The organism is Lentzea sp. NPDC059081, assembly GCF_042738015.1.
GTDB lineage: Bacteria > Actinomycetota > Actinomycetes > Mycobacteriales > Pseudonocardiaceae > Lentzea.
Genome location: NZ_JBHYGW010000011.1, coordinates 55,955 through 167,446, shown reverse-complemented (window position 1 = coordinate 167,446; position 111,492 = coordinate 55,955). Strand labels below are relative to the sequence as shown.

The following is a 111,492-nucleotide window of genomic DNA, read 5'->3' as shown; positions in this document are numbered from 1 at the left end:
GAACTCGTCGAGCAACCGCTCACGGTCCTCATCGGACATCGACACGAGCTCGTGCATCAACGCCACCTGACGCGCGTTGCTGCCCTGACTGACGATCGCCCGCAACACGGCCCGCCGCGCTTTCAGGTGCTGCAACTGGCGTTCGACGATCACGAGGTGCGTGGAGGCTAGATCGTGCAACGAGGTCTCGTCCGCGAGAAGCCGCCGTATGTCCTCAATGCTCGCACCGAGATCACGCAAGGTCCGCACGAGTTCCAGCCGTGCGATGGCTTCCACGTTGTAGAGCCGATAGCCGCTATCGGTGTGGCTGGTGGCCGGGACGACGTCCTCGTCGGCGTAGAACCGGATGGCGCTCACACTCAGTCCGGTGCGGCGCGCGACATCCCCGATGGGGTACAGGTCGGTCATGCCGACCACCGTGGTGTCTCAAGCCGCTTGAGATTCAAGACCTTCCTCACGCGACCATCGGCTCGTGCCGCACCGGGAAGTTGACGCTCGCCGCGATGAAGCACAGCGCGTGCGCCTTCTCGTGCAACGCCTGGGCCTTCTCGCGGGTCCCGGGATCGGCGACGCTGACGACGGGGTTGAGCGTCACCTCCGTGAACCGCCCGGACCCGTCGGGGTGCTCGGCCATCGTGCCGGTCGCGTGGTCGCGGTAGGCGGTGACGACGACGCCGTTGACCGACGCGAGGTGCAGGTACCAGAGCATGTGGCACTGCGAGAGCGACGCGACGAGCAGCTCCTCCGGGTTGTACCGGCCGCGGTCGCCGCGGAACGACGGGTCCGACGACCCCGGGATCGTCGGCTTGCCCTCGACCATGACCTCGTGCGCGCGTTCGTAGGCCTGGTAGCCCGACGTGCCGTCGCCGGTGTTGCCGGTCCAGACGACGTCGACCTCGTACTGATGCGTCCCCATGTGGAAATAGTGCTCTCCCGGAGCGGAAAAGCGAACGGGCGGCGGCTCCGCGGAGTCGCCGCCCGTGCACGACCGAGACGATCAGCCGTTGGCGGCGATGTCCGCCAGCACGGCCGCGATCGTGCGGACCGGGACGCCCGTGCCGCCCTTCGAGACGTACCCGTACGCGCCGCCGTTGTTGTAGGCCGGGCCCGCGACGTCGATGTGCGCCCACTGCACGCCCTCGGCCACGAACTCGCGCAGGAACAGGCCCGCCGCGAGCATGCCGCCCCAGCGGTGCCCGGTCACGTTCGCGAGGTCGGCGAGCCGCGAGTCGAGGTCGGCGCGCAGCTCCTCCGGCAGCGGCATCGGCCACGCCGACTCGCCGACGGCGGTGCCGATCGTGGCGACGCGGTCGCGGAACTCGTCCGAGCCCATGACACCCGCGGTGCGCTTGCCGAGCGCGACGACCTGCGCGCCGGTCAGCGTCGAGGTCTCGATCAGGTAGTCGGGGCCGTCCTCGCACGCGCGCACGATGGCGTCGGACAGGATCAGCCGGCCCTCGGCGTCGGTGTTGAGCACCTCGACGGTCTTGCCGCCGTACATCGTCAGCACGTCGCCGGGGCGGTAGGCGTCACCGGACGGCATGTTCTCCGCCATCGGGATCGACGCGATGATCTCCAGCGGGTACTTGAGCTTCGAGGCCAGCACCATGGTGGCGACGATCGCGGCGGCGCCGGCCATGTCGGACGTCATCTCGTCCATGCCCGCGGCCGGCTTGATCGAGATGCCGCCGGTGTCGAACGTGATGCCCTTGCCGATGAGCGCGACCTTCTTGGCCGCCTTGGCGCCCTTGTAGGAGATGCGCACGAGGCGCGGCTGGCGCGCGGAACCGCCGCCGACGCCCAGGATGCCGCCGAAGCCCTGCTTCTTCAGCGCCTTCTCGTCGAGCACCTCGACGTCGAGACCGGCGGCGGAGGCGAGCTTCGCGGCGCGGTCGGCGAACGAGCCGGGGTAGAGGTCGTTGGGCGGCGTGTTCACGAAGTCGCGGGCGATCGCCACGGACTCGGAGATCGCGACGGCGGCCTTCAGCGCGGCCTTGTTCTCCTTGGACCCGGCGGCGTGCAGGTCGACCTTCGCGACCGCGCCCTCGCCCTTGTCCGACTTGTACTCGGTGAACGAGTACGCGCCGAGCAGCGTGCCCTCGGCCGCCGCACCCACGTGCAGCGCGGCGAGGGTGGTGACCGCGCGCTTCTTGCCGGCCAGCGCGCGGGCGGCGACGGCGGACGCCCGGCGGACCTGGTCCTCGCCGGTGGCCTTGCCGAGGCCGACGGCCAGCACCAGCGGAGCGGCGATCCTGCCGAAGGTCGGGACCTTCACGAGCTCGTCCGCCTTGCCGGACGCCCGCAGCGTGCCGAGCACGTCGAGCAGCGCGCCGTCGAACGCGGCGGCGACAGCTTCGGCACCGGGGGCGAGCTCCAGACCGTCCGCACCCTGCAGGGTGCCCACGACGACTGCGTCCGCGGCGGTGGTGCTCAGGTCACCCTCGGTGAGGGCCAGCTTCGGGGCTGTCACGTGCTGCTCCAGGGTTGTGCGTTCAGGTCCGGGGATCGTGACCCATGCTAAAGGTCGGACACCCCCGGCCATGCCGAGCCCCGCCACGTTCGCCGCAATCCGTGACGTTGACAGTTGCGCACAGTGGCGATTCGCCCGTTTCACGCATCAGTCGACCGGGTGGTTACGGCCGGATGCCGCATCTGAGAACGTGTACCGGTGACCCACACGCCTCGCGAGATCGTCGTTACGGTCGCGCTCGGTCTTCCCGCGGTGCTCGGTGCGGGGGTCTTCGCCGGATTCGGCCCCGCCGCAGGACTTGCCGGCTGGTGGGTGCTCCCCGCGCTGGCCGTCTCCGCCCTGGCCGCCCTGTGCTGCGCCTTCTCGACCGCCGACCAGTCCCGTGCCTATCCGGACGCCGGCGGTGGTTACGGATACGTGCGCGCGCAGCTCGGCGTGTGGCCCGCACGGATGACGGCGAGCGCCCACCTGCTCGGGCGTTGCGCGATGGCGGCGGCGGTGGCGGTGATGTTCGGCGCCTACGTGGTGCCGGACCAGCCGCTGGCCGGTGCGCTGGCGTTGGTGGTGGCGACGGCGTTGCTCGGCGCTGCCGGTTTCCGCTTCACCGCCGGTGTCAGCGCCGCGGTGTCGGTGGTCGTCCTCGGTGTGCTCGCGCTCGTGGTCGCGTCGGCGTTCTCGATCGCTCCGGTCGTGTCGGCGGGGGAGACCGGCACCGTCAACGAGCTCTTCGGGGTCGCGGGCCTGATGTTCGTGGCCTTCACCGGGTTCGAGCGGATCACCGCCCCGCTGCGCGGCGAGAAGCCGCATCCGGTGGCGGCGCTGAAGTTCGCGATCCCGATCCTGATCGGACTGTCCTTCGTGGTCTGCGTGGCCGTCGGTGCCGGGGTGCTCCGCCAGCTCGGCAGCGCGCGCCTCGCGTTGTCGCCCGCGCCGTTGCGGGACGCGCTCGTGGCGGCGGACGCGGCGGCGTTGGTGCCGTTGGTGCAGATCGCCGCGGCGGTGGCCGGGGTGTCGGTGCTCCACTTCGTACTGGCGTCCGCGCACCGCACCCTGACCGGGCTGACCGAGGACGGCGAGCTGCCGACGCGCCTCAAGCCCGCCGTGCTCACGTTCGTCGTGGTCGCCGCCACGGCGATCGCCGTCGTGCTCCTGCCCCTGGCGACGGCGCTGTCCGTCGCCGCCTGCTCGACGTTGTTCTACTACGCCTTCACGAACGCGTCGGCCCGTGTGCTGCTGCAGAACGACCGCACGTGGCCCATGCGCACCGCGTGTCTCGGACTCGGGCTCTCGGTGCTGCTCGCGATGAGCATGCCGATCCCGGCGTTGCTCCTCTCCCTGGCGGGACTGGGCGTCGGCACCGGGCTCGTCAGCCTGTCAGCGTCACTAAGAAGAAGAGGAGCAGCGAGGCGGCAACACACGCCGCGAGCTTGACGACGCGGCGGTTGGTGGACGGGCTCTCCTTGACCCGTCCCCAGTAGACGCCCAGGAAGATCGCCGCCGCGAACGCCGCCACCAGCACGCCCCCGACGCCGTCGCCGATGACCCACCCGTTCAGCAGGGTCACCCCGGTGCCCAGGACGAGCAGCGCGGCCTGTGCGACGGTGCGGACGTCGGCGCCTGTCGAAGGTCGTTCTTCCTCGGTCATGACCGGGGACTCTATAGAGCTTCACTTAGTAGGACGTCCGAGTTTTGGGAAGACGATTTTCCGTATCCCGACCTGCGGGTTACCGTGCACCCATGACGAGCGAGTTGCCTTTCACCCGGACTCCCCACCCGCACCCGGCGACCCCGGAGCGCGTAGCGGAGGTACTGGCCAAGCCGGGCTTCGGGCAGCACTTCACCGACCACATGGTGACGATCCGCTGGAACCGGGAGAAGGGCTGGCACGACGCCGAAGTCGGCCCCTACAGCTCTCTCTCGCTCGACCCCGCGGCAATGGTGCTGCACTACGGCCAAGCGATCTTCGAAGGGCTCAAGGCCTACCGCCAGCCCGACGGCGCGATCGCGTCCTTCCGCCCCGAGGCCAACGCCGAGCGCTTCCGCGCCTCGGCCCGCCGCATGGCGATGCCCGAGCTCCCCGACGAGCTCTTCCTCGAGTCGGTCCGGCAGATCCTCGCGGTCGACAGCCGCTGGGTGCCGTCGGCGGAGGAGGAGTCCCTCTACCTCCGGCCGTTCATGATCTCCACGGAGAAGGGCCTCGGCGTGCGACCCGCGTCCGAGTACCTCTACGTGCTGATCGCCTCGCCCGCCGGCTCCTACTTCGCGGGCGGTGTCCGCCCGGTGAGCGTGTGGCTCTCGACCGAGTACGTCCGCGCGGCACCCGGTGGCACCGGCGCCGCCAAGTTCGCCGGCAACTACGCCGCCTCTCTCGTGGCCCAGGCACAAGCCGCCGAGAAGGGCTGCGACCAGGTCGTCTGGCTCGACGCGGTGGAACGCCGCTGGGTCGAGGAGATGGGCGGCATGAACCTGTTCTTCGTCTACGGCGACAAGGTCGTCACCCCGGAGCTGACCGGCACGCTGCTGCCGGGCATCACCAGGAGCTCGTTGCTGGAGCTGGCCTCCGACCTCGGCCTGACCGTGGAGGAGCGCCGGATCTCGACCGACGAGTGGGAGAAGGCCAACGCCTCCGGTGAGCTCACCGAGGTCTTCGCCTGTGGCACGGCCGCGGTCATCACGCCGGTCGGCCACGTCAAGCACGCCGGCGGCGAGTTCGACGTCGCCGACGGCGGCACCGGATCGGTGACGGCCAAGCTGCGCGAGCGCCTGACCAGCCTCCAGCACGGCCACGTCACCGACACCCACGGCTGGATGACGACGCTCGGGTAGGTCCTAGGCGATCACCAGCACGGCCAGAAGCGCGATTTCGGCGGCAGCACCGAGCACATCACCGGTGATGCCGCCGAAACGCTTTCCGGTGTGCCGCACGAGCAGCCAGGTCAGCGCGCCCGCGACGACGACGGCGACGACCGCCCGCCAGCCGAGCGGGACCGCCGCGGCGGCGAGCACCACCCACGTGCCGATGACCAGCAGCGGATGCTGCGTACCGGCGACGAGCGCACCGAGTCCTTCGGGCCGTGCCGCGGGCACCCCGCGCAAGCAGCAGATCCCGAACGCCGCCCGGCTCGTCGCGAACGCGAGCACGACGACACCCCAGTGGGCGTGGGGGAGCGCGGCGGCCTGCGCTCCCAGGGCGACGACCAGGGACACGACGCCGAACGGTCCGGCGCCGCCGTCCTTCATGACCCGCAGCGCCCGTTCGGGCGGCCCGTAGCAGCCGAGCCCGTCGGCGACGTCGGCCAGACCGTCGAGGTGCATGCCGCGCGTCGCGAGCGCGACGACGCCGACGACCAGGAACCCGGCCACGAGCGCCGATATATTGGATATCGCCAGCAGCTCGAGAACGCCGACGACGAACGCGCCGAGCACGACGCCGACGACGGGCGTCCACGCGATGGCCCGGCCCGCCGCCTTGCGGTCGACGTCGTCGACGCGCAGCGGCAGGACCGTCAGCCACGAGAACGCCAATGTCAAGGGCAGGGCGGGCTTCATTCCTTGTTGGTGATCCCGGCGCTCTCGAACGTCGCCATCTCCGCGAGCACCTTCACCGCCGAGACCAGCAACGGCAGCGCCGCCACCGCGCCGGACCCCTCGCCGAGCCGCATCTCGAACTCGAGCAGCGGCTTCAGGGAGAGGTGTCCGAGGGCGATCGCGTGCGCGGGCTCGGCCGACTGGTGCCCGGCCACCCACCACTGGCGCGCGCCCGGTGCCAGCTCCTCGGCGACGACCGCGGCCGCGCCGACGACGACGCCGTCGAGCACGACCGGGGTCTTGCGGACCGCGGCCTGCGCGAGGAACCCGGCCATCGCGGCGATGTCGGCACCGCCGGCCGTGGCCAGCAGCGCCGTCGGGTCGCTGATCACCAGACGGGCCCGGCGCAGCGCGTCGCGGATCGCCGCCGTCTTGCGCATCCACGCCTGGTCGTCGATGCCGGTGCCGCGCCCGACGACCGCGACGGGCTCCGACCCGGTCAGCGACGCGATCAGCACCGCCGCCGGGGTCGTGTTGCCGATGCCCATGTCGCCGGCGACGAGCACGTCGGCGCCCGCGTCGACCTCCTCGTCGGCGATCGCCCGGCCGGCCGCGATCGCGAGCTCGCACTGCTCGCGGGTCAGCGCGTCCTCGCGGTCGATCGACCCGGACGAGCGCCGCACCTTGTGCGCGCTGACCGCGGCCGGGGTGTCCGCGTCGACCGCCATGTCGACCACCCGCACGGTGGCGCCCGCGACCTGCGCGAGCACGTTGACCGCGGCGCCGCCGGTGAGGAAGTTCGCGACCATCTGGCCGGTCACCTCGCTCGGGAACGCCGACACGCCCTGCGCGGTGATGCCGTGGTCGCCCGCGAACACGACGACCCGCGGCCGCGTGAACGGCTTCGGCGGCACGACGCCCTGGCAGGCCGCGACCCAGTTGCCCAGCTCCTCGAGTCGGCCGAGCGAGCCGACCGGCTTGGTCAGCACCGCGTGCCGTGCCTCTGCCTCGCGCAGAACGGCCTCGTCCGGCGGTTCAACCGGCGGGAACTCGGTGCTCACCTGTCGCTCCTAACGCAGTTTCAGTGGAATGCCCGCGACGAGGAGGGTGACCTCGTCGCACACCTCGGCGACGCGCGCGTTGAGCGCACCGAGGTGATCTCGGAAGAGTCTGCCTGAGCGGGTGGCGGGGACGACGCCGAGGCCGACCTCCGCCGTCACCAGGACGAGCCGGGTCCGGCAGGTGGCGACCGCCCGCACGAGCGAGTCGACGTGGTGCTCGACGGCCTCCGCGGCGTCGCCCTCCCACGCCTGGTGGTCGTCCAGCACGCTGACGAGCCACGTCGACAGGTCGTCGACCAGGATCGGCGGGTCGTCGTACGAGGTCGCGGTGAGGAGCGCGGGCAGGTCCGACGGCGCCGTCGCCTCGACCGTGTGCCAGGTGGACGGACGACGGGAGACGTGCAGCGCGATGCGCGCGTCCCAGTCCGCGTCGTCCGGATATCTGCGCGCTGTGGCGACATAGGTCACCGTCGCTTCGGTGAGGAGACCTTCCGCATGCGCTGACTTGCCTGAACGCGCTCCGCCGAGCACGAGCGTCCGAGATGACAAGAGTTAGCCTTCGTCCATGGAATACCGGTGGCGTTACCAGGATGCACACGGACGCGACGTCGCGGGACCGGATGTGATGTTCGCCGACCAGACCGAGGCCGAGGAGTGGTTCAGCGCCGGGTGGCGTGACCTGCTCGACGCCGGGGTCGAACAGGTCACGCTGCTGCGCTCGGAGTCCGAGGTCTACGGCCCGATGAGCCTGCACCCGGCCCAGTAGTTCGAGGCCCAGTAGTTCCGGGCCCGGTGCTCGAGCCCGGTGTCTCAGCCCTGGGCGGTGAGCCTCGGGTCGTCGGTGACGACACCGTCGAGGACGCCGTCGATCTGCTTGAGCACGTCGTCGCCGAGCTCGACGTCGATCGCCTTGACGTTCTCGACGACCTGCTCGGGACGCGACGCGCCGATGATCGCGGACGCGACGTTCGGGTTCTTCAGCACCCACGCGACGGCGAGCTGCGCCATCGTGATGCCGAGCCCCTCCGCGATCGGCTTGAGCTGCTGCACGGCGTTGAGCACGTCGTCGGTCATCCAGCGCGCGATCATCTTCGAGCCGCGCTCGTCGGCGAGCCGCGAGCCCTCCGGCGCCTCGGCGCCCGGCAGGTACTTGCCGGTCAGGATGCCCTGGGCGATGGGGGAGAAGACGATCTGGCTGATGCCCTCGCGCTCGCACGCCGGGACGACCTGCGGCTCGATCACGCGCCACAGCATCGAGTACTGCGGCTGGTGCGAGATCAGCGGCACGTTCAGCTCACGGGCCAGCGCGGCGCCGCGGGTGATCTGCTCGGCGGTCCACTCGGAGACGCCGACGTAGAGGACCTTGCCCTGGCGGACGAGGTCGGCGAACGCCAGCATCGTCTCTTCCAGCGGCACGCTGTGGTCGTACCGGTGGGCCTGGTACAGGTCGACGTAGTCGGTCTGCAGGCGCTTCAGGGAGGCGTTGGCCGACTCCATGACGTGCTTGCGGCCCAGGCCGCGGTCGTTGGGCCCGCCGGGTCCGGTCGGCCAGTAGACCTTGGTGAGGATCTCGAGCGACTCGCGCCGCTCGCCCCGCAGAGCCCGGCCGAGCACCGACTCGGCGGCGGTGTTGGCGTAGACGTCGGCGGTGTCGAAGGTGGTGATCCCCGACTCCAGCGCCGCCTTCACACAGGCGTGCGCCTGCTCTTCCTCCACCTGGGAGCCGTGGGTGAGCCAGTTGCCGTACGAGATCTCGCTGATGGACAGGCCGCTGCGGCCGAGTCGACGGAACTTCATACATCGGAGCCTAGCCGAAATCGTTCGTGCTGCTAATGAACTTCCGGCGCGCGCCAGACCAGCGAGTACCGCCAGAACACGCGCCTGCGCAGGCGTGCTCCGGGCACGATCTCCGCTGCCGCCGCGCGGATCTCCGGCAACGTCGGAGCGGTCATCACGACCGGCATCTCGGGGTCGTGGGGACGGCCGCCGCTGCCGCCGACCGCCTTCACCGCGCCGACGAGTGCGTTCGCGGGCAGCGTGAAGGCCTCCATCGCGAGGTCCGCCGGCGTCGACAGCCGGTAGAGACCGACGACCACCAGCACCCCGCCGGGCGCGGTCAGCCCGGCGAGCCTGGCGAGACCCTCGCGCAACGGCAGGTGGTGCAAGCTCGCCTCGGCGGTGACGACGTCGTAGCGCCCGAGGTCGTGGGTGAGCACGTCGCCGTGGATCCACCGCACCTCGGAGCTCGTCGCGCTCGCCCGTTCGACCATGCGTGCGCTGGCGTCGATCGCGGTGACCTCGGCGGCCCTGATCGACCGCGCCAGGTCACCGAGACCGCAGCCGACGTCCAGCGCCGAACCGGCCCCGGACGGCAACTGCCGGAGCAGCCAGCGGCGGTACCACGCGTTGTGGTCCCACCGCAGCCGCTCCGGCAGCTGGAGCACGTGCCGCTACCTGATCGCCTCGCCCGGCTTCACCCGCGGCTTCGGCACGCGGAGGCGGCGCAGCTGGCTCGCGCGGATGAACGAGTACCAGCCGATGGAGAGGCCCTTGATCGGCTCGGTCGGGAACTTCGCCCGCACCTTGCGCGTGACGATCCGGCCGAGGACCAGGCCCTCGATGACCATCGCGATGAGCATGAACGTCGTCGCGAGCGTCGCGTACCGCTGCACCGCGAGCGACGGCGTGAGCAACGCCACGAACACCAGGATCGCGAGCGGCATGAACAGGCCCATGAGGTTGCGCCGCGAGTCGACGAGGTCGCGGATGTACGCCTTCACCGGACCGCGGTCGCGCGGCAGCAGGTACTTGTCCTCGCCCGCCATCATGCGCTGCCGGCGCTCGGTGGCCGCGGCACGGCGCTCTTCCTTGCTCACCTTGTTGCCGCGCATGCGCTTGAACGCCTCGCGCTGGGTGCGGGGCGGCGGCGGGACGGGCCCGGAACGCCTGCCCTGCGCCTCACGCCGCTTGGGCGTCGCCTTGCCCTTGGCCGCGGTGCGCGCCCTGTCGAGCGGCTCGGCGAGCTCGGCCCCGGAGTCGGGTGCGGACCCGTCCTTGGTGACCGTGGCGGTGTCGTCGGAGTTGCGGCGCAAGAACCTCACACCACCAGGGTAGGACAGCGCGTTTTCTGTACCTTTCGCGAGGTGCGCGTACTCATCGCTCCGGACTGCTTCGGCGGTACCTTGACCGCCCGCGAGGCCGCTGACGCCATCGCCACCGGCTGGCACGAGGCCAAGCCCGACGACGTCGTCGTCCAACGCCCGCTCGCCGACGGTGGCCCCGGCTTCGTCGACGTCCTCCACGCCGCCTGCGTCACCCGCGAGCTGCCCGCCGATATCCGATATATCAGTGTCACGGGCCCGCTCGGCGACGCCGTCGACGCCCGCTGGCTCAGCGCGCGCGTCGACGGCCGGCGCGTCGCGTACGTCGAGTCCGCCGAGGCGTGCGGCCTGCACCTCGTCCCGGCCGAGCTGCGCCCGCAGGCGTGCGAGACGGCGACGACGCGCGGCGTCGGCGAACTCGTCGCGGCCGCGGCGGCCGACCACGACGTCATCACGGTCGGCCTCGGCGGCTCGGGGACGACCGACGGTGGTGCCGGCATGCTCGCCGCGCTGTCCGACGCCGGCGTCGACCTGACTGATATATCGCTCGTCGCCGCCTCCGACGTCGAGAACCCGCTCCTCGGTCCGCTCGGCGCCGCGCACACGTTCGGCCCGCAGAAGGGCGCGTCGCCGGAGGCCGTCGACCGGCTCGAAGCCAAGCTCGCGGCCATGGACGTGCTCAAGCCCGTATCCGATATATCGGGTGCGGGAGCCGCCGGCGGCCTGGGTGCGGCGCTGCTGTCCCTGGGCGCGACGGTGCAGTCGGGCGCCGGTCTCGTCCGCGAGCTCACCGGCCTCGACGCCGCGCTCGACGACGCCGACGTCGTCATCACCGGCGAGGGCAGCTTCGACTGGCAGTCGCTGCGCGGCAAGCTCATCACCGCCGTCGCCTCGGGAGCAGCCGAGCGCGGCATCCCCTGCCTCGCCATCGCGGGCCAGGTCAGCGTCGGCCGCCGCGAGATGGGCGCGGCCGGTGTCCAGGAGGCCTACTCCGTCTCCGAGCACGTCGGATCGGTGCGGAGGTCGATCGAGGAACCCCGCGAGAGCCTCGCCGCGACGGCCCGGCACGTCGCGGCCCAGTGGTCGAGGTAGCACGCCGGTCGGCCGGCGCGGAAGCTCGCGCTGATATATCGCCTGACTCGAGGGTGGTCTACGTGACAGTCGACACCCGGGGCGTTCAGGCGTCTCGTTGTGGGACCATGGGAACGGAACAAGGCGGGGCACGCCCGTGTTGTTGATGGGTGAACCGCCCGCAAAGGACCTCTTAGGAGAGCCATGACGACCGCTCAGGATGCCGCTTCGACCTCCGAGGCGCCCACCCACGGCGTGACGCTGACCAGCGCGGCCGCCGTCAAGGCCAAGGCGCTTCTCGACCAGGAGGGCCGCGACGACATGCACCTGCGCATCGCCGTCCAGCCCGGCGGTTGCGCGGGCCTGCGCTACCAGCTGTTCTTCGACGAGCGCTCGCTCGACGGTGACGCGCTGGTGGACTTCGGCGGCATGAAGGTCGCCGTCGACCGCATGAGCGCGCCCTACGTCGAAGGCGCTGTCATCGACTTCGTGGACACGATCGAGAAGCAGGGCTTCACGATCGACAACCCCAACGCCGGCGGGTCGTGCGCCTGCGGCGACTCGTTCCACTAAGGCGACTCACGCGCGAGGCCGCGTTCCCGCACGCCGGGAACGCGGCCTCGCGCTGTGTACCGGGGGATCAGACGCCGTAGTCGGCCATGCCCTCCACCTGGTGGGCGCACCGCTCGTCGACCCGCCACGGCGCGGCGTCGCGCGGTGCGGGGAGGGGGTGCTCGGGGTGGGTCAGAGCGAACGGGAGCTGCGCGCAGTCCTCGATCAGCTCACTCATCGTGGTCGCCTCAGGGATCGTCACGTCCCGAACCGTATGACGGCGGTCTGACCTGCGGTAGCCCTACCAAACGGTAGTCTTCACAGCTGCACTCGTCAGGGTGAGTTGTCACGTAGCGCGACAAGAGAAATGAGGGGCCGACGTGCCGGTAGCCGTGTGCGGCAGCATCGCGACCGACCATCTGATGCACTTCCCGGGGCGGTTCGCCGACCAGCTGGTCGCGGAGCGTCTCGACCGCGTGTCGCTGAGCTTCCTGGTCGACGACCTCGTCGTCCGGCGCGGTGGCATCGGCGCGAACATCGCGTTCGGCCTGGGTGTGCTCGGCGTGCGGCCGGTGCTCGTCGGCGCCGTCGGCAAGGACTTCGACGACTACCGCTCGTGGCTGGAGCGGCACGGCGTCGACACCTCCGGCGTGTACGTGTCCGAGGTCGCGCACACCGCGCGGTTCGTCTGCACCACGGACGACGACATGTGCCAGATCGCCTCCTTCTACGCGGGCGCCATGGCCGAGTCGCGCAACATCGAGCTCGCGCCGATCGCGAACCGCGTCGACGACCTCCAGCTCGTCGTGATCAGCCCCGACGACCCCGCGGCCATGCTCCGCCATGCGCAGGAATGCCGTCAGCGCGGCTACAAGTTCGCCGTCGACCCGTCGCAGCAGCTCGCCCGCATGGACGGCGAGCAGGCGCGCGCGTTCGTCGAGGGAGCCGAGTACCTCTTCAGCAACGACTACGAGTGGGAACTGCTGCTGCAGAAGACCGGCTGGACCGAGGCCGACGTCCTCGCCCGCGTCGGCAGGCGCGTCACCACGCTCGGGGAGAAGGGCGTCGAGATCGTCGACCGCGACGGTCTCTCCCTGCACGTCCCCGCGGTCGCCGAGGTCGCGAAGACCGACCCGACCGGCGTCGGCGACGGGTTCCGCGCCGGCTTCCTCGCGGCCACGCTCGCCGGTCTGAGCCTCGAACGCGCAGCTCAGCTCGGGTCCCTGATCGCGGTCGAGGTGCTCGAGACCGTCGGCACGCAGGAGTGGGTGCTGGACCGCGACGCGGCACTGGCCCGCATTCGCGGCGCCTTCGGCGACGAGGCTGTCGAGGAGATCGCCTCCGTCCTGCCATGATCGGACAATGGGGACGTACCTGTACGGCGACACCGGTGAGTCGCTCGATCCGAAGTTCGACGCGCTGAGCGACCTGCTCGACGCGGGCACCTTCGCCCGCGCCGAGCAGCTCGGTGTCGCGGACGGCTGGCGCTGTCTCGAGGTCGGGGGCGGTGGCGGCTCGGTGGCGAACTGGCTCGCCGACGTCGTCGCACCGTCCGGGCACGTGACGGTGACCGACATCGACGTGACGAGGCTCCGGGAACGGGACAACGTCACCGTTCTGGAGCACGACCTGGTATCCAACATATTGCCCGGCAACGCGTTCGACCTGGTCCACGCGCGCCTCGTGCTCTTCTACCTCCCCGCCCGCGACGCCATCCTGCGCAAGCTGCACGACGCGTTGCGGCCGGGAGGCTGGCTCGTCCTCGAGGAGTTCGACTGCCTCCCGCTCGAGGTCCTCTCGGCGGCGCCCGACGACGCGAAGCTGATCATGCGGGTGAAGAACGCCCTGCTGACGCTGCTCGACCAGGCCGGCGCGGAGCTCGCGTGGGGTGCGCGCATCGAGAACGCGCTGCGCGACACCGGGCTGCACGACGTCAGCGGGTCGCGCGAGGTGCGGGAGTGGGAGGGCGGCTCGCCGGGCTGCCGGCTGCTCGCCGAGACCGCACGCCTGGTGCGCGCCAAGCTGCCCCTCACCGACGAGGAGTTCGACCGCTACCTGGAGCTGATGGCGTCACCGGAGACGGTCGTCAGCTCGTACGCCCTGTGCAGCGCCCAGGGACGCCGGTAGCCGAGGAGGGCCCCTCCGCGGAGGGGCCCCGACCCGCTAGAGCTTGACCGGGTAGTGCGGCTCCGGCACCTGCGGCCGGATGCGGGCCTCGACGAAGATGCCGTGCCAGATCATGAACACCAGCAGCGCCCAGATGCGGCGGCTGTGGTCGAGCACGCCGGAGCGGTGCTCCTCGATCAGGCGCAGCACCGCGTTCTTGTCGAGGTACTGGTCGGTCTGCGACGAGCGCACGACGTCGACGGCCCAGTCGTGCATCTCGTCCTTGAGCCAGTGCCGGATCGGCACCGGGAAGCCGAGCTTGCGGCGGTTCAGCACGTGCGCCGGCACGATGTCGCGGATCGCCTTGCGCAGCGCGAACTTCGTGGTGTCCGGCGTGATCTTCAGGTCGCTCGGGATCTGCGAGGCGATCTTGAACACCTCGGGGTCCAGGAACGGGACCCGCAGCTCCAGCGAGTTCGCCATGGTCATCTTGTCGGCCTTGACCAGGATGTCGCCGCGCAGCCACGTGAACAGGTCGACGTGCTGCATGCGCGTGACCGGGTCCCAGCTCTGCGACTCGCGGTACGGCTGGGCCGTGACGTTCATGTGCGACACGTTCGGGTCGTACGTCTTCAGCACCTGGCGCAGCTGGTCGTCGAGGAAGATGCGCGCGTTGCCGTAGTAGCGCTCCTCCAGCGTGAGCGCGCCGCGCCGCAGCAGGTCCTTGCCCCGGATGCCGTGCGGGATCTTCGTCGAGACCTTGCCCATCGCCTTGCGCAGCGCGCCGGGGACCTTCTCGAACGCCGCCAGCGACAACGGCTCGCGGTAGATCGTGTAGCCGCCGAACAGCTCGTCCGCGCCCTCGCCGGACAGCACGACCTTCACGTGCTGGCGCGCCTCGCGGGCGATGAACCACAGCGGCACCAGCGCCGGGTCCGCCACCGGGTCGTCGAGGTACCAGGTGATCAACGGCAGGGAGTCCATCATCTCCTGCGCGCTGACCGTGCGGACCACGTGCTTCACGCCGATCAGGGCCGCCGACTCCGCGGCCACGTCGACCTCGGAGAAGCCCTGGCGCTCGAAGCCCGTCGTGAACGTGATCAGGTCCGGGTTGTGCTCCTTGGCCAGCGCCGCCACGACCGTCGAGTCGATGCCGCCGGACAGGAACGAGCCGACCGTCACGTCCGCGCGCATGTGCTTGGCGACCGAGTCGCGCAGCGCGGCGGTGATGTCGTCGTACAGCGCGTTCGCCTCGGCCTCGCCGCGGACGGTGCGGACCTTGAAGCTCGCCGGGAAGTAGCGCTCGAACTTCGGCCGCGTGCCCGGTGTGAGCGTGAACGAGTGGCCGGACTCGACGCGGGAGATCGAGTCGTGCAGCGACTCGGGCTCCGGCACGTACTGCAGCGTCAGGTAGTGCTGCAGGCCCTTGACGTTCATCTTCGGCTCGATGCCGAGCGTCGGGGCGATCTCCAGCAGGATCTTCTTCTCGCTGGAGAACGCGACGCCGCGCCCGCCCTGCGCCCAGTACAGCGGCTTGATGCCGAACGGGTCGCGGCCGCCGAACAGCACGCTCCGCTCGGAGTCCCAGATGATGAAGGCGAACATGCCGCGCAGCCGCGTGATCGCCGCCGGGCCGAAGTAGTGGTACGCGGCGACGATGGTCTCGGTGTCGCCGTCGGTGTGGAAGACCGCGCCGTGCTTCTCGGTGAGCTCGGCCCGCAGCTCCAGGTAGTTGTAGATCTCGCCGTTGAAGTTGATCGTGTACCGGCTCGGCGACTCCGGCGGACCCCAGGTCAGGGGCTGGTGGGAGTGCTCGATGTCGATGATGGCGAGGCGGTTGAAGCCGAAGACGACCTCGTCGACCCGCCGCGTGCCGCTCTCGTCCGGCCCGCGGTGGCGCATGCAGCGCAACGCCGCCTCCACCGCCGGGCGTGCGTTCTCGGCCTCGTTCTCGCTAGCACAAACAAGTCCTGCCAGGCCGCACAAGGCTCTCGCACCTCACAAAGAAATACGACGGGGAAGACCTCAGTATGCCGAAGCGCCTCCGTGTGACCGAAACTGCACCGCAACGGCGGTGCCCCCGAGCGGTGAGCGCCACCCCGCTGGGCTACGCTCCCGCTTGATCCGTTGGCACGGCCAGTAGTTGTGAACGAGGAGGCGGGCGAGCAGTGGGCCTGAAGGAGGGCACCAGGGCATCCCGGCTGGCGAAGACCGCCGGGCTGGTCGGCCTGGTCGGTATCGGGGCCACCGGTTGCTCCACGGACGAGGTGCTGCGCTTCGGCTGGCCGGTGGCCGTCACGCCGCAGGCCGAGAAGATGCGCGAGCTGTGGACCTGGTCCGTGATCGCCGCGCTCGTCGTCGGCGTCATCGTGTGGGGCCTGATCGCGTGGTCGGTGGTGTTCCACCGCAAGAAGTCGGAGGAGCTGCCCCGTCAGACGGCGTACAACCTCCCACTGGAGATCGTGCTCATCGTCGTGCCGACGGTGATCGTGGCGGTGTTGTTCTACTTCACCGCCATCACGCAGAACTACGTCACGGACAAGTCGGGCAAGCCCGACGTGAACGTCGACGTCATCGCGTTCCAGTGGAACTGGGAGTTCCAGTACCCGGACCACAAGACCGAAGAGGGCAACGTGGTCAGCACGGTCGGCACCTCGGGCGAGGTCCCGGTGCTGGTGCTGCCGGCGCACAAGCGCATCCAGTTCACGCTGCGCTCGACGGACGTCATCCACTCGTTCTTCGTCCCGGAGTTCCACTTCAAGCGGGACGTGTTCCCGATGCCGGAGAAGAACAACCAGGACAACGTCTTCCAGATCGACCAGATCGACCGCCCCGGCGCGTTCGTCGGTCGCTGCGCCGAGCTCTGCGGCTCCTACCACGCGGTGATGAACTTCGAGGTCCGCGCCCTGGAAGAGGCCGACTTCGAGAAGTACATCGAGCTGCGCAAGGAAGTGAACTCCAAGACGGGCAAGCCGTACACCACGGCTGAGGCGCTCTCGCAGGTCAACTGCGGCGAGCTCTGCGCTCCGCTGGCCACCACGACCACCCCGTTCAACACCGACCGGACGGCCCGCGAGGCCTCCGGCGCGGGTCAGAAGTAGGGACACGCCCCGCGATGAAGATCGAAGCTCGCGTATTCGACCTGGTGATGGCCTTCTCGTTCCTGATGGCCGTCGTCTACGGCTACTGGACGCACCTGGCGACCGGCCACGTCGAGCCCACCGGCACGGTGGCGCTCGCGCTGACCGGTGGCCTGGCCCTCATCACCGGCACCTACTTCCGGTTCGTGGCCCGTCGCATCGAGGTGCGGCCGGAGGACAACCCCGAGGCTGAGGTCTCCGATGGCGCCGGTGAGCTGGGCTTCTTCAGCCCCGGCTCGTACTGGCCGGTCGGTCTCGCGGCCGCGGCCGGCACCGCCGCCGTCGGCGTGGCGTTCTGGCACGTGTGGCTGCTGGTGATCGGCATCATCCTGGTGCTGGTCATGGTCGGCGGCCTGGTGTTCGAGTACCACACCGGCCCGAACCACGACTGATATCCGATATATCGGACTCCGGCTGAGGCCCGCTTCGTTCGCGAAGGGGGCCTCAGCCGTTTCCTGGATCGTGGTCGTTCCCGGGTCGCGAGCACTTTCAGAGCCGATATCCGACATGTGATATATCGCATATCAAATATCGATCCGGCCCGACCGGTACATCGCATATCGGATATCGCCGGACCATCGCCCGATATATCGGATACCGGATACCAGTCGCGAGCCCGGCCGATATATCGCATATGGCGCGCGAAAGGGCCCTCCTCGCCGTCGTGGCAGGGAAGGCCCTTTGGCGTGGTCCTGGCCGGGTTACGCGGCGGCGACGACCTTCTCGGGCGTCTTCTGGTACGCGTCGACGTACTCCTGGCCGCTCAGGTCGAGGATGCGGTAGATGATCTCGTCGGTGACGCTGCGCAGCACCGGCAGCGACTCCTGCATGCCGTCGTAGCGGCTGAAGTCGAGCGGGGCGCCGAAGCGGACCGTGACCGGCACGATCTTCGGGAACTTGCTGCCGACGGGCTGCACCTTGTCCGTGCCGATGATGCCGACGGGGATGACCGGCGCGCCCGACTCCAGCGCCATGCGCGCGACACCGGTGCGGCCGCGGTGGAGCTTGCCGTCGAGCGAGCGCGTGCCCTCGGGGTAGATGGCGAAGGCGTCACCACGGGCGAGGATCTCGGCGGCCGTGTCGAGCGCGGCGCGGGCGTCGCGGCCCTTGCCGCGGTGCACCGGCACGTGGCCGAGCGAGGAGAAGAACCAGCGCGACAGCGAGCCCTTCACGCCGGTGCCGGTGAAGTACTCCGCTTTCGCGAGGAACGACACCCGGCGCGGGACCACCATCGGGATCACGACGCTGTCGATGAAGCTGAGGTGGTTGGCCGCCAGGATGACGGGGCCGTCGGTGGGGATGTTCTCCAGTCCCTCGACCACCGGGCGGTAGACGAGACGGGCTGCGCGCGCGACGACATGCTTCATCACCGGGTAGAGGACCATGCCTCCAGCATTCCAGGTGGGGATTGCCGCGACGTTGCCACGTGGTGCGCATCTCGGGGCCTTCACTCGCTCGGACTACGCCGATGCGGCAGCGTGCGAGATGGGTCACGCACCGACGACGAGGTGTGACGAAAGAGACGGGAACCCACGGTCATGACTCACTCGTCCGGGGCGAAACAGACGGACGCGGCAACGAGGCCCGAGCAGTGCGGACGCGGCGAACCGGACACGGGAAACGAGGCGTTCACGAGCGCCACGCGGTCGTGACGACTTCGGCCAGGCCCCGGTTCGGCGGCCGTAGCCGACTGGCGGACGTCGGCGGCAGCGAGGACGGGTGGGCACCGGTCCTCGCCGCCGGACGCGACCTAGCCCTTCAGGGCCTGTGAGAGCTCCACCCAGCGGCTCAGCAGCGCCGCCGCCTTGCCCGAGTCCACGGCGTCCGCCGCACGGCTCAGCGAGGCCGTCAGGTCGGCGTGCAGGTCGTCGGAGAACCCGCCGTGCGCCGCGATGGCCCCCGCCGCGTTCACCAGCACCGCGTCGCGCACCGACCCGGTCTTGCCGGCCACCAGGTCGCGGACCACCTGGGCGTTGACGGACGCGTCGCCACCCTTCAGGTCCTCCTCGCGACCCGGCCGCACGCCCAGCGCGGCCGGGTCGATCGTCTCCGCGCGCACCTCGCCGTCCTGGGCGAGCCAGGCGGACGTCGTGGTGGTCGTGGTGATCTCGTCGAGTCCGTCGTCACCCCGCACGACCAGCGCGGTGTTGCCGCGGCGGGCGAACACGCCCGCGATCAGCGGTGCCGCGGCCGCCCGCGCGCACCCGATCAGGCCGACGGTCGGCTGGGCCGGGTTCGTGAGCGGGCCGAGCAGGTTGAACGAGGTCGGGATGCCGATCTCGCGCCGCACCGGGCCCGCGTGCCGGAAGCCGGGGTGGAACACCGGCGCGAAGCAGAAGCCGACGCCCAGCTCGCGCACCGTGGCCTGGACGCCCTCCGGCGGCAGGTCGATGGCGACGCCCAGCGCCTCCAGCACGTCCGCGGTGCCGCACTGCGACGACGCCGCGCGGTTGCCGTGCTTCACCACCGGGACGCCCGCCGCGGCCGTCACGATCGCGGCCATCGTCGAAATGTTCACCGAACCGGAATGATCGCCGCCGGTGCCCACGATGTCGGCCGCCCGCACGTCCACGGTGAAGCGGCGCGCGTGGGTGAGCATCATCGTCGCGAGGCCGTCGACCTCCTCCGGCGTCTCGCCCTTGGCGCGCAGCGCGACGATGAACGCCGAGATCTGCGCGGGGGACGCCTCGCCGGACATCACCCGGTCCATGCCCCACGCGGTGTCGTCGGCGGTCAGGTCGACGCCGTCGAGCAGGCGGTTGAGCAGCGACGGCCAGGTCCGTTCGCCCATCGCGGGCTCAGCCCTTGACGACGGGGAGAGCCGAGCCCCGCAGCACCTCGGCCACGGTCTCGGCGGCGGCCAGCGGGTCGAGCGGGTGCACCAGCACCGCGTCGGCCTGCGACCAGGTCGCGAGCCACCGGTCGTCCTTGCGGCGCACCGCCACGACGATCGGCGGGCAGTTCGTGATCTCGTCCTTGAGCTGGCGCGACAGGCCCATGCCGCCGGTCGGCTGCGCCTCGCCGTCGAGGATCAGCAGGTCGACGGTGCCGTTGTCGACCTCGTAGAGGACGTCGGCGATCGCGCCGGCCTCGACGTAGTCCACGCGCGGCAGGTCGGGGGCGGGACGGCGGCCGACGGCAGTGATGATCGTCTCACGCACCTCGGGCCGGTGGCTGAACACCAGGATCTTCGTGGTCTGCGTGCTCATCTCTAGATCCTCCGCTGCGACTGCCGACTGCGGTCCAAACCAGGCGACCCCGGAGAAGTGACCAAGGTCGCCGCGATGCTATCGGGCCGGTTGCAGGGCGTCCCACCCCAGGGCGTCGCCGCCGAGCCGTTGCGCCAGCGACGCCATCCGCGACCGCTCCTGAGCGCAGTGCAGGGCGTCCAGCTTCTGCACGCGACTGGCGTGCAGAACGTCACCCGCGACGAGCACCCAGCCGTCCGGAGCGAGCAGCTCGCGCGCACGTTCTACCTGGTCAGCGGGGATGCTCAGGTGGTGTCGCAGCACCGCGGGCTCCTCGGCGCGCCACCGCGGCGACCGCGCCAGCACGGCCGAGTCCGCCTCCGCGACGTCGAACGCCTCGGCCACCACGACGAGGTCCGGGTCGTCGACGGACAGGGCGGGTTCCACCTCCCGGTGCAGCAGGTCCCGCAATCGGCCCAGCAAGCCCATCCTCTGCTCTCCTCCACGATCACGCGCTGTGTGACCCAGCCGACCCATGATCCGCCCAGGACCCGATGGGCGGAGCAAAAAAGCGCAAGCAATAATGCTGCTCGTGACCACGGCAGCGCCTTCAATCGGCCAGCGCGTGCACTCGCTGAACCGCCCGAACATGGTCAGCGTCGGCACGATCGTCTGGCTGTCCAGCGAGCTCATGTTCTTCGCTGGCCTCTTCGCCATGTTCTTCACGGTGAAGGCCCAGAACGACACGGGGCATTGGCCTCCAGCACCCACGCACCTGAACGTCCCCTACGCGTCGGTCTTCACGATCATCCTGGTCGCGTCGTCCTTCACGTGCCAGTGGGGCGTCTTCGCGGCGGAGCGGGGAGACGTCTTCGGCCTGCGTCGCTGGTACATCGTGACGCTGATCATGGGAGCGATCTTCGTCGGCGGCCAGGCGGGTGAGTACTTCACCCTCGTCGAGGAGGGCACGACGATCCCGTCGTCCGCCTACGGCACCGTCTTCTTCCTGACGACGGGCTTCCACGGCCTGCACGTCATCGGCGGTCTGATCGCGTTCGTCTACCTGTTGATCCGGACGAAGCTCAGCAAGTTCACGCCGGCGCAGGCCACCTCGGCGATCGTCGTGTCGTACTACTGGCACTTCGTCGACGTCGTGTGGATCGGCTTGTTCGCCATCATCTACATCGTGCCCTGACCCAGCCGGCACACAGCCAAGCCACGAGCTCCCGAACTGACAGCAAGGGTTGCCGCACACCATGACCACCACGACGAAACGCCCCCGCGGCGCCCGCACCAAGCTGCGCCGCCGGGTCGCCGGTCTGCTCGCACTGGGCTTCGGCCTGCTGAGCGCCGGCATGCTGTTCGCCGCCTTCGCGCCCCAGGCGCAGACCGCCCAGGCGCAGCAGGAGGACGCCCTGGTCCGCCAGGGCGAGCAGATCTACCTCAACACCTGCATGGGCTGCCATGGCAAGTCCCTCGAAGGTGTCAAGGACCGCGGGCCGAGCCTGATCGGCGTCGGCGACGCCGCGGTCTACTTCCAGACTTCCTCCGGCCGCATGCCCATGGCGCGGCAGGAGGCCCAGGCCATCCGCAAGCCCGCGAAGCTCTCCCCCGAGGAGATCAACGCGCTGATGGCCTACATCACCACCAACGGCGGCGAGGGCCCGAAGAAGCCCTCCGAGTCCGGTGAGGCCCTGCGCGGCGACAACCCGGCGCGCGGTGGCGAGCTCTTCCGCCTCAACTGCGCCAGCTGCCACAACTTCACGGGTCGTGGTGGCGCGCTGTCGTCCGGCAAGTTCGCGCCGACGCTCGACGGGGTCACGGAAGAGCAGATCTACACGGCGATGCTGACCGGCCCGCAGAACATGCCGAAGTTCGGCGAGCGCCAGCTCACGCCGGAGGAGAAGAAGGACATCATCGCGTACGTCAAGTCGGTGACCGACGGGAACAACAACTCCGGCGGCAACCCCCTGGGTGGGTTCGGACCCGTGTCCGAGGGCTTGATCGCGTTCATCGTGGGCATCGCCGCGCTCATCGGCGTGACCCTCTGGATCGGAGCCAAGGCATGAGCGGCGACAAGCCGATCGAGCTGCCCAGCGAGGCAGAGCTCGCGGAGATGAGCCGGGACGACCTCGTCAAGCTCGGCACCAAGATGGACGGCGTCGAGCTCGTCCACTACGAGGAGAAGTGGCCGGTCCCCGGCACCCGCGCCGAGCGTCGTGCGCAGCGCGTGGTCGCGCTGTGGTTCATGATCTCCGCGCTGTCGGGTCTCGCGTTCCTCGGCGTGTTCCTGTTCTGGCCGTGGCAGTACGAGGCCCCGCACACCGACGGCCACCTGCTGCACATGCTCTACAACCCGCTGATCGGCCTGTTCCTGGGCCTGTCGGTGGTCGGCCTGGGCGTCGGCGCGCTGCTCTACACGAAGAAGTTCATCCCGGACGAGCTCGCGGTGCAGCAGCGCCACGACGGCCCGTCGACGCAGGTCGACCGCGCCACGCTGGTCGCGGAGCTCGCCGACGCCGGTGAGCGCAGCGGCATCGCCCGCCGCAGCCTGATCAAGCGCACCGCGGGCCTCGGCGCCGGCGTGCTGGGCCTGGGCGTGGCCGCCGTGCCGCTGGGCGCGCTCATCAAGAACCCGCACACCGACAGCGAGACCAAGAACTCGCTGTGGCACACCGGCTGGAAGGCGGAGAAGGGCGAGAAGGTCTACCTCCGCCGCCACACCGGCAACTTCCACGAGGTCTCCCTGGTGCGTCCCGAGGACGTCGAGCCGGGCGGCTTCGAGACGGTCTTCCCGTTCCGCGAGTCCGAGCGCGACGACGAGCACGCCCTCGTGGCGGCCCTCAAGCGTGCCGACGCGCCGGTCATGCTGATCCGCATGCGCCCGAACCAGGCGATCACCAAGCGTGCGGGCCAGGAGGACTTCAACTACGGTGACCTGTACGCGTACTCGAAGATCTGCACGCACCTGGGTTGCCCGACCTCGCTGTTCGAGCAGCAGACCGGTCTGCTGCTCTGCCCGTGCCACCAGTCGCAGTTCGACGTCTTCGAATACGCCAAGCCGCGGTTCGGCCCGGCGACCCGTCCTCTCCCGCAGCTTCCGATCACTGTGGACGAAGAGGGATACTTGGTTGCCCGCAGTGACTTCATCGAGGCTGTGGGTCCGGCGTTCTGGGAGCGGAAGTCATGAGTGCCATCACCACGCCGACGAAGCCGGCCAACGCGGCCGCGCGCGTCGCAGGGGCGGCGGCCAACGCTGCCGACGAGCGGTACCACGCGGCCTCTGGCCTGCGCAAACAGCTGAACAAGGTCTTCCCGACGCACTGGTCGTTCCTGCTCGGTGAGATCGCGCTCTACAGCTTCATCGTGCTGTTGCTGTCGGGCACGTACCTGGCGTTGTTCTTCGACCCGTCGATGACCGAGGTCACCTACAACGGCGCGTTCGAGAACCTGCGCGGCATCGAGATGTCGCGGGCGTTCGCGTCCACGCTCGACATCTCGTTCGAGACGCGCGGTGGCCTGTTCGTCCGCCAGGTGCACCACTGGGCGGCGCTGCTGTTCATGGCCGCGATCGTCGTGCACATGTTCCGGATCTTCTTCACCGGCGCGTTCCGCAAGCCGCGTGAGATCAACTGGGTCATCGGCATCGTGCTGTTCATGCTCGGCGCGATCGAGGGCTTCCTCGGCTACTCGCTGCCGGACGACCTGCTCTCCGGCACCGGCCTGCGCGTCATGGCGGCCCTGCTGATCTCGTTCCCGGTCATCGGCACGTGGCTGAACTGGCTGATGTTCGGCGGGGAGTTCCCCGGCACGGACATCATCCCGATGCTCTACACCGCGCACATCCTGCTGATCCCGGCCATCATCCTCGGCCTGATCGCGGCGCACCTCGCGCTGGTCTGGTACCAGAAGCACACGCAGTTCCCCGGCGTGGGCCGCAAGGAGACCAACGTCGTCGGCGTCCGCATCATGCCGGTGTTCGCCGCGAAGGGCGGTGGCTTCTTCGCCATCGTCGTGGGTGTCATCGCGATCATGGGCGGCGTCTTCCAGATCAACCCGATCTGGAACTTCGGCCCGTACAACCCCGCGCAGGTCTCCGCCGGCTCGCAGCCCGACTGGTACATGGGCTGGACCGACGGCCTGGTCCGCATCTGGCCCGCGTGGGAGTTCTACCTGGGCAACTACACGATCCCGGCGCCGTTCCTACCGTTCATCCTCGGTCTGCCGCTGCTGACCGGCATCGCGGCGGTCTACCCGTGGATCGAGCGCAGGATGACCAAGGACTACGCGCACCACAACCTGTTGCAGCGCCCGCGCGACGTTCCGGTCCGCACCGCGCTCGGCTGGATGGCGATCACGTACTTCATGGTCCTGCTGCTCATGGGCGGCAACGACATCTTCGCGTACAAGTTCGACATCTCGTTGAACCTGACGACGTGGATGGGCCGCATCGGCATGCTGATCCTGCCGCCGATCGCGTACTTCGTCGCCTACCGCATCTGCATCGGCCTGCAGCGCGGTGACCGCGAGGTGCTCGAGCACGGTGTCGAGACCGGCATCATCAAGCGCCTGCCGCACGGCGAGTTCATCGAGATCCACCAGCCGCTCGGCCCGGTGGACGACCACGGCCACCCGATCCCGCTCGCCTACCAGGGCGCGTCGGTGCCGAAGAAGATGAACAAGCTCGGCTCGGCCGGTCACCCGGTCGTCGGCAGCACGTGGTCGCCGGACCCGGTCGAGGAGACCGTGGCCCTGGAGAACGCGCGCGCCAAGAGGCACGTCTCCGAGGAGATCAGCGCCGAGAACAAGCAGGGTGAGCTGGCGGGCAAGCCGGCCGACCCGAAGGCCTGACCCTTCACGACAGCGAAAGGCCCCCGTGACTTCTCACGGGGGCCTTTCGCGTTGCCGGGGTTCCTACTGGGCGTCGTCGAGGCCGATGGCGAACGCCGCCTCGTCGTCGCGCTTCGAGTAGCTGCGGAACGCGATGTGCGTGTCGGTGTTCAGCACGCCCGCGACCTTGCTGATCTTGCCGGGCACCAGCGCGGCGAGGTCCTCGTGCTTGCTGACCCGCACCAGCGCGATCAGGTCGACGTCGCCCGCGCAGGAGTACACCTCCGTGACTCCGTCGATGTCGGCGATCTCCTGCGCGGCCTCGGGAATGCGCTCGGCGGCGGCCTGGATCAGCACGATGGCGGTGACCACGGCGTCCTCCTCGGGTCTCGGGTGGGTGAAGCCCCCGTAGTCTGCCCTACCCGCTGATCACCGGCGTGACTCGCCGGGTCAGTTCCAGTGGTCGTGGACCGGGCGGGCACCCGCGGCCTGCTCGGCCCACGGCACCCACGCGGCCGCGGCACCGGCGGGGGAGGACCACGGCTCGTCCGCGTAGACGAGCCGGGTGCCGGGCTGGTCGAGCCAGCGCAGCACCACGCCCGTCTCCTCGGGTGGCGCACCCCGCAGCGGTCCGGCGGTCGGCACGACGGTCTCCGCGGCGGCGACCAGCGCGTCCACCACGGGCATCGGGCGGGTGCCGCGGGGGGCGACGCCGGCGGAGGCGAGCCGGCCGTAGCGGACGACGGAGAACTGCCAGCCGCCCTCCCGGTCCGGGCGAGCGGCCACCAGTTGCGGCAGGGCGGCGAGAGCGGCGAGGCGCTGGGCCCGGTCGAGGGAGCGGACCAGGCCCGCGAGGCGGTCGCGGCGGCGGGCGGCCTCCTCGAAGCGTTCGGCGGAGGCGAGGCCGCCGAGCTGGGTGATGAGGGTGCGCAGCGGGTCGGCGCTGCGGCCGACGACGAGGTCCTGGACCGCCACGACCGCAGGGGAGTACTGCTCGACGGTCTGGTGGCCCGCGCACGGGGCCTGGCAGCGGCCCAGCTCGGCCAGGGCGCAGGGGGACGCGCGCTGGTTCGTCGCCGGGATCTTGATCTTGCAGGAGCGCAGCGGGACGGCGTCCAGCAGGGCGTCCGCGACCGACTCGGCCGCCTGGCGGGTGCGGAACGGGCCCAGTGCGCCGTCCTTCGGGGTCCTGACCAGCGACAGCCGGGGGAACGCCTCGTCGGTCAGGACGAGCCACCACGCGTGGTGCGGGTTCTTCGAGCGGCGGTTGTAGGCGGGGCGGTGGGCGCGTAAGAGGCGGAGCTCCCTGACCTCGGCTTCCAGGGGGTGCGCGCACTCCACGGCGTCGACGCGGACCGCCAGCGCCACCATCTCGCGCAGCCGGCGACGGCCCTCGCTGGCGGTGAAGTACTGGCGCACGCGGCGGCGCAGGTCCGACGCCGTGCCGACGTAGAGCACTTCTTCCTTGGGGCCGCGGAAGAGGTAGACGCCAGGCTTGGACGGCAGGTGGGCGGCAAGCGAACGCTTGCGGCGTTGTTCCGGGGTGACCTCCGGCAGGTACGCCAGCAGCTCTTCCAGGGAGTGCACGCCGACGTTGCCGACGCGCTCCAGCAGGGAGTGCAGCACCTCGACGGTCGTCTTGGCGTCGGCGAGCGCGCGGTGCGTGGGCTTGGTCGACGTGTGGAAGAGGTCGGAGAGGGCCGACAGACGGCAGGACGGGGCCTCGTCGCGGCTCAGCACGCGCCGGGCCAGCTTCACCGTGCACACCACCGGCGGTTTGGGCCACCGGTAGCCGTGGCGCTCGCAGGCCGCCTTCATGAAGCCGACGTCGAAGCCGGAGTTGTGCGCCACCAGCACCGCTCCCTCGGCGAACTCGAGGAACGCGGGCAGGACCGTCCTCATCGTCGGCGCACCCGTGACCATCAGCTGCGTGATGCCGGTCAGCTGGGCGACCATCGGCGGGATGCCGCGCTCCGGGTCGACCAGCGTCCCGAACTCGCCGAGCACCTCACCGGCCCTGATCTTCACCGCGCCGATCTCGGTGACGGCGTCCTCCTCGGCGCTGCCGCCCGTCGTCTCCAGGTCGAAGACCACGAAGGTCGTGTCGCGCAGGGGCGTCCCGAGCTCGTCGAAGGACAGTTGTCCGGTCACGGCGCCGACCGTAGCGGCGGGGTCTGACAATTTTCGGCGCCGATCGTTTCCAGGATGCCGTCCGTGGTCCTCCACAGGCACCTTGACCTGCCGTTGCTCCATTGGAGTGGTCTCAGGTGATCTTGTCCTGATCGTTGTTCCCGCGGGCGGAGATGTCCGTGCGCTGCTCGAGTGCGGGGGCTCTAGCCTGTGTGGGTGCCCGACCCGATGCCCGAGCCAGAGACCGACCAGCCAGCCGACGAGGCAGGTGAGTCCGCGGACGAGTCCGCTGTGGACTGGTCGGCTCTGCCGGAGCCGTTGCGGGTGAGGCTCGCGGAGCTGGGCGCGGACGCGTTGGGGGAGATGGCGAAGGTCGACGTGCCGCAGCACCTGCGGCCGGTGGCGAAGTTCGCCCCTACCAAGCGCGCGCGGCTGGGCGGCGCCCAGGTCGTGGCGGGGCTGCGGGACTCCGCGAACTTCCGCACGGCCGTCGTGGAGTGGCTGCGCAAGAACCGGCCGTCGACGCTGGAGGTGACCGCGCCGGACCCGGTGACGGCGGCCGCCGCGGCGGTGCTGACCGGCGACGAGGTCGCGCCGCACTACGTGGAGCTGGTGTCACGGCGCGTCGGGGACGCGACGCTGCGGGCCGAGCGCGACGCGGCCGTCGTGCGGGCGGAGCGGATGGAGGGCGAGCTGGAGCGGTTGCGGTCCGAACGCAGCCAGCTCGGCAGCGCCGCCGAACGCGTCCGCGCCGACGCCGAGATCGAGCTGGAACGCCTGCGCAAGCGGTTGCGCGAGCAGGGCGTGAAGCTGCGCGAGGCCAAGGACGCCGCCGAGGCCGCCGCGACCGAGGTGGACAAGATCCAGGAGCGCGCCTCCGACGAGGTCAAGCGCCTCACCGCCGAACGCGACCGCGAGCGGGAACGCGCGGAGACCGAGCGTGGCAAGGCGCAGCGGGCCATCGCGGACGCCGAGGTCGCGCGCCAGTCCGCGCGGGAGGCCAGACAGGCGGACGAGGTGCGGCTGGCGTTGCTCGTCGACACCCTCGACGGCGCCGTCACGGGCCTGCGCCGCGAGCTGGCCCTCGGTGGCTCCGGTCCCCGTCCGGCCGACCTCGTGCGCGGCGCCAGCGCGTCGCAGGGGACCGTGGGGCGCGTCGAGGACCCGGCGGCGCTCGACCGGCTGCTGGCGTTGCCCGCCGTGCACCTGGTGGTGGACGGCTACAACGTCACGAAGACCGGCTATCCGGAACTGTCGCTGTCGGATCAGCGCGACCGGCTCGTGCACCAGCTCGCGGTGCTCGCGGCACGCACGGGCGCCGAGGTGACGTTGGTGTTCGACGGCGCTGGGGTGGTGGCCGTGCCCGCGGCGGCCCCTCGTGGCGTGCGCGTGCTTTTCAGCGATCCCGGTGTTTTGGCTGATGACGTGATTCGTGCGCTGGTCACCGCAGAGCCCGAGGGCCGGCCCGTGGTGGTGGTGACGTCGGACCGTGCGGTCGCGGACTCGGTGCGCCGGCGTGGTGCGCACCCGGTGCCGTCCGCCGTGTTGCTGGCCCGTCTCGGGCGTGTTTGATCACCCGGTAGCCTGACGCGGTCGATCTTGGCGGTCTTGTTCTGGCGAAGGGGATCGGCGGCAAATGTCGCTCAAGCTCACCCGTGGTTTCCTGGCTGTCGTCGTGCTGCTCTCGGCCACTCCTGCCGTGTCGTTAGCCGCCCAGCCGGCTGATCCGGCACGCGCGTACGCGGACCTGACAGCGCAGGCGACGAAGCTCAACGAGGAAGTGCTGCGCGCGCAGGAGGACCTCGTCCAGCGCCGCGCGGAGCTCGACCGCGCGAGCGCCACCGTGGTGGCGGCGCAGCAGATCGAGCGGCAGGCCAAGGCCGACGAGAACGACTTCCGCGGCCAGGTCGACCTGATCACCCAGGCGTCGTTCGAGGGCGCCCGGTTCAACCAGCTGTCGGCGCTGCTCGTCGCGGACTCGCAGCAGGACTTCCTGAACCGCCTGGAGATGATGCGGATCCTCGCGACCGACAGGGCCGAGTCGCTGGCCAGGCTGTCCGGCGCGGTGGAGAAGGCCCGTCAGGCGCACCAGGTCGCGGAGTCCGCCCGGTCCCGTGCCGCCGAAGCCGCCGCGTCGGCAGAGCAGCTCAAGGCCGATCTCGACGGGCGCAACCGCGCGTTGCAGGCCCAGATCGGCGAGGTGCGGACGGCGCTGACGCGGTTGCCGGCCCCCGTCGTGGCGCAGCTGGGCGATCCGGGCGACCGGTCGGCGGTGAGCGTGCCCGCGGGAATGGCCGGGCAGGCGCTGGCGTACGCGCTGGGCCGACGTGGGGACGACTACCGCTACGGCGGCACCGGGCCCGGCGGCTGGGACTGCGCCGGGTTGACGATGAAGGCCTACGCGGCGGCGGGGATCGCCATCCCGCGCACGTCCGGCGGCCAGGCCGCGATCGGACGCCCGGTGGGGCGCGGCGAGGTCCGCGCCGGTGACCTGATCGTCTTCAACGCCAGCCGCTCGCACGTCGCCATCGCGGTCGACAACGCGCGCGCCGTCCACGCCTCGACCGAGGGCCAGCCGGTGAAGATCGCGCCCATCGACGCCATCGGGCCGATCGCGGCCATCCGGCGCATCGAGGGCTAGCGTTGCGCCGGTGAAGCACCTCCGGACGTTGCTGGCGATCACGGTCGCCATGACGTTCCTGCTCGGCCTGACCGTCGCGACCCGGCCCGGCGAGGTGCGGCCGACCGAGCCCGTGCGCTGCGAACCGACGGTGCTGACGACGTCGTCGGGCACGGTGACCAGCAGTTCCTGCGACGGGGAGTTGGCGTCGAGGGCGTCGTCGGTGCTGGACGAGTCCGTCGGCGGCGTCGCCGATATATTGGATATCGGTTCGACGCAGGTCGCCTGGCTGAAGCGCGTCGACGTCGTCGTCCCGTCGTCCGAGCCGGAGCTGGTGGGGCTCGTCGGACCGGCGTTCGCGGACATGGCCGGCATCGCGATCCGCGACGGGGCCGGGCAGTGGGTGGTGCTCAACCGGACGCGCGCGACCGCGTTGACCGACCTGGAACTGCGGGTGCTGCTGCGGCACGAGATCACCCACGTGGCGACGCGCGACCTGACCTCCGACGCGGCCCCGCTCTGGCTGGTCGAGGGCTTCGCGGACTGGGTGGCGTTCCACGGCCTGGGGCTGTCGCTGCGCCAGGCCGCGCCGGCCCTCACCTCGAACGTCACGGCGCTGCCCACCGACTTCGGCGGCCCGGGCCGCGACCTCGCCTACCAGCAGGCGTACTCGATCATGGTCTACCTGGAGTCGACGCTGGGGGAGCGCGGCGTCGTCGACTTCTTCCTGCAGCACGCGTCGATGTCCGCTGTGGACCTCGACGACGTCGACGTGCCGGGCTGGCGCGAGTTCCTGCGCAAGAGCATCGGATAGCGTTGGCCCGTGCGCCGAACCTTGCTGGTGACCAACGACTTCCCTCCCCGCCCCGGTGGCATCCAGTCCTACCTGCACGCGTTGGCGACACGCCTGCCGGCCGACTCGCTCGTCGTGTACGCGCCGAAGTGGAAGGGCGCGGAGGAGTTCGACGCGCGCCAGCCGTTCCCGGTGGTGCGGCATCCGACGTCGCTGATGCTGCCGACGCCCGACGTCCTGGCCCGCGCCCGCGACATCGCCCGCGCCGAGTCGTGCGAGGCGGCGTGGTTCGGCGCGGCGGCACCGCTGGCGCTGCTGGCACCGTCCCTCGGCCTGAGCCGGGCCGTCGCCTCCACGCACGGCCACGAGGTCGGCTGGTCGATGCTGCCCGTGGCGCGCCAGGCCCTGCGGGCCATCGGGTCCGGTGTGGACGTGGTGACGTACGTCAGCAAGTACACCCGCTCCCGCTTCGCCGCGGCGTTCGGCGCGATGGCGGCCCTGGAGCACCTGCCGTCCGGTGTGGACACCGACCTGTACCGCCCGGACCCCGCCGCCAGAGCCGAGATCCGCCGCCGCCACGGCCTGGGCGACCGCCCGGTGGTCGTGTGCGTGTCCCGCCTGGTGCCGCGCAAGGGTCAAGATGTCCTGATCCGCGCCCTACCGCTGATCCAGCGCTCGGTGCCCGACGCCGCCCTGCTGATCGTCGGCGGCGGCCCGTACCGCGGCACGCTCGAGAAGCTGGCCGCCGGCAACCCCGACGTGGTGCTGACCGGCTCGGTCCCGTGGGAGGAGCTGCCCGCGCACTACAACGCCGGCGACGTCTTCGCGATGCCGTGCCGCACCCGAGGCCGAGGCCTCGACGTCGAAGGACTCGGCATCGTCTACCTGGAGGCCTCGGCCACGGGCCTGCCCGTCGTGGCCGGCCGGTCCGGCGGCGCACCGGAGACCGTCCTCAACGGCACCACCGGCAACATCGTCGACGGCCGCGACGTCGAGGACGTCGCCGAGCGCGTCGCGGCACTGCTCGCCGACCCCGGGATGGCGGCGAAGATGGGGCGCGCCGGGCGGGAGTGGGTGAGCGACCACTGGCGGTGGGACCAGCTGGCGCACCGCCTCGAGGGGCTCATCGGCTGACGTCGGCGTCCGATATCCAATACGCGATATATCGGCTGCGATTCGGTGGTGGATTGGATTCGGTGGTGGCTTGGATTCGGCGACGGCTGAGCTGATCGGCGGGGTTCGACGACCTCGACGCAGATGACAACGTTGTCACCGGTGTTGTTTGCGGTGCGCGGCACGAACAATGCGTCGCGGTCGTCGCGGTCGCCGTCGCGGACGTCGTCGTCGCCGTTGTCGCGGACGTTGCCGTCGTCGCCTCTGTCGCGGATGTCGTCGTCACCTATTGACGTAGACCGAGGCGACGACGCCGACTCTCCAATATGCGATATATCGGATATCGCGCGGCACGTCAGGCGAGGGCGCGAGCCCGGTTCTCCAGCGCGCGCAGACCCAACTCGGCACTGCGCCGCACCGCCTCCTCCACAGCCGCACGCGACTCCGACGGCCGAGACAGGTCGCGCCACACCAACGCCAAGCTGATCAACGCCCGGACCTCGCCCGAGGCGTACCCGATCCGCCGCGCCGTCGCGAGGGCCTGCTCGAACAGCGCCGCCGCCGGCTCCAGCTCGGACATGGCCCGGCGGATCTCGCCGAGCGTGATCCGTGCGGACGTCGCCACCTGCTGGTCGCCGCCGTCGGCCACCAGCGACAGGGCTCGGGTGGCGAACGTCAGGGCGGCTTCCGGGTTGCCCTCGGCCAGTTCCAGGGCGGCCAGGTTGTCGAGGGCCTCGGCGTCGCCGGCGGGGACGTTGCCGAGCTCCAGGGCTCGGTCGAGGTGGGCGCGGGCCTCGACCAGGCGGCCCTGCAGGCGCAGGGCCATGCCCAGGTAGGCGTGGCTGTCGGCGTTGGGGGCGAGGGCGAGGGCCTGGGAGAAGTGTTCGACGGCGCCGTCGACCTCGCCGAGCTCGATGGAGAGCTGGCCGAGGTTGTACAGGCCGGTGCTGATGCTGTCCGCCGAGCGCAGCATGGCCAGGCAGCGGACCAGGGCGTCCTTGGCCAGGCCCAGCTCTCCCGAGCGGCGGTGCACGAGGCTGAGGTTGTTCAGCACGCTCGCCTCGGCGTCCTTGTCGCCGAGCGCCCGGTACAGCTCGATGGCGTGGTCGTGGTGCTGCACGGAGAGGGCGTACTCGCCCAGGCGCAGGTAGAGGGTGCCGAGGTTCGCGTGCATGGCCGCCTCGGCGGGGCGGTGCGCGCCTGCCGAAGCGGCCGCCAGGGCGTGGTGGGCCGTGGCCAGCCACTCACCCACGTGCTGGCCGATCCACAGGTAGCCGCGCAGTGCGTCGGCCAGCTGCCAGGCCATCGGGGCCGGGCCGTGTTCGGCGGCGTGCCGGATGGCGGCGGCCAGGTTCGGGCGTTCCGCGTCGAGCCACACCAGGGCCTCCGCGGCGCCGGGGATGCGCGGTGCCGGGCCCGTGGGTGTCGTCGGCAGGCGGACGATGCCGGGGTAGAGGAGCTCGGCGCACCGCTCCACGCCGCGCAGGTAGTGGTTCAGCAGGGCGGTCCAGGCGAGCTCCTGGTCGGCAGGGCTGTCCGACTCCTCGCGCACCGCGGCGGCGTAGCGGACCAGCTCGTCGTGGAGCCGGTAGCGGCCGGGAGCGGGCGACACCACCAGGCGGGCGATCTCCAGCACCGTCAGCAGGCCCTCGGCGTCGGTGTCGGCCAGCGCGGAGGCGGCCTCCGCCGTGAAGTCCGGGCCCGGCACCAGCGACAGCAGCCGGAACAGGCGTTGCGGCGCCGGCGGCAGGGCGGCGTAGGCCAGCTCGATCGGCGAGCCATCGATCGTCTCGCCGCCGCGGCCCGCCAGGTACGCCGCCGCCACCCGCAACGCCAGCGGCAGGTGCCCGCACCGGGCCGCCAGCTCCGCGTGGTCGCCCGGTCCGAGCAGCGTGGCCAGCAACGCGGCCGACTCGTCCGGCGAGAACACGTCCACCGGCACGGTCCGGGCGCCGTTCATCGCGATCAGCCCGCGCAGGTCGTCGCGCGACGTCACGATCACGCGGCACGACGCCGTGCCCGGCAGCAGCGGCCGCACCTGGTCCGGCGCGGCGGCGTTGTCCAGCACCAGCAGCATCCGCCGGCCCGACAGCAACGACCGCAGCACCGTGCTCTGCTCGTCCGCGTCGGCCGGGATCTCGTCCGGCGGCACGCCGAGCGCGCGCAGGAACCGCGACAGCACGTCCATCCCGTCCGCCGGCGGCCCCAGCGAGTACCCGCGCAGGTCGACGTACAGCTGCCCGTCGGGGAACCGGTCCCGCAGCAGGTGCGCCACGTGCACCGCCAGCGTCGTCTTGCCCACCCCCGGCGGTCCCGCGAGCGTCACGATCGGCACCGCCGCGCCCGTGACCAGCCCGGAGATCCGCTCGACGGTCCGGACGCGGCCGGTGAAGTCCGTGATGTCGTCCGGCAGCCGCATCGGCGTCGCCGGCCCCAGCTCGGGCTCGCGCGCCGGCACCGGCGCCGCCAGCTCCGGCGCCCCCACCAGGATCGCCTGGTGCAACGACCGCAGCTCCGCGGACGGGTCGATGCCCAGCTGCTCGTCGAGCGTCCGGTCGAGCTGCCGGAACGCCTCCAACGCCTCCGCCTGCCTGCTGCTGCGGTACAGCGCCAGCATCAGCTGCGCCCAGAACCGTTCGCGCAACGGGTGGTCCCGCGTCAGCCCGAACAGCTCCGGCACGAGGTCCGCGTGGTTGCCCAGCGCCAGCTCCACGTCGACTCTCTGCTCGTGCACCGTCATGAGCAGTTCCGTCAGGCGTGGCGCGTGCTCGGCGTACAACGTCTCCGACGGCACGTCCGACAGCACCGGTCCGCGCCACAGCTCCAACGCCTCGGCAAACGCTTTCCGCGCGGCCGTCAGGTCGTCGGCGGCGACGGCGGCACGTCCACGGGCGGCGGCGTCGGCGAACCGGTGCACGTCCACGGCCAACGGGTCGACACGCATGCGATATCCGTCAGTCGCGGTCTGGATCAGCGACGGGTCGCCCAACGCCGCGCGCAACCGCATCACGTACGTCTGCACCGTGCCACGCGTGCGCGCAGGGGGAGCGTCACCCCACACGTGCTCGACGAGTTCCGTCACGGGAACGACGCGGTTCGGCCGCAGCAGCAACGTCGCCAGCAACGCTCTGTGCTTGCCCGCGCGGAGCACCACCGGCGCACCGGCAGGGCGCACCTCCATCGGGCCGAGCAGCCGGAACTGCGGACCCGGAGCCATCGCCTTCCCCTCGTGATCGCCGGATGATCCCCCTCTGCCCGACAGCCTATTGGCGTGCTGTCGCGGAGTGACATCGACGCGTCAGCGAAACGTCAGCGCCGTACGGCAATCTTCCACATGTCCCGGTCGGGGGGCCGGGGCGACAAACTTCTCGGGTTCGGCGGAGTCTCCGCGGATCACGATCGCTGGGGGTCGAAAGGCCCAGGAGCTCTCTCTCAGCTCCTGGGCCTTTCGCGTACTCCGGGAACTACTTCGCGTAGATCGCGTCGATGTCCGACGCGTACGTCGTCGCCACGACGGACCGCTTCAGCTTCAGCGACGGCGTCATCTCGCCGCCCGCCTCGGTGAAGTCGACCGGCAGCACGCGGAACTTGCGGATCGCCTCCGCCTTCGACACCGACTTGTTCGCCTCGTCGACCACGGCCTGGATCTCCGCGAGCAGGTCGGCGTCCTCGATCAGGTCGGGGACCTTCGCGGACTCCGGCTTGCCGTGCGACTCCTTCCACGACGGGAAGAACTCCGGGTCGATGGTGATCAGCGCGCCGATGAACGGCTGCTTGTCGCCGACGACCATGCACTGCGAGATCAGCGGGTGCGCCCGGATGCGGTCCTCGAGCTGCGCGGGGGAGACGTTCTTGCCACCGGCGGTGACGATGATCTCCTTCTTGCGGCCCGTGATCTTGAGGTAGCCGTCGGAGTCGAGCTCGCCGATGTCGCCGGTGTGGAACCAGCCGTCCTCGAGGGCCTCCTTGGTGGCGGCCTCGTTGTTCCAGTAGCCGGTGAAGACGATGTCGCCCTTGATCAGGATCTCGCCGTCCTCGGCGATCCGCACCGACGTGCCCGGCACCGGCAGGCCGACCGTGCCGACCTTCTCGGAGCCGCGGAACGTCACGCACGCCGCCGCCGACGTCTCCGTCAGGCCGTAGCCCTCGTAGACGGGGATGCCCGCGCCGCGGAAGAAGTGCGACAGCCGGTCGCCCAGCGGCGCGCCGCCGGAGACCGCCGCGACCGCCCGGCCGCCGAGCGCCGCGCGCAGCTTCGCGAACACCAGCTTGTCGAACACCGCGTGCTTGAGCCGCAGGCCGAGGCCGGGACCGCCGTTGTCGAGGGCGCTCGAGTACGCGACCGACGTCGCCTCGGCGGCGTCGAAGATCTTGCCCTTGCCGCCGGCGTGCGCCTTCTGCTTCGCGCCGTTGTAGACCTTCTCGAACACGCGCGGCACCGCGACGACGAACGTCGGGCGGAACTGGCCGAGGTCGTCGACGAGGTTCTTCACGTCCGCGGTGTGGCCCAGCGTCACGCGGGAGTACACGCAGGCCAGCGCCAGGGCCCTGGCCAGGATGTGCGCGAGCGGCAGGAACAGCAGCAGCGAGTTGCCCGCGGCGAGGATCTCGGGGAACCGCGACAGCGCCGACCGCACCTCGGACACGAGGTTGCGATGCGTCAGCGTGCAGCCCTTGGGACGGCCGGTGGTGCCGGACGTGTAGACCAGCGTGGCCGTGTGGTCGGCCTTGGCCTGCGCGCGGCGCTCGTGCACCTGCTCGTCGGTGATCTCGGCGCCCAGCGCCGTCAGCTCGTCGACCGCGGCGGCCGAGCCCTCGATCTGCCACACGTGCCGCAGCTCGGGCAGCTTGCCGACGACGTCGTCGACCAGCGCGCGGTGCGAGGACGCCTCGACGAAGACGGCTTTGGCGCCGGAGTCGGACAGGATCCACTCGATCTGGTCAGCCGACGACGTCTCGTAGATCGGCACCACGACGCCGCCCGCCGCCCAGATGGCGAAGTCGAGCAACGACCACTCGTAGCGGGTCTTGGAGACCAGGCCGACCCGGTCGCCGAGCTCGATGCCGGCCGCTACCAGGCCCTTCGCGACGGCCATGACCTGCGCGGCGAAATCACGCGCGGTGATGTCCACCCAGGTGCCGTCGACCTGCCGGCGGAAGCTGACGGCGTTGCCGAAGCGTTCCGCGTTGGCCCACACCATGTCGGTGAGGTTCTCCTCCGGAGCCACTTCGGCGGTGGCGGGGACGCTGAACTCGCGCACGTCAACCTCCGTACGGTGTTTTGTTACTGGTGGGGAAACTTAGCGTGTGATTCCGGCGATACAAAGGTTGGTACGCCCTTCCGTTACCTTTTGTCCCCATGGCCAGCGTCGATGTGGTGGACGAGACTTTCCTGGCGGTACCGCCGCACGTGGTCGCGGCGGCCTTCGCCGCGCCGGGGTCGTGGCGCGGGTTCTGGCCCGATCTCGAGCTGGACGTCTACGCGAACCGCGGGGACGAGGGACTGCGCTGGACGGTCGGCGGCGCGCTCGTGGGCACCATGGAGATCTGGCTCGAACCGATGCTCGACGGCACCTTGCTGCACTACTTCCTCCGCGCTGATCCGCCCACTGGGTCGCTCTCACCGCGCCACGCCCGCCGAGAGGTGCAACGCCGCCAGCTCGACGCGAAGTCCGTCGCGCTGGGCCTCAAGCTCACGCTGGAGGACGGCCGTCCCGCCGGCTGCCCGCCGCTGCCGTGATCTTGCCAAGACTTCAACTAAGTTGGAACCGTGCGGGTTCACGTGGTTTCCGATGTGCACGGCAACGCGGAGGCGCTCGCGCGCGCCGGTGAGGGTGCCGACGCCCTCGTCGTGCTCGGCGACCTGATCGACTTCGTCGACTACCACGACCACTCCAAGGGCATCCTCGGCCGCGTCTTCGGGCCGGAGAAGGTCGGGATCTTCGCGGAGATGCGGCGCGGCACCCGGCGCGCCGACACCGCGAGCTACATCCGGTCGCTGTGGGACGGTCTCGCCGACGCGCGCTCCATCGTGGAAGAAGCGGTGCTGGAGCAGTACAGCGCGTTGTTCGCGGCGATGTCCTCCCCGACGTACGCGACACCGGGCAATGTGGACAGTCCGCACCTGTGGCCGCAGTTCGCGGGCGTCGGCGTGCACGTCCTCGACGGCGAGTCGGCGGAGATCGGCGGCCTGCGGTTCGGGTTCGCGGGCGGCGGGCTGGCGGTGCCGGGACAGGTCCGCAACCCGAACGCGCCGTGGTTCCCGTACCTGCGCACGGAGGAGGACATGACGGCGGCGCTGGAGCGGATGGGCCGGGTCGACGTGCTCTGCACGCACATCCCGCCGCACGTCCCGGAGCTGACCTACGACGTGGTGGCGCGCCGTCCCGAGTGGGGCTCGCGGCCCGCCCTGGACAAGATCGTGCGCGAACGGCCGCGCTGGTCGGTGTTCGGGCACGTGCACCAGCCGTTGGCCAGGCGCGTCCGGATCGGCTTCACCGAGTGCGTCAACGTCGGGCACTTCCAGCGCAGCGGCAAGCCTCACGTCCTCAACTGGTAAAGACGCGAGTAACCTCCTCAGACATGGCCGACGAGTCCACTCAGTCCATCGTCATCGACGCGCCGCCTGAGAAGATCATGGCGATCATCGCGGACTTCCCGTCGTACCCGGACTGGGCGAACGGGATGAAGGAGGTCGAGGTCCTCGGGACCGGCGAGGACGGACGCGCCGACCAGGTCCGGTTCGCGATCGACCAGGGTCCCGTCAAGGACGAGTACACCCTCGCCTACGACTGGTCAGCCGACGGTCTGTCGGTGCAGTGGGACCTCGTCAAAGGCACCATGCAGAAGTCGCAGCACGGCAGCTACGTGCTGGAGCCGTCCGGCACCGGCACCAAGGTCACCTACACGCTGTCGGTGCAGCTGGTGATCCCGATGATCGGCCTGTTCCGCCGCAAGGCGGAGAAGCTGATCCTCGACACCGCGCTCAAGGAGCTCAAGAAGCGCGCGGAGAAGGCGGCTTGAGCCAGGTCCTGCTCTTCACCGGCAAGGGCGGGGTCGGCAAGACGACGCTGGCCGCCGCGACGGCGGCCTCCCTCGCGGCGCACGGCCGCAAGGCGCTCGTGGTCTCCACCGATCCCGCGCACTCGCTCGGCGACGCCCTCGACGTCCGCCTGGGCGCCTCTCCGTCCGAAGTGGACACCGCGCACGGTCTCTTCGCCTGCCAGATCGACCCCCGCGGCCTCGTCGACGAGGCGTGGGGCGAGCTGCGCGGCCACCTGCGCACGGTGCTCGCCGGAGCGGGCGTCGACGAGCTCGACGCCGAGGAGCTGACCGTGCTGCCCGGCGTCGAGGAGCTCCTCGCGCTCGCGGAGGTGCGGCGGCTCGCGGTGTCCGGGCCGTGGGAGGTCGTGGTCGTCGACTGCGGGCCGACCGCGGAGACGTTGCGGCTGCTGTCGCTGCCCGAGGCGTTCGCGGGCTACCTCGAACGGCTCTTCCCGACCCACCGGCGGGTGGTGCGCGGCCTGCTCGCGGGCGTCGCGGGCACCGGCACCGTGGAGAAGTGGGACGCGACGGCGGACGCGCTGAGCAGGCTCGCCGAGCGGCTGGACGCGCTGCGCTCGATGCTCGCGGACCCGTCGTCGTGCTCGGTGCGGCTGGTGCTGACGCCGGAACGCGTCGTCGCCGCCGAGACCCGGCGCACCCTGACCGCGCTCGCGTTGCAGGGCATCCGCGTCGACAGCGTGATCGCGAACCGGCTGGTGCCCTCGCCCGGTGCCGCGCGCGGTGCCGCCGCCACGTGGCTGCGGACCCGCCGGCACGAGCAGGACGCGGTGCTGGCGGAGCTGACCGGCATCGGCGAGATCCGCACGGTCGACCACCGCGCGTCCGAACCCGTCGGCGTGCCGGCGTTGCTGGAGGTCGCCACGCAGCTCTACGGCGACGCCGACCCGCTGCCGGGGCCGGCGGCCGTGTCGGAGTCGATGCTGGAGGTGTCGGGCAGCGGGCGCGGGCTCGACGCCCGGTACTCGCTGCGGATCGCGTTGCCGCTGGCCGACGACACGGAGCTGGACCTCGCGCGGGTGGGCGACGACCTCGCGCTGACCGTCGACGGACGGCGCCGGCTCGTGGCACTGCCGTCGCTGCTGAGGCGGTGCATCGTCACCGGCGCGGAGATGGACTCGGGTGGCGTGACCGTGGGGTTCCGCCCCGACCCCTCGCTGTGGCGCTGATCAGGAGTTGAGGATGACCCAGGACAACGCGGGCAAGCTCGCCGAGGAGCTGCGGCTGCTGCTCGACACGGCCGCCGAGCGCATGCAGCCGTGGTTGCAGCGCGTGGCCGAGGCGGGCGACGGCGGGCACACGCCCGAGACGTGCGGCTGGTGCCCGGTGTGCAACGGCGTGGCGCTGCTGCGGGGTGACCGCTCCGAGCTGGCCGCGAAGGCCGCCGAGCACGCGGCGGGCCTGGTCGCGGTGCTGCGGGCCGCCCTGCGCGAGCCGGGTGCGCCGCCCGCGCCCGCCGACGAGCCCGCGCCGGACGCGGGTCAGCGCGTGCAGCACATCAAGGTCGTCAGGAAGACCGACTAGTGCTCACCGTCGGAGTGGACATCGGGGGCACCAGCGTGCGCGCGGGGGTCGTGGACCCGCGCGGGTCCGTGCTCGACACCTCGCGCGCGCCGACCCCCGCCGGGGAGCGCGCGCTCGAGGACGCGATCGTGGCGGCCGTGGAAGAGGTGGCCGACCGGCACTCGGTCAGCGCTGTCGGGCTCGCCGTCGCGGGGTTCATCGCCTCGGACCGGCGCACGGTCCGGTTCGCGCCGCACCTGGCGTGGCGGCAGGTGAACGTCGCGGACCGCATGAGCGACCGCCTCGGCATGCCGGTCGTGCTCGAACACGACGCCAACGCCGCGGCTCTCGCCGAACACCGCTTCGGCGCCGCCCGTGGTGCCTCGACGGCGGTGCTGGTCGCGATCGGCACCGGCATCGGCGCCGCGCTCCTGCTCAACGGCGAGGTCTTCCGCGGTGCGCACGGCGTCGCCCCGGAGCTCGGCCACCTGCGCGTCGTCCCGGACGGCCGCCCCTGCCCGTGCGGCAAGAACGGCTGCTGGGAGCGCTACTGCAGTGGCACGGCCCTCTCTGCGACCGCGGTGGAACTGCTGGCCAAGCACCCCGGCGTCTCGACCGTGCTGGCCCGCGAGGCCGCCGGCGACTCGCGCGCGGTGACCGGCCGGCGGGTGGCGGGAGCTGCCCGCGACGGCGACCCGGTGGCCAAGCGCGCGATGGCCGACCTGGCGCGCTGGCTCGGCGAGGGCCTGGCGCTGGTCGCGGACGTCTACGACCCCGAGGTGATCGTCATCGGGGGCGGGGTGTCGACCTCGGCGCCGCTGTTCCTCGACGACGCCCGCGAGCGCTACGCCTCCGTCGTCACCGGCGCGGGCCACCGGCCGCTGGCGCGCATCCGCACCGCGCAGCTCGGCGATGACGCCGGGATCGTGGGCGCGGCGACGCTCGCGCGGGAGATGGCCGGCCGGATGGCGAAGAACAACTCGCGCCGGGCCTAGTTCTTCAGGGGGTCGTGGCCCCAGTTCATGAGCGAGTAGCGCCAGCGGCTGTCCTCGACGTCGCCGTCGGGCCGCTGCGCGAGGTGCCGGTGCACGTAGCCGACGACCTTGCGCATGTGCTGGTGGTCGCTGTCGGTCAGGTCGTCGTTCTTCGTCCTGAGCAGGTCGATGATCCGCCGGCCCGACGCGTGCCCGGTCGACTCGCCCGACGACCTGTCGCCGACCTCCTTCGACTCGTCGGTCTCCAGCCACGCCTCCAGCTTCGCCGCGGTCATGTTGACCGCCTCGCCGAAGTCCTTCCGGGTCTGCTTCTCGTCGGCCATTGGTCCTCCTGCTCGGGTTGGTTCGTCCGAGCGGGGTACCCAGGGCTCGTGACGAAGCACCCTTTGAAGCCGGGGGACGAGGTCGAGTGGTCCAGCCACGGCTCGACGACGCACGGCGAGGTGAAGGAGGAGATCACCACGGAGAAGGAGGCGGCGGGACGCAAGGTGAAGGCCTCGGAGGACGAGCCGCAGTACCGCGTGGAGAGCGCGAAGAGCGGCCGGGACGCCGTCCACAAGCCGGAGGCCCTCAAGAAGAAGGGCTGATCGGGAGCGAGGTATTCGCGGCGAGCGGATCGGGGATGTTCGCTCGCCGCGAACACTCGTGCGGGGACTAGCGGCCGAGCAGGCGCAGGATCCGCGGGCGGCGGCGCTTGGCGCGCTCCGCGTCCTTCTTGGTCAGCGTGGCCATGGCGCGGGCCATCATCAGGTGCTGCATCTGGTCCATGCCCGACACGGTAAGCACGACCGAATCGTTATCTGAAGGTTTGAGTGGCCGTTATCACGTCGTTACCGGATCCGGCGTGACGCGTCACACCTGGGCGCCGTCGTCCCAGCCCGAGTCCGGCGGCGGGGTGTTGCGCATGCGCAGGATCAGCCAGCCGACGCCCGCGCACAGCGCCACCAGCGACAGCGGGGTGCCGATGCGCGGCTGCAGTCCGAAGATGCCAGGGGCGACCAGCAGGACGATGCCGAGCACGAACAGGCCGAGCGCGGCGAGGGTGGAGGCGCGCAGCACCGGGAACGGCGGCGGCTCCGGCGGCACGTAGTGGTCCTCGTCGTCACGGGCACGGCGTTCGGGCTCGTCGTCCGGTTCCGGCTCGACGTCGTCGGCCGCGTCGTCCTCGACGTGGTGGGCGTTCTCCGGCCGCGCCTCGTCGGGGCCGAGCCAGTCCATGCCGACCCCGTCCCGCTCGAGACCCGCGACGATCTCGGCAAAGAGCTCGTCGACGTTCTCGGGGCCGTCGGTCGAGTCGCGCCGGGCGTTCATCCAGAGCCTCTCCATGTGCCGCAACCCTCTGACCCCACATCGTTGCACGACGGCCGAGTGTTGCGGGCTACGTCAGTCGGCTCAGTCACCTTTTCCGGACAGCATCTTCAGCTCGCATCTCAGTACGGCCGTGACGCCCGGACAGGGGATTCGTTGTGTGAGGTGCGGTCGGCTCCGTAGGCTGGTCGCCGGGATCAAGGTTCGGTGTCTAGGGAGGCGCTCCCCGCTGTGCTGTACTGGATCATGAAGCACGTCCTCCTGGGACCGATCTTGCGGCTGTTCTTCCAGCCCAAGATCATCGAGGGTGCCGAGAACATCCCGAAGGAAGGCGGAGCGATCCTGGCGAGCAACCACCTCGCCGTCTCCGACTCCTTCTTCCTGCCGCTGATGCTGTCGCGGCGCGTGACCTTCCCCGCCAAGATCGAGTACTTCACCGGCACGGGGCTCAAGGGCAAGCTGCAGAAGTGGTTCTTCTCCGGCGTCGGCCAGGTGCCGATCGACCGGTCCAGCGCGTCCGCCGCGCAGGGCGCGCTCGACACCGGTGTGCGGATCGTGCGCGAGGGCAAGCTCCTCGGCATCTACCCCGAGGGCACCCGGTCGCCCGACGCGCGCCTGTACAAGGGCAAGGTCGGCGTCGCGTGGATCGCACTGGAGTCCGGCGCCCCGGTCATCCCCGTGGCCATGTTCGGCACGGACAAGGCGAACCCCATCGGCTCGAAGATGTGGAAGCCGTACCCGATCCGGATCAAGATCGGCAAGCCGCTCGACTTCTCCCGCTACGAGGGCCTGTCCGGTGACAGGTTCGTGCTGCGGTCCATCACCGACGAGATCATGTACGCGTTGATGGAGCTCTCCGGCCAGGAGTACGTCGACGTCTACGCGGCCAAGGCCAAGGAGCAGGCCGCCGACGTGCCCGAGCAGGGCAAGAAGGCCGACCGGGTGCCCGAGAAGAAGGCGAGCTGACGCGACCCCTAGGGTGTCGCGGTGCGGTTCTTCTACGACTGTGAGTTCATCGAGGACGGGGTGACGATCGACCTCGTGTCGATCGGTGTGGTCGACGAGGAAGGCCGCGAGTTCTACGCCGTGTCCACCGAGTTCGACCCCGAGCGCGCGGGTCCGTGGGTGCGGCAGAACGTCCTCAACCAGCTCCCCTCGCCCGCGGACAAGGCGTGGCGCAGCCGTGAGCGCATCCGCGAGGACCTGCTCGACTTCCTCGGCGCGCGCAACGCCGCCCGCGACGACGTCGAGCTCTGGGCGTGGTTCGCCGCCTACGACCACGTCGCGCTGGCCCAGCTGTGGGGTGCCATGCCGGCGTTGCCGCGCGCGTTGCCCCGGTTCACCCGCGACCTGCGGCAGCGCTGGGACGACGTCGGCCGCCCCAAGCTCCCTGCCCCGCCCGCCGACGCGCACGACGCCCTCGCGGACGCCCGCCACAACCTCGCGCGGTGGAAGGTGATCGAGGAACACCGGCGGAAAATCGGCTTTCCTGTCCGGTAAGTGAGACCCCACGTTGCTGCACCGATACAGCTCGTGAAAGTCTGCGTGACACAGAACACGAGAGATGGGGAAGCAGATGCGCATCGGTGTGCTCACTGGCGGTGGTGACTGCCCCGGTCTGAACGCCGTGATCCGGGCCGTGGTCCGCAAGGGCATCAAGGCACACGGCTGGGAGATCGTCGGGTTCCGGAACGGCTGGCAGGGTCCGATCGAGAACCTCACCAAGTCGATCGACCTCGCGGACGTCGAGGAGATCCTCACCCGCGGTGGCACGATCCTGGGCTCGTCGCGCACGAACCCCTACAAGGTCGAGGGCGGTGTCGACCGCATCCGCGAGACGATCGCGGAGAACAACATCGACGCCATCATCGCGATCGGCGGCGAGGACACCCTCGGCGTCGCCAAGCGCCTCACCGATGACGGCATCGGCGTCGTGGGCGTGCCGAAGACGATCGACAACGACCTCGGCGCCACGGACTACACGTTCGGCTTCGACACCGCGGTCCACATCGCGACCGAGGCCATCGACCGCCTGCGCACCACGGCCGAGTCGCACCACCGCGCCCTCGTCGTCGAGGTCATGGGCCGTCACGCGGGCTGGATCGCGCTGCACTCCGGTCTCGCCGGTGGCGCCAACGTCATCCTCGTCCCCGAGCGCCCGTTCAGCGTGGACAAGGTCGTCGAGTGGGTCGAGCGCCGCTTCGAGAGCGAGTTCGCGCCGATCATCGTCGTCGCCGAGGGTGCGATCCCCGAGGGCGGCGCCGAGGTGCTGCACTCCGGTGAGCGCGACGCGTTCGGCCACGTCCGCCTCGGTGGCGTCGGCCAGTGGCTCGCGGAGGAGATCGCGGACCGCACCGGCAAGGAGTCCCGCGCGGCCGTCCTCGGCCACATCCAGCGCGGTGGCACGCCGACCGCCTACGACCGCGTCCTCGCGACCCGCTTCGGCCTGCACGCCGTCGACGCCGTCGCCGCGGGTGACTTCGGCACGATGGTCGCGCTGCGCGGCACCGAGATCGTGCGCGTGAAGCTGTCGGAGGCCACGGCCGAGCTCAAGACCGTTCCGGCGGAGCGCTACGAAGAGGCCGAGGTCTTCTTCGGCGCCTGACCGTGAGGTCGACAGGGCCCGGACACCGCGCGGTGTCCGGGCCTTTTCGCGTGCCGGGGAGTCCCGCTGGCTGGGACTCGTGCTGGGGCCGGGTGCTCGCTCGCTGAGATGGTGAATTCACCATCCGTTGAGCAACCGAGGAGAGCCCGATGAGCGACGCGCGACCCGTCCTGCCAGAGCCGGACGCCGACGAGACAGGGCCGTACACCCACCTCGGGTTCTGCCAGGCGAAGCCGGGGTGCGAGGACGAGGTCGAGCAGCTGATCCTCGGGCTGGTCGAGCCGTTGCGCGCCGAGGAGGGCTCGATCGAGTTCCACGTGCACCGCGACCGCGCCGACCGCTCGCAGTTCGTGATCTACGAGATGTTCCGGTCGAAGCAGGACCTGGAGAAGCACCTCGCGGAGCCGTACGTCGGCGAGTTCGTCCGCGCGATGCAGCCGCTCGTGCAGGGGCCGCTGCGCCAGCAGTTCCTGCGGATGTCCAGCACCCTGCCGGCGGGGGAGTAGACCGTGGGACTCCTCGTCATCGCCGTCGTCACGGTCCTGGTCCTCGTCACCAGGAGGCTGTGGGGCCGGTTCACCGGGAACCCGCTGCCGCCGGTGACCGCCCGGCCCGGCAGCGGGTTCCTCACCCGGCTCGGCAAGGTGAAGAACCGCCCGGCGGTCCGCCCGCCGAAACCGCGGGCACCGGCGCCGAGGCAGCTGCCGCGCTACGACTGCGACGTGCTCGTCGTCGGCGCGGGCCCGAGCGGCCTGATGACGGCGGCACTGCTGGTGCGCCAGGGCGTGCAGGTCTGCGTGGTCGACGCCAACGCCGGACCCGCCACGGAGTCGCGCGCGTTCGCCGTCCAAGCCCGCACCGTCGAGCTCTTCCGGAGCATCGGGCTGGCCGACGAACTGCTCCAGCGCGGCATCGTCACGACCGGGATTCGCTTCCACATCAAGGGAAAGCACGTCGGCGGCCTCGACTTCGACCGCGCGAGGGCGGCGACCACGCCGTACCAGTTCATCCTGATGGCACCGCAGTCCGAAGTGGAGGAACTGCTGCTGCGGGACCTCGCGCGGCACGGCGTCGCGGTCCGGCGCGGCACCCGGCTCACCCGGCTGCAGCAGACCGAGGACGCCGTCACCGCGCTCCTCGGCGACAGGACCGTCACCGCCCAGTACGTCGTCGGCGCGGACGGCGCGCACAGCACCGTCCGCGAGCAGCTCGGGCTCACCTTCGACGGCGACAGGTACGGCCAGCGCTACCTGCTCGCCGACTGCCGGGTCGAGTGGCCGCTCGACCACGCGCACTTCCGCGTGTTCATGAACGGCAGCCGCATCGGCCTGTTCCTGCCGCTCGCGGGAGCGGAGAACTCCCGGGTCATGGTCACCGACTTCGGCGACCCCAAGGCGCCGTTCGACCTCGCCGTGCTGGAAACCGAGCTGCGCCAGGCCATGCGTCTGCCCGTCACGCTCACGAACCCCACCTGGACCAGTCGCTACCAGGTCCACCTCAAGGGCGTCGACAGCTACCGCGGGGGACGGGGTTTCGTCGTCGGCGACGCCGCGCACATCCACTCCCCGGCGGGCGGGCAGGGCATGAACACCGGCCTGCACGACGCGGCCAACCTGGCGTGGAAGATCGCCGCCGTCCTGCACGGCGCCGACGCGGCCCTGCTCGACACCTACGACGCCGAACGCCACCCGGCCGGCATCCAGCTGCTGAGGTTCACCGACCGCCTCTACCGCGTCGCGGCCGGACTGAGCGGGTGGAAGGCGTGGCTGCGCGACACCGCCGGACCGTTCCTGATCGGACGGATGTCGGCCGCGCCGATTCCGCACCGCAAGTCGTTCCACCGCCTGTCGCAGCTGAGCCTCGGGTACCGGCCGAGCGCGATCAACGTCAACGAGCTGCTGTACTCGCTCAAGGGACCGCTCGCCGGCCACCGCGCACCCGACGCCCGGATCAACGCCCGCGAGCAGGTGTTCGACCTCCTGCAGGGCTACCGGATGCACGTGATCGCGTTGTCCCGCAGGCACCTCACGACCGACGAGATCACCGAGCACGCGAAGGCGCTCGCCGGGCTCGGCGTCGAGACCCACTTCGTCACGCGGGTCGAGGCGCGTCCGGACAGCCGTGTGCACCAGGCAGACTCGGCGCAGGTGTTCGAGCACTACGGCCTCACCGAGCCGGATTCCCAGGCCCTGTACGTCATCCGGCCCGACGGCCACGTGGCGTGGCGGTGCGACGAGCTCGACGTGGAGGCCTGCCGCCGGTTCCTCGCCCCGTTCCACAGCCCTGCCACCGACACCGTCCAAGCAGCCTGAAAGGCGGACCCGTGACCAAGGTTCTCGTGCTGTACCACAGCGTCCACGGCCACATCGAGACGATGGCGAACGCCGTCACCGAGGGCGCCGCGAGCGTCCCGGGCGCGACGGTCGTGCTCAAGCGCGTGCCGGAAACCATTGCGCCGGAGGCGTTCGAGGCGATGGGCGGCAAGACCGACCAGCCCGCTCCCGTCGCGGACCCCGCCGAACTGGTGGACTACGACGCGATCATCTTCGGCACCGGCACGAGGTTCGGCAACATGTCCGGCCAGATGCGCACGTTCCTCGACCAGACCGGACCGCTCTGGTACACCGGCGCGCTCGTCGGAAAGGTCGGTTCGGTGTTCGTCGGCAGTGCCACGCAGCACGGCGGGCAGGAGTCGACCGCGTTGACGTTCCACACCACGTTGCTGCACCACGGGATGGTGGTCGTCGGCCTGCCCTACATCGAGCAGCGGCAGATGGGCTTCGACGAGGTGAAGGGCGGCAGCCCGTACGGCGCGTCCACGATCACCGGCAACAAGGGCGAACGCCTCCCGAGCGAGCAGGAGCTCGGCATGGCGAGGTTCCAGGGCGAGCACGTCACGCGGATCGCCGCGAAGCTCGCGGGCTGAACACGGCGGAAAGGGCCCGGATCCCACTCCCGGGCCCTTTCCGCATTCCCCCGCGTCACCCCGTTCGGGTCACCCCAGAGCCGGCGAGATGTCCATGTGCACGCGGTAGTCGACGATCTCCTCGCCGGACATCCGGATCACCGTGACGCACGGCAGCGCGAGCTGCTTCCCGTCCGGCGCCTCGGTCTCGATCGTGAAGCGGCAGAACAACTGGTCGCCCACCTCCGCGACCTGGTCGACCACGTGCCGCACCCACGGCAACGCGCCCGCCGCGCCCGCCGTCGCCGCGATGACGGCGTCCCGGCCGATCAGCGGCTCGTCGTTGCCGAAGACGTACGTGGCGTCGGACGCGAACCAGACGCCGAACGCCTCCGCGTCGCCGGCGTCGACCGCGGCACACATCGACCGCACCATCTCGGTGCGGTCGACGGCAGGCCGGCTCACGGCTTCTTCTGCAGCGAGAGACCGTGCTGCACCATGATCTCCGCGACCAGCTTCATGTCGCGCGGCCCCGGCGGCAGCTCGGACAGCGCCTGGTAGTAGTTCTCCAGCCCCGGCGGCGACACGACGGCGACCACGCGGGTCTCCTCGTCGTACGGGTTGTGGAACATGTGCGGCACCCCGCGCGGCATCAGCAGCGAGTCGCCCGGCCCCAGCACGTGCTCCTCGCCGTCGAGCTCGACCACGACCCGGCCCTGCACGCACGTGAACAGCTCGTCCTCACGCGAGTGGATGTGCGTGGGCGGGCCGCCGAGGTTGGGCGGCACGACGTACTCGAAGAGCGAGTAGGCGCCCTTGGTGTCCTCGCCGGTCAGCCGGGTGTAGATGCCCAGGCCGATAGCGCCGACGTTCGTGCCCTCACCGGTGCGGTAGACGTGGTGCTGCTGTTCTACGGGCATGGTCTCCAACCTCATTTCGACTTGACGTCCACCCTGACGTCGGAAGCGCGGGCCTCGAGCCGGGCGAGCAGCTGGGGGGTCACCTTGCGGTACGCCGAGGGCGCGACGGGGTTGAGCCAGTGCGACGCGCGGGTCCCGCGGCCGATCTGCAGGCCCAGGTCCGAAAGCACCTCGTCGGCGTTGTGCAGGGAGAACGGGATGATCTTCGTGCCGCGGCAGTGGTGGGTGTTGGTCGCCTCGTCCATGAACGCGAGCTGCGCCGTGACGTCCGCCTGCCGTGCCGCGTCGTCGGGCAGCGAGAGCGCTCCCGCGAGGTCGGCCGCGATCCACAGCGCCGCCATCTCGGCGTTGAGCGGGCTGAAGAACGACGAGTTGTAGCCGTTGAAGTACAGGCCGGGCACCCCGATCGGCTGGATCTGCCGGTACAGCGCGAAGTTGCCGCGCTCGTCGAACAGCCGCGCCTGGACGTCGTCCGGCAGGAACGGCACGCCCTGGGTGAACCCGGTGGCGCAGACGACGAGGTCGGCGGGCAGCACCGTGCCGTCGGACAGGATCGCGCCCCCGGACTTCAGCCGGTCGACCGTCATGTCGCGGCGCACCCGGATCGAGCCGTCCGCGACGCCCTCGAAGAACCCCTCGGTGGCGAGACCGATGGCGCCCTTGACGATGTCCTCCATCTGCCCGGACGGCACGAGGTCGTGCTGTGCCAGCCCGTACTGCTTCACCGAGACCGACCCGAGCGAGTTGAGCATCGAGCGCCGCATCCGGTTCGCCGGGCCGTGCAGGACCTTCTCGAACCCGCGCACGAACCGGTAGCGGAAGAGCGCTTCGCCCATGCGGGTCAGCAGCAGCATCTTGAAGTTCACGACTCCGGCGATCTTGCGGGGGACCTTCCACAGCAGCTGCCGCGCGATGACGTCGGTGCTGGCGGCGACCTTGCTGATCGGCACCGTGACGTCGCAGGCCGACTTGCCGTAGCCGACGACCAGGACGTGCTTGCCGCGTGCCTCCTCGGCGTCGTGGAACTCGGTGCCCGCGAGCACCTGGCCGCCGGCCGCCTCGAACTCGTCGCGGCCGGGGAACGCCGGTACCGCGGGTTCGCAGAACACCCCGTTGGCCACGACGACCCGGTCGTAGCGGTAGGTCGTGCCGGTGTGCGTGGTGAGGTCCCACCCGCCGTTCGACGGCACGACGGAGGTCACCGTCGTCTCCAGCCGCAGGCACGCGTCGACGCCGAAGTGCCACGCGTACGCCTTCAGGTAGGCCTGCACCTGCTCGCCGGTCGGCCACTCCGGCAGGTCCTTCGGCATCGGGAAGTCCGAGAAGGAGTACTGGGCCTTCGGGCTCTGCGTGGTGAGCCCGGGGTAGCGCCTCGTGCGGCTCCACACGCCGCCGACGTCCGGTGTCCGGTCGAACACCTCGACCTCGTGCCCTGCCTGCAGCAGCACCTTCGCGGTGGTGAGGCCGGCGACACCGGCACCGATGATCGCGACTCGCATCCTGGTCCTCCTCGGTGAGGATCTGACGGCCCACACTGTGGGGCGGCGGCGCGGTTGCGACCAACCGGGAGTCCCGGCTAGTGGGACTCCCAGCGGCGGGTCGAGTAGGCGCGGCTCGCGGCGGCGGCCGCCATCCGCACGGCGGGCCCGATCCGTTCGGGACGCACGGCCGCGCTCGGGCCCGTCACCGACAGCGCGGCGGCGGGTTCCCCGGTCGCGGTGAAGATCGGGGCCGCGATGCAGCTGATGCCGACGTTGCCCTCCTCCTTGTCGTAGGCCCAGCCCCGGTCGGGGATCGCGGCCAGCTCGCGCCGCAACGCCGTGGGGCTCGTGATGGTGCGCGGGGTGCGGCGTTCCATGCCGGCGGCGATCACGGCGTCCACCGCGGCCGCGTCGGAGTAGGCGAGGATCGCCCGGCCCAGGCCCGAGCAGTGCGCCGGGATCATGCCGCCGACCTGCGACAGCATCGGCATCGGCCGGTGCCCGGTGATCTTCTCGACGACCAGCACGCGGGTGCCGTCGAGGACGCCGAGCTGGACCGTGACGCGGGCGGCGGCGTAGAGGTCCTGCAGGAACGGCAGCACCGCCTCGCGCAGCTCGTGCCGCACCGGGACCAGGCCGGAGAGCTTGAACAGGCCGGTGCTGATCCGGTAGCGGTCGCCGGGCTTGTCGAGCCAGCCGAGGTCGATCATGCGCGCCGCCGTGCGGTGCACCGTCGAGCGCGGCAGGCCGGAGCGGCGCACCAGCTCCGCGAGTCCGAGCTCGCGGTGCCCGGCGTCGAACGCGTCGAGGATCGCCGCCGCGCGTTCGAGTGAACCGCTCGGCTCGCCCTGCTGCGAGTCCCGGTCACTGGGACTCATCCTTGGTCCACCTCTTCCACACGGCGACTGTAGGAGCCCATGGACGCAAACACCACGCGGGTCGCTCTCGTCGGGGGCGGCGCAGGCGGAATCGGCGCGGCGACGGCCGCGGCGCTCGTCGGGACCGGGCACCGCGTCGTGCTGGCGGGCCGGACCGAGGCCACCCTGAAGGAGACCGGCGCGGCGCTCGGCGCCGAGCACGTCGTCTGCGACCTCGCCGACCCCGGTGAGGCCGCCGCCGTCGTCGACGAGGTCGTCGACCGGTTCGGGACGCTCGACGTCCTGGTCGTGAACGCGGGCGGGCCGTCGCCGGGCGAGATCTTCGCGGTGACGGACGCGCAGTGGCACCGCGACCTCGACCTGCTGCTGCTCGGCCCGCTCGCGTTGCTGCGCGAGGCGTTGCCGCCGATGGCCGCGCGGGGGTTCGGCCGGGCCGTGGTGATCACGTCCACGGCCGTGCGCCAGCCGCAGCCCGGCCTCGCGTCCTCGACGGTGCTGCGTGCCGCCGTGACCTCGGCGGCCAAGCTCGCGTCCCGGCAGTACGCGGCGGACGGTGTGACGGTCAACTGCGTCGCTCCCGGCGCGACCCTGACGCCGCGGCGGCTGGAAGTGCTGCGCCGCCGCGCCGAGGCGGCGGGAGTGGACCTCGACGCCGCTTCCGCCGCCGACCTCGCCGACATCCCCGCGCGGCGGGCCGCGGATCCGGACGAGATCGCCGCCGCGGTCGCGTTCCTGGTGTCACCCCAGGCTTCGTACGTCAACGGCACCGTGCTGACCGTGGACGGCGGCCGCACCGAATTTGCTGGTTGAGAGGAAACGCGTTGGCCACCTCAGGACCCGACTTCGCCATGACCGACTTCCTCGGGGCGCTCACGCACGCGGTGCGGCCGGACGGTGGGCGCCCGCTGGTCGTGCACGACGACGAGCTGGAGACGATCCCGCCCGGCGCCGTGCCGAACCCGACGACCCTGCGGATCGCGGGCAAGCTGCCGACGTCGACGTTCGAGCTGTTCCGGCAGGTGATCCCGCCGGGCGAGAGCTCCGACATGCAACGGCACTACCACGAGACCGTGCACTTCGTGATCTCCGGCGAGGGGCACAGCGAGATCCAGGACGCCGAGGCGGAGAAGTACGAGACGGTCACGTGGAGCACGGGCTCGTTCGTCTACACGCCGCCGTGGACCTGGCACCGCCACTACAACGACTCCACCACCGAGCCGGTCGAGTTCCTGACGATCGAGAACTCGCGGCTGCTGGCCCTCTTCGGGCTCGCCCGCAGGCAGAGCGCCGGACTCGCGACCTTCGACGAGGCCCGCGCCCGTTTCGACACACCAGCGTCCGATTTCTCAGGGGGAGATCAGTGATTCCCGACCACGTCAGCATCTGGGGCGAACTGTCCCATGTGGACCACGTCGTGCGGCACGTCGGCGTGCCCGTGCGCGGCCACACCGTGCGGACCAGGGTCCTGCAGGCGGGCAGCGGACCGGAGCTCGTGCTGCTGCACGGCACCGGCGGCCACCTGGAGGCCTACGCGCGCGACATCGCCGGACTGGCGGAGGACTTCCACGTCACCGCCTACGACATGATCGGCCACGGCTGGTCCGACTTACCGGACCTGCCGTACACGACCGACGTGCTGTCCGAACACCTCGTCGGGTTGCTGGACGCGTTGGGCATCGACCGCGCGCACCTGTCCGGTGAGTCGCTGGGCGGCTGGGTGGCCGCGTGGGTGGCCGCGCACTTCCCGGAGCGCGTCGACCGGCTCGTGCTGAACACGCCCGGCAACATCGCGAACAAGCCCGAGGTCATGCAACGCATGCGGGACAGCACGATGGCCGCGGTGCTCGACCCGAGCGAGGAGACCGTGCGCCGGCGGGTGGAGTTCCTGTTCCACCACAAGGAGATGGTCACCGACGAGCTGGTGAACCTGCGCCGCCAGGTCTACTCGCGGCCGGGGTTCGTGCAGGCGATCACGAACACGCTGGTGCTGCAGGACCCCGTGGTGCGCAAGGACTTCGCGTGGGACCCGGCGTGGGTCGGGAAGGTCGCGGCGCCGACGTTGTTGCTGTGGACCAGCCACGACCCGACGGGCGGGCTCGACGAGGCCGACATGTTGCTGAGCTGGTTGCCCGACGCGCGGTTGCACGTCATCGACGACGCCGGTCACTGGCCGCAGTGGGAGAAGGTCTCCGAGTTCCTCGACACGCACCGCACGTGGCTGTTGCACGGAAAGGACCCGTCCTGATGGCCGAGATCATCGGTTTCGCCGGCATGTCGCACAGCCCGTTCGCGACGCTGCTGCCGCCGGACGCGAACGGGCCGGGCTCGGTGTTCCTGCGCGACGCGGACAAGGTGCGGCAGGTCGTGGAGAAGATGGCGCCGGACGCCATCGTCGTCATCGGCCCCGACCACTTCCACGCCAACTTCTACGACGTGATGCCGCCGTTCGTGCTCGGCGTCGAGGAAGCGGTGGGGTTCGGCGACTTCGGCAGCAGCTCGGGACCGCTGCCGGTCGAGCGGACGCTGGCGTGGTCGGCCCACAGCGGGCTTTCCGACGCCGGGTTCGACGTGTCACTGTCGTACTCGCTGACCGTCGACCACGGCATCGTGCAGAGCTACGAGATGATCACCGGCGGCACCACCCTCCCGTTGGTGCCGCTGGTGGTCAACACCGCCGCGCCGCCGCTGCCGTCGCTCGACCGCTGCGTGGAGCTGGGACGGGCGCTGGGAGCGGCGCTGCGGTCGTCGCCGTTCCCCGGCCGGGTGCTCGTCGTCGCGAGCGGCGGGCTGTCGCACTGGCTGCCGTCCAACGACCCGCGCGACCCGTCCGTGGTGGGGGAGCGGCGCGAGTCGCTGATCCGGGGCCGGTCCTACGTCCACGAGTTCGCCGCCGCGCGCGAACCGCGGGTGCGGGCGATGGGCGGCAACCCCGACGCGAAGGTGAACGCGGTGTGGGACCAGTGGTTCCTCGACCGGCTGGTGGAGGGCTCGGCGGGGGAGGTCGCCGGGATCGGGCACGAAGCGCTCGAGGCCCACGCCGGCAGCGGCGGGCACGAGATCCGCTGCTGGCTCATCGGGCAGGTCGCCGTCGGCCTGCCGCTGGTGTGGACGAGCTACGAGCCGGTGCCCGAGTGGATCACCGGCATGGGCATCGGGACCACGTTCCTCGTCTAGAGGCCTCGCCAGGGCTCAGCGGGACGCGGTCCGGCGGGTCTGGTCCAGGGCGATGTCGGTGAGCATGTCCTCCTGGCCGCCCACGAGGCGCCGGCGTCCGGCCTCCAGCAGGAGAGCCCGGACGTCGGCGCCGGTCCGTTCCGACGCCGTCTCGGCGTGGCGCAGGAACGAGCCGTAGACGCCCGCGTATCCGAGCGTGAGGCTCTCGCGGTCGACGCGCACCGGTCGTTCCATGAGCGGCCGGACGAGGTCGTCCGCGGCGTCCTGCAGCGCGAACAGGTCGGCGCCGTGCTCCCAGCCCTGGAGGTTCGCGACGGCGACGAACGGTTCGATCGGGCAGTTGCCCGCCCCCGCGCCGAGTCCGGCCAGCGACGCGTCGACCCGTGTCGCGCCCTCCTCCACCGCGGTGATCGAGTTCGCCACCGACAGCGAGAGGTTCTCGTGGGCGTGGATGCCGATCTCGGTGTCCTCGTCGAGGACGTCCTGGTAGGCGCGGATGCGGTCGCGGACGTCGCGGGGGAGCAGGCGGCCGCCGGAGTCCGTGACGTAGACGCAGTGCGCGCCGTACGACTCCATCAGCTTCGCCTGACGCGCCAGCTCCTGCGGTGCCGCGAGATGGCTCATCATCAGGAACCCGGACACGTCCATGCCCAGGTCGCGCGCGCCGGCGATGTGCTGGGCGGCGATGTCGGCCTCGGTGCAGTGCGTGGCGACGCGGACCGACGTGACGCCGAGGTCGTGGGCGCGCCTCAGGTCGTGGAGGGTGCCGATGCCGGGCAGCAGCAGCGTGGTGAGCCTGGCGTTGGTCAACGCCCCCGCGGCCGCGGCGATCCAGTCCCAGTCGGTGTGGCTGCCGGGGCCGTAGACGAGGGAGCCGCCGCTGAGCCCGTCGCCGTGCGCGACCTCGACGGCGTCGACTCCCGCCGCGTCGAGGGCACTGGCGATCTCGGCGATCTTCTGGGGCGTGATGCGGTGCCGCAGGGCGTGCATGCCGTCCCTGAGCGTCACGTCCTGGAGGTAGATCTTCACGCGCGCACCACCGCTTCCGCCATCGTCTCCGCGACCCGCAGCGCCGCGCTGGTCATGATGTCGAGGTTGCCCGCGTACGCCGGCAGGTAGTCGGCCGCGCCCTCGACCTCCAGCAGCACCGCGACCTGGTGCGTCACGGGGTCCGTCGTGAGGGTGTCCGGCTGGGCGACCGGGACGATCTGCACCTGCTGCTTGAGGCGGTAGCCGGGGACGTACCCGGCTACCTCGTCGACCATCCGCTCCACGGCCGCGCGGATGTGCCGGTGCGTCTCGGGATCGGGTGCGTCGACGAGCGCGAACACCGTGTCGCGCATGGTGATCGGCGGGTCGGCGGGGTTGAGCACGATGACGGCCTTGCCCCGCTTCGCGCCGCCCACCTCCTCGATAGCGTGCGCGGTCGTCTCGGTGAACTCGTCGATGTTCGCGCGGGTGCCGGGACCGGCCGACCTGGACGCGATGGAGGCGACGATCTCCGCGTACGGCACGGGCGTGACGCTGCCGATCGCGGCGACGATCGGGATCGTGGCCTGACCGCCGCACGTGACCATGTTGACGTTCCGCGCGCCGAGGTGCTCGTGCAGGTTGACCGTCGGCACCACCATGGGCCCGATCGCCGCCGGGGTGAGGTCGATGACCCGTTTCCCGTGCTGTGCCAGGACTTCGGCGTTCTGGACGTGCGCACCGGCCGAGGTGGCGTCGAAGACGATCTCGATCTCGTCGAAGCCGGGCATTCCGACGAGCCCCCGAACCCCCTGCGCCGTCGTGGGAACACCGAGCTTCGCGGCCCTGGCGAGTCCGTCCGACGCGGGGTCGATGCCCACCAGCGCGGCGACCTCCAGCGTCGTGGACCGCCGGAGCACCTTGATGACGAGGTCGGTGCCGATGTTGCCCGACCCGATGACCGCGACCTTCGTCACGACCGCCTCCCGAACGTCGCCCGCACCGTGCCGAGGCCGCTGATGGTGGCCTCGACCTCGTCGTCCGCGCTGACGGGGACGACCGGCCCGAGCGCGCCGCTGAGCACGACGTCCCCCGCCTTCAACGGGTCGCCGAGCTCGACGGCCGTCGTCGCGAGCCACGCGAGCGCGGTGAGCGGGTCGCCCATGCAGTCGGCGCCGGTACCGGCCGAGCTCTGCTCGCCGTTGAGGCTCAGCGTCATCGCCACGTCCCGCGTCACGACGTCGGCGAGCTTCGTCCGCTCCTCGCCGAGCACGTACAGGCCAGCCGAGGCGTTGTCCGCGACCGTGTCGGTGAAGGTGATGTCCCAGTTCTCGACGCGGCTGTCCACGATCTCCAGCGCCGCCTGCGCGTACACGACCGCCTGGCCGACGGTCTGCTCGTCGAACGGCCCGGTCGTGAGGTCCGCGGCCAGCACGAACGCCACCTCGGCCTCCACCCGCGGCTGCAGCAGCCGGTGCGTGGGCAGCACGGCGCCGTCCTCGAACGCCATGTCGTCGAGCAGCACCCCGAAGTCCGGCTGGCCGACGCCGAGCTGGCGGCGCACCGCGGGCGAGGTGAGGCCGATCTTGCGCCCGACGACGCGCGCCCCGCTGGCCACTCGCGCGCGGATGTTGTGGCTCTGCACCGCGTAGGCCAGGTCCTCGCCGACGAGATCCCGCACGGGCGCGCAGGTGATCTTGTCGCGGGCCGCCGTGGCCAGGCGCTCCGCTGCCAGTTCGACTTCGTCCATGCCGCCCATCGTGACGGTGCCGCCGGTCCGGTGCGGACTCCTCGGTTCCGTTCAGCGGAACTCAATGGCACCATCAGGTGATGACCGGGGTGCCGAACACGCTGCTCGGCAAGGTGATGCTGGTGCTGAACGCCTTCGGCGCCGACGACGACGAGCTGGGCTTCGCGGAGCTCGGCCGCCGCACCGGCCTGGCCAAGGCGACGCTGCACCGCCTGCTGGGCGACCTGGCCGACGTCCGCCTGCTCGACCGGGGCACGCGCGGCTACCGGCTGGGCGGCCACCTGTTCCAGCTCGGCATGCGCGCCTCGGTCGAACGCCGGCTCGTCGAGGTGTCCACGCCGTATCTGGAAGACCTCTACGAACGCACCCACGAGACGGTCCACCTCGGCCTGCTGGAGGGCCACGAGGTCGTCTACGCCGCCAAGATCGGCGGCCACCGGCAGGCCTCGTCCCCGTCCCGCCTGGGCGGCCGCATGCCGCTGCACGCCACCGCGATCGGCAAGGCCCTGCTGGCCCACGCACCGGTGCGCTCCGAGGTGCTCGCCGCCCCGCTCGCGCGCCGGACCCCGCGCACGGTCGTGACGCCCGGCATGCTCCGCCGCCAGCTGGCCACGATCCGGCAGACGGGCGTGGCCTACGAGTACGAGGAGTCCAGGGTCGGCCTCGCCTGCGTGGCGTCACCCGTGCTCGGACACGACGGCGCGGTCGTCGCCGCGGTCAGCGTCGCCGGCCCGACCACGCGCTTCGACCCCCGCGCACACGCCGCGTCGGTGCACGCGGCGGCGACGGGCATCGCGCTCACCCTGATCCGCCGGGCGGAGCTGACCGCCGGCCTGTGACACCCGGCATGTCGACGACCGCGGTCATGTCGAGCTGGACTTGACGCCCGTCAACGCCGTCAACGCCGACGACGTTGACGGCGAATCAACATTGACGGCGTCAACGTTGACGACGCCGTCAACGCCGCGATGTTGATGACGATGCAGTCAATGTTGACAACGTTGCGCCGTCAACCTCGTCAACCTCATCGTCAACACGTCAATGTTGACGACGGAGTCGACGTTGACGTGTTGACGTGTTGACGTGTTGACGTCGATGTTGATGCCGAGGTCGACGTTGATGTGGACATTGATGTCGACGTCGCTTAGAACGCCTTCGCGTCGAGGTACGCGCCGAACGTGCCGAGCCAGTGGTCGGCCATGTAGCCGTGCCCGCCGAACACGTACGTCCAGCCGACCTCGCGGTGCGACGCCGACGCCGTGCGCGCGAGCGACACGTACCGGTGGCCCTCCGGCAGCGACTCCGCGATCGCCTCCCAGTTCCAGGCGCGCGACAACGCGAGGCCCGCCAGGTGCGAGCCGTACGGGTCGCCGGGGTCGTCGACCGGGAAGGGCTCGCGCAGCACGCGCCAGCGGTCCGACTCGAGGTCCGGCAGGTACGCGTCGAACCAGTCGGCGAACTCGGCGGGCGGGAGGGCGCGGCGCATCAGGTCGGCCGTCGTCAGCGCCGGGGACAGGAAGTCGGCGGCGTCCGGCTCGAACCCGCCGTACCCCGCCTCGTCCCGGTGCCACCGCAGCGCCGCCTCCCGGCACGCCGACACGATCTCGGTGTCCCCGAGGGCCTGGGCGGCGTCGTGCACCAGGCCGGTCGCGAACGCGGTGTTGCCGTGCGTGCCAGTCCTGATCGGCAGCCGGGCCGCCGAGATCCACTCCAGCCACCGGTTGCGCAGCACGTCCGCGATCGGCTCCACCGACCACGGCAGCCCGGACGTGCGCAGCTCCGCGTCGAGCTGCAGCAGCCAGGCCCAGCCGTACGGCCGCTCCCAGTACCGGCCGGCCGGCGAGGCGAAGAACTCGGCCTCCACGGCGCAGTTCTCGGGGGTGATCAGCTTGTCGAGGGCGTCCCTGGCCGCGTCGGCGCCCTGCACGGAGGGCCGCAGGCGCAACAACCGCACGGCGAGCCACGTCTGGTGCACGCACGAGTGCCAGTCGAACGACCCGGCGAACACGGGGTGCAGCACCCGCTGCGGCACCAGTCGATGATCGCCGTCGATCACGTGCGTCCAGTGGACCGGGTAATCGCGTTGGATGTTCTCGACCGCGATGCCCAGCAGCCGGGTGGCGGTGCCGTCATCCAATCGGGTGGCGTTCATGGCCACATCATGCAGGGCGACGTCTCAGCAGGGCAGTGGTCGGCTGTTGACAAGTAACAGACTTCACCCGCCTGTCGCCGGAAAACCCGTCCCGCGGCCGGTGCCGGGGAGCTGACGAACCCGTGCGGGTCTCTCAGTGTGGAACAACTAAGCTGAGCAGCGTGAACTGGACCGTGGACGTGCCCATCGACACGCTTCCCGAGCTCCCGCCGCTGCCTCCCGAGATGCGCAAGCGCCTGGACGACGCCCTGACGCGTCCCGCCGCCCAGCAGCCGGAGTGGCCCGACGCCGAACAGGTGCGTCGTGTGCGGGCCGTGCTGGAGAGCGTGCCGCCGATCACCGTGCCCGCCGAGATCGACCGGCTGCACACGCAACTGGCGCAGGTCGCGAACGGTGAGGCGTTTCTGCTGCAGGGAGGTGACTGCGCGGAGACGTTCGCCGACAACACCGAGCCGCACATCCGCGCGAACATCCGGACCCTGCTGCAGATGGCCGTGGTGCTGACCTACGGCGCGAGCCTGCCGGTGGTGAAGGTCGGCCGCATCGCCGGCCAGTACGCCAAGCCGCGGTCGTCGAACATCGACGCCCTCGGCCTGCCGTCCTACCGCGGCGACATCATCAACTCCCTGGTCGCGACGCCCGAGGCCCGTGTCCCGGACCCCGGCCGCATGATCCGCGCCTACGCCAACGCCGGCGCCGCCATGAACCTGCTGCGCGCCCTCACCGGTGCGGGTCTCGCGGACCTGCACCGCGTGCACGACTGGAACCGCGACTTCGTGCGCACCTCGCCCGCCGGCGAGCGCTACGAGGCACTGGCCGGCGAGATCGACCGCGGCCTGAAGTTCATGTCCGCGTGCGGCGTGACCGACCAGTCGCTGCACGGCACGGAGATCTTCGCCTCGCACGAGGCGCTGCTCCTCGACTACGAGCGCGCGCTGCTGCGCCTCGACACGACGGGCGACCAGCCGCGGCTGTACGACCTGTCCTCGCACTTCGTGTGGATCGGCGAGCGCACCCGTCAGCTCGACGGCGCGCACATCGCGTTCGCGGAGATGCTGTCGAACCCGATCGGCCTCAAGATCGGCCCGACGACGTCGCCCGAGATGGCCGTCGAGTACGTCGAGCGTCTCGACCCGCGCAACGAGCCTGGCCGCCTGACGCTCATCTCGCGCATGGGCAACCAGAAGGTGCGCGACGTGCTGCCCGCCATCGTCGAGAAGGTCGAGGCCAGCGGCCACAAGGTCATCTGGCAGTGCGACCCGATGCACGGCAACACGCACGAGTCGTCGACCGGCTACAAGACCCGCCACTTCGACCGGATCGTCGACGAGGTGCAGGGCTTCTTCGAGGTGCACCGCCGGCTCGGCACGCACCCCGGCGGCATCCACATCGAGCTCACGGGCGAGGACGTCACCGAGTGCCTCGGCGGCGCCCAGGAGATCTCCGACGACGACCTCGCCGGCCGCTACGAGACGGCGTGCGACCCGCGCCTGAACACGCAGCAGTCGCTCGAGCTCGCGTTCCTCGTGGCCGAGATGCTGCGCTCGTAGTCCTGGCGAACGAGACGAGAAGGGCCCCGCGTCGACGACGCGGGGCCCTTTCGCTTCCGTCCTAGAGACCGAAGATGGTGATCTCGGTCCCCTTCCGCACCCGCGTGCGCGGCGGGATCGACTGGTTGACGACGGTCGCGTTGCCGCTCTTGTTGAACTCGACCTTCACCCGGAAACCGGCCCGTTCGAGCTCCTCCTTGGCCTCGCGCACCTTCTTGCGCGAGACGTCCGGCACCTCGATCTCGCGGTCGTTCTGGAAGAACACGGTGACGCGCTTGGCACCCGTCCCCTCCAGCACGGTGCCCGCGGCCGGGTCGGTCCTGGCCACCCGCGACTGGTCGTTCTCGGCCGCGTCGTCGCCGCCCGCCTCGACCGGTTCGATGCCGGCGCGCTGCAGCTCGGCGAACGCCTCGGTCTTCGTCTTGCCCACGACGTTGGGCACCGGCGTGCGCGGCGACGGGCCCTTGCTGAGTACGAGGGTGACCGGTTCGTTGATCTTGAGCGCGGTGCCGGGGCGCGGGTCGAGCGCCACGACCTTGCCGATCGGGACCGTGTCGTGGAACGCGTCCTTCGTCGGGTCCGTGGCCGCCTTCAGCCCGGCGGCCTCGATCTCCTTCGTCGCGGCGGCGACCTCGGCGCCCACGTTGATGAACGGGACGACGGGCCTGCCGCGGGAGACGATGAGCTTCACGGACTCGTTCTTGCGCAGCTCCGTGGCCTGGCCGGGCTCCGAGCGGATCACCTGGCCGAGCGGCACGTCGTCCGACGCCACCTTCTCGATCAGCGGCGTCAGGTCCGCGCTCTGCACCAGCCGCACGGCGTTCTGCTCGGACTGCCCGACGACCTCGGGCACCGTCGTGTGGCTGGCCGCGCCGAGGAACCAGGAGTACAGGCCGACGATCAGCGCCAGCCCGCCGACGACCGAGCCGCCGATGACGAGGAGCTTCTTCCTGCGCTTGCGCTCCTCCTCGGCGGGGTCGACCTTCGGCTTGCGCGCGGGCCGGCTCTGAGCGGGCCTGCGCCGCGGCTCGGGGCGTTCCATCGCACGGGTGCCCGCGATGCCGGGAGGCGGCGTCGGCGGACCGGTGTTGACGGTCGTCATCGACGGCCCCGGTGGCGGCCTGTGGGTGACGGGCCTGGTCGCCTCGATCGCCGACGGGGGAGTGGCGCCGACCGCGACGGGGACCGGTCGCATCACGACGGTCCTGTCGTTCTCGGGCGCCGTGCCGGGAACGGGCACCGGCTGCGGCGTCAGCCCCAGCTCCGCGCCCACCCGCTCCAGCTCGGCGAGGAACGCGTCGGCGTTCGCGGGACGCAGGATCGGGTCGCGCCGGGTCGCCTTGCGCACCAGCGTGTCGAGCGCCAGCGGGATCTCGGGGATCGACGGGACGTCCGAGTTCACGTGCTGGTAGGCCACCGAGATGGGCGTCTCGCCGCGGTAGGGGGCCTTACCCGCCAGCATCTCGTAGAGCAGGATGCCGGCCGAGTAGACGTCACTGCGCGCGTTCGCGGCGCCCGTCTCCACCTGCTCGGGTGACAGGTAGGCGACGGTGCCGAGGATCTCGCTGTCGCTCGTCACGCCGTTCTCGGCGATCGCGCGGGCCAGTCCGAAGTCCGCCACCTTGACCTGGCCACCGGGTCCGATCAGCACGTTCTCCGGCTTCACGTCGCGATGCACCAGCCCGGCGCGGTGCGCGGCGCCCAACGCCGACAGCACCGGGCCGAGGATGCTCAACGCGACGGCGGGAGCGAGCTTGCCGCGCTGGTTCAGCAGGTCCCGGAGGTTTCCGCCGTCGATCAGCTCCATCACCAGGTACACCTGGTCACCGTCGACGCCCTGGTCGTGCACGGACACCACGGCCGGGTGATGCAGCTGCGCCGCGGCCCGCGCCTCGCGCTCGAAGCGCGCGACGAACGCCGGGTCCGCCGTCAGGTGCGGATCCATCACCTTGACGGCCACATCGCGATCGAGGCGGGTGTCGCGACCTCGATAGACGGTGGACATGCCGCCGCGCGCCAGCACGGCGTCCACCCGGTAGCGCTGCTCGAGCAGTCCACCCATCACGTTCGAAACCGACCTCTCCACAGTGCGAGATGGTAAAGCTCAGGATGACCCGGTTGGCGGAAGGGCGTTCCCAGTTCGGTTATGGCATCGTGACCCCCGTGAGTGCGATTCCTGCCGCTGCGGATGTACTGGCCGCCGACCTGGAGGTTGTTGGCCTCCCCGACGTGGCCGACCGAATGGGACTTCCGGTCACCCGGGTCCACCAGATGCTGCGCGACGGGCAACTGCTCGCCGAGCGGCGGGACGGCGTCCTCGTCGTTCCCGAAGCGTTCCTCGCCGCCGGAGGTGTGGTGAAGGGTCTGCCCGGCACCATCACGGTGCTGCGCGACCAGGGCTTCTCCACGGACGAGATCCTGCGCTGGCTCTTCACGGAGGACGAAAGCCTCCCCGGCACTCCGATCGAAGCATTGCGCGGAGACCGTGGGCGTGAGGTAAAGCGGCGCGCGCAGGCCATGGGCTTCTAGTTCACCCGAAGCAGCGGTTTCAGGCGTCTCCACAGGCGGGAGACGTCTGGAACCCCTGAGCTGGGCAGCATGACCAAGACTCTGCTCGCCTTTTTCACCGCCTTCGGCCTGCTGCTCTCGCCGGCCGTCGCCACCGCCGCGCCCGCCGTCCACGCCAAGCCCACCACGCTGGAGCTGGACGCCGGCGGCGCGAAGGTCAAGCTGAAGAAGGGCAACCAGCTCCAGATCAAGGGCAAGCTCGGCGCCAGGGGCGACCGGGAGCTGACCCTCGGGCTCGACGTGTTCGCCCAGGTCAGGGTAGGTGCGTCGGTGTGGACGAACATCTACACCGCGAACTGCCAGCCGAACGCGACCTTCAACGCCCGGCTCACTCTCGACGCGTCCGCCGACCTGCGCCTCTTCTTCGCGGGCACGAACGTGTACGCGTCCGCGACGTCGAACATCGTCGGCGTGGTCGTGGTCTGAGGCAGCCCCCGTCAGGGCTGAGGCCGGGCTCATCTCGTCGTCGCCCGTGCGAGCAGTGCCCGGCCGGCGCCGGGCACCGCCACGGCGATCCGTCGCGTCCGGGGCACCGCCACCCGCCGCCACAGCACCTCGCAGCCGACGAGCCCGAGGATGTCGCGGTACAGGGTGTACGCGGTCCGCACACAGGGCCGCGACGACGGCGACAACAGGGCGATGCCCGGCTCGGCCAACTGATATATCGCATATGAGTGCGCGACGAGGTCGTCGAGAACGCCCTGCACGCGGACGTCGGCACGCCGGCGCGACCGGCACCACTGTAAGAGGTCGCGGTCAACGTCGTGCGCGACGAGCACGTCCTGCGGCAGGTAGACCCGGCCGCGGTCGAGGTCCTCGCCGACGTCGCGCAGGAAGTTCGTCAGCTGGAACGCCACCCCGAGCCGGGCGGCGTACGGGGCGGCTTCCTCGCGCGGGACGACGGTGCCGAGGACGGGCAGCATCTGCAGCCCGATGACCTCCGCCGAGCCGTGCACGTAGACACCGAGCGCGTCGAGGTCGGCGTACTCGGTGACGTCGAGGTCCATCCGCATCGACGCGAGGAAGTCGGTGAACAGCGCCCGGTCGATGTCGTAGCGGCTCATCGTGTCGGCGAGCGCGTGCAGGACCGGGTTCGACGGGGGCCCGTCCTTCGTGCAACCGTCGAGCAGCCGCTCCAGCCGGTCGAGCTCACCCGCCCGGTCGTCGACCCCGGCGGCGTCGACGATCTCGTCGGCCCAGCGGGCGAACGCGTACAAGGCGTGCACCGCGGGCCGTTGGGAGGGTCGCAGCAGCGCCGTGGCGAGGAAGAACGTCCTGCCGTACCGCGCGTTCACCCGGCGGCAGGTGGCATAGGCCGCGCCCAGGTTCACGGGTCGAGGCTCATTCGTAGCGGGTGGACAGGCCGAACGGGTCCGGCTTCACCAGAGACCGCGCCGCGAGCCCGGACACCACCAGCGCGAAGAACAGGTAACCCCACGAGTAGAGCGCGGTGTCGCCGTTCGGGAACGTCACGAGCATCAGGAACACCGACGCGACCGTCATCGTGACGAGCGCGCTCGTGCTCCATGCGAACCCGGCGGCCAGCGCCAGCGGCCAGCTGAAGTACCACGGCAGCGTCGCGGGGGAGAGCAGCGCGACGGCCAGCATCGTCAGCGTGCCGCGCTTGATGCTGTTGCGGACCTCGCCGTCGCGCGCCGCCCACCACTGCGTGTACGCGATCCAGACCAGCACGACCGAGCCGATGCCCCGCGCGATGCCGATGAAGATGCCGCCGTCGACGTAGACGAACCAGTTGACGACCATCCGCACGAAGTCGCCGACCGCGCTCGGCAGCGACAGCCAGTTGATGATCATCGACGAGCTGCGCAGCGCCGGGATCCAGCCCAGCGTCACCCCGGCCACGGCCGTGCAGGCCGCGAACGTGCCGATGAACGCCACCAGGCCGGGCACCAGCGCCCTGCGGAACTGGGCGCGCTTGTCGCCGTCGAGCCGCGCCGCCCAGATCCAGATGAGGAACGGCGCGATCACCACTGCCGTCGCCTTCACGGAGAACGCGAGGGCGAGCAGCACGAAGCCGAGGACGTGCCTGCGGTCGAGCACCAGCAGCACGCCGGCGGCCATCAGCCCGATCATCAGCAGGTCGTTGTGCGCGCCGCCGACGAGGTGGATCAGCAGCAGCGGGTTCGCCGCCACCAGCCACAGCGCGATGGCCGACCTGCCGCCCAGGTGCCTGCTCAGGCCCGGCAGCGCCCAGCAGAGCAGCACCAGCCCGCCGGCGAGCGAGAACCGCATGGCGACGACGCCGAGGATGACGCTCGCGTCCGTCACCCACACGATCGCCTTCGCGACGAGGATGAACAGCGGCCCGTACGGCGCGGGCGTGTGCTGCCAGACCCAGCTGACGTTCTCGCTGAGTGTGCTCTGCAGCACCGCGGGCCCGACCTCGTACGGGTCGTAGCCGCTCAGCGCGAGCTGGCCCTGCGCGAGGTAGCTGTAGATGTCCTTGCTGAACAGCGGCGGCGCGAAGAGCAGCGGCAACGTCCACACCGTCACCGCGACCAGCACGGCGAAGTCGCCGATCTCGCCCCACCGCACGAGCCTGCCCAGGCGCACCCACGCCCAGATGACAAGGCCGAGCCCCAGGTACAGCACCATGCTCGCGAGGTCGCGGCCGTGGCCGTAGCGCAGCCAGCTCAGCCCGACCTGGGCGAGCAGCGGGTCGCGCTCGAGGATCGCCCCGGCCCCCATGCCGCCGAGCGCGATCAGCGCCACGCCCAGCAGGCCGAGCATGGTCGTGCGGATGGGGATGGCGTACGTGTTCGCGCGCACGACTTGATCAAGCTCCTGCGGAGAGACCTCGGAGCTCGTGCGGGGGAGGGACGGAGTTGCTGCCATCGCCCGAACATCGTTGCACAAGGCGAGCAAGCGTCAGCAAGCAACGGGGCACACCGGCAACGAGGTGTTAATGAACTCTCAGGAAGCGGTGCCGGTCCCGGCCGGGCGTGATCGGCGTCAGAAGGTCCGCTTCGTCGAGCTGATCGCGAGGCCGGCGAGCTTCTCGGCGGCCGGTTCCGCGACGGGGGCCGCGTCGAGTGCCGCCAGCGCGCTCTTGGTCAGCTCCTCGATGCGCTCCTCGACGGCGTCGACGGCGCCGACCTTCACCAGCGTGCGCCGGACCTCCTCGACGGTGTCGAGGTCGAGGTCGGGCCGGCCGAGGGTGATATCCAATATATCGGCGCCGAACTGCATGCCGAGGGCGACGAGCAGCGTCCGCTTGCCCTCCGACAGGTCGTCGCCAGCTGGCTTGCCGGTGACCTCCGGGTCGCCGAACACGCCGAGCAGGTCGTCGCGCAGCTGGAACGCGACGCCGATGTCCGCGCCGAACGTCCGCAGCCCGTCGATCAGCTCCGGCGAGCCGCCCGCCATCGCCGCGCCCATGTGCAGCGGCCGTTCGACGGTGTACGCGGCCGTCTTGAGCCGGTCGATCCGCAGTGCCGCGTCCGGGGACGAGTCGCCGCGCGCCTGCGTCAGCACGTCCAGGTACTGCCCCGCGAGCATCTCGGTGCGCATGTCCCGCCACGGCTCGCTCATCCGGCGCAGCACGTCGGCCGGCAGCCCGGCGGCGAAGAGCATGTCGTCGGCCCACGCCAGCGCGATGTCGCCGATCAGCACGGCCGCCGACATGCCGAACCGCTCCGGCGAGCCGAGCCACCCCCGCTCGCGGTGCCGGGCGCCGAACGCGATGTGCACCGTCGGCTTGCCCCGGCGCACCGAGGAGGCGTCCATCAGGTCGTCGTGGATCAGCGCGCACGCCTGGATCAGCTCCAGCGAGCTCACCGCCGTGAGCACCTCGCCGGCGAGCTCGCCGTCCGGGTCGCCGCCGGCCGCGCGCCAGCCCCACCACGCGTAGGTCGGGCGGATGCGCTTGCCCCCACCCAGCACGAAGTCGGAGAGCGCGTCGACGGCGCTCGCGAAGCTCGGGTCCATCGCCTCTCCGGACGCGCGCCGGGAGGCCAGGTACGTGGTCAACGCTTGTTCGACGTGCTGGGGCAGTGCCACGTCGATGGGGTGGTGGGACACACGTCCATGGTCCGCTGTGTCCGGCACCACGCGCATGTCGGGGGCGCGTACCAGGCCGTGTACCACATCGTGAGCGGCTGTCCCACTCTCCGGAAGTACCACTAGGCTTGGCGCCATGACGTCGGTGGTGGAACGGCTCCTGGGGGAGTCGCCCAAGTTCTCCGTGGAGTTCCTGCCGCCTCGGGACGCCGAGGACGAGAAGGTCCTCTGGAAGGCCGTCCGCGAGCTGGAGGGCCTCGACCCGGCGTTCGTGTCGATCACCTACGGCGCCGGCGGGTCGCGCCGCGACCGCACGATCCGCGCCACCGGCCGCATCGCGCAGGAGACGACGCTGCTGCCGGTCGCGCACCTGACCGCCGTCGACCACTCGGTGGCCGAGCTGCGCAACGTCATCGGCTGGTACGCGGCGATCGGCGTGCGCAACGTCCTCGCACTGCGCGGCGACCCTCCCGGCGACCCGATGGGCGACTGGGTCGCGCACCCGGAAGGCCTCAACTACGCCGACGAGCTGGTCTCGCTCGTCCGCGAGCTCGGCGACTTCTGCGTGGGCGTGGCGGCGTTCCCGTACGGGCACCCGCGCTCGGCCGACCTCGACACAGACCTGAAGTTCCTGCTGCGCAAGCTCAACGCGGGCGCGGACTACGCCGTGGCCCAGCTCTTCCACGCACCGGAGCCGTTCCTGCGGCTGCGCGACCGGGTGGCGGACGCGGGCTGCTCCGCGGCGATCCTGCCGGGCATCATGCCGATGCTGTCCCCGCGCGGCCTGTCCAAGATCGTGGAGCTCTCCGGCGCCGACCTGCCGCTCGACATCGCCCGCCGGCTGGAGCCCTACGCGGACGACGTCGCGGGGTTCCGGGCCACGGGCATCGACATCGCGACGGAGATGTGCCAGCGGCTGCTCGACGAGGGCGTGCCTGCGCTGCACTTCTACACGATGAACAGGTCGAAGGCGACGAAGGAAGTGCTGGGGCGTCTGGGTCTCGTCGCCCGCGCCTAGACGAGCGCGCTGCGCTTGTGCGCGATCAGCGCGAGCACGACGACGATCAGTGCGGCACCACCGGTGAGCCCCGCGACGAGCAGCGCCCAGCCGAGGAACGACTGGGAGTTCTCGCCCGCGTACTGCACGGTCGCCTGCAGCATGGACGCCTGACCGGGCTTCGGAGACCACGCGATCGTGTTGTTCTCCTCCTCGCGGCCGTTGGTGTTCACGATCTTGCCGGGGAAGCTCACCTTCACCTGGATGTCGGCGCGCTCCACCGGCACCTGGGTCAGGTCGACCGACCCCGAGAGCGTGACAAGATCACCCGACCGGCGGAAGTTCAGGCTGTAGCGGCTGTTCGACGAGCTCGTCGCCATCGACAGCGTGCGCATCTCGTCGAACGTCAGGCCGGTGAAGAACAGCTGCGTGCCCGCGTAGGCCTCCACCCGGTACGGCTGGGTGGTGACGCGGCTCGCGAGCTCCGGCGGCACCTTGAGCTGGGGGCCGGGATCGTTGTCCTGGGTGGGAGGCGTGGCCGCGACGATCTCGCCGGAGATGCGGTCGTCGTCCGACACGGCCATGGCCGCGTAGACGCGAACGCAACCGCTCAGCGAGAACAGGGTGAGCAGCAGGAAGACCGGCAGCAGCAGTGCCCGGGATCGACGCACCCGGACATCCTGCCAGCATGGTCCAAACGACGCAGTCCCCTCCTTTGGTCGTGAGCTTGACTAACTACCTTTTGGCGCGGAGGGGCGCGAGGTAGCGTCTCGGCGCATGGCATCCGTGCACGACATCAGCAACAAGTTCGTCAGCGACTACGTGGCGCTGGACCCGATCACGGCCACCAACCTCGGCTTCGCGGGGTCCGACGACCAGCTGACGGACCTCTCGCCGGAAGGGCACGCGGCGCGCGACGAACTCGCCGTCCGCGCCTTGGCCGACATCACCGCCGCCCAGCCCGCGGATGCGTCGGAGGAAGCGGCGCGCGCCGTCTTCCTGGAGCGGACGGGCCTGGAGCACGAGCTCTACGAGGCCGGCGTCACCGAGTCCTCGCTGAACGTCATCGCGAGCCCGATCCAGTCCGTGCGCGACATCTTCGACCAGATGCCGACGGACACGCCGGAGCAGTGGGCCACGATCGGCCGCCGTCTCTCCGCCGTGCCGGCCGCCTTGGACGGACTGCGCGCGTCTCTCTCGCACGCCGCCTCGCGTGGAAACGTGTCCGCGCTGCGCCAGGTGACCAAGGTCGCCGCACAGTGCGACGTCTGGTCGTCGTCGTTCTTCACGTCGTTCGTCGCCTCTGCCGACGTCGACGGTTCGGTGCGGTCGTCCCTGGACACCGGTGCCGCCGCCGCGTCCGCCGCCTACGCGGACTTCGCGTCGTTCCTGCGCACGTCGCTGGCGCCGCTCGCGCCGGAGAAGGACGCCGTCGGCGAGGAGCGCTACCGCCTCGGGTCGCGCTACTTCACCGGCTCGAAGCTCGACCTCGCCGAAGCCTACGAGTGGGGCTGGCAGGAGTTCCTCGGCCTCGAGGCGGAGATGAAGGAGGTCGCGGCCCGTCTCAAGCCGGGTGCGACGCTCGCGGAGACCGCCGAGTACCTCGACGAGAACCCGCGCTACCAGGTCCGCGGCCAGGACGGCCTCCAGGCGTGGATGCAGGAGCTGTCCGACAAGGCCCTGCTCGACGTGCGCGACGTGCACTTCGACCTCCCCGACGCCCTGATGAACCTCGAGTGCAAGATCGCGCCGCCCGGCGGTGGCGTCGGCGCCTACTACACCCCGCCGACCGCGGACTTCAGCCGTCCCGGCCGCATGTGGTGGTCGGTCGACCCCGGCAAGACCGTGTTCCCGACGTGGCGCGAGACGTCGACCGTCTACCACGAGGGCGTGCCGGGCCATCACCTCCAGTGCGCGACGGCGGTGTACCAGTCGAAGACGCTCAACGACTTCCAGCGCCTGCTGTGCTGGGTGTCGGGCCACGGCGAGGGCTGGGCGCTGTACTCCGAGCGCCTGATGCGCGAGCTCGGCTACCTCGACGACGACGGCGACCTGCTCGGCATGCTGGACGCGCACCTGTTCCGCGCGGCCCGCGTGATCATCGACATCGGCATGCACCTGGAGCTCGAGATCCCGGCGGGCACCGGCTTCCACTCCGGCGAGCGCTGGACCCCGGACCTCGGCCTGGAGTTCCTGCTGACCCGCACGCTGCAGGAGCCGGCCGCCTCGCGCGACGAGATCGACCGCTACCTGGGCTGGCCGGGCCAGGCGCCGGCCTACAAGCTCGGCGAGCGCCTGTGGCTGGCCGCGCGCGACGACGTGAAGGCGCGCAAGGGCGCGGCGTTCGACCTGAAGCAGTTCCACAAGGAGGCCCTGGAGATGGGGTCGATGGGCCTCGACACGCTGCGGGAGCGCCTCGCCGCGCTGTGACCGTGACGCACTCTGATATACCGGTGGAGCACTGATATATCGGTCGGCCGTGGAGCCTGCGGCCGACCGATATATCGGATATCAGACAGGGTCGGCCCACCGGATGCGGACGCGGTTCGTGATCGGCTCCGGGTCGTCGGTCAGCACGAACTCGAGCCACGGTCCCGGCTCCGGCCGCACCGACGCGAACCCGTCACCACTGCGCTCTACCCGGTGCCCGGTCGCCTGCGCCGAAGCCGGCGGGTCCGGGGAGTCGACGACCACCGCGGCCACGACGCCGGTGTACTCGGGCCGGGGTTCGAGGACGCAGAACTCGTTGCCCTGCGGGTCCCGCAGCACCACCCACGGCACGTCGCGCTGCCCGACGTCGGCGTGCTCGGCGCCGAGCTTGAGCGCGCGTTCCACGATGTCCGCCTGGTGCTCGGGCGAGGTGGAGGCCAGGTCCAGGTGCACCCGGTTCTTCTCGATCTTCGGGGCGTCGCTCCACACGAACGTCAGCTCGATCTCGTCGCCGGCGAACTCGGACCAGAACGCCGCCAGCGCGGAGGGATCCGCGGACTCGAACGTGATTTCCACGCGTCCGAGGGTACTGTTCGCGCGTGGCGAAGCTGGTGCTCGGACCTCTCCTGCGGTACGTGAACAAGTCGTCGGCGACCGTGTGGGTCGAGACCGACGCCCCCTGCGAAGTGACGATCGTCGGGCACACCTCGAGAACGTTCCAGGTGGGCAGGCAGCACTACGCGCTCGTGCGGATCGAGGGCCTCGGCCCGCGCACGGAGTACGACGTGCGGCTGGACGACGAGGTGGTCTGGCCGTTGCCGGACAGCGACTTCCCCAAGCCCGTCATCCGCACCGGCGAGGTCCGCCGGATCGCCTTCGGGTCGTGTCGTGCCGCCCCCGCCCAGCCGGTCGGCGACGACGCCCTCGACGCGTTCGCGCAGCGGCTGATGAAGACGCCGGAGGAGGACTGGCCGCAGGCGATGATCCTGCTGGGCGACCAGGTCTACGCCGACGAACCCACCAAGGCGACCATCGAGTGGATGCGCGAGCGCCGCCAGGGCACGAAGGAGCCCGACGGCGAGGTCGTGCACTTCTCCGAGTACGCGCGGCTCTATCACGAGACCTGGGGCGACCCGGAGATCCGCTGGCTGCTGTCGGTCGTGCCGACGTCGATGATCTTCGACGACCACGACGTGCGCGACGACTGGAACACCTCCGAGGTGTGGCGCAGGCAGATGGCGGGGAAGCCCTGGTGGCGCGACAGGATCCGCGGCGCCCTCTCGTCGTACTGGGTCTACCAGCACCTCGGCAACCTCAGCCCGGAGGAGCTCGCCAAGAACCCCCTGTACGCCAAGGTGATGGCGCAGGACACCGACGTGCTGCCGATGCTGCTGGACTTCGCCGAGGAGGCGGACAAGGAGGTCGACGGCGGCAAGTCGACGATGTGGAGCTACCGCCGCGACTTCGGCCGCGCGCGCCTGCTCATGGTCGACACGCGTTCGGGCCGCATCCTCGAGGAGGGCAGGCGGCAGATGGTGGGCGACGCCGAGTTCGAGTGGATCGAGCGCAACGCCGAGGGCGACTTCGACCACCTGCTGATCGGGTCGTCGCTGCCGTGGCTGATGCCGCACGGCCTGAGCCACTTCCAGTCCATCAACGAGGTCGGCGCGCGCAAGCCGGGCTGGCAGGGCAAGGCCGCCGAGAAGATCCGGCAGGTGGTCGACCTGGAGCACTGGCCCGCGTTCCGCGAGTCGTTCGACCGGCTCTCCCGCATGATCGAGAAGGCCGCGAACACCGACACCTCGACGGTCTGCGTGCTCTCCGGCGACGTCCACCACAGCTACGTCGCCGTGGCCGACTTCCCCAACCCCACCAGGGCGCTGGTGACGCAGCTCGTGTGCTCGCCGGTCCACAACGAACCGCCGAAGCCGCTCGAGCCCATGTTCCGGCTGTCGTGGTCGCGTTCCGTCGGAAGGCTGCTCCGCCGGGTCGCCACGTCCGTCGGTGTGCCGCCGGACCTGATGAGCTGGCGCAAGACGAGCGGCCCGCACTTCGGCAACTCCGTGGCGCTGCTGGACTTCGACGGCCGCCAGGCCCGCTACCGGTTGTTGTCGGCGGCGGGCGAGGAGACCGCGTCGGTCCTACTTAGTCGCGAGGCGCAGTAGGGCCCACAGCTGCGCGATCGCGTCGTGGTCGCCGATCACCCCGACCATGCGGTCGGGCAGCCGTCCCCACAACCAGCGGTACATCGTCATCGGGTCGGCCGTGACCTGCGCGTCGGCGAGGTGCGCGTCCTCGGGATCGACGACGCGCCACGCCGACGCGCCGTGCGGGCCGCAGCGCGTGAGCCACAGGTGGTCCTCGACTCCGATGGCGACCAGGCTGTCCCGCGACCCGCGCACGCCGAGCACGTCCAGCTTGTGCCCCAGCCACAACGTGAGCACCTCGTCGGCGCCGTCGACCGCGACCTCGTCGGCGACGTCGCCGAGCTCCATGCCCGCCGCGCCCTGGACGTCCATGCGGTGCACGGTCGTCTCGTGTGCGAGCCGTCGCCGCCAGAACCCGTAGTGCTGCTGTTCCGGCCACCACGTCGCGCACGGCTCGTCCTCGTCGTGCGCGCTGAGCTCGGCGAGCACGGCTTCCGCGCCCGAACGCAGGAAGTCGAGCGTGTTCTCTCCCTCCGCCGGGTAGTCCTGCCACTCGCCGGCCTCGGGCTCGCGGCCGAGCCTGATCCACTCCAGGGTTCTGCGGTAGCCGCTGCCGACGTGCCGCACGGTCTCCCCGAGGTTGAGGCCGGGGCAGGCGGGCACGCCCTTGTGCGGTGGCTGGCCGAGCGCGGACAGGGCGAGCAGGTCCGCCTCACGGCGCAGGACGTCGAGCGAGTTCACTGCTGGGCCTCATTCATCACACGCTCGACGAGCATCACGAACTGTTCGGTCTGGCGCACCAAGTCGTCTGCCGTGCGCGCGTTGACGTACCGCGTGATGCCCGCGAGCACGGCGGCCCGTGTGGACGACCACGACGCGAAGAAAGTGGCCCACTCGCTCATCTCCGGCGCCATCGAGGCGAGCAGCACCCACGCGCTGGTGGGCCTGGAACGTCCTCGATGGGGCCGGCCTCGCAACGCGAGCACCGCGGCGGCGGCACGCAGCGCGGCGAGGTAGGCGGTGGCGAACCGTTCTGAGGGGTCCTGCGCGCGTTCGGACTCGGCGAGCGAGTCGCGTGCCTGCCGCAGCAACGCGAGCGCGGACGTGGGTGGCAACGGGATGGGGAAGTCGATGGCAGTCATCTCGGCCTCCTCGTGGCGTCGGTGAACGACGTCTCCGCCGAGGGGAAGCCGGCGGCTCTCGGAGGTGGGGTGCTTCCCCCACCCCACCTCCGAGGCATGGTGCGACTCGAACATGTGTTCGAGTCCGCTCCAGCGTAGCTCCCGCCCGATGGATTCCTCAACCCGCCCCACCACGTGGGCGCCAGTCGTGGTCTGATGGTTACGTGAGCTCGCTCGAACACCCAGGAATCCGCAGGGTCGCGGACGCCCTGCCTCCCGCCACCGCGGCGCGCATCGTCGTGCTGCCGGACGCGGTGCGGACCGCGGCTGCCGCCGCGGACGCGGTGGGCGTGCAGGTCGGCGCGATCGCGAACAGCCTGCTCTTCGCGGCGGTGCGGGACGGGGTGGCGGCCCCGCTGCTGGTGCTGACCTCGGGCGCGCACCGCGCGGACACCGCGGTCGTCGCCCGGCTGGTCGGCGCGGACGCCGTGAAGCGCGCCGACCCGGAGTTCGTGCGCGAGCACACGGGCCAGGTGATCGGCGGGGTGTCGCCGGTCGGGCACCCGGAGCCGATCGAGACGGTGGTGGACGAGGCCTTGTCCGGTTACGAGGAGATCTGGGCGGCGGCGGGACATCCGCACGCCGTCTACCCCACGACCTTCGCGGATCTGGTGGCGCTGACCGGCGGACGCGTCGCGGTGGTGGCGTCATGACGGCCTCGCCGCGCCTGGAGCGCATCGTCGAGATGACGGCCGCGCAGCTGAACGAGCGGCTGGGCGAGGCGCTCGCGCTGTACGTGACCGCGATGAACTACCCGCCCGGCACTGTCGAGCAGCGCGCCCCGATGTGGCTCGCGCACATGATGCGCGAGGACTGGCGGTGCGTCGTGGCGCTGGGGGAGCAGGACGAGCTCGTCGGCATCGGCTACGGCTACCGCGGTGCCGCCGGCCAGTGGTGGCACGAGCAGGTGCGGCGCGGCCTCATGGTCGTCTCGCCGCCCACCGTCGTCGAGGACTGGCTCACCGACTACTTCGAGCTGACCGAGCTCCACGTGCTGCCGCGCGCCCAGGGGCGCGGGCTCGGCGAGGACCTGCTGCGCCGGCTGATGGAGGGCGTGCCCTCGTCCCGCGTGCTGCTGTCGACGCCCGAGGGGCCGAGCAAGGCGTGGAAGCTCTACCGCCGCGTCGGCTTCGTCGACGTGCTGCGGCACTACCAGTTCACCGGCGACCCGCGCCCGTTCGCCGTGCTGGGCCGCACGCTGCCGATGGACTGACCTCGCTTCTCCCGCAAGCCCCCGAGCCGACGGCTCGGGGCTTCTTGTTGCGCTCGTCCGACCCCGGACCTACTCTCACCAATATGCAATATATTGGATATGGGTCACTGAAGGACCGCGCGGCCGCCGAGATCCGATCGGCGATCGTGCGCGGTGACCTGCAGCCGGGCACGGCCATCAAGGACGTCGAGCTGGCCGAGAAGCTCGGTCTGTCCCGCACGCCGGTGCGCGAGGCGCTCGCGACGCTGACCGACGAGGGCCTCGTCGAGACCAAGCCGCACGCGTACACCCGCGTGACCGCGCTGGAGGCGGAACCGGTGCGCGACGCCCTCGTCGTCGTGCGGCAGATGCACTCGCTCGCCACCGGCCTGGTCGTCTACCAACGGCGGCTGACCGACGAGGACCTGACGGCGATGCGCGCCGCCAACGAAGCCTTCAAGAAGGCGCTCGACGCCGACGACGCCGACGCCGCGCTGGCCGCCGACGACGCGTTCCACGCCGTGACGGTCCACCGCTGCGACAACTTCGCGATCACCGCGACCATCGACCGCTTCACCCCGCTGGTGCGCAGGGCCGAGCACAGCCGGTTCTCCTCGCCCGCCGCCCGCCACTCCGTCACCCAGCACCAGCAGATCATCGAGGCGTGCGAGCAGGGCGACCACCAGCGGGCCAGCGTCCTCGTCGACGAGAACTGGACCACTTTGGAGGACGAACTGTGAACAGGTTCCCGCTGCTCTTCGGCCCCTCGCCCGTCCACCGCCTGGACCGCCTGACCGCCCACCTCGGCGGTGCCGCGGTCTGGGCGAAGCGCGAGGACTGCAACTCCGGCCTCGCCTACGGCGGCAACAAGACCCGCAAGCTCGAGTACCTCGTGGCCGACGCGCTCGCCACCGGCTGCGACACCCTCGTCTCCATCGGCGGGATCCAGTCCAACCACACCCGCCAGGTCGCCGCCGCGGCGGCACGGGCGGGCCTGAAGGCCGTGCTGGTGCAGGAGAGCTGGGTCGAGTGGTCCGACGTGGGCAGCGACCGCGTGGGCAACATCCTGCTCAGCCGCATGATGGGAGCCGACGTCCGCCTCGTGGACGCCGAGTTCGGCATCGGCGTCAAACCGGCGTGGGAACAGGCGATCGAGGAGGTCCGCGCCTCCGGCGGCAAGCCCTACCCGATCCCCGCAGGCGCCTCCGACCACCCGCTGGGCGGCATGGGCTTCGCCTCGTGGGCCGACGAGGTCCGCCAGCAGGAAGCGCAGCTCGGCGTCTTCTTCGACACGATCATCGTCTGCTCGGTCACCGGCAGCACCCAGGCCGGCATGGTCGCCGGTTTCGCCGGCGACCCGAACCGCCGCGTGCTGGGCATCGACGCCTCCGCCAAGCCGGCCGAGACCCTCGACCAGATCACCCGCATCGCCCACACCACCGCGAAGCTGCGCGAGGTCACGGTGTCCGAAGAGGACATCCTGCTGGACGACCGCTTCCACGCCGGCACCTACGGCATCGCCGACGAGACCACTGTGGACGCCATGCGTCTCGGCGCGAGCCTCGAGGGCATGATCACCGACCCGGTGTACGAGGGGAAGTCGCTCGCCGGGCTCGTCCACCTCGTGTCGTCGGGGGAGGTCGACCGCGGGTCGACCGTGCTGTACGCGCACCTGGGCGGGCAGCCGGCGCTCAACGCGTACAGCTCGCTGTTCCCGGCCTAGCCGCCGGAGCCGGAGGCCGGCCAGGTGCGGGAGGCGGTGCACGGCGGGTCGAGTGCGGAGTGGACCGCGCGGTGGGCCGGGCGCGATGGAGCAGGCGCGGTGGGCCGGGCGCGGAAGGCAAGCCCGGTGCGGTGGGCGTGGTGCGGCGGTGCCGGGCTGGGCCGGCAGGGGCAGGGCCGGTACGACGGGTGAGCCCAGCGGGCTGACCGGCATGCCCGGCCAAGCGCCTCCGTCAGGACGCCACTGCTCGCCGGGCCGCCTCACCCGCCCGGCGGTGCGCGGGTCAGGCGCGCAGGCGCAGGCCCTTCGGGGTGGCTCGGAAGCCCGCCTCCTGCAGGACCGTCGCCAGGTGCGAGGTGAGCGCCACCTCGCCGTCGGCCCGCTGGACCGCCAGCTGGCCCAGCCAGCCGTCGCGGACGGCTCGGCTCAGGGCGTTGGCGGCGGTGCGCAGCGTCGGGTCGTCGTCGGTGAACGACAGCAGGGACTTGCCGCCCCGCTCGACGTAGAGCACCGGGGTGCCGTCGACCAGCACGGCCAGCGCGCCCGCCTTGCGGGCCGGGCGGTGCTTGCCCTCGCCGAGCGGATCCGGCCAGGGCAGGGCGGCGCCGTAGGGCTGGGCAGGGTCGGCCGCCGCCAGGACCACGGCGGACTGGTCGTCCTGCGCGGGCTGGCCCGGTGGGCGGGAGAGGGCGCGCAGGCGGTCGACCGCGCCGCGGGCCGCGAACTGGGCGGCGCCCAGGCCCTCGACGACGTAGCCGCGGATCACCTGGCCCGACTCCTCCATCGCCCGCAACACCTTGTAGACGCCGCTGAAGCCGCCCGTCACGCGCTCGGTGTCCAGGGCGCCCCTGGTCAGGACGCCGTGGCGTTCGAGGAAGGCCTCCGCTCGCGCGTGCGCCCGGCGGGTCGGGTCGGCCGCCGGGGCCACGGCCAGCGACCAGCGACCGGCCGCGGTGGGCGGGCCGGTGCGCGAGGGCAGGTCCGGGCGGGCGGCGCGCAGGCGGGCGTAGCGGCCTCGGGGAGCGCTGCGGCGGGGTTTGTGGGCCGCGCCGCCGCCGGAGACCAGGGCGCGCAACGGGGACAGCGTGTCGTTGGTGATCAGGCCCGCCCACACCAGGTCCCACAGCGTGCCGACGACCTCGGCGTCCGTGCACGTCACGGACTGCGAGACCCGGTCGACGACCTGGCGGAAGAACAGCGCGCCGCCGGACAACGCCTCCAGCACCGCCGTGTGCAGCGGCGACTCCGGGACCGACTCCGGCACCAGGTCGGGCAGCAGCAGGTCGGCCACGTCGGTCGGGGCCAGGGCGATCCAGCCGTCGCCTCCCGCCAGCGAGCCGCAGCCCGTCCACGTCACCTCGCCGGACGCCGTCAGCTCGTCCAGCAGCGCCGGGTAGTAGCCGGGCAGCCGGGACGGGAACAGCAGGGACTCCAGCGCGCTGGCGGGAAGCGGCGCGCCGGCGAGCTGTTCGACCACGGAGAACACGTCGTCGACCGTCGGCGCGGACCTCAACCGGCGCCCGAGCCCGTGCCACGACGGCAGGAACCGGCCGAGCGCCGCGGGTTCGACCGGCTCCACCTCGGACCGCAGCCGGGCCAGCGAGGCACGGCGCAGGCGGCGCAGCACGTCCGCGTCGCAGTACTCGGTGTGCGTGCCACCCGGACGCAGCTCGCCGCGGACCAACCGGCCCGTGGCGGCCATCCGTTCCAGCACACCCGTCACCACGGCCACGCCCAGGCCGAAACGCGCCGCGGGCTCGGTGGCCGGGAACGGGCCGTGCGTGCGGGCGTACCGGCTCAGCAGGTCGCCCAGCGGATCCGCCACCGGCTCGGTGAACGCCTCCGGGACGCCGACGGGAAGCGCGACGCCGAGCGCGTCGCGGACCCGGCCCGCGTCCTCGATCGCGATCGTGCGGTCCTCACCGGCGATCCGGACGCGGATCGCCCGGCGCTGGGCCACCAGCTCGTCCAGCCACTCGCGGGGCACGCCGCGCTCGAGCGCCTCCGCGTCGGAGAGATCTCCCAGGAACCGCAACAGATCGGCGGTGTCCTCGGCGTGCCGCGGGCGGCGGTCCTCCGCCAGCCGCTGCAGGGCGCGCTCGACCTCGGCGACGATCTCGGGGTCGAGCAGCTCGCGGATCGCCTCCGACCCGAGCAGCTCCGCGAGCAGCGTCGAGTCGAGCGACAGCGCCGCCGCACGGCGTTCGGCCAGCGGCGCGTCCAGCTCGTAGAGGAACATGCCCACGTACCCGAAGAGCAGGCTGCGGGCGAACGGCGACGGCGACGGCGTCTCCACCTCGACCACGCGAACCCGGCGCGCGCGGACGTCGGCCATCAGCTCGCGCAGGCCCGGCACGTCGTAGACGTCCTGCAGGCACTCGCGCATCGCCTCCAGCACCACCGGGAACCGCTCGTACTTCGACGCCACCGACAGCAGCTGCGCCGAGCGCTGACGCTGCTGCCACAACGGGGTCCGCCGCTTCGGGTCGCGCCGGGGCAGCAGCAGCGACCGGGCGGCGCACTCGCGGAACCGGGCCGCGAACAACGCCGACCCGCCCACCTCGGCCACCACGATCTGCTCGACCTCCTCCGGGTCGAGCAGCACGTCCTCGGCGCTCGCCGTCACCTCCACGCCCTCGTAGTCGAGCGCGTCGGGCAGCCGCAGCACGATGCCGTCGTCGGAGTGCGCCGCCTGCACCTCCACCCCGCGCTTCTCGCGCAGCCGCGAGGCGATCGCCAACGCCCACGGCGCGTTCACCTGGGCACCGAACGGCGAGTGCACCACGAGCCGCCAGTCGCCCAGCTCGTCGCGGAACCGTTCCACCAGAACGGTCCTGTCGTTCGGCACGTGCCGGGTGGCCTCCCGCTGCTCGCCCAGGTACGCGAGCAGGTTGTCCGTCGCCCACTCGTCCAGGCCGGCCGCCTTCGCCCGCTCGCGCGCCGGCGCGTCCTCCATCGTGGACACCTCGCGCAGGAACTTGCCCATCGCCCTGCCGAGCTCCAGCGGACGGCCCGGCGCGTCGCCCTTCCAGAACGGCATCCGCGCGGGCTGCCCCGGCGCGGGCACCACGATCACCCGGTCGTGCGTGATGTCCTCGACCCGCCACGACGAGGTGCCCAGCAGGAACGTGTCGCCCACGCGCGACTCGTAGACCATCTCCTCGTCGAGCTCGCCGACGCGTGAACCGGGACCGTTCTCCGACGGCGGCGTCATCACGGCGAACAGCCCGCGGTCCGGGATCGTGCCGCCGGACGTGACCGCCAGCCGTTGCGAACCAGGACGGCCGCGCAGCTCGGAGTTCACCCGGTCCCAGGTGATCCGGGGCCGCAGCTCGCCGAACTCCTCGGAGGGGTAGCGCCCCGACAGCATGTCCAGCACCGCGTGCAGCGCCGAGTCGGGCAGTCCCGCGAACGGCGCCGCCCGCCGCACCAGCGCCGTCAGGTCCTCGACCGTCCACGTCTCCATCGCCACCATCGCGACGATGTGCTGCGCCAGCACGTCGAGCGGGTTGCGCGGGAACCGGACGGACTCGATCGCGCCGTCGCGCATCCGTTCCGCCACCACCGCGCACGACACCAGGTCGCCGCGGAACTTCGGGAACATCACCCCCCGCGACACCGCGCCCACCTGGTGCCCCGCCCGGCCGACGCGCTGCATCCCGGACGCCACCGACGGCGGCGCCTCGACCTGCACCACCAGGTCGACCGCGCCCATGTCGATGCCGAGCTCCAGCGACGACGTGGCCACCACGCACGGCAGCCGCCCGGACTTCAGGTCCTCCTCCACGGCGGTGCGCTGCTCCCGCGACATCGAGCCGTGGTGCGCGCGGGCCACCGACGCGGTCTTCTGCACCGTCATCCCGGACTGGCCGATCGCCGCCGCCGGGAACGACTCCAGTTCCGTGGCCTCCTCGGCCAGTTCGTTCAGGCGCGCGGTCAGCCGTTCGGCGAGCCGGCGCGAGTTCGCGAAGACGATCGTGGACCGGTGTTCCCGCACCAGTTCGAGCACGCGCGCCTCGACCGACGGCCAGATGGAGTTGCGCTGCTCGGCACCGGCCGCCGAGCCCGACACCTCACCGGTCGGCTGGCCGAGCACCGTCATGTCCTCGATCGGCACCTCGACCTCGACCTCGATGGTCTTCGGCGTCTTCGGCTGCACCACCGACACCGGCCGCCCGCCGGACAGGTACGTGCTGATCTCCTCGACCGGCCGCACCGTCGCCGACAGACCGATCCGCTGCGCCGGCCGCTCGAGCAGCGCGTCCAGCCGTTCGAGCGACAGCGCCAAGTGCCCGCCGCGCTTGGTACCCGCCACCGCGTGCACCTCGTCGAGGATCACCGTCTCCACGCCGCGCAACGACTCGCGCGCCGACGACGTGAGCAGCAGGAACAACGACTCCGGCGTCGTCACCAGCACGTCCGGCGGAGTGCGGCCGAACGCCCTGCGCTCCTCGGGGGACGTGTCGCCCGTCCGCATGCCGACGGTGATCGACGGCTCCGCGAGCCCCAGCCGGTGCGAGGCCTGCCGGATGCCGGCCAGCGGCGCGCGCAGGTTGCGCTCCACGTCCACGGCCAGCGCCTTCAGCGGCGAGATGTAGAGCACCCGGCACCGGCGCTTCGGCTCGGCCGGCACCGGGGAAGCGGCCAGCCGGTCGAGCGCCCACAGGAACGCCGCCAGCGTCTTGCCCGAGCCCGTCGGGGCGATGACCAGTGCGTGCTCGCCCGCCGCCGCGGCCGTCCACGCGCCCGTCTGGGCCGGGGTGGGCGCGGCGAAGGCCCCGGCGAACCACTGCCTGGTCGCCGGTGAGAAGGCCTCCATCACATCCATGGGGAACATCATGACGCCGGGGTCCGACAATTTCTGATTACGCAGGTCCGAGCACCCGCCGAAGGCCCCTGTGGCACGATCACCCCGTACGTCCTTCGAGGGGAGCACGGTGCGCATCCTGTCCGTCGACCTGGGCACCGCAAACACAGTCGCAGTGCTGTCCGGCCACGGTGTGGTGGACGTGGACGGGGGGACAACCATGCCCTCGTCGGTCTACCTCGACGAGGACGGCACCCTGCTCGTCGGCAGGGACGCGGACCGGCGTTCACGCCGCGACCCGTCGCGCTACGAGGCGAGCCCGAAGCGCCTCATCGACAAGCCGACGATGAAGCTCGGCGACAAGACCCTGCCCGTCAACGACGCGCTCGCGGCGATCTACGCGCGGGTGATGGAAGCCGTGACGCCGTTGCTCATGGGCGCGGTGCTCGACGAGATCCGCCTGACGCACCCGGCGGAGTGGGGCCCGAGCAGGCGCAACAAGCTGTTGTCCGCGGCCAGGCTCGCGGGCATGACGGGCGAGCTCGTGCCCGTGCCGGAGGCCATCGCGGTGGCGGCGCTCGGCGGCGGCCGCCCGCTCGCGGTCTACGACTTCGGCGCCGACACGTTCGACGTCTCGGTCCTCGACTCCGAGCACCGCATCCTGGCCGACGGCAGCCTCGGCGACATCGGCGGTCTCGACGTGGACCAGGCGCTGCTGGAGCACGTCGGCCGCGAGGTCTCGCACAAGGACCCGGCCGCCTGGCAGCGGTTGCTGCGCCCGACCACGGTCGACGACCACCGCGCCCGCCTCGGCCTGCGCGAGGAGCTGCGCCTGGCGAAGGAGGACCTCTCGGCGCTGCACCGGGTCGAGGTGACGATGCCGGAGCCGTTCGCGAAGGTCGTCATCACGCGCGGCGAGCTGGAGGCGTTGATCAGGACGAGCCTGATCCGCACCACCGAGCTGCTGATCGCCACGGTCACCAAGGCCGGTGTCACGCCGGAGCACGTCTACCTCGTCGGCGGCTCGTGCCAAATGCCGCTGGTCGCGCAGACCATCGCGGAGAAGGTCGGCATCGTCCCGACCAGCCCCGACCACCCGGAGACGATCGTCGCGTCCGGTGCCCAGGTCGTCGACAAGACCAAGATCACGCTGAAGCCCGAGGACGACAAGCCCAAGTACGTCGAGCCGCCCACGATCGTCACCGCGCCGGTCAGCCCGGCGGTGAGCGGCCCGCACCCGGTGAACCCGAACGTGAGCGGTTCGTACCCGAGCGGGTCGTACCCCAGCGGTTCCTACCCGAGCGGCGCGTACCCGAACCCGAACACCAGTGGCGCCTACTCGGCGAGCGGCAGCTACCCGGTCACCGGGCCGTACGCCGTGAACCCGAACGTCAGCGGCAACTACCCGATGAACTTCCCGCAGCAGACGGGACCGAAGAAGAAGGACAACAAGAAGCTCTTCCTCGCCGTCGGTGGCGCGGTGGTGGCGGTCGCCGTGGTCCTCGGCGCCGTGTTCGCGTTCTCCGGTCCCGACCTGCCCAGCGCCGACGAGTGCAAGGACGACACCGCCCAGGACGGCCAGGGCTTCACCCGGTGCCTGCGCCAGCTCGCGGGCCACGTTCCGGACGGCGGCGGCTGCGAGAAGGCCGACTCCGCGCAGATCACCGGCATGGAGGAGATCAAGGGCACGGTCGTGAGCTGCGCGATCCGCGACGGCTACGAGGTCCAGTACATCCTCACCGACAGCGTCACCGGCGCCGAGAACAACGCCGACGCCATCGCGAAGTCCTTCCAGACCGACCGCGTCGAGGCCGACTGGACCGGCAACGGCCTGGAGGGCGGCTACCGCGCGGCCACGTCGGCCGGCACCGGCGTGCTGGTGTTCACCGCCAAGGGCCGTCCCATGTTCGGCATCCTCACCAAGAACGCCGAGGAGAACGCCGACGAGCTCAAGCCGGACGAAATGGCCGACTTCTTCGAGAAGTCCGTGCAACCGGGTGAGTAACCGCCCCTGATGGACCTGTCGGCACGCCGTCGCCGCGTGCCACCATCGCGATCATGGTGACCGTGGCGCCGCAGGTCGAACGCGTGCAGCGCAAGGTGGTTCGGGTACTGACCGGCACCCAGGCCCTGGGGTCCGCGTCGATCACGATCGGCCTCGCGTTCAGCACGCTGATCGCCGCGTCGCTGTCCGGTTCCGACGCCGTCGGGGGCCTCGCGCAGACCGCGGCCGTCGCCGGTGCCGCGCTGCTCGCGCTGCCGGGAGCCCGTCTCGCGCAACGGAGCGGGCGTCGTCCCGCGTTGATTCTCGGCTACGGCATGGGCGCTCTCGGCGCGTTGGTCGCCGCTGTCGCCGTGGGATTCGGGTTGTGGCAGTTGTTGTTGGCGGGGCTCCTCCTGTTCGGAGGGGCGTCCAGCGCGAACTACGCGGCCCGTTACGCCGCAACGGATCTGGCGCAACCCCAACGCCGTGCGCGCGAGCTGTCCCGTGTGGTGTGGGCGGCGATGATCGGCGCGATCATCGGGCCGAACCTCGCCGATCCCGCCGGACGGGTGGCCGCGTCCTTCGGGCTGCCGCCGGGGGTGGGGCCGTTCCTGCTGGCCGCCGCGGTGCTCGGCGTGGCCGTGCTGGTGATCCAGCTCGGGCTGCGACCGGACCCGTTGGTGGTCGTGAAGAGCACTCGACCGGTGGAACCGCAGCACTGCTCCGGCGGTTCGGTCACGCCCGGTGGTCTCCGGGTCTGGGCGACGCTCGGGCCGATGGCACGACTTGCACTCGTTGGAGTGATGTTGTGCCACACCGCGATGGTCGGGCTGATGTCGATGACGCCCGTGCACATGAACCATGCCGGGTCGTCGTTGCGCGTGGTGGGGGTCGTGATCAGCCTGCACGTCGCGGCGATGTACGCGGCGAGTCCCCTGTTCGGGTGGATGGCGGACCGGCTCGGCCGGGTGCCGGTGCTCGCGATCGGGGCGTCGCTGGTGGTGGCGGCGTCCGGCGTCGCGGGGATGGCGCCGTCGCACGACGCGCCGCAGCTCGCGGCGGGGCTCGCGCTGCTCGGGTTCGGCTGGTCGGCCGGGCTGGTGTCGGGGTCGGCGCTGCTCACGGAGTCCGTGCGGGTGGAGGACCGGCCCGCCGCGCAGGGACTCTCCGACCTGGTGATGAACGTCGGCGGCGCCATCGGGGGAGCGGTGTCGGGGATCGTCGTGACGGCGTGGTCATACGCGGCGCTCGGGCTGATCGTGGGGTTCACCGCGCTGCCGCTGCTGGTGGTGTGCCTGCTCGCGTCGCTGCGCAAGCCCGTTGGCTAGGGTCTGGCGGTGCGCATCACCATGTTCCGCAAACTCATGGCAGGGGAGTTCGGCCAGGTCAGGGCCGAGATGATCGCCCACGACCACGTGCTGTCGTCGCTCGGCGGCCGCACCGCCGACCAGGCGATCGAGGCGGGGGTCGGCGCCAAGGAGGTCTGGGTCGCCGTCTGCGACGCGTTCGAAGTTCCCGAGAATCGTCGGTGAGATGCGGGTTCGGAGTGTCACGTGTGCTCGAACACGTGTTCGGCTACAGTGGCCGCGACCCCCGGCTTCGCAGAATTGTCAGACCCCGCCAGTAGCGTCAGGTCCAACATGACGAAGCAACGGCAGCAGACGACAAAAGGTGGACCCAAGATGGCACCCGCAGCACCCGACCGGGACAAAGCGCTCGAGCTGGCCCTGGCGCAGATCGACAAGCAGTTCGGCAAGGGCTCCGTGATGCGCCTCGGCGAGGAGGGCCGTGCCCCGATCGAGGTCATCCCGACCGGCGCGATCGCGCTGGACGTGGCGCTCGGCATCGGTGGTCTGCCGCGGGGTCGCGTCGTCGAGATCTACGGTCCTGAGTCCTCCGGTAAGACCACCGTGGCCCTGCACGCCGTCGCGAACGCCCAGAAGGCCGGCGGCATCGCCGCCTTCATCGACGCCGAGCACGCCCTCGACCCCGAGTACGCGAAGAAGCTGGGCGTCGACACCGACGCGCTGCTGGTCTCCCAGCCCGACACCGGTGAGCAGGCGCTCGAGATCGCGGACATGCTGGTCCGCTCCGGCGCGCTCGACATCCTCGTGATCGACTCGGTCGCCGCCCTCGTGCCGCGCGCCGAGATCGAGGGCGAGATGGGCGACAACCACGTCGGTCTGCAGGCCCGCCTCATGAGCCAGGCGCTGCGCAAGATCACCGGTGCGCTCAACGCGTCCGGCACCACCGCGATCTTCATCAACCAGCTGCGCGAGAAGATCGGCGTGATGTTCGGCTCCCCGGAGACCACGACCGGTGGTAAGGCGCTGAAGTTCTACGCCTCCGTGCGCCTGGACGTGCGCCGCATCGAGACCTTGAAGGACGGCGGCGAGCCCGTCGGCAACCGCACCAGGGTCAAGGTCGTGAAGAACAAGGTCGCGCCGCCGTTCAAGCAGGCCGAGTTCGACATCCTCTACGGCAAGGGCGTCAGCCGCGAGGGCTCGCTGATCGACATGGGCGTCGACCAGGGCATCCTGCGCAAGTCCGGTGCCTGGTACACCTACGAGGGCGACCAGCTGGGCCAGGGCAAGGAGAACGCCCGCAAGTTCCTGCTGGACAACCCGGACATCGCCAACGAGGTCGAGAAGCGCATCAAGGACAAGCTGGGCATCGGCGCGACCCTCGACGCCGACGAGACGGCGCCCGCCGCTCCCGTCGAGTTCTAGAGGCAGCGGGTTTGGACGAGGCTGAGGAGCAGCGCAAGGCGCGGGACATCTGCTACGCGCTGCTCACCGCTCGTGCCCGGTCCCGGCAGGAGCTGCACGACGCGTTGCTGCGCAAGGGAATCAGCGCCGGCGCCGCCGAGGTCGTCCTCGGCAAGTTCGACCGGGCCGGCTTGATCGACGACGCGCAGTTCGCCGAGATGTGGGTGCGCTCCCGCCACACCTACAACGGCCTGGGCCGCCGCGCCCTGGCCATGGAACTGCGCCGCAAGGGCGTGGCCGACGAGGTGGTGGCCGAGGCCGTCGCCGCGGTCGACGGCGAGGCCGAGGAAGAACGAGCCCGCGAGCTGGTCCGCAAACGCCTGCGCACGATGTCCGGCGTGGACGAGACCGCGAAGATCCGCCGCCTGGTGGGCGCGTTGGCGCGCAAGGGGTACGCCGAGGGCCTCGCCTACCGCGTGGTGCGCGACGAGTTGCGCACCGCGGGCGACGAGGCGTCGGCGCTGGACGAGCCCTGGTAGCAGCCAGGCCGCGTGGTCGGTCTGGCTCGGTCCTGCCGTGCTGTGCGGGAGGCTGGGGTTCGTGGTGGGGCGGCTCGTTCGGTGCCCGCTGTGGTGTGGCCCCGCGTAGAGGGGCTCGCGCAGGCGTGGTGGCCGCCGTCGAGTCGCCGCTCCTGACGTGCCGTAACCGACTTCGCCGCTTCACCGGTTGGTCCCGAGTAGCCTGAACGGCGTGAGCACCACTCCCGACGTGCCGTCTACCGTGCCGCCCACCGTGACGGTCTCCGACCTGCTCTGCTTCGACCTCTACACGACGTCGCGGGCGGTCACCGGCTTCTACCGGCCGATCCTCGACAAGGCGGGCATCACGTACCCGCAGTTCCTGGTGATGCTGCTGCTGTGGGAGCGGGACTCGCGGCCGATCCGGGAGCTCGTGCGGGAGCTCGACCTCGAGTACAGCACCCTCTCGCCGCTGATCAAGCGGTTGGAGAAGGGTGGGCAGCTGGTGCGCGTCACGCACCCGGAGGACGAGCGTTCCGTGCTCGTCCAGCTCACCGACAAGGGGCGTGAGCTGCGGTGGATCGGCGCTGAGATGTTCAACCAGCTCGGCGCGGCGCTCGGCATGACCATCGAGGAGATCGCCGTGCTGCGCAAGGCGTTGCAGCGGGTCAAGCAGGGCGCGGAGCGCTAGTCGTCCTCGCTCGACCGCCAGTGGCCTGAAACACATCGCGCGCGAGGTAACTCGTCGGGTAACTTACATCGTGCACGACCTAATCGAGCACGATGTGCATCCGGTGCCTGACGAGAGAGTGAGAGAGCAATGCGAGTTCGTAAGGTGTTCGCCGTTCTTGGGACCCTGCTGGCGCTGGCTGCCGTTGTTCCGTCCGGTGCCGGTGCCGCCGAGGACAGGCAGAGCGCGAAGAAGCCGACCGTGGTGCTGGTGCACGGGGCGTTCGCGGACGCGTCCAGTTGGAACGGTGTCGCGGAACGGTTGCAGCGCAAGGGCTTCACGGTGGTGGCGGTGGCGAACCCGCTGAGGTCGGTCTCCGGTGACGCGAACTACCTGCGTCAGGTGCTGGCCTCGATCGACGGGCCGATCGTCCTCGCCGGACATTCCTACGGCGGCATGGTGCAGTCGCAGGCCGCGCTCGGGAACCCGAACGTGAAGGCGCTCGTCTACGTCGCGGCGTTCGCGCCGGAGAAGGGCGAGAGCGTCCTCGACCTGTCGAACAAGTTCCCCGGCAGCACCCTCGGCGACACGCTGTCGGCCATCGACCTGGGTGACGGCAGCAAGGACATGACGATCCAGCAGGACAAGTACTGGCAGCAGTTCGCGGCGGACCTGTCCCGCAAGGACGCGACGCTGGCGGCGGCGACGCAGCGGCCGATCAACGACACCGCGCTGGGCGAGAAGGCCGGTGACCCCGCGTGGCACCGGATCCCGTCGTACTTCGTGAACGCGGGCAAGGACAAGAACATCCCGATCGCCGCGCAGAGGTTCATGGCCGAGCGCGCCCACGCCCGTGCGGTCGTCGAGGTCAAGGACGCCTCGCACTCGGTGGCGGTGTCGCACCCGGAGACCGTGGCCGACCTGATCGTGCGCGCCGCGAGGTAAGGGCCAGGGGGAGGAACGGAGAAGCCGGGACGCGGGCAGGGGCGTCCCGGCTTCTCCACGTCCGCGCTACGGCTTGGCGACCGAGCAGCCGGGCAGCGACAGGTTCAGCGTCGTGCCGGAGCCGAAGCAGGACACGAAGCCGTAGGTCTGCTGGCCGTAGTTGATGCCCTTGCGGACGGTGACGGTGCCGGCGGCGTCGACCTCGCACGGGTTGTTCATCGTGCAGCGGCCGCCGCTCTCGTTGCCGGTGTTGTTGACGCCGACGACCTTGCCGCTCGCGTTGTCGATGATCGGCGAACCCGAGGTGCCGCCGATGGTGTTGCATGACGACGTGTAGCGCAGCGAGTCGGTCCAGCTCCAGTCGGCTTCCTTGAGCTGGTGCACGAAACCGTCGACCTTGCAGGAGTAGATGCGCTTCCAGTAACCGGAGACGACGCGGATGTCGGTGCCTGCCGCGGGGTGCGAGGCGGACAGTTCCAGCGCACGGCTGCCGTACCTGCTCTGGATGTCGCCGTAGGTCGTGTTCAACTGGTAGAGCGCCGCGTCGGTGCCGGTCATCGTCGCGTAGACGAGCTTGGTGCCCGTCAGTGTCGCGATCTTGGAGCCGGAGCCGTTCAGCAGGCTGAAGGTGCGCGACACGGTGCGGTCGACGATCACCTGGCCGGGCTTCATGAGCTCGACGCAGTGCCCGTTCGTGAGCACGAGCGCCTTGTCGGCGGGGGCCGAGTCCGGCAGGCGGACGAGCGAGCCCGAGCAGTTGTTCAGGGCCACGATGCCGGTGAAGTCGACGGCGGCCTGGGCGGGTGCCGCCGTCACGCCGAGTGCGGCGATCGCCGCGAGCAGGGTTCCGACGAGTCGTCGTGCCATGGGCAGGGTTCCTTTCAGGGGTGACGTCCAGCGCCAAGCCTGTACGGATCGTAGTCGTCCCGCTACCTTCGGAAGTCGGCTGCCGTGCTCAGCGCAACTCGATCGAGTGACCCGCACTTCGGGGCGCTAACGGAGGAAGCGGACCTTTCGACGTCGTGGTCACCACCTCGCAACCGGGAGCCGTAATGACCTATCCAACGCAGCACGTCCACACCCAGCCCCAGGTCGCGTCCCCGAAGCCCGCGAGGTTCGGCGCGCTCGCCTGGTCCGCGGTCATCCTCGGCATCGTCGGTGTCGTCTGCTCGTGGGTGATCATCCTCAACATCCTCACCTCGATCGCCGCGTCCGTCGGCATCGTGCTCGGTGTCATCGCGTTGTTCGGCACGCGCAAGGTGCTCGCGGCGATCGGCGTCGTTCTCTGCGTCCTGGCGATCACGTTCACCGTGCTGGCGAGTCAGGCGGCCGTCAAGGAGATCGACAAGGCCCTGGACGGCACCACGAACCAGGGGCAGGTCGGCGTCGCCGGCGAGACCGCGAAGCAGAACGCCACCGCCGAGACCCCCACCTGGGGCAAGCGGTACACGTGGGCGAACGGCCTCGCGGTCGACGTCGCCGCGCCCGTCGCGTGCACACCCGGCCAGTTCTCGGCGCCGCCGAACATCACCCGCGCGGTGAAGTTCAAGATCACCGTCACGAACGGCACGAACGCCCCGTTCGAGACCGCGCTGATGTCGATCGCCGACGACGCGCAGTTCAACGGCCAGAAGGCCGCGAAGATCTTCGACAGCAGCGGCGGGTGCGACAGCACGTTCGACTCGGCGACCGTGCTGCCGGGCAAGACCTACACCTTCGAGGTCGCGTACTCGGTCGGCGCGCAGCCCGGTGAGATGCAGCTCGTGTTCGAGCCGACCTTCAACTCCGACAAGGCGGCGTTCGTCGGCCAGGCGTAAACCGGTCGCCCGAGGGCGTGCGCGCGGGTTACAAATCAGGGCATGTTGCGCAAGTACCCGCGAACGCCGCACCTCCAGGGCTCGCGCCTGCAACCGGGCGACGAGGACCTCGACCAGGTGCCGTTCCACGCGATCGCGGGGCGGCACCTCGTCGTCGAGGAGAAGCTCGACGGTGCCAACGCGGGCATCAGCTTCGACTCCGCGGGCGCGCTGAAGCTGCAGTCACGCGGCCACTTCCTGACGGGCGGGCCTCGCGAACGGCAGTTCGCTCCGCTGAAGGCGTGGGCCGCGACGCACCAGGGCGTGCTCTGGGAAAGGCTCGGCACGCGGTTCGTGCTCTACGGGGAATGGTTGTACGCCAAGCACACCGTGTTCTACGACGCGCTGCCGCACCACTTCTGCGAGTTCGACCTGCTCGATCGCGAGACGGGTGAGTTCCTGTCCACACCGGAACGGCGAAAGGTGCTCGCCGGCACGCCCGTGGTGCCGGTGCCGGTGCTGCACGAGGGACCGCTGCGGACGGTGCAGGACCTGACCGCATTGGTCGGCCCGTCCACCTGTCGCACGCCGGGGCGGCGCGCCGTGCTGGTCGACGCCGCCCGCGCGGCCGGGCAAGACCCGGAAGTCGTTGTCGCGGAGACGGATTCGGACGACGACATGGAGGGCCTCTACATCAAGGTCGAGGAGGACGGGCGCACGGTCGAGCGCTACAAGTGGGTGCGGCCGACATTCGTCACGGCCGTGCTGGACTCGGGCAGCCACTGGCAGGACCGCCCGATCCTGCCGAACCGGGTGGTGTCCCGTGTTTGAGTCGCTCTGTCCCGAAGGTCCACAGTGGACTCTCGACTGGGGCGCCGTCCGCGCGGCGTTCGAGTGGGTGCGCGCCATGGAGGGCGTGCCCCAGGATCCGGTGCACCACGCGGAAGGCGACGTCTCGGTGCACACGCGGATGGCGTGCGAGGCGTTGGTGGCGTTGCCGGAATGGCGCGCTCGTCCCGAGGCGGACCGGGTGCGGTTGTTCGCGACCGTGCTGATGCACGACGCCGCCAAGCCGTTTCGCACGCAGGTCGACGGCGGCCGCATCACCGCGCACGGCCACTCACGGGCCGGGGATCTGCTGGTGCGCAAGCTCCTGTGGGAGATGGGCCGTCCGATCGAGTGGCGCGAGCACGTCGCCGCGCTGGTGCGCCACCACCAGGTGCCGTTCTGGGCGCTGGAACGTCCCGACCTCGACCGGATCGCGTTCCGCGTGAGCCTGCTCGCGCGCAACGACGACCTCGCGACGCTCGCCCGCGCCGACATCCTCGGCCGGATCTGCGGCGACGCGGAGGCGGTGCTCGAGAACATCGCGTTGTTCGAGGAGTACTGCCGCGAACGCGACTGCCTCGACCGGCCGCGCGCCTTCCCGTCCGGGCACGCCCGGTTCCAGTACTTCCGCACACCCGGCCGCGACCCGTCGTACGCCGCCTACGACGACACGCGCGTCGAGGTGACGGTGCTGTCCGGGCTGCCCGGCGTCGGCAAGGACCACTGGATCGCCCGCCACCGGCCGGGCTGGCCGGTCGTGAGCCTCGACGCGGTGCGGTCCCGGCTCGGCATCGCCCCCGACGGCGACCAGCGCGCGGTCGCGGCCGCCGCGTTCGAGGAGGCCAGGACGTTGCTGCGGGCGGGGGAGCGGTTCGTCTGGAACGCCACCAACATCTCCCGGCAGCTGCGCGAGCGTTGCATCGGGCTCGCCGCGGACTACCGCGCGCGGGTCACGCTGGTCGGTCTGGAGGCGCCGAAGGACGTGGTCCACGCCCGCAACCGCGCTCGTCCGGAACCAGTGCCCGCCGCCGTCATCGACCGCCTCGCCGCGAAGTGGGAGGCGGTCGACCCCACCGAGGCGCATGTCGTCGAGCGCGTGGACACCTCGGTACTCCGCTAACGGCGGTGCTCGCCATGGTGGCCGATCGCGCGGACGAGCCAGAGCGACCCGGCGGCGGCGACGACCAGCACGGCGATGCCGCTGAGGAAGGCGATGTTCAGCCCGGACCCCTCCTGCTGGACCGGCGGGCTGGTGTTCGACTGCGCCCGCGTGATGGCGGGGACGTCGGTCATCTGCAAGGAGTTCGACTTCACCAGGCCGGTGCCCTCCAGCAGCTGCATGTGCTTGAGCAGGAGGGTCAGGCCGGTCTGCGCGGCGGTGCGGGCGGCGACGTTCCTGGTCGTCGTGCGGGAGTGGGCGACCTGGGTGATCAGCGTGCCGTCGGCGGCGCGCGACAGGTTCGCGTACATGCGGTCGAGCTCGTCGCCCGAGCTGGACGAGATGGCGTTGGCCCACGACCGCTGCTCGGTCGTCGGCTCGGCAGGCAGCTCCACGCCGAGCCGCCGCGCCGCGTCCGCCACCGCCTGAGAGAGCTGGGTGTGCTCGGCGGCGAGCTGGCCCGCGACCTTGCGGACCTTCGCGTCCCGCGCCCGGTCCGAGCTCTCGCGGCTCGCCGGCTTCTGCCAGAGCGAGTGCTGGGCGAGCAGGACGAGCAGCTCGCGGTCGGACGGTTCGACGTTCTGGCCGACCACCCTGACCGCGTTCACCTGGGCCTTGGAGGTCACCAGCTCGAAAGCGGACGGGTCGGCGAAACCGGTGTCCTCCAGAACGGTCATCGTGCGGACCAGCATTTGTGCCGTCTGGTGCGCGAGCGCGCGAATCGTGGCGTTCTGGGTCGTCGCCCGCGTTTGCGTGGTCATCACCAGAAGGCCGCCCTGGGTTTGGCGGACGATCGTCGCGTAGGCGCGGTCGTGGTTTTCCCCGGTGCGGTCCGCCATCTCGTCGATCAGTGCCTGGTGTTCGGTGCTCACGTCGTTCGGCAACACCACGCCGAGATCGCCGGCGAATTTGAGGAGATCGACGTCGAGTCGTGAGTGCCCCTCGAATATCTCCTGCCCGGCGGCGATGACTCCCGCATTCGTGGAGCGCGTCGGAACCTCTTTGCTGATCGGTACCAGCCAGGAGTTCGCCTGGCGCAACGACACCAGGAAAGACCGGTCCGCCGGTTGCAGCTCGGCCGACTGCGCATTCGCCGGGATCGCCCCGAGGAAAGCCCCCAGAAATACCGCTGACAACGTGATGACCAGCGCGGCCCGCTGTCCCACAGTGCCCAACCGGTGACGCATAGTGCCCGTTCCCTCCCGCGATCGAGCTGCCTTCGAAGGTGATACGCGCAGGTGGGATCGGGGTTCACGGACCCAGGTCAGATGACACTGTGACGTGAGTCACACAACATTTCGCGAACCATTGGTGGTCGATTTACGTACCCGAGAAGTTTTCGCGTTCGCGGGGTACTCTCGGCTCGATTCCACGCTCGGCCACCGAGTCGCTAGGTCTGCCGCCCGAAGCGAACACGTCGCCGAAATCTGGGGAGGTCGCGAGCTTCATGGTTGATCAGGGCAACGTCGCACAGGCCCGGCAGGACGATGAATTGCTCACGCTGCTCTACGGGCAGTTCCAGCGGGCGTTGTTCTCGCAGGTCCTCTGCCTGACCAACTACGACCGCCAGTGGACGGAAGACGTCGTTCAGGAGACTTTGATCAGGGCGTGGCAGAACTCGGCGAATCTCGTTCGTGAACCTGGGATGTTGCGCGGCTGGCTCGGCACGGTGGCGCGGCGCATTGTGATCGACGGGTGGCGCAGCCGGCAGGCGCGTCCGCAGGAAGTCGAATTGCTTCGTCCGGACATCGCCGAATCTCCGGACGGCATCGAAGAGACACTTTCCGTGATGGTCATTACCGAGGTGGTACGCCAATTGAGTGATGAGCATCGTTCGGCTATTTATGAAACGTATGTCATGGGCCGGACGGTGAGGGAAGCCGCGCTGGTCCTCGGAGTGCCGGAAGGAACCGTCAAGTCCCGGCTGTACAAGGCGATGCACACGATCCGCCGGGCGCTGCAGGACAGGAGCTAGCGGGATGGTGACCCGTCAACCACATCACGGCGGCCCGGACGACGAGAACCGCGCGGACGACGGAGGCCCGTGCGGTGATGTCGCCGCCTACGTGCTCGGGGTGCTCGACCCCGCCCAGCACGTGGCCTTCTCCCGGCACCTGGCCGGGTGCGGGAACTGCCAGGACGACGCGGCCGAGTTCGGCGTCTTCGTGCCGGTGCTGCGACCCGCGCTGCGCCCCGTCGTGCGCACGCCGTTCCGCGTCACGCGGGGGATCCTGGTGGTGGCGGCCGGCGTCGTCGTGGCCGTCGCCGCGGTGCTGTCCGTCGTGGAGTCGCTGTCCTCGCACGTCAACAATCCCGTCGAACGCAGCTCCGTCCTGCGCGCGGAACCCGCTCACGCCGAGCCGTTTCCGCTGTTCGGGAGCGTCTGAACGGGACCGGGCGGCCACGAGCAGGCAGGCGAGGCTGACCCACCCGCGCACCAGCCTGGCGAAGATCATCGCTCGTACCCGCTCACCACTGCGACCAGCTCGCAGTTCCGTTGACCGTTACCTGTGGGTAAGTTTGCCCGACCACGAAGCGCAGGTCTCTACGGTCGGCACCGAAGGAAGACCGGAACCTTCGACCTGCGGTCCTCTCGGTACCGAAGGCAGGAGTGGACAGAGGTGACATCTCCACTGCTCGGCCGGGACGCGGAGCTCTCGGCACTTCGACGCTTGCTGGACGACGCACTGCTGGGATCCGGCTCGTGCGCGGTCGTGACCGGCGAGTTCGGCATCGGCAAGACGGCGCTGCTCGACGCGTTCGCCGCCGACGCCCGTGACCGCGGCTTCGCCGTCCGCCTCGCCAAGAGCGCACGGCTGGAAAGCCATCTCCCCGGCGCGGTCGTGCGCCAGCTCGCCCCGTGCCTGGCCGACGAACACGACCTCGAACAGCTGTACACGCGCGCCGCGGAGTCCGCGCGCAAGACCCCGACGGTCCTGGTCATCGACGACGTGCAGCTCGCCGACACGTTCTCCAAGCGCGCGCTCGCCTACCTGCGCCCGCGGTTGCGGGACCTGCCCGTCGTCATCGTGCTCGGCGCGGCCCAGGGCCACCTGGCCACGGACGAGGTGACGCTGCCCGAGATCACCGGCGCCCATCCCGTGCGCGTCGACCTCGACGGACTCGGCGTCGACGCCATCGCGGAGCTGACCGGCCGCGACCCGCGGCGCTGCCACGAGCTCACCGGCGGCAACCCGTACCTGCTGCACGCCCTGCTGCGCGAGGAGGGCGACGGGTCGGCGGCGGTCGGCGAGATGATCGGCATGCGGCTGCGCGAGCACGCCGGCGCGGCCGAGGTCGCCCGGTCCGCCGCGGTGCTGGGCGGTGACGCCGGACTCGACCTGCTGTCCGCGCTCACCGGGTTCGACGCGCTGCCCGCCGTCGACACGCTCGTCCGCCTCGGCGTGCTCGCCGACACCGACCCGCTGACGTTCCGGCATCCGTTCGTGCGCAACAGCATCCTCGCCGACATGCCGGTCGCGGTCCGCTCCGCCGCCCACGGCCGCGCGGCCCGGCTGCTGTTCGACGCCGACGCCCCCGCCCACCACGTCGCCGGGCACGTCCTGCGCGCCGGGTCCGTCCGCCTGCCGTGGGCCGTCGGCCTGCTGCGCGAGCTCGGCGGCGTCGAGCACCTGGAACGCGCGCTCGACGAGCACCTGTCCGAGGAGGACCGGCTCGCCGTCGAGGTCGAGCTCGGTCACGTCGAGCACCTCGCCGACCGCTCGAAGGGCCGTGACCGCGTGCGCGACGCACTGGCCGGGTGCGAGGACCCGCACCTCGCGGCGAACGTCGCGTTGTCGTTGATCCAACGGATGTGCACCGGCTCGGACGCCTACTTCGCCGCGTCGATCGCGATCCTGGTCATCGCCCGGCTGCTGCCCGAGGACCGCGACCTGGTCTGGAACATCGTCTGCACGACGTACCTGGTCGCCGCGAACCGCGACACGCAGATGGCGAACTGCGCGGGCAAGTACTACGACGACCTCATCCGCGACGTCCCCGCGGATCCGAAGCTGCGGCGCGTGCGGTCGGCATTGCTCGCGATCGGCAACGCGAAGGACGGCGACTCGTCCGCCGACGCCGTCGACCGGGCGCTGGAGGCGCTCGACGGGGAGTACGTCGACCTGCTCGCCGAGCCGTACCTGTTCACGTTCCTGCTGCCCGTGCTCGCCGACGACCCCGGGCACAGCGGCAGGTACTGGCTCTCGCTGAGCAGCGCGGGCGTCTCGCACGACCCGCACCTGCGCCGCGGGATGCTCAGCATGATCGCCCGCGGCACCGAGTTCCACCACGGCGGCGACCTCGCCCGCGCCTACACGTTCCTGTCGTCCCCGGTGAAGACGGGCGGCGCGGACTGCCCGGCCGTGCTGCTCGCCAAGGCCAAGCTCGCCGAGGTGTGCGTCGAGCTCGGGCAGTTCGACGAGGCCGCACCGCTCGTCGCCGAGGACGGCGACCTCGTGCAGCACATCAACGTCGTCTACGCCCGCGGCCGCCTCAAGCTCGCGTCGTGCCACTCCGAGGGCGCGTTGGAGGACCTGCTGGAGGCGGGCCGGCGGCTCGCCGCACGCGAGATGCCCAACCCCGCGCTGATCCCGTGGCGCCACCACGCCGTGCGCGCGTACCTGGCGCAGGGCAACCGCGACGACGCCGCCCGGCTCGCGCACGAGGAGCTCGACCTGGCCAAGCGGTGGGGGTCCACGCGCGTCGTCGGGACGGCCCTGATGAGCGTCGGCATCAGCACCGACGACGTCGACGTCCTCGCCGAGGCGGACCAGCTCCTCGCGTCGTCACCGCACCGGATGCTGCACGCCCAGGCGTCGTACTGGCTCGGCCACCACCTGCGGCGCCAGGGACGCGCCGACGCGGCGGCCACGCACCTGCGGCAGGCGTTCGAGCTGGCCAGGCACCTGCGCGCGCACCCGCTGGCCAAGCTCGCGGGCGACGAGATCGACGGCGGCGACGACCAGGTGCAGGGCCTCACCAAGCAGGAGAACCGGGTCGCGCGGATGGCGGCGCAGGGGCTCACGAACCGGCAGATCGCCGAGACCCTGCACCTGACCCGCCGCACGGTGGAGCTGCACCTGTCGAGCGCCTACCGCAAGCTCGGCATCAACGGACGTGCCGAGCTCGTGGCGGCCCTGTGGTCCTAGAGGAGATCAGCCGAGCTGCGAAGCCTCACGGGCGAGCGTCTCGATCCGGTCCCAGTCGCCTGCCTTCAGCGCGTCCTTGGGGGCGAGCCACGACCCGCCGACGCACCCGACGTTCGCGAGCGCGAGGTAGTTCGGCGCGCTCTGCGGGGTGATGCCGCCGGTCGGGCAGAACCGCACGTGCGGGACCGGTCCGCCGATCGACTTCAGGTAGTCGACGCCGCCAGCGGCCTCGGCGGGGAAGAACTTCAGCGCGTCCAGCCCGCGCTCGGCCAGCCGCAGCACCTCGGACACCGTCGCGGCGCCCGGCAGGTACGGCAGGCCGGTCGCGTCGGCGGCGTCGAGGACCCGGTCGGTCGTGCCGGGCGTGACGAGGAACGCCGCCCCGGCCTTCGCGGCCTGCTCGGCGTGCTCCGGCGCGGTGACGGTGCCGGCGCCGATCACGATCTCCGGCACCTCCCGCGCGACGTTCTCGATCGCGGCGAGCGCGGCCGGGGTGCGCAGGGTGAGCTCGATGACGCGGACGCCACCGCGCAGCAACGCCCTGGCGAGCGGCACGGCGTGGTCGGCGTCGTCGACCACGACGACGGGGATGACGGGGGACAGCGCGAGCAGGTCCGCCCCGGTGGTCACCCGAAGACTGTCACCGTTGGTCACGAGAAGCACTCCTTGCCCGTCTTGAAGATCCAAAACCGATATATCGGATATTGCCACTCGTCGCCCCGCCCCGGTTCGAGGCGGGACGACGAGGTCGTCGGTGGTGCGCGACGAAGTCGTCAGTGGTGCGTGACCGGGGCGAAGTGGTCGGCGGTGATGGGGCCGAACACCGTCGCGCCGCGGTCGGCGGGTCCGACGGTACGGCGTAGCGCCGCGAACAGCTCACGGCCCGTGCCCGCCCACTCGTGGCTCGCCGGCGGGAAGTCGACCAGCGGGCGGTCGGCCAGCTCCTCCAGCGGCACCCGGACCTCGAGCGTCCCGGCGGTGGCGTCGAGCCGGACGACGTCGCCGTCGCGCACCCGGCCGAGCGGGCCGCCCACCGCCGCCTCCGGGGTCAGCTGGATGGCGGCCGGGATCTTGCCCGACGCGCCGGACATGCGGCCGTCGGTCACCAGGGCGACCTTGAAGCCGCGGTCCATCAGCACGCCCAGCGGCGGCGTCAGCTTGTGCAGCTCGGGCATGCCGTTGGCCTGGGGACCCTGCTGGCGGACGACGACGACCACGTCGCGGTCGAGCTCACCGGCCTTGAAGGCCTCCTGGAACGCCTCCTGCGTGGTGAACACGCGGGCCGGCGCCTCGACGACGTGGTTCTCCCGCGCCACCGCCGACACCTTGATGACCGCGCGGCCGAGGTTGCCCGAGAGCATCCGCAGGCCGCCGTCGGACGCGAACGGGTCGGAGGCGGGGCGCAGCACGTCGGTGTCGAGCGACCGGCCGGGGCCGTCGACCCAGATCAGCTCGCCGTCGGCCAGCATCGGCTCCTGGCGGTAGCGGTCCAGGCCGTGGCCGACGACGGTGTTCACGTCGGCGTGCAGCAGCCCGGCGTCGAGCAGCGTGCCGACGACGAACTGGACGCCGCCCGCCGCCTGGAAGTGGTTGATGTCCGCGCTGCCGTTCGGGTAGACCCGCGCGATCAGCGGCACGACGGCCGACAGGTCGGAGAAGTCGTCCCAGCTCAGCTCGATGCCCGCGGCGGCGGCGATAGCCACCAGGTGCATCGTGTGGTTCGTGGAGCCACCGGTCGCCAGCAGCGCGACGACGCCGTTGACCACGGCCTTCTCGTCGACGATGTGCGCGATCGGGGTGTAGCCCTCGCCCTTGGCCATCTCGACGGCGCGGCGGCCCGCGTGCTCGGTGAGGGCGCGGCGCAGCCCGGTGCCCGGCGGCACGAACGAGGCGCCCGGCAGGTGCAGGCCCATGACCTCGACGACCATCTGGTTCGAGTTCGCGGTGCCGTAGAACGTGCAGGTGCCGGGGGAGTGGTACGAGGCGGCCTCGGCCTCCAGCAGGTCGTCGCGCGACGCCTTGCCCTCCGCGTACAGCTGGCGGACGCGGGCCTTCTCCTTGTTCGACAGCCCCGACGACATCGGGCCGGCGGGCACCAGGATCGACGGCAGGTGCCCGAACGACAGCGCGCCGATCAGCAGGCCCGGGACGATCTTGTCGCACACGCCCAGCAGCACGGCGGCGTCGAACATCTCGTGCGACAGCGCCACCCCGGTCGACATCGCGATGACGTCGCGGCTGAACAGCGACAGCTCCATGCCGTCACGGCCCTGGGTGATGCCGTCGCACATCGCGGGCACGCCGCCCGCGAACTGGGACACGCCGCCGACGGCGCGGACCGCGTCCTTGATCCAGGACGGGTACTCCTGCAGCGGCTGGTGGGCCGACAGCATGTCGTTGTACGACGACACGATCGCGACGTTGGACTTGCGCAGGGCTCGCAGGGCCGCCTTGTCGCCACCGGTGATTCCGGCGAAGCCGTGCGCCAGGTTGCTGCACGCGAAGCCGGACCGGGACGTGCCGTCCTGCGCGGCCGCGGCCACACGTTCGAGGTACACACGGCGGGAGTCCGCGCTGCGGGCGGCGATCCTGCGTGTCACCTCTGTCAGAACGGGATGCAGTTCGGTCATGGGGGTCTCCGGGTCATCACGGGCCGTGGTGGGGCCCTCACGAGACGACAACGGTGGCGTCCCACGGACGGGCGTGACGCCACACACAGTAAGTCATGGCTGGTCGTAGACACAAAAACGATTCAGTAGCTGGGAGGAATCCAGTTTTGAATCTTGGCGTGTGGTCCTTGTCACATGGCTTGAGATTGGGCAGAGTGCGGGGCACGACCTTGGAACGGAGGTGTCCCATGAACTCCACGGAGATCGTCGAGCTGCGCCGGGTCATCGGTCAGATGCGGCATGCCGTCAGCAACCTGCGCGCCAGGTATGGCGACGTCCCGGCGGTCCAACGACTGGCCAACGACGTGGAACGCATGGACATCGACGCCACCGAACTCGTCGACCTCAGCACCCCCAGGCAGCGCGAGGCGCCGCGGGTGGAGCGCGAGGTCGTGGTCGTGCCCGACACGCCCTACGACGAGTCGTTGTGGAAGGACGCGGACGACGAAGGACTCGGTGGCTACCGCAACCGGTCCTGATCAGAGCTGATCACACGGCCCCCGCCTGACGCGGGGGCCGTACCCGTTTCCGCCGGGAAGCGTTCCTCCACAACGACGTGGACCCCCAGAAAGGTGATCAATGGCGAGGGCAGAGATCGCCGCCAGGACTCTGCGCACGGACCGATGGTGGTTGCCGCCGCTGACGACGTTCGTCGGCCTGCTGCTCATCTCGATCTACGCGGCGTTCCGCACGTTCCAGGGGGACTACTACTGGGTCGACCAGTACCACTACCTCACACCGATGTACTCGCCGTGCCTCACCGAGGAGTGCGTGCCGGCGGCGTCCCACTTCGGTCAGTGGTTCCCGGCGCTGCCGGGCTTCCTGACCCCGCCGGTGATCATCATCCCGTTCCTGCTGGGGTTCCGGATCACCTGCTACTACTACCGCAAGGCCTACTACCGCGCCGCCTGGCAGTCGCCGCCCGCGTGCGCCGTGGCCGAGCCGCACAGCAAGTACACGGGCGAGACCCGGTTCCCGCTGATCGCGCAGAACCTGCACCGCTACTTCTTCTACGCGGCGTCGATCCTGCTGCTGGTCAACATCTACGACGCGATCTCCGCCTTCAGCACCGGCCTCGGGCTCGGCAACATCGTGCTGCTGGTCAACGTCGGCCTGCTGGGCGCCTACACGCTGTCGTGCCACTCGTGCCGCCACATCGCGGGCGGGCGGCTCAAGCACTTCTCCAAGCACCCGGTCCGCTACTGGATGTGGACGCAGATCTCCAAGCTCAACAACCGGCACATGCAGCTGGCGTGGGCGTCGCTGATCTTCGTCTGCCTCACGGACCTGTACGTCGCGCTGGTCGCCTCGGGAACGATCTCCGACCTCCGCTTCATCAACTAAGGAGTGGTTTTGCCCGAGCTGGAAAGGCATTCGTTCGACGTTCTCGTGATCGGCGCGGGTGGCGCCGGTCTGCGTGCCGCGATCGAGGCCCGTGAGCACGGCCTGCGCACCGCCGTTCTCTGCAAGTCGCTGTTCGGCAAGGCCCACACCGTCATGGCCGAGGGCGGCATCGCGGCCGCCATGGGCAACGTGAACTCCTCCGACAGCTGGCAGGTGCACTTCCGCGACACCATGCGCGGCGGCAAGTTCCTCAACAACTGGCGGATGGCCGAGCTGCACGCCCAGGAGGCGCCGCAACGGGTCTGGGAGCTCGAGACCTACGGCGCGCTGTTCGACCGCACGAAGGACGGCCGGATCTCGCAGCGCAACTTCGGCGGCCACGAGTACCCGCGCCTCGCCCACGTCGGCGACCGCACCGGCCTCGAGCTGATCCGCACGCTGCAGCAGAAGATCGTGTCGCTGCAGCAGGAGGACTTCAAGGAGTTCGGGGACTACGAGGAACGCCTGCGGGTGTTCCAGGAGTTCACCGTCACCGATCTCGCGAAGGACGGCGACAAGATCGCCGGGGCGTTCGGCTACTGGCGCGAGTCCGGCCGGTTCGTGCTCTTCGAGGCACCGGCGGTGATCCTCGCGACCGGCGGCATCGGCAAGTCGTTCAAGGTCACCTCGAACTCCTGGGAGTACACCGGCGACGGCCACGCGCTCGCCCTGCGCGCGGGCGCCTCGCTGATCAACATGGAGTTCATCCAGTTCCACCCCACCGGCATGGTCTGGCCGCCGTCGGTCAAGGGCATCCTCGTCACCGAGTCCGTGCGCGGTGACGGTGGCGTGCTGCGCAACTCCGACGGCAAGCGGTTCATGTTCGACTACATCCCCGAGGTCTTCAAGGACAAGTACGCGGACAACGAGGAGGAAGCCGACCGCTGGTACACCGACCAGGCGAACAACCGGCGCCCTCCGGAGCTGTTGCCGCGCGACGAGGTCGCCCGCGCCATCAACTCCGAGGTGAAGGAGGGCAGGGGGTCACCGCACGGCGGCGTCTTCCTCGACGTCTCCACCCGGCTGCCCGCCGAGGAGATCCGGCGGCGGCTGCCGTCCATGCACCACCAGTTCAAGGAACTGGCCGACGTGGACATCACCGCGCAGCCGATGGAGGTCGGGCCGACCTGCCACTACGTGATGGGCGGCGTCGAGGTCGACCCGGACACCGGGTCCTCGTCGGTACCGGGGCTCTATGCCGCCGGTGAGGTCTCCGGCGGCATGCACGGCTCGAACCGGCTGGGCGGCAACTCGTTGTCGGACCTGCTGGTGTTCGGCAAACGCGCCGGTGCGGGCGCCTCGGAGTACGTGCGGGCGCTGACCGACCGTCCCGCGGTCGCCGAGGAGACCGTCACCGAGGCGCGGGCGACGGCGCTCAACCCGTTCCAGCAGGAGGGCGGGGAGAACCCGTACACCCTGCACATGGAGCTGCAGCAGTCCATGAACGACCTCGTCGGCATCATCCGGCGCGAGGGCGAGATGGAAGAGGCGTTGCAGCGCCTGGAGAAGCTCAAGGAACGGGCCCGGTCGCTCACCGTCGAGGGGCACCAGCAGTTCAACCCCGGCTGGCACCTCGCCCTGGACCTGCGCAACATGCTGCTCGTGTCGGAGTGCGTGGCGAAGGCCGCGTTGCTGCGCACCGAGTCGCGCGGCGGGCACACCCGCGACGACCACCCGGTTATGGACGCCGAGTGGCGGCGCAAGCTGCTGGTCTGCACCGCGTCCGACACCGGGGCGGAGGTCGCGGAGAAGCCGCAGATCCCGATCCGGCACGACCTGCTCGACCTGTTCGACCGCACCGAGCTGGAGAAGTACCTCACCGCCGAGGAGCTGTCATGAGCTACCAGGGGAAGTTCCGGGTGTGGCGCGGTGACGACTCCGGCGGTGCGCTGGAGGACTTCACCGTCGAGGTGAACGAGGGCGAGGTCGTCCTCGACATCATCCACCGGCTGCAGGCCACCCAGGCACCGGACCTCGCGGTGCGGTGGAACTGCAAGGCGGGCAAGTGCGGCTCGTGCTCCGCGGAGATCAACGGCCGCCCGCGCCTGCTGTGCATGACCCGGATGTCGACCTTCGAGGAGGGGGAGACGATCACGGTCACCCCGATGCGGACGTTCCCGATCATCCGCGACCTCGTGACCGACGTGTCCTTCAACTACACCAAGGCGCGCGAGGTGCCGTCGTTCGCGCCGCCGAAGGACCTGGCGCCGGGCGAGTACCGGATGCAGCAGGTCGACGTCGAGCGCTCGCAGGAGTTCCGCAAGTGCATCGAGTGCTTCCTGTGCCAGAACACCTGCCACGTGGTGCGTGACCACGAGGAGAACAAGGAGGCGTTCTCCGGGCCCAGGTTCCTCATGCGGGTCGCGGAGCTGGAGATGCACCCGCTCGACACCGCGGACCGCGTCGACCAGGCGCAGGAGCAGCACGGGCTCGGCCTCTGCAACATCACCAAGTGCTGCAGCGAGGTCTGCCCCGAGCACATCCACATCACCGACAACGCGCTCATCCCGATGAAGGAGCGCGTCGCCGACCGCAAGTACGACCCGATCGTCTGGCTGGGCAACAAGCTCTTCAGGCGGTCCTGACGATCAGGCCCTGTCCTGTGAGTCCGTTCGATGAGAGTCACGGTCGAGCGTCACGGAGGCGGTGCCGCCGCAGCGTCCTCATACCGGGCGTATTCGGGTGGTGCGGCGGTGCCGCCTCCGTGGCCCTCGGCCGCGACTGTCGCGGACGAGGCTCGCAGGACAGGGCCTGGCCGCGGGATGACCAGCCCGGACTCGTAGGCCACCACCACGGCCTGGGCCCGGCTGGTCAGCCGCAGCTTCGTCATCACGCGGTTGAGGTGCGTCTTCACCGTGCCCTCGGTGACGGTCAGCTCCTCCGCGATGGCGGCGTTCGTGAGCCCCGTGCCGACGAGCCGCAGCACCTCGCGTTCCCGGCCGGTCAGCTCCTCCAGGCCCACCGGACCGCACCGCGACACCGCCGCCTCGCCCTTCAGGTACGCCGCCACGAGCCGGCGCATGACGGTCGGGCCGAACTGCATCTCCCCGGCCGCCACGGCGGTGATCGCGGCGATCAGCCTGGCCGGTTCGGCCTCCTTCAGCACGAACCCCGCGGCACCCAGCCGCAGCGCCGCGTGCACGTGCTCGTCCAGGTCGAACGTCGTGAGGATCAGCAGCCTGGCCGGTGCGGCGGCGCGTTTCAGGGCGGTCAGCCCCGGCAGCCGGATGTCGGCCAGCAGCACGTCCGGCCGGGACGACTCCGCCTGCGGCACGGCGGAGGCGGAGTCCGCGGCCTCGCCGACGACCGTCAGTCCGGGTGCCGCGTTCAGCAACGCGACCAGGCCCGCGCGGAACAGCGGCTGGTCGTCGACCACGAGTACACGCGTCACAACGCCCCTCATCAGGTGACGTCACCGCGGCAGTTCCCCCAACCCGGAGCGTACCGCGAAAGTTGACGGGAGATCCACTGTCCGTGAGACGCCCCGGTTCCGCCCGCGCCGCTAGGTTCGACGACATGCGAACCGCATCGGAGGACCTGCTCGGCGTCAGGACGATCACCGCCGACGGCTCGGACGTCTACCTGCGCGTCACGTCGAGCCCCGTGGACCTCGAGGTCCGGTGCCTGCGCGACGGCGACCTGCGGGTGGCGGGCAGCCCGGTCGTCTTCCCGGCGGGCGACCGGTCGCGCCGGCGCGTCGGCGCGAACTTCCGCGCGGGCACGGCGTTCTCGCTCGCGGTCGTCGGCGCCGAGCCCGGCTGGACCGGTGTCGTCGACTGGAACGTCTACTCGTAGAGACGAGAACGGGGCGCGTCCGAAGTGGACGCGCCCCGTTGGGCACCGGTGCGGCGGTGGTCAGACCTTGACCTCGTTGAGGACCAGGTCCGCCGGCTCGTCGTCGGTGTGGATGACCTTCTTGTTGCGGCGGTTGCGCTTCTCGAGGTAGTTCGCGAGCCACGTGAGCAGCAGGCACAGTCCGATGTAGATCAGCGCGACCACGATCATCACCGAGATCATCGGCCGGCCGAAGTTCACCGCGTCGCCACCGATGCGCGTACCCCACCGCAGCAGCTCCTCGAACGTGATGAGGAAGCCGAGCGCGGTGTCCTTCAGCAGCACGACGAGCTGGCTGATGATGGTCGGCAGCATCGCCCGCAACGCCTGCGGCAGCAGCACGAGCGTCATCACCTGGGTCTTGCGCATGCCCAGCGCGTACGCGGCCTCGCTCTGGCCCTTCGGCAGCGAGTTGATGCCGGCGCGGAAGATCTCCGCGAGCACCGAGCCGTTGTAGAGCATCAGGCTGATCACGACCGCGGTGAACGCGCTCAGCTTCACCCCGGCCACGGGAAGGCCGTAGTAGAAGAAGAACATCATGACCACGAGCGGGATCGCGCGGAAGATCTCGACGATCACCGCCGCGGGCGCGCGCACCCAGCCGTGGTCGGACAGGCGGGCGGCGGCGAACACCGCGCCGAACACCAGCGCCAGCACCGCGCCGACGGCGAACGCGCTGAGCGTGTTGCCGATCGCGTCGAGCAGGGAGAGCTGGATCTGCTTGTAGTTGAACCAGTCGAGCCTGCGGGACGAGAACTGGTCCGTGGCGATGAAGCGCATGACGACGTAGACGATCGCCGCGAGGATCGCCGCGATGCCGACGACGGCCATGATCTTGTGACGCACGCGGGCCTTCGGGCCGGGGACGTCGAACAGCACCATGCTCATCGGGCCACGCTCCACCGCTTCTCGAAGACCTGCTGGACGTACGTCAGCGGCATGACCAGGACGACGAACCCGATCGCGACCCAGAGGAGTCCGAGCAGGACGTTCTCACCCTGCTCCGACAGCGAGTCGCGGATCGTGCCCGCCTGGAAGACGGCGAAACCCGAGGCGACCGTCGTGTTCTTCAGCAACGCGATCATCGTGCTCGTCATCGGCGGCACGACCGAGCGCAACGCCTGCGGCAGCACGACGTTGCCCAGCATCTGCGTGAACGTGAGACCGAGCGCGCGGGACGCCTCGGCCTGGCCGACCGGCACCGTGTTGATGCCCGACCGCACGACCTCGCAGACGAACGCCGCGGTGTAGAGCGACAGCGCGACGACGGCCGCGGTGTAGGGCTCGATCTTCACGATCTCCAGCAGGGGGTACGCGAAGAGGAAGAACACGAAGACCAGCGTCAGCGGGGTGTTGCGCAGCACCGTCACGTAGGCGGTGCCGATGCCCCGGAACACCGGGACGGGGCTGACCCGCAGGGCCGCGAGCAGCGTGCCCAGCAGCAGCGAGAGCACGCCGGAGATCGCGAAGAGCTGCAGCGTCTGCCCGAACGCGCGCAGGAAGAGATCTAGGTTGTTGGTGAGGACGCTCATCGGTTTCCTTGCCGTCCGTCCGCCTTCAAAGGAACGGCCGGCGGACCCGCGCGGGATCCACCGGCCACTAGGAGACCGTCAGTACCGGTCGATCTTCGGCTTCTCCGCGGACGAACCCGACTTGCCCAGGGTGCCGTCGTAGATCTTCTGCCAGGTGCCGTCGTCGAGCGCGGCCTGCAGCACGTCGTTGAACTTGGCGCGCAGGGCGGTGTCCTCCTTGGGCACACCGATGCCGTACGGCTCGCTGGAGAACGTCTTGCCGACGACCTTCAGCTTGCCCTCCTCGGCGGCGGCGTAGCCCTTGAGGATCGCGTCGTCGGTGGTGACGGCGTCGACCTCACCGTCGAGCAGCTTGGTGACGCACTGCGAGTAGCCCTGGAACTCGAGGATGTTGGCGTCCTCGGTCAGCTTCTCGTCGCGGATGCGCTTGACCGGGGTGGAGCCGGTCGCCGAGCAGACCTTCTTGCCCTTGAGCGCGTCCTTGCCGGTGATGTCGGTGTTGTCCTTCTTCACCAGCAGGTCCTGGCCCGCGACGAAGTACGGGCCGGCGAAGCCGACCTTCTCCTTGCGGCCCGCGTTGATCGTGTAGGTGCCGACGTAGTAGTCGACGTCACCGTTGATCAGCGCCTGCTCGCGCGCGGCGGACTGGATCGTCTTGAACTGGATCTTCTCGGGGTCGAGGCCCAGCTTCGCGGACATCAGGCGCGCGATGTCGATGTCGAAACCGCTGTACTTGTTCGTCGTCGGGTCCTTGTAACCGAGACCCGGCTGGTCTTCCTTCACGCCGACGACGAGCGAGCCGCGCGCCTTCGCCTTCTCGAAGGTGGGCGAGCCGTCGACCTTGACGTCCTTGGCGACCTCGAACAGACCGGCGGGCGCCGCCGTGTCGGTCGGGCTGCCCTCCTTGCCACACGCGGTCAGGGCCAGTGCGCCCGTCAGCAGCACCGCCGCAAGGGTGCGAACCCTCATCGTCCTTCTCCTGCCATTCGTTCTGGAAGTGGGCTGACTACTAGTGAGTCAGGATCTTGCCAAGGAAGTCCTTCGCGCGGTTGGACTTCGGGGCCGAGAAGAACTCTTCCGGGGTGGAGTCCTCGACGACCTCGCCGTCGGACATGAAGATCACCCGGTCCGCGGCCTTGCGGGCGAAGCCCATCTCGTGCGTGACGACGAGCATCGTCATGCCGTCCTTCGCGAGGCCCGTCATGACGTCCAGGACCTCCTGGACCATCTCCGGGTCGAGCGCGGAGGTGGGCTCGTCGAACAGCATCACCTTGGGCTTCATCGCGAGCGCGCGGGCGATCGCCGCGCGCTGCTGCTGCCCACCCGAGAGCTGCGCGGGGAACTTGTCCGCCTGGTTGGCGATCCCCACGCGCTCCAGCAGTTCCATCGCGGTCTTGCGGGCCTCGGCGGCCGGCGTCTTGCGCACCTTCGTCGGAGCGAGCATCACGTTCTCGACGATGGTCTTGTGCGCGAAGAGGTTGAAGGACTGGAACACCATGCCCACGTCGGCGCGCAGGCGTGCGAGTTCCTTGCCCTCAGCCGGAAGCGGCTGCCCGTCGACCTCGATCACTCCGGAGTCGATCGGCTCGAGGCGGTTGATCGTCCGGCACAGCGTCGACTTACCGGAACCCGACGGCCCCAGCACGACGACGACCTGCCCCTTCGGCACCTCCAGCTGCACGTTCTTGAGCACGTGCAACGGGCCGAAGAACTTGTCCACGCCCGCCACACGAATCATCGGCGGGGCAGAGGCGGCAGTCATCCAGTCCTCCATCAGGGGTCGTCGGCGTTGGCGGAAACCTAGGTGTCCGCCACCACACCAGTCCAGGACATTGAGCAAGACTTAGGGTCTCAACTCTGTCACAGGCAGACATCGGTTGCCCGGGAGGTAGCGAAAGTGCGCGTGCTGCTCGTCGAGGACGACGACAGGGTTGCCGAAGCCCTGGTCCCCGCCCTGACCAGACGGGGTTTCCACGTCGACCGGCAGGCCACCGGCCGCGGCACCCTCGACCGCCTGACGGGCGTCGACGTGGTGCTGCTCGACCTCGGACTGCCCGACATGGACGGTGTCACGCTGTGCCGCGCCATCAGGGCCGCGTCCGACGTGGCGATCATCGTGGTGTCCGCGCGGGGCGAGATCGACGACCGGATCCTCGGCCTGCACGCCGGGGCCGACGACTACCTGGTCAAGCCCTACGACGTGGGCGAACTGGTCGCGCGGGTGCACGCCGTGCGGCGCCGGCGCGGTGCCGACCCGGTGGGCGTGGGATCGGTGTCCACGGAGGTGTTCGAGACCGGGGACGTGCGGGTCGACCTGGGGCGGCACGAAGTCACCGTGGCGGGTGAATCGGTCGCCCTGTCGCGCAAGGAGTTCCAGGTGCTCGCGCTGGTCATGGCCGCCGGTGGGGCGGTGTGCACGCGGGAGCGGATTCTCGCCGAGGTGTGGGGCAGGACCTGGTCGGGGGCCAACCGCACGCTCGACGTGCACGTGGCCACGTTGCGCACGAAACTGGGCCGGCCGGCGTTGCTGGAGACGGTGCGCGGCGTCGGCTACCGGCTGGGCCAGGTGTGATCTCAATTGGGTGATCTTCTGTCGGCGTGTCGCCGCGGGGTGGGGTGACGGCTCGTGAGATCGCGGTTGCTGGGCGTGGTTCTCGCGCTCGTCGTGCTGGTCCTCGTGGGACTGGGACTGCCGCTCGGGCGCGGGGTGGCGGCCGCCGAGCAGCAGGAGCTGTTCCTCGACCGGCTCACCGACACCAGCCGGTTCGCGTCGCTGGCGCAGCGGCCCCTGATCGACGACCAGCCGACCGTGCTGCGGCAGGAGCTGGAGCGCTACGACGAGCTCTACGACATCGGCGTGGCGGTCGTGGCCCGTGACGCGCCGACGGTGCCGTTGGTGGCCTCGCGCAACGACCTCGTGCTCGGCGACGCCGCCGTGCAGGACCTGATCAGCAAGGCCCTGGCCGGCCGGCTGCCGGTCGTGCCGCCGTTGTTCATGCCGTGGAACGAGACGCGGCTGGTGCTGGCAGAACCCGTGCTGGTCGACGGCGAGGTGCGCGGCGCGGTGATCACGTTCTCGCCGACGTCCAAGACCCGCTTCGAGGTGCTGGCGTGGTGGGGGCTGCTGCTCGCGGCGAGCCTGCTGGTGCTGGCGCTCGCGGTGCTGCTGGCGCTGCCGGTGGTGCGCTGGACGTTGCGGCCGGTGCAGGCGCTCGACGACGCGACGGGCAAGCTGCTGGCCGCCGTGGTGTCCGGGCGCCCGGTGCCGCCGGTGGGGGCGGAGAGCGGGCCGCCGGAGCTGCGGCAGCTCAGCCGGTCGTTCGACCAGATGGCCGCGAACGTGAGCGATGTGCTTGCCGCCCAACGGGCGTTCGTGGCGGACGCGTCACACCAGCTTCGCAACCCGTTGACAGCCCTGAAACTTCGGCTGTCCAACCTGGAGGGACACGTCGACGACGAGGCGGAGGTGCACCAGGTCGAGGCGCTGAGCGAGACGGACCGGCTCAACCGCATCCTCGACGAGCTGCTCGCCATGGCGCGCGCGGAGTCGAGCTCGGTCGACCCGGTGCCGGTCGACGTCGACAAGTCCGTGGCGGCACGGTTGTCTGCGTGGGCGGCCGCGGCGGCCTCGAAGGAGGTCCACCTCGTGCTGGACGGGCAACGCGTGGGCATGGCGCTCGCACCGCCGCGCGGGGTCGAGACGATCCTGGACGCGCTGCTCGACAACGCGCTGAAGTTCACACCGGAGGGCACGCTGATCGTGGTCGACGCGCGCAAGGCCGACGGTGTCGTGACGCTGTCGGTCGCGGACCACGGACCCGGTCTGCAGGCCGACGAGCTGGAGCGCGCGACCGACCGGTTCTGGCGCAGTCCCGCGCACCAGAACGTGCCGGGGTCGGGACTGGGGCTGTCGATCGTGCGGCTCGTCGTCGAACGGGTGGACGGCGCGGTGCGGCTCGAGTCGCCGCAGGACGGTGGTCTGAAGGTCGTCGTCGAGCTGCCGGCCGTCTAAACCCCGGGAATCAGACTTTGGCTTCTCTGTAGTAGCGCATCGCTCCGTTGTGCAGCGGCACCGGCGACGTCTCGATCGCCGACCGCTGCTCGATGGTGCGGGCGGCCGAGTGCACCTTCACGAGGTCCGGCTGCCCGTCGAACAGCTGCCGCACCAACGCCTCGGCCACGTCGTCGGGCATCTTCTCGTTGACGAGCAGGAAGTTGCGCACCACGAGCGTGATGACCGGCCCCGACTGGAGGTTGTAGGTGGAGGCGGGCAGCGTCGCCGACCCGTAGACGGGG

The 111,492-nt window shown here is 70.7% G+C and carries 114 protein-coding genes (2 of these 114 only partly in view); 65 read left to right on the top strand and 49 right to left on the bottom strand.

Annotated features, from left to right (window positions below; all coding sequences use genetic code 11):
- From ACFWV3_RS24700 to ACFWV3_RS24690, 3 genes are all read right to left on the bottom strand, one after another.
- A protein-coding gene (locus ACFWV3_RS24700; RefSeq protein WP_382414061.1) for a MerR family transcriptional regulator crosses the window boundary here: on the bottom strand, nt 1–408 show its start. Its footprint begins 579 nt before the window's first position; 408 of the gene's 987 nt are visible here — the first part of the coding sequence; it begins with the start codon at nt 406–408; its stop codon lies beyond the left edge, outside the window.
- A gap of 46 nt (nt 409–454) precedes the next feature.
- Nucleotides 455–916, bottom strand: a complete 462-nt coding sequence (locus tag ACFWV3_RS24695; RefSeq protein WP_382414059.1) for an OsmC family protein — start codon at nt 914–916, stop codon at nt 455–457.
- Nucleotides 917–997: 81 nt separating this feature from the next.
- A complete protein-coding gene (locus ACFWV3_RS24690; protein WP_382414057.1) occupies nt 998–2,470 on the bottom strand; it encodes a leucyl aminopeptidase in 1,473 nt (490 codons plus the stop codon).
- A 198-nt stretch (nt 2,471–2,668) separates the two neighbouring features.
- On the opposite strand from ACFWV3_RS24690, the gene ACFWV3_RS24685 reads away from it, so the two are divergent.
- Entirely contained in the window at nt 2,669–3,901 is a 1,233-nt protein-coding gene (locus ACFWV3_RS24685) for an amino acid permease (protein ID WP_382414055.1), read from the top strand.
- Here the strand turns inward: ACFWV3_RS24685 and ACFWV3_RS24680 are convergent.
- Nucleotides 3,837–4,115 (bottom strand): hypothetical protein, encoded by a 279-nt coding sequence (locus ACFWV3_RS24680; protein WP_382414053.1) that lies wholly within the window; start codon nt 4,113–4,115, stop codon nt 3,837–3,839. The two genes, ACFWV3_RS24685 and ACFWV3_RS24680, sit on opposite strands and share 65 nt — an antisense overlap.
- Before the next feature lie 92 nt (nt 4,116–4,207).
- Between ACFWV3_RS24680 and ACFWV3_RS24675 the strand changes: the two genes are divergently transcribed.
- Nucleotides 4,208–5,296 (top strand): branched-chain amino acid aminotransferase, encoded by a 1,089-nt coding sequence (locus ACFWV3_RS24675; RefSeq protein ID WP_382414051.1) that lies wholly within the window; start codon nt 4,208–4,210, stop codon nt 5,294–5,296.
- Nucleotides 5,297–5,299: 3 nt separating this feature from the next.
- Here ACFWV3_RS24675 and ACFWV3_RS24670 read toward each other — a convergent pair whose 3' ends face one another.
- The 3 genes from ACFWV3_RS24670 to cobU are packed head-to-tail and all read right to left on the bottom strand — an operon-like array spanning nt 5,300 to nt 7,608.
- Nucleotides 5,300–6,019: an adenosylcobinamide-GDP ribazoletransferase gene (locus ACFWV3_RS24670; RefSeq protein WP_382414050.1), complete on the bottom strand. Its 720-nt coding sequence runs from the start codon at nt 6,017–6,019 to the stop codon at nt 5,300–5,302.
- Nucleotides 6,016–7,059 carry a nicotinate-nucleotide--dimethylbenzimidazole phosphoribosyltransferase gene (gene cobT, locus ACFWV3_RS24665; protein ID WP_382414048.1) on the bottom strand — a complete coding sequence of 348 codons (1,044 nt, stop codon included), beginning with the start codon at nt 7,057–7,059 and terminating at the stop codon, nt 6,016–6,018. Before cobT ends, ACFWV3_RS24670 begins: the two co-directional genes overlap by 4 nt.
- 9 nt (nt 7,060–7,068) lie before the next feature.
- Nucleotides 7,069–7,608, bottom strand: a complete 540-nt coding sequence (gene cobU / locus ACFWV3_RS24660) for a bifunctional adenosylcobinamide kinase/adenosylcobinamide-phosphate guanylyltransferase (protein ID WP_382414046.1) — start codon at nt 7,606–7,608, stop codon at nt 7,069–7,071.
- A 16-nt stretch (nt 7,609–7,624) separates the two neighbouring features.
- Between cobU and ACFWV3_RS24655 the strand changes: the two genes are divergently transcribed.
- Nucleotides 7,625–7,825 (top strand): hypothetical protein, encoded by a 201-nt coding sequence (locus tag ACFWV3_RS24655; RefSeq protein ID WP_382414044.1) that lies wholly within the window; start codon nt 7,625–7,627, stop codon nt 7,823–7,825.
- Between the two features lie 44 nt (nt 7,826–7,869).
- On the opposite strand, the gene ACFWV3_RS24650 is transcribed toward ACFWV3_RS24655, so the two are convergent.
- Genes ACFWV3_RS24650 through ACFWV3_RS24640 form a run of 3 tightly spaced genes read right to left on the bottom strand, consistent with a single transcriptional unit; the run spans nt 7,870 to nt 10,160 of the window.
- Nucleotides 7,870–8,856: an aldo/keto reductase family protein gene (locus ACFWV3_RS24650; protein ID WP_382414042.1), complete on the bottom strand. Its 987-nt coding sequence runs from the start codon at nt 8,854–8,856 to the stop codon at nt 7,870–7,872.
- A gap of 32 nt (nt 8,857–8,888) precedes the next feature.
- Entirely contained in the window at nt 8,889–9,503 is a 615-nt protein-coding gene (locus ACFWV3_RS24645) for a class I SAM-dependent methyltransferase (RefSeq protein WP_382414040.1), read from the bottom strand.
- A gap of 6 nt (nt 9,504–9,509) precedes the next feature.
- The gene (locus ACFWV3_RS24640; RefSeq protein WP_382414038.1) at nt 9,510–10,160 is read right to left on the bottom strand and encodes a DUF3043 domain-containing protein; all 651 of its coding nucleotides are present in this window, start codon (nt 10,158–10,160) and stop codon (nt 9,510–9,512) included.
- Between the two features lie 42 nt (nt 10,161–10,202).
- On the opposite strand from ACFWV3_RS24640, the gene ACFWV3_RS24635 reads away from it, so the two are divergent.
- Nucleotides 10,203–11,252, top strand: a complete 1,050-nt coding sequence (locus ACFWV3_RS24635; protein WP_382414036.1) for a glycerate kinase — start codon at nt 10,203–10,205, stop codon at nt 11,250–11,252.
- A gap of 183 nt (nt 11,253–11,435) precedes the next feature.
- Nucleotides 11,436–11,804, top strand: coding sequence for a HesB/IscA family protein (locus ACFWV3_RS24630; RefSeq protein ID WP_382414034.1), 369 nt, complete (start codon nt 11,436–11,438; stop codon nt 11,802–11,804).
- A 67-nt stretch (nt 11,805–11,871) separates the two neighbouring features.
- Here ACFWV3_RS24630 and ACFWV3_RS24625 read toward each other — a convergent pair whose 3' ends face one another.
- Nucleotides 11,872–12,045, bottom strand: coding sequence for a hypothetical protein (locus ACFWV3_RS24625; RefSeq protein WP_382414032.1), 174 nt, complete (start codon nt 12,043–12,045; stop codon nt 11,872–11,874).
- 160 nt (nt 12,046–12,205) lie between these two features.
- Here ACFWV3_RS24625 and ACFWV3_RS24620 point away from each other — a divergent pair, with 160 nt between their 5' ends.
- A complete protein-coding gene (locus ACFWV3_RS24620) occupies nt 12,206–13,138 on the top strand; it encodes a carbohydrate kinase family protein (RefSeq protein WP_382414232.1) in 933 nt (310 codons plus the stop codon).
- A 7-nt stretch (nt 13,139–13,145) separates the two neighbouring features.
- Nucleotides 13,146–13,910 (top strand): class I SAM-dependent methyltransferase, encoded by a 765-nt coding sequence (locus tag ACFWV3_RS24615; protein ID WP_382414030.1) that lies wholly within the window; start codon nt 13,146–13,148, stop codon nt 13,908–13,910.
- 36 nt (nt 13,911–13,946) lie between these two features.
- On the opposite strand, the gene asnB is transcribed toward ACFWV3_RS24615, so the two are convergent.
- Nucleotides 13,947–15,875, bottom strand: a complete 1,929-nt coding sequence (asnB, locus tag ACFWV3_RS24610) for an asparagine synthase (glutamine-hydrolyzing) (protein WP_382414028.1) — start codon at nt 15,873–15,875, stop codon at nt 13,947–13,949.
- Nucleotides 15,876–16,057: 182 nt separating this feature from the next.
- Between asnB and coxB the strand changes: the two genes are divergently transcribed.
- Both coxB and ACFWV3_RS24600 read left to right on the top strand, forming a co-directional pair.
- The gene (coxB, locus tag ACFWV3_RS24605) at nt 16,058–16,990 is read left to right on the top strand and encodes a cytochrome c oxidase subunit II (RefSeq protein ID WP_382414026.1); all 933 of its coding nucleotides are present in this window, start codon (nt 16,058–16,060) and stop codon (nt 16,988–16,990) included.
- 14 nt (nt 16,991–17,004) lie between these two features.
- On the top strand, nt 17,005–17,421 hold the full coding sequence (locus ACFWV3_RS24600) for a cytochrome c oxidase subunit 4 (RefSeq protein ID WP_382414024.1): 417 nt from the start codon (nt 17,005–17,007) through the stop codon (nt 17,419–17,421).
- Between the two features lie 309 nt (nt 17,422–17,730).
- On the opposite strand, the gene ACFWV3_RS24595 is transcribed toward ACFWV3_RS24600, so the two are convergent.
- The 4 genes from ACFWV3_RS24595 to ACFWV3_RS24580 form a co-directional block, all read right to left on the bottom strand.
- Nucleotides 17,731–18,414, bottom strand: coding sequence for a lysophospholipid acyltransferase family protein (locus ACFWV3_RS24595; RefSeq protein WP_382414022.1), 684 nt, complete (start codon nt 18,412–18,414; stop codon nt 17,731–17,733).
- Nucleotides 18,415–18,779: 365 nt separating this feature from the next.
- A complete protein-coding gene (trpD, locus tag ACFWV3_RS24590) occupies nt 18,780–19,820 on the bottom strand; it encodes an anthranilate phosphoribosyltransferase (RefSeq protein ID WP_382414021.1) in 1,041 nt (346 codons plus the stop codon).
- Between the two features lie 7 nt (nt 19,821–19,827).
- A complete protein-coding gene (locus tag ACFWV3_RS24585; protein ID WP_045309329.1) occupies nt 19,828–20,238 on the bottom strand; it encodes a hypothetical protein in 411 nt (136 codons plus the stop codon).
- Nucleotides 20,239–20,316: 78 nt separating this feature from the next.
- Complete coding sequence (locus tag ACFWV3_RS24580) at nt 20,317–20,706, bottom strand: hypothetical protein (RefSeq protein ID WP_382414019.1); 390 nt, start codon at nt 20,704–20,706, stop codon at nt 20,317–20,319.
- A 94-nt stretch (nt 20,707–20,800) separates the two neighbouring features.
- On the opposite strand from ACFWV3_RS24580, the gene ACFWV3_RS24575 reads away from it, so the two are divergent.
- The 4 genes from ACFWV3_RS24575 (at nt 20,801) to ACFWV3_RS24560 (ending at nt 25,068) form a co-directional block, all read left to right on the top strand.
- Complete coding sequence (locus ACFWV3_RS24575; protein WP_382414017.1) at nt 20,801–21,412, top strand: heme-copper oxidase subunit III; 612 nt, start codon at nt 20,801–20,803, stop codon at nt 21,410–21,412.
- A 61-nt stretch (nt 21,413–21,473) separates the two neighbouring features.
- Nucleotides 21,474–22,286 (top strand): c-type cytochrome, encoded by an 813-nt coding sequence (locus tag ACFWV3_RS24570; protein WP_382414015.1) that lies wholly within the window; start codon nt 21,474–21,476, stop codon nt 22,284–22,286.
- Nucleotides 22,283–23,407 (top strand): ubiquinol-cytochrome c reductase iron-sulfur subunit, encoded by a 1,125-nt coding sequence (locus ACFWV3_RS24565; RefSeq protein ID WP_382414013.1) that lies wholly within the window; start codon nt 22,283–22,285, stop codon nt 23,405–23,407. Before ACFWV3_RS24570 ends, ACFWV3_RS24565 begins: the two co-directional genes overlap by 4 nt.
- On the top strand, nt 23,404–25,068 hold the full coding sequence (locus ACFWV3_RS24560; RefSeq protein WP_382414011.1) for a cytochrome bc complex cytochrome b subunit: 1,665 nt from the start codon (nt 23,404–23,406) through the stop codon (nt 25,066–25,068). Before ACFWV3_RS24565 ends, ACFWV3_RS24560 begins: the two co-directional genes overlap by 4 nt.
- A 63-nt stretch (nt 25,069–25,131) precedes the next feature.
- Here the strand turns inward: ACFWV3_RS24560 and ACFWV3_RS24555 are convergent, their stop codons facing one another.
- Together ACFWV3_RS24555 and ACFWV3_RS24550 are read right to left on the bottom strand one after the other, a co-directional pair.
- Nucleotides 25,132–25,419: an Lrp/AsnC family transcriptional regulator gene (locus tag ACFWV3_RS24555; RefSeq protein WP_045309335.1), complete on the bottom strand. Its 288-nt coding sequence runs from the start codon at nt 25,417–25,419 to the stop codon at nt 25,132–25,134.
- 78 nt (nt 25,420–25,497) lie between these two features.
- Entirely contained in the window at nt 25,498–27,198 is a 1,701-nt protein-coding gene (locus ACFWV3_RS24550) for a DEDD exonuclease domain-containing protein (RefSeq protein WP_382414009.1), read from the bottom strand.
- Nucleotides 27,199–27,405: 207 nt separating this feature from the next.
- On the opposite strand from ACFWV3_RS24550, the gene ACFWV3_RS24545 reads away from it, so the two are divergent.
- From ACFWV3_RS24545 to ACFWV3_RS24530, 4 genes are all read left to right on the top strand, one after another.
- Nucleotides 27,406–28,749: an NYN domain-containing protein gene (locus ACFWV3_RS24545; RefSeq protein ID WP_382414230.1), complete on the top strand. Its 1,344-nt coding sequence runs from the start codon at nt 27,406–27,408 to the stop codon at nt 28,747–28,749.
- A gap of 64 nt (nt 28,750–28,813) precedes the next feature.
- Nucleotides 28,814–29,818 (top strand): C40 family peptidase, encoded by a 1,005-nt coding sequence (locus tag ACFWV3_RS24540; RefSeq protein ID WP_382414008.1) that lies wholly within the window; start codon nt 28,814–28,816, stop codon nt 29,816–29,818.
- A 10-nt stretch (nt 29,819–29,828) separates the two neighbouring features.
- A complete protein-coding gene (locus ACFWV3_RS24535; RefSeq protein ID WP_382414006.1) occupies nt 29,829–30,611 on the top strand; it encodes a hypothetical protein in 783 nt (260 codons plus the stop codon).
- A 9-nt stretch (nt 30,612–30,620) separates the two neighbouring features.
- Nucleotides 30,621–31,724: a glycosyltransferase family 4 protein gene (locus ACFWV3_RS24530; protein WP_382414004.1), complete on the top strand. Its 1,104-nt coding sequence runs from the start codon at nt 30,621–30,623 to the stop codon at nt 31,722–31,724.
- Nucleotides 31,725–32,058: 334 nt separating this feature from the next.
- Here the strand turns inward: ACFWV3_RS24530 and ACFWV3_RS24525 are convergent, their stop codons facing one another.
- Both ACFWV3_RS24525 and ACFWV3_RS24520 read right to left on the bottom strand, forming a co-directional pair.
- Nucleotides 32,059–34,920, bottom strand: coding sequence for a BTAD domain-containing putative transcriptional regulator (locus tag ACFWV3_RS24525; RefSeq protein WP_382414003.1), 2,862 nt, complete (start codon nt 34,918–34,920; stop codon nt 32,059–32,061).
- Nucleotides 34,921–35,167: 247 nt separating this feature from the next.
- A complete protein-coding gene (locus tag ACFWV3_RS24520) occupies nt 35,168–36,964 on the bottom strand; it encodes an AMP-dependent synthetase/ligase (RefSeq protein ID WP_382414001.1) in 1,797 nt (598 codons plus the stop codon).
- Nucleotides 36,965–37,062: 98 nt separating this feature from the next.
- On the opposite strand from ACFWV3_RS24520, the gene ACFWV3_RS24515 reads away from it, so the two are divergent.
- Genes ACFWV3_RS24515 through ACFWV3_RS24490 form a run of 6 tightly spaced genes read left to right on the top strand, consistent with a single transcriptional unit; the run spans nt 37,063 to nt 41,263 of the window.
- Nucleotides 37,063–37,443 carry a polyketide cyclase / dehydrase and lipid transport gene (locus tag ACFWV3_RS24515; protein ID WP_382414000.1) on the top strand — a complete coding sequence of 127 codons (381 nt, stop codon included), beginning with the start codon at nt 37,063–37,065 and terminating at the stop codon, nt 37,441–37,443.
- Nucleotides 37,444–37,473: 30 nt separating this feature from the next.
- Nucleotides 37,474–38,262 (top strand): metallophosphoesterase, encoded by a 789-nt coding sequence (locus ACFWV3_RS24510; protein WP_382413998.1) that lies wholly within the window; start codon nt 37,474–37,476, stop codon nt 38,260–38,262.
- A gap of 23 nt (nt 38,263–38,285) precedes the next feature.
- On the top strand, nt 38,286–38,726 hold the full coding sequence (locus ACFWV3_RS24505) for an SRPBCC family protein (protein ID WP_382413996.1): 441 nt from the start codon (nt 38,286–38,288) through the stop codon (nt 38,724–38,726).
- Nucleotides 38,723–39,934: an ArsA family ATPase gene (locus ACFWV3_RS24500; RefSeq protein ID WP_382413995.1), complete on the top strand. Its 1,212-nt coding sequence runs from the start codon at nt 38,723–38,725 to the stop codon at nt 39,932–39,934. The genes ACFWV3_RS24505 and ACFWV3_RS24500 overlap by 4 nt, the downstream gene beginning before the upstream one ends.
- A 13-nt stretch (nt 39,935–39,947) precedes the next feature.
- A complete protein-coding gene (locus tag ACFWV3_RS24495; RefSeq protein WP_382413993.1) occupies nt 39,948–40,289 on the top strand; it encodes a hypothetical protein in 342 nt (113 codons plus the stop codon).
- 14 nt (nt 40,290–40,303) lie between these two features.
- Nucleotides 40,304–41,263 (top strand): ROK family glucokinase, encoded by a 960-nt coding sequence (locus ACFWV3_RS24490; protein ID WP_382414228.1) that lies wholly within the window; start codon nt 40,304–40,306, stop codon nt 41,261–41,263.
- On the opposite strand, the gene ACFWV3_RS24485 is transcribed toward ACFWV3_RS24490, so the two are convergent.
- Nucleotides 41,260–41,586 carry a DUF3140 domain-containing protein gene (locus ACFWV3_RS24485; protein WP_382413991.1) on the bottom strand — a complete coding sequence of 109 codons (327 nt, stop codon included), beginning with the start codon at nt 41,584–41,586 and terminating at the stop codon, nt 41,260–41,262. The genes ACFWV3_RS24490 and ACFWV3_RS24485 overlap by 4 nt on opposite strands.
- A gap of 48 nt (nt 41,587–41,634) precedes the next feature.
- Between ACFWV3_RS24485 and ACFWV3_RS24480 the strand changes: the two genes are divergently transcribed.
- Nucleotides 41,635–41,850 carry a DUF2945 domain-containing protein gene (locus tag ACFWV3_RS24480; RefSeq protein ID WP_382413989.1) on the top strand — a complete coding sequence of 72 codons (216 nt, stop codon included), beginning with the start codon at nt 41,635–41,637 and terminating at the stop codon, nt 41,848–41,850.
- Nucleotides 41,851–42,115: 265 nt separating this feature from the next.
- Here the strand turns inward: ACFWV3_RS24480 and ACFWV3_RS24475 are convergent, their stop codons facing one another.
- Nucleotides 42,116–42,589, bottom strand: a complete 474-nt coding sequence (locus ACFWV3_RS24475) for a hypothetical protein (protein ID WP_382413987.1) — start codon at nt 42,587–42,589, stop codon at nt 42,116–42,118.
- A gap of 213 nt (nt 42,590–42,802) precedes the next feature.
- Here ACFWV3_RS24475 and ACFWV3_RS24470 point away from each other — a divergent pair, with 213 nt between their 5' ends.
- From ACFWV3_RS24470 to wrbA, 6 genes are all read left to right on the top strand, one after another.
- The gene (locus ACFWV3_RS24470) at nt 42,803–43,537 is read left to right on the top strand and encodes a lysophospholipid acyltransferase family protein (RefSeq protein ID WP_382414226.1); all 735 of its coding nucleotides are present in this window, start codon (nt 42,803–42,805) and stop codon (nt 43,535–43,537) included.
- A gap of 21 nt (nt 43,538–43,558) precedes the next feature.
- Entirely contained in the window at nt 43,559–44,071 is a 513-nt protein-coding gene (locus ACFWV3_RS24465; protein WP_382413985.1) for a polyadenylate-specific 3'-exoribonuclease AS, read from the top strand.
- Between the two features lie 76 nt (nt 44,072–44,147).
- Nucleotides 44,148–45,176: a 6-phosphofructokinase gene (locus tag ACFWV3_RS24460; RefSeq protein ID WP_382414224.1), complete on the top strand. Its 1,029-nt coding sequence runs from the start codon at nt 44,148–44,150 to the stop codon at nt 45,174–45,176.
- Nucleotides 45,177–45,325: 149 nt separating this feature from the next.
- Nucleotides 45,326–45,682, top strand: a complete 357-nt coding sequence (locus tag ACFWV3_RS24455) for a putative quinol monooxygenase (protein WP_382413983.1) — start codon at nt 45,326–45,328, stop codon at nt 45,680–45,682.
- Between the two features lie 3 nt (nt 45,683–45,685).
- Nucleotides 45,686–47,488 carry an FAD-dependent monooxygenase gene (locus ACFWV3_RS24450; protein WP_382413981.1) on the top strand — a complete coding sequence of 601 codons (1,803 nt, stop codon included), beginning with the start codon at nt 45,686–45,688 and terminating at the stop codon, nt 47,486–47,488.
- 11 nt (nt 47,489–47,499) lie between these two features.
- A complete protein-coding gene (gene wrbA, locus ACFWV3_RS24445) occupies nt 47,500–48,102 on the top strand; it encodes an NAD(P)H:quinone oxidoreductase (protein ID WP_382413979.1) in 603 nt (200 codons plus the stop codon).
- 69 nt (nt 48,103–48,171) lie between these two features.
- Here wrbA and ACFWV3_RS24440 read toward each other — a convergent pair whose 3' ends face one another.
- From ACFWV3_RS24440 to ACFWV3_RS24425, 4 genes are all read right to left on the bottom strand, one after another.
- Nucleotides 48,172–48,546: a nuclear transport factor 2 family protein gene (locus ACFWV3_RS24440; protein WP_382413978.1), complete on the bottom strand. Its 375-nt coding sequence runs from the start codon at nt 48,544–48,546 to the stop codon at nt 48,172–48,174.
- Nucleotides 48,543–49,001, bottom strand: a complete 459-nt coding sequence (locus ACFWV3_RS24435; protein ID WP_382413976.1) for a cupin domain-containing protein — start codon at nt 48,999–49,001, stop codon at nt 48,543–48,545. The genes ACFWV3_RS24440 and ACFWV3_RS24435 overlap by 4 nt, the downstream gene beginning before the upstream one ends.
- Before the next feature lie 11 nt (nt 49,002–49,012).
- Complete coding sequence (locus tag ACFWV3_RS24430) at nt 49,013–50,500, bottom strand: flavin-containing monooxygenase (RefSeq protein WP_382413975.1); 1,488 nt, start codon at nt 50,498–50,500, stop codon at nt 49,013–49,015.
- A gap of 77 nt (nt 50,501–50,577) precedes the next feature.
- Nucleotides 50,578–51,360, bottom strand: a complete 783-nt coding sequence (locus ACFWV3_RS24425; protein WP_382413973.1) for an IclR family transcriptional regulator — start codon at nt 51,358–51,360, stop codon at nt 50,578–50,580.
- Between the two features lie 39 nt (nt 51,361–51,399).
- Between ACFWV3_RS24425 and ACFWV3_RS24420 the strand changes: the two genes are divergently transcribed.
- Genes ACFWV3_RS24420 through ACFWV3_RS24405 form a run of 4 tightly spaced genes read left to right on the top strand, consistent with a single transcriptional unit; the run spans nt 51,400 to nt 54,534 of the window.
- A complete protein-coding gene (locus ACFWV3_RS24420; protein WP_382413971.1) occupies nt 51,400–52,170 on the top strand; it encodes an SDR family oxidoreductase in 771 nt (256 codons plus the stop codon).
- An 11-nt stretch (nt 52,171–52,181) separates the two neighbouring features.
- Nucleotides 52,182–52,724: a cupin domain-containing protein gene (locus ACFWV3_RS24415; protein WP_382413969.1), complete on the top strand. Its 543-nt coding sequence runs from the start codon at nt 52,182–52,184 to the stop codon at nt 52,722–52,724.
- Nucleotides 52,721–53,605, top strand: a complete 885-nt coding sequence (locus tag ACFWV3_RS24410; protein ID WP_382413967.1) for an alpha/beta fold hydrolase — start codon at nt 52,721–52,723, stop codon at nt 53,603–53,605. The genes ACFWV3_RS24415 and ACFWV3_RS24410 overlap by 4 nt, the downstream gene beginning before the upstream one ends.
- A complete protein-coding gene (locus tag ACFWV3_RS24405) occupies nt 53,605–54,534 on the top strand; it encodes a 2,3-dihydroxyphenylpropionate 1,2-dioxygenase (RefSeq protein WP_382413965.1) in 930 nt (309 codons plus the stop codon). The genes ACFWV3_RS24410 and ACFWV3_RS24405 overlap by 1 nt, the downstream gene beginning before the upstream one ends.
- Before the next feature lie 15 nt (nt 54,535–54,549).
- Here the strand turns inward: ACFWV3_RS24405 and dmpG are convergent, their stop codons facing one another.
- From dmpG to ACFWV3_RS24390, 3 genes are read right to left on the bottom strand one after another with little or no spacing between them, the layout of a single operon-like run.
- Entirely contained in the window at nt 54,550–55,563 is a 1,014-nt protein-coding gene (gene dmpG / locus ACFWV3_RS24400; protein WP_382413963.1) for a 4-hydroxy-2-oxovalerate aldolase, read from the bottom strand.
- Nucleotides 55,560–56,480, bottom strand: a complete 921-nt coding sequence (locus ACFWV3_RS24395) for an acetaldehyde dehydrogenase (acetylating) (protein WP_382413961.1) — start codon at nt 56,478–56,480, stop codon at nt 55,560–55,562. The genes dmpG and ACFWV3_RS24395 overlap by 4 nt, the downstream gene beginning before the upstream one ends.
- Nucleotides 56,477–57,253: a 2-keto-4-pentenoate hydratase gene (locus ACFWV3_RS24390; RefSeq protein WP_382413959.1), complete on the bottom strand. Its 777-nt coding sequence runs from the start codon at nt 57,251–57,253 to the stop codon at nt 56,477–56,479. Before ACFWV3_RS24390 ends, ACFWV3_RS24395 begins: the two co-directional genes overlap by 4 nt.
- An 80-nt stretch (nt 57,254–57,333) precedes the next feature.
- On the opposite strand from ACFWV3_RS24390, the gene ACFWV3_RS24385 reads away from it, so the two are divergent.
- Entirely contained in the window at nt 57,334–58,092 is a 759-nt protein-coding gene (locus ACFWV3_RS24385) for an IclR family transcriptional regulator (protein ID WP_382413958.1), read from the top strand.
- Between the two features lie 305 nt (nt 58,093–58,397).
- On the opposite strand, the gene ACFWV3_RS24380 is transcribed toward ACFWV3_RS24385, so the two are convergent.
- On the bottom strand, nt 58,398–59,405 hold the full coding sequence (locus ACFWV3_RS24380; protein WP_382413956.1) for a DUF2891 domain-containing protein: 1,008 nt from the start codon (nt 59,403–59,405) through the stop codon (nt 58,398–58,400).
- A gap of 161 nt (nt 59,406–59,566) precedes the next feature.
- On the opposite strand from ACFWV3_RS24380, the gene ACFWV3_RS24375 reads away from it, so the two are divergent.
- Nucleotides 59,567–60,955, top strand: coding sequence for a class II 3-deoxy-7-phosphoheptulonate synthase (locus ACFWV3_RS24375; RefSeq protein WP_382413955.1), 1,389 nt, complete (start codon nt 59,567–59,569; stop codon nt 60,953–60,955).
- Between the two features lie 61 nt (nt 60,956–61,016).
- On the opposite strand, the gene pknB is transcribed toward ACFWV3_RS24375, so the two are convergent.
- Nucleotides 61,017–63,041, bottom strand: a complete 2,025-nt coding sequence (gene pknB / locus ACFWV3_RS24370; protein ID WP_382413953.1) for a Stk1 family PASTA domain-containing Ser/Thr kinase — start codon at nt 63,039–63,041, stop codon at nt 61,017–61,019.
- Between the two features lie 77 nt (nt 63,042–63,118).
- Between pknB and ACFWV3_RS24365 the strand changes: the two genes are divergently transcribed.
- Nucleotides 63,119–63,484: an Rv2175c family DNA-binding protein gene (locus tag ACFWV3_RS24365; RefSeq protein WP_382414222.1), complete on the top strand. Its 366-nt coding sequence runs from the start codon at nt 63,119–63,121 to the stop codon at nt 63,482–63,484.
- A gap of 69 nt (nt 63,485–63,553) precedes the next feature.
- Nucleotides 63,554–63,949, top strand: a complete 396-nt coding sequence (locus ACFWV3_RS24360; protein ID WP_382413951.1) for a hypothetical protein — start codon at nt 63,554–63,556, stop codon at nt 63,947–63,949.
- A gap of 29 nt (nt 63,950–63,978) precedes the next feature.
- Here ACFWV3_RS24360 and ACFWV3_RS24355 read toward each other — a convergent pair whose 3' ends face one another.
- From ACFWV3_RS24355 to ACFWV3_RS24345, 3 genes are all read right to left on the bottom strand, one after another.
- Nucleotides 63,979–64,854: a phytoene/squalene synthase family protein gene (locus ACFWV3_RS24355; protein WP_382413949.1), complete on the bottom strand. Its 876-nt coding sequence runs from the start codon at nt 64,852–64,854 to the stop codon at nt 63,979–63,981.
- A gap of 10 nt (nt 64,855–64,864) precedes the next feature.
- Nucleotides 64,865–66,313, bottom strand: coding sequence for a polyprenol phosphomannose-dependent alpha 1,6 mannosyltransferase MptB (gene mptB, locus ACFWV3_RS24350; RefSeq protein ID WP_382413947.1), 1,449 nt, complete (start codon nt 66,311–66,313; stop codon nt 64,865–64,867).
- Nucleotides 66,314–66,496: 183 nt separating this feature from the next.
- Entirely contained in the window at nt 66,497–67,600 is a 1,104-nt protein-coding gene (locus ACFWV3_RS24345; RefSeq protein ID WP_382413945.1) for a polyprenyl synthetase family protein, read from the bottom strand.
- Nucleotides 67,601–67,679: 79 nt separating this feature from the next.
- Between ACFWV3_RS24345 and metF the strand changes: the two genes are divergently transcribed.
- Nucleotides 67,680–68,561: a methylenetetrahydrofolate reductase [NAD(P)H] gene (gene metF / locus ACFWV3_RS24340; protein ID WP_382413943.1), complete on the top strand. Its 882-nt coding sequence runs from the start codon at nt 67,680–67,682 to the stop codon at nt 68,559–68,561.
- Here the strand turns inward: metF and ACFWV3_RS24335 are convergent.
- A complete protein-coding gene (locus ACFWV3_RS24335) occupies nt 68,558–69,211 on the bottom strand; it encodes a DUF3153 domain-containing protein (protein ID WP_382413941.1) in 654 nt (217 codons plus the stop codon). The genes metF and ACFWV3_RS24335 overlap by 4 nt on opposite strands.
- A 106-nt stretch (nt 69,212–69,317) precedes the next feature.
- On the opposite strand from ACFWV3_RS24335, the gene ACFWV3_RS24330 reads away from it, so the two are divergent.
- Nucleotides 69,318–70,970, top strand: a complete 1,653-nt coding sequence (locus ACFWV3_RS24330) for a DUF885 domain-containing protein (RefSeq protein ID WP_382413939.1) — start codon at nt 69,318–69,320, stop codon at nt 70,968–70,970.
- 81 nt (nt 70,971–71,051) lie between these two features.
- On the opposite strand, the gene ACFWV3_RS24325 is transcribed toward ACFWV3_RS24330, so the two are convergent.
- Nucleotides 71,052–71,546: a VOC family protein gene (locus ACFWV3_RS24325; protein ID WP_382413937.1), complete on the bottom strand. Its 495-nt coding sequence runs from the start codon at nt 71,544–71,546 to the stop codon at nt 71,052–71,054.
- A 23-nt stretch (nt 71,547–71,569) separates the two neighbouring features.
- Here ACFWV3_RS24325 and ACFWV3_RS24320 point away from each other — a divergent pair, with 23 nt between their 5' ends.
- Nucleotides 71,570–73,135: an alkaline phosphatase D family protein gene (locus ACFWV3_RS24320; protein ID WP_382413936.1), complete on the top strand. Its 1,566-nt coding sequence runs from the start codon at nt 71,570–71,572 to the stop codon at nt 73,133–73,135.
- Here ACFWV3_RS24320 and ACFWV3_RS24315 read toward each other — a convergent pair.
- Nucleotides 73,112–73,858, bottom strand: coding sequence for a maleylpyruvate isomerase N-terminal domain-containing protein (locus ACFWV3_RS24315; protein ID WP_382413935.1), 747 nt, complete (start codon nt 73,856–73,858; stop codon nt 73,112–73,114). The two genes, ACFWV3_RS24320 and ACFWV3_RS24315, sit on opposite strands and share 24 nt — an antisense overlap.
- The gene (locus ACFWV3_RS24310) at nt 73,855–74,259 is read right to left on the bottom strand and encodes an SAV_6107 family HEPN domain-containing protein (protein ID WP_382413934.1); all 405 of its coding nucleotides are present in this window, start codon (nt 74,257–74,259) and stop codon (nt 73,855–73,857) included. The genes ACFWV3_RS24315 and ACFWV3_RS24310 overlap by 4 nt, the downstream gene beginning before the upstream one ends.
- A gap of 203 nt (nt 74,260–74,462) precedes the next feature.
- Between ACFWV3_RS24310 and ACFWV3_RS24305 the strand changes: the two genes are divergently transcribed.
- From ACFWV3_RS24305 to ACFWV3_RS24290, 4 genes are all read left to right on the top strand, one after another.
- The gene (locus ACFWV3_RS24305) at nt 74,463–74,951 is read left to right on the top strand and encodes a YbaK/EbsC family protein (protein ID WP_382413933.1); all 489 of its coding nucleotides are present in this window, start codon (nt 74,463–74,465) and stop codon (nt 74,949–74,951) included.
- Nucleotides 74,948–75,511 (top strand): GNAT family N-acetyltransferase, encoded by a 564-nt coding sequence (locus ACFWV3_RS24300; RefSeq protein ID WP_382413931.1) that lies wholly within the window; start codon nt 74,948–74,950, stop codon nt 75,509–75,511. The genes ACFWV3_RS24305 and ACFWV3_RS24300 overlap by 4 nt, the downstream gene beginning before the upstream one ends.
- Before the next feature lie 83 nt (nt 75,512–75,594).
- Nucleotides 75,595–76,230 carry a GntR family transcriptional regulator gene (locus tag ACFWV3_RS24295; protein WP_382413930.1) on the top strand — a complete coding sequence of 212 codons (636 nt, stop codon included), beginning with the start codon at nt 75,595–75,597 and terminating at the stop codon, nt 76,228–76,230.
- Nucleotides 76,227–77,213 carry a 1-aminocyclopropane-1-carboxylate deaminase gene (locus tag ACFWV3_RS24290; protein ID WP_382413929.1) on the top strand — a complete coding sequence of 329 codons (987 nt, stop codon included), beginning with the start codon at nt 76,227–76,229 and terminating at the stop codon, nt 77,211–77,213. Before ACFWV3_RS24295 ends, ACFWV3_RS24290 begins: the two co-directional genes overlap by 4 nt.
- A 283-nt stretch (nt 77,214–77,496) precedes the next feature.
- Here the strand turns inward: ACFWV3_RS24290 and ACFWV3_RS24285 are convergent, their stop codons facing one another.
- Nucleotides 77,497–82,041: an ATP-dependent helicase gene (locus ACFWV3_RS24285; RefSeq protein WP_382413928.1), complete on the bottom strand. Its 4,545-nt coding sequence runs from the start codon at nt 82,039–82,041 to the stop codon at nt 77,497–77,499.
- A gap of 199 nt (nt 82,042–82,240) precedes the next feature.
- Between ACFWV3_RS24285 and ACFWV3_RS24280 the strand changes: the two genes are divergently transcribed.
- From ACFWV3_RS24280 to ACFWV3_RS24250, 7 genes are all read left to right on the top strand, one after another.
- On the top strand, nt 82,241–84,025 hold the full coding sequence (locus ACFWV3_RS24280; protein WP_382413927.1) for an Hsp70 family protein: 1,785 nt from the start codon (nt 82,241–82,243) through the stop codon (nt 84,023–84,025).
- A gap of 53 nt (nt 84,026–84,078) precedes the next feature.
- A complete protein-coding gene (locus tag ACFWV3_RS24275) occupies nt 84,079–85,332 on the top strand; it encodes an MFS transporter (RefSeq protein WP_382413925.1) in 1,254 nt (417 codons plus the stop codon).
- Between the two features lie 9 nt (nt 85,333–85,341).
- The gene (locus ACFWV3_RS24270; protein ID WP_382413923.1) at nt 85,342–85,536 is read left to right on the top strand and encodes a DUF3046 domain-containing protein; all 195 of its coding nucleotides are present in this window, start codon (nt 85,342–85,344) and stop codon (nt 85,534–85,536) included.
- A 150-nt stretch (nt 85,537–85,686) separates the two neighbouring features.
- Nucleotides 85,687–86,733, top strand: a complete 1,047-nt coding sequence (recA, locus tag ACFWV3_RS24265) for a recombinase RecA (protein ID WP_382413922.1) — start codon at nt 85,687–85,689, stop codon at nt 86,731–86,733.
- Nucleotides 86,734–86,744: 11 nt separating this feature from the next.
- Nucleotides 86,745–87,251: a regulatory protein RecX gene (locus ACFWV3_RS24260; RefSeq protein ID WP_330849657.1), complete on the top strand. Its 507-nt coding sequence runs from the start codon at nt 86,745–86,747 to the stop codon at nt 87,249–87,251.
- 211 nt (nt 87,252–87,462) lie between these two features.
- The gene (locus ACFWV3_RS24255; RefSeq protein ID WP_382413921.1) at nt 87,463–87,921 is read left to right on the top strand and encodes a MarR family winged helix-turn-helix transcriptional regulator; all 459 of its coding nucleotides are present in this window, start codon (nt 87,463–87,465) and stop codon (nt 87,919–87,921) included.
- 129 nt (nt 87,922–88,050) lie between these two features.
- A complete protein-coding gene (locus ACFWV3_RS24250) occupies nt 88,051–88,845 on the top strand; it encodes an alpha/beta fold hydrolase (RefSeq protein WP_382413920.1) in 795 nt (264 codons plus the stop codon).
- Between the two features lie 66 nt (nt 88,846–88,911).
- Here ACFWV3_RS24250 and ACFWV3_RS24245 read toward each other — a convergent pair whose 3' ends face one another.
- Nucleotides 88,912–89,712: a serine protease gene (locus tag ACFWV3_RS24245; protein WP_382413918.1), complete on the bottom strand. Its 801-nt coding sequence runs from the start codon at nt 89,710–89,712 to the stop codon at nt 88,912–88,914.
- A gap of 185 nt (nt 89,713–89,897) precedes the next feature.
- On the opposite strand from ACFWV3_RS24245, the gene ACFWV3_RS24240 reads away from it, so the two are divergent.
- The 3 genes from ACFWV3_RS24240 to ACFWV3_RS24230 are packed head-to-tail and all read left to right on the top strand — an operon-like array spanning nt 89,898 to nt 92,589.
- Nucleotides 89,898–90,662 (top strand): hypothetical protein, encoded by a 765-nt coding sequence (locus tag ACFWV3_RS24240; RefSeq protein ID WP_382413916.1) that lies wholly within the window; start codon nt 89,898–89,900, stop codon nt 90,660–90,662.
- A 42-nt stretch (nt 90,663–90,704) separates the two neighbouring features.
- Nucleotides 90,705–91,472: an RNA ligase family protein gene (locus tag ACFWV3_RS24235; RefSeq protein ID WP_382413914.1), complete on the top strand. Its 768-nt coding sequence runs from the start codon at nt 90,705–90,707 to the stop codon at nt 91,470–91,472.
- Nucleotides 91,465–92,589: an AAA family ATPase gene (locus tag ACFWV3_RS24230; protein WP_382413912.1), complete on the top strand. Its 1,125-nt coding sequence runs from the start codon at nt 91,465–91,467 to the stop codon at nt 92,587–92,589. The genes ACFWV3_RS24235 and ACFWV3_RS24230 overlap by 8 nt, the downstream gene beginning before the upstream one ends.
- Here ACFWV3_RS24230 and ACFWV3_RS24225 read toward each other — a convergent pair.
- Nucleotides 92,586–93,815 (bottom strand): DUF4142 domain-containing protein, encoded by a 1,230-nt coding sequence (locus tag ACFWV3_RS24225; protein WP_382413910.1) that lies wholly within the window; start codon nt 93,813–93,815, stop codon nt 92,586–92,588. The two genes, ACFWV3_RS24230 and ACFWV3_RS24225, sit on opposite strands and share 4 nt — an antisense overlap.
- A 260-nt stretch (nt 93,816–94,075) precedes the next feature.
- Between ACFWV3_RS24225 and ACFWV3_RS24220 the strand changes: the two genes are divergently transcribed.
- The 3 genes from ACFWV3_RS24220 to ACFWV3_RS24210 all read left to right on the top strand — a co-directional run bounded on the left by ACFWV3_RS24220 (nt 94,076) and on the right by ACFWV3_RS24210 (nt 97,778).
- Nucleotides 94,076–94,603 carry a sigma-70 family RNA polymerase sigma factor gene (locus tag ACFWV3_RS24220; protein WP_382413908.1) on the top strand — a complete coding sequence of 176 codons (528 nt, stop codon included), beginning with the start codon at nt 94,076–94,078 and terminating at the stop codon, nt 94,601–94,603.
- A gap of 4 nt (nt 94,604–94,607) precedes the next feature.
- Complete coding sequence (locus ACFWV3_RS24215) at nt 94,608–95,015, top strand: zf-HC2 domain-containing protein (protein WP_382413906.1); 408 nt, start codon at nt 94,608–94,610, stop codon at nt 95,013–95,015.
- Nucleotides 95,016–95,249: 234 nt separating this feature from the next.
- Entirely contained in the window at nt 95,250–97,778 is a 2,529-nt protein-coding gene (locus tag ACFWV3_RS24210; RefSeq protein ID WP_382413904.1) for a BREX system ATP-binding domain-containing protein, read from the top strand.
- A gap of 6 nt (nt 97,779–97,784) precedes the next feature.
- Here ACFWV3_RS24210 and eda read toward each other — a convergent pair whose 3' ends face one another.
- Together eda and edd are read right to left on the bottom strand one after the other, a co-directional pair.
- The gene (gene eda / locus ACFWV3_RS24205; RefSeq protein ID WP_382414220.1) at nt 97,785–98,408 is read right to left on the bottom strand and encodes a bifunctional 4-hydroxy-2-oxoglutarate aldolase/2-dehydro-3-deoxy-phosphogluconate aldolase; all 624 of its coding nucleotides are present in this window, start codon (nt 98,406–98,408) and stop codon (nt 97,785–97,787) included.
- A gap of 143 nt (nt 98,409–98,551) precedes the next feature.
- Nucleotides 98,552–100,408, bottom strand: a complete 1,857-nt coding sequence (gene edd / locus ACFWV3_RS24200) for a phosphogluconate dehydratase (protein WP_382413902.1) — start codon at nt 100,406–100,408, stop codon at nt 98,552–98,554.
- A gap of 227 nt (nt 100,409–100,635) precedes the next feature.
- Between edd and ACFWV3_RS24195 the strand changes: the two genes are divergently transcribed.
- The 4 genes from ACFWV3_RS24195 (at nt 100,636) to ACFWV3_RS24180 (ending at nt 104,415) form a co-directional block, all read left to right on the top strand.
- Entirely contained in the window at nt 100,636–100,926 is a 291-nt protein-coding gene (locus tag ACFWV3_RS24195) for a hypothetical protein (RefSeq protein WP_382413900.1), read from the top strand.
- A 100-nt stretch (nt 100,927–101,026) separates the two neighbouring features.
- Nucleotides 101,027–101,791: a hypothetical protein gene (locus ACFWV3_RS24190; RefSeq protein WP_382413898.1), complete on the top strand. Its 765-nt coding sequence runs from the start codon at nt 101,027–101,029 to the stop codon at nt 101,789–101,791.
- Nucleotides 101,792–101,800: 9 nt separating this feature from the next.
- On the top strand, nt 101,801–103,669 hold the full coding sequence (locus ACFWV3_RS24185; RefSeq protein ID WP_382413896.1) for a fumarate reductase/succinate dehydrogenase flavoprotein subunit: 1,869 nt from the start codon (nt 101,801–101,803) through the stop codon (nt 103,667–103,669).
- Nucleotides 103,666–104,415 carry a succinate dehydrogenase/fumarate reductase iron-sulfur subunit gene (locus ACFWV3_RS24180; protein ID WP_382413894.1) on the top strand — a complete coding sequence of 250 codons (750 nt, stop codon included), beginning with the start codon at nt 103,666–103,668 and terminating at the stop codon, nt 104,413–104,415. Before ACFWV3_RS24185 ends, ACFWV3_RS24180 begins: the two co-directional genes overlap by 4 nt.
- A 50-nt stretch (nt 104,416–104,465) precedes the next feature.
- Here ACFWV3_RS24180 and ACFWV3_RS24175 read toward each other — a convergent pair whose 3' ends face one another.
- Nucleotides 104,466–105,221, bottom strand: coding sequence for a LuxR C-terminal-related transcriptional regulator (locus ACFWV3_RS24175; RefSeq protein ID WP_382413892.1), 756 nt, complete (start codon nt 105,219–105,221; stop codon nt 104,466–104,468).
- A 125-nt stretch (nt 105,222–105,346) separates the two neighbouring features.
- Between ACFWV3_RS24175 and ACFWV3_RS24170 the strand changes: the two genes are divergently transcribed.
- Nucleotides 105,347–105,625, top strand: a complete 279-nt coding sequence (locus tag ACFWV3_RS24170; protein WP_382413890.1) for a hypothetical protein — start codon at nt 105,347–105,349, stop codon at nt 105,623–105,625.
- 60 nt (nt 105,626–105,685) lie between these two features.
- Here the strand turns inward: ACFWV3_RS24170 and ACFWV3_RS24165 are convergent, their stop codons facing one another.
- From ACFWV3_RS24165 to ACFWV3_RS24150, 4 genes are all read right to left on the bottom strand, one after another.
- Entirely contained in the window at nt 105,686–106,552 is an 867-nt protein-coding gene (locus ACFWV3_RS24165) for an amino acid ABC transporter permease (protein ID WP_382413888.1), read from the bottom strand.
- Nucleotides 106,549–107,196 (bottom strand): amino acid ABC transporter permease, encoded by a 648-nt coding sequence (locus ACFWV3_RS24160; protein WP_382413886.1) that lies wholly within the window; start codon nt 107,194–107,196, stop codon nt 106,549–106,551. Before ACFWV3_RS24160 ends, ACFWV3_RS24165 begins: the two co-directional genes overlap by 4 nt.
- 78 nt (nt 107,197–107,274) lie before the next feature.
- A complete protein-coding gene (locus ACFWV3_RS24155; RefSeq protein WP_382413884.1) occupies nt 107,275–108,165 on the bottom strand; it encodes a glutamate ABC transporter substrate-binding protein in 891 nt (296 codons plus the stop codon).
- A 40-nt stretch (nt 108,166–108,205) separates the two neighbouring features.
- Entirely contained in the window at nt 108,206–108,934 is a 729-nt protein-coding gene (locus ACFWV3_RS24150) for an amino acid ABC transporter ATP-binding protein (protein ID WP_174517896.1), read from the bottom strand.
- Nucleotides 108,935–109,093: 159 nt separating this feature from the next.
- Between ACFWV3_RS24150 and ACFWV3_RS24145 the strand changes: the two genes are divergently transcribed.
- Nucleotides 109,094–109,768 (top strand): response regulator transcription factor, encoded by a 675-nt coding sequence (locus tag ACFWV3_RS24145; protein WP_382413882.1) that lies wholly within the window; start codon nt 109,094–109,096, stop codon nt 109,766–109,768.
- A 54-nt stretch (nt 109,769–109,822) separates the two neighbouring features.
- Nucleotides 109,823–111,208: a sensor histidine kinase gene (locus tag ACFWV3_RS24140; RefSeq protein ID WP_382413880.1), complete on the top strand. Its 1,386-nt coding sequence runs from the start codon at nt 109,823–109,825 to the stop codon at nt 111,206–111,208.
- A gap of 10 nt (nt 111,209–111,218) precedes the next feature.
- Here ACFWV3_RS24140 and ACFWV3_RS24135 read toward each other — a convergent pair whose 3' ends face one another.
- On the bottom strand, nt 111,219–111,492 hold the final stretch of the coding sequence (locus ACFWV3_RS24135) for a TAXI family TRAP transporter solute-binding subunit (RefSeq protein WP_382413878.1). Its footprint extends 641 nt past the window's final position; the window shows 274 of its 915 coding nt (coding positions 642–915); its start codon lies off the right edge, out of view — the gene reads right to left on this strand; its stop codon occupies nt 111,219–111,221.

Excerpts from the sequence above, each read along its gene's own strand:
- ACFWV3_RS24695 (WP_382414059.1), bottom strand. The coding sequence starts at position 916 with ATGGGGACGCATCAGTACGAGGTCGACGTCGTCTGGACCGGCAACACC.
- ACFWV3_RS24680 (WP_382414053.1), bottom strand. The coding sequence starts at position 4,115 with ATGACCGAGGAAGAACGACCTTCGACAGGCGCCGACGTCCGCACCGTC.
- ACFWV3_RS24675 (WP_382414051.1), top strand. The coding sequence starts at position 4,208 with ATGACGAGCGAGTTGCCTTTCACCCGGACTCCCCACCCGCACCCGGCG.
- ACFWV3_RS24670 (WP_382414050.1), bottom strand. The coding sequence starts at position 6,019 with ATGAAGCCCGCCCTGCCCTTGACATTGGCGTTCTCGTGGCTGACGGTC.
- ACFWV3_RS24655 (WP_382414044.1), top strand. The coding sequence starts at position 7,625 with ATGGAATACCGGTGGCGTTACCAGGATGCACACGGACGCGACGTCGCG.
- ACFWV3_RS24650 (WP_382414042.1), bottom strand. The coding sequence starts at position 8,856 with ATGAAGTTCCGTCGACTCGGCCGCAGCGGCCTGTCCATCAGCGAGATC.
- ACFWV3_RS24630 (WP_382414034.1), top strand. The coding sequence starts at position 11,436 with ATGACGACCGCTCAGGATGCCGCTTCGACCTCCGAGGCGCCCACCCAC.
- ACFWV3_RS24620 (WP_382414232.1), top strand. The coding sequence starts at position 12,206 with ATGCACTTCCCGGGGCGGTTCGCCGACCAGCTGGTCGCGGAGCGTCTC.
- ACFWV3_RS24615 (WP_382414030.1), top strand. The coding sequence starts at position 13,146 with ATGGGGACGTACCTGTACGGCGACACCGGTGAGTCGCTCGATCCGAAG.
- ACFWV3_RS24600 (WP_382414024.1), top strand. The coding sequence starts at position 17,005 with ATGAAGATCGAAGCTCGCGTATTCGACCTGGTGATGGCCTTCTCGTTC.
- ACFWV3_RS24595 (WP_382414022.1), bottom strand. The coding sequence starts at position 18,414 with ATGGTCCTCTACCCGGTGATGAAGCATGTCGTCGCGCGCGCAGCCCGT.
- trpD (WP_382414021.1), bottom strand. The coding sequence starts at position 19,820 with ATGGGCGAACGGACCTGGCCGTCGCTGCTCAACCGCCTGCTCGACGGC.
- ACFWV3_RS24585 (WP_045309329.1), bottom strand. The coding sequence starts at position 20,238 with ATGAGCACGCAGACCACGAAGATCCTGGTGTTCAGCCACCGGCCCGAG.
- ACFWV3_RS24580 (WP_382414019.1), bottom strand. The coding sequence starts at position 20,706 with ATGGGCTTGCTGGGCCGATTGCGGGACCTGCTGCACCGGGAGGTGGAA.
- ACFWV3_RS24575 (WP_382414017.1), top strand. The coding sequence starts at position 20,801 with ATGCTGCTCGTGACCACGGCAGCGCCTTCAATCGGCCAGCGCGTGCAC.
- ACFWV3_RS24570 (WP_382414015.1), top strand. The coding sequence starts at position 21,474 with ATGACCACCACGACGAAACGCCCCCGCGGCGCCCGCACCAAGCTGCGC.
- ACFWV3_RS24565 (WP_382414013.1), top strand. The coding sequence starts at position 22,283 with ATGAGCGGCGACAAGCCGATCGAGCTGCCCAGCGAGGCAGAGCTCGCG.
- ACFWV3_RS24560 (WP_382414011.1), top strand. The coding sequence starts at position 23,404 with ATGAGTGCCATCACCACGCCGACGAAGCCGGCCAACGCGGCCGCGCGC.
- ACFWV3_RS24545 (WP_382414230.1), top strand. The coding sequence starts at position 27,406 with ATGCCCGAGCCAGAGACCGACCAGCCAGCCGACGAGGCAGGTGAGTCC.
- ACFWV3_RS24540 (WP_382414008.1), top strand. The coding sequence starts at position 28,814 with ATGTCGCTCAAGCTCACCCGTGGTTTCCTGGCTGTCGTCGTGCTGCTC.
- ACFWV3_RS24525 (WP_382414003.1), bottom strand. The coding sequence starts at position 34,920 with ATGGCTCCGGGTCCGCAGTTCCGGCTGCTCGGCCCGATGGAGGTGCGC.
- ACFWV3_RS24515 (WP_382414000.1), top strand. The coding sequence starts at position 37,063 with ATGGCCAGCGTCGATGTGGTGGACGAGACTTTCCTGGCGGTACCGCCG.
- ACFWV3_RS24505 (WP_382413996.1), top strand. The coding sequence starts at position 38,286 with ATGGCCGACGAGTCCACTCAGTCCATCGTCATCGACGCGCCGCCTGAG.
- ACFWV3_RS24495 (WP_382413993.1), top strand. The coding sequence starts at position 39,948 with ATGACCCAGGACAACGCGGGCAAGCTCGCCGAGGAGCTGCGGCTGCTG.
- ACFWV3_RS24485 (WP_382413991.1), bottom strand. The coding sequence starts at position 41,586 with ATGGCCGACGAGAAGCAGACCCGGAAGGACTTCGGCGAGGCGGTCAAC.
- ACFWV3_RS24475 (WP_382413987.1), bottom strand. The coding sequence starts at position 42,589 with ATGGAGAGGCTCTGGATGAACGCCCGGCGCGACTCGACCGACGGCCCC.
- ACFWV3_RS24460 (WP_382414224.1), top strand. The coding sequence starts at position 44,148 with ATGCGCATCGGTGTGCTCACTGGCGGTGGTGACTGCCCCGGTCTGAAC.
- ACFWV3_RS24455 (WP_382413983.1), top strand. The coding sequence starts at position 45,326 with ATGAGCGACGCGCGACCCGTCCTGCCAGAGCCGGACGCCGACGAGACA.
- ACFWV3_RS24435 (WP_382413976.1), bottom strand. The coding sequence starts at position 49,001 with ATGCCCGTAGAACAGCAGCACCACGTCTACCGCACCGGTGAGGGCACG.
- ACFWV3_RS24430 (WP_382413975.1), bottom strand. The coding sequence starts at position 50,500 with ATGCGAGTCGCGATCATCGGTGCCGGTGTCGCCGGCCTCACCACCGCG.
- ACFWV3_RS24425 (WP_382413973.1), bottom strand. The coding sequence starts at position 51,360 with ATGAGTCCCAGTGACCGGGACTCGCAGCAGGGCGAGCCGAGCGGTTCA.
- ACFWV3_RS24420 (WP_382413971.1), top strand. The coding sequence starts at position 51,400 with ATGGACGCAAACACCACGCGGGTCGCTCTCGTCGGGGGCGGCGCAGGC.
- ACFWV3_RS24405 (WP_382413965.1), top strand. The coding sequence starts at position 53,605 with ATGGCCGAGATCATCGGTTTCGCCGGCATGTCGCACAGCCCGTTCGCG.
- ACFWV3_RS24390 (WP_382413959.1), bottom strand. The coding sequence starts at position 57,253 with ATGGACGAAGTCGAACTGGCAGCGGAGCGCCTGGCCACGGCGGCCCGC.
- ACFWV3_RS24385 (WP_382413958.1), top strand. The coding sequence starts at position 57,334 with ATGACCGGGGTGCCGAACACGCTGCTCGGCAAGGTGATGCTGGTGCTG.
- ACFWV3_RS24380 (WP_382413956.1), bottom strand. The coding sequence starts at position 59,405 with ATGAACGCCACCCGATTGGATGACGGCACCGCCACCCGGCTGCTGGGC.
- ACFWV3_RS24360 (WP_382413951.1), top strand. The coding sequence starts at position 63,554 with ATGACCAAGACTCTGCTCGCCTTTTTCACCGCCTTCGGCCTGCTGCTC.
- ACFWV3_RS24345 (WP_382413945.1), bottom strand. The coding sequence starts at position 67,600 with ATGCGCGTGGTGCCGGACACAGCGGACCATGGACGTGTGTCCCACCAC.
- metF (WP_382413943.1), top strand. The coding sequence starts at position 67,680 with ATGACGTCGGTGGTGGAACGGCTCCTGGGGGAGTCGCCCAAGTTCTCC.
- ACFWV3_RS24330 (WP_382413939.1), top strand. The coding sequence starts at position 69,318 with ATGGCATCCGTGCACGACATCAGCAACAAGTTCGTCAGCGACTACGTG.
- ACFWV3_RS24310 (WP_382413934.1), bottom strand. The coding sequence starts at position 74,259 with ATGACTGCCATCGACTTCCCCATCCCGTTGCCACCCACGTCCGCGCTC.
- ACFWV3_RS24300 (WP_382413931.1), top strand. The coding sequence starts at position 74,948 with ATGACGGCCTCGCCGCGCCTGGAGCGCATCGTCGAGATGACGGCCGCG.
- ACFWV3_RS24295 (WP_382413930.1), top strand. The coding sequence starts at position 75,595 with ATGCAATATATTGGATATGGGTCACTGAAGGACCGCGCGGCCGCCGAG.
- ACFWV3_RS24285 (WP_382413928.1), bottom strand. The coding sequence starts at position 82,041 with ATGGATGTGATGGAGGCCTTCTCACCGGCGACCAGGCAGTGGTTCGCC.
- ACFWV3_RS24280 (WP_382413927.1), top strand. The coding sequence starts at position 82,241 with ATGCCCTCGTCGGTCTACCTCGACGAGGACGGCACCCTGCTCGTCGGC.
- ACFWV3_RS24275 (WP_382413925.1), top strand. The coding sequence starts at position 84,079 with ATGGTGACCGTGGCGCCGCAGGTCGAACGCGTGCAGCGCAAGGTGGTT.
- recA (WP_382413922.1), top strand. The coding sequence starts at position 85,687 with ATGGCACCCGCAGCACCCGACCGGGACAAAGCGCTCGAGCTGGCCCTG.
- ACFWV3_RS24250 (WP_382413920.1), top strand. The coding sequence starts at position 88,051 with ATGCGAGTTCGTAAGGTGTTCGCCGTTCTTGGGACCCTGCTGGCGCTG.
- ACFWV3_RS24245 (WP_382413918.1), bottom strand. The coding sequence starts at position 89,712 with ATGGCACGACGACTCGTCGGAACCCTGCTCGCGGCGATCGCCGCACTC.
- ACFWV3_RS24240 (WP_382413916.1), top strand. The coding sequence starts at position 89,898 with ATGACCTATCCAACGCAGCACGTCCACACCCAGCCCCAGGTCGCGTCC.
- ACFWV3_RS24235 (WP_382413914.1), top strand. The coding sequence starts at position 90,705 with ATGTTGCGCAAGTACCCGCGAACGCCGCACCTCCAGGGCTCGCGCCTG.
- ACFWV3_RS24225 (WP_382413910.1), bottom strand. The coding sequence starts at position 93,815 with ATGCGTCACCGGTTGGGCACTGTGGGACAGCGGGCCGCGCTGGTCATC.
- ACFWV3_RS24220 (WP_382413908.1), top strand. The coding sequence starts at position 94,076 with ATGGTTGATCAGGGCAACGTCGCACAGGCCCGGCAGGACGATGAATTG.
- ACFWV3_RS24215 (WP_382413906.1), top strand. The coding sequence starts at position 94,608 with ATGGTGACCCGTCAACCACATCACGGCGGCCCGGACGACGAGAACCGC.
- edd (WP_382413902.1), bottom strand. The coding sequence starts at position 100,408 with ATGACCGAACTGCATCCCGTTCTGACAGAGGTGACACGCAGGATCGCC.
- ACFWV3_RS24195 (WP_382413900.1), top strand. The coding sequence starts at position 100,636 with ATGAACTCCACGGAGATCGTCGAGCTGCGCCGGGTCATCGGTCAGATG.
- ACFWV3_RS24190 (WP_382413898.1), top strand. The coding sequence starts at position 101,027 with ATGGCGAGGGCAGAGATCGCCGCCAGGACTCTGCGCACGGACCGATGG.
- ACFWV3_RS24180 (WP_382413894.1), top strand. The coding sequence starts at position 103,666 with ATGAGCTACCAGGGGAAGTTCCGGGTGTGGCGCGGTGACGACTCCGGC.
- ACFWV3_RS24170 (WP_382413890.1), top strand. The coding sequence starts at position 105,347 with ATGCGAACCGCATCGGAGGACCTGCTCGGCGTCAGGACGATCACCGCC.
- ACFWV3_RS24165 (WP_382413888.1), bottom strand. The coding sequence starts at position 106,552 with ATGAGCATGGTGCTGTTCGACGTCCCCGGCCCGAAGGCCCGCGTGCGT.
- ACFWV3_RS24160 (WP_382413886.1), bottom strand. The coding sequence starts at position 107,196 with ATGAGCGTCCTCACCAACAACCTAGATCTCTTCCTGCGCGCGTTCGGG.
- ACFWV3_RS24155 (WP_382413884.1), bottom strand. The coding sequence starts at position 108,165 with ATGAGGGTTCGCACCCTTGCGGCGGTGCTGCTGACGGGCGCACTGGCC.
- ACFWV3_RS24150 (WP_174517896.1), bottom strand. The coding sequence starts at position 108,934 with ATGATTCGTGTGGCGGGCGTGGACAAGTTCTTCGGCCCGTTGCACGTG.